Consider the following 83,168-nt stretch of genomic DNA (forward strand, 5'->3'; position numbering starts at 1 on the left):
GGGCGGCCTTGGTCTTCCTGAACGGCGGGCGGGCCGGGCGCGATCCCGGCGCAGCCCTGGCGCCCGTCGGACGCCTGGGACCGCCGGAGCCCGGCCGACGCGGCGGTCCAGATTTTTTCGGCGGTTCCACGGAAGAGTTCCTTTTCAAAACGGGGCGGCATTCCCATATCGGGAAGGCCGGGAAATTGACGAATGGTGTTGTCCTTGCGCCCATGCGCCGGGGCGATGGGAAACCCCTTCGGGGCCTTGCACGTTGGTCGGCTGAATGGCGCAAATGGGGCGGATCGGCAAATGTTTTTCGGGCTGGTAAAAGGGGAAGCCGAAGCGCGGGAGCGCCGCAAGGCGATACGCAGCGTCCTGGTGGTCGAGGATGAGCCGCTGGTCGCCTTCGACAATGAGCATGTGCTGGAAATGGCGGGCTATCGCGTGGCCGCCACCGTCGACGAATATGCCCATGCCGTCACCGTGATCGAGGAGGAGAGCGTCGACCTGGTGATCGCGGACGTCACCCTGCATGGCGACAAGAGCGGGGTCGACCTTGCGCGCTTCGCGGCGGGCAAGGGCGTCGCGGTGCTGTTCGTGACGGGCGCCTGCCCGGTCGACGCCAGGGAAATGGCCCTGGGATGCCTGGCCAAGCCCTATGCGCCGCGCGATCTGCTGGCGGCGATCGACGTGCTGGATGCCCTGCTCCGCGGCAAGGCGCTGCCCCGCTTTCCCGACGGGCTCCACCTGTTCGAGGATGCGCCCTGATCCACCCCCGGAATAAGATGGGCGGACGGCTTGCCTCCACCGCATTTGCCCATATGGTGGCCCGGATAATCATCCCCGGGGGGCGCACCGATTTATGACCGACATGGCGAAGGGCTCGGCTGGCTGGCTGGACGCGGTGAAGCCCTATGTGCAGAAGGCGCCTCTGGGGGCCTTTTTTCTCGGCATATCATCGGGCTTTCCCTATGCGATGATCGGCGCGACGCTGACCACTCGGTTGGCGCAGGACGGCATCGACAAGAAGGCGGTGACGGCCTTCACTCTCGCCTTCCTGGTCTATAACCTCAAATGGCTGTGGGCCTGGGTCGTCGACGGCGTTCGGCTGCCGGTCATCGGCCGGCTGGGGCAGCGGGTGAGTTGGCTGCTGGTCGCGGGATCGTTCGTGATGGCGGCGGTCGCCAACCTGGCGCTGGTCGATCCCGCCACCGGCCTGTTGCAGACGGCCTATGCCGCGATCCTGGTCGGCGTCGCAGGCGCCACCTTCGACATCGTGATCGACGCCTATCGGATCGAGACTTTGAAGCCGGAGCAATTGGGCGTCGGGTCCGGCATGTCGCAATATGGCTGGCGGATCGGGTCGGTCGCGGCGGGCGCGCTGGCGCTGGTGCTGGCGGCGCGGATCGGCTGGCATGGGGCCTATCTGGCCTGCGCGGTCTTCGCCTTGCCCGCCATGCTGACCGGGCTGGTGCTGGGCGAGCCGGAGCGGCACCGCGAGCCGGCGGCGCGGCGCGGAATGGGCGAAGTGTGGCAGTCGATCGCCGGGCCGCTGGTGGAATTCTTCCGGCGGCGCGGCGCCTGGCTGGTGCTGCTGTTCATCCTGTTGCACAAGATCGGCGACACGCTGGCCAACCTCACCTTCCGCCTGCTGTTCGACGACATGGGCTACACCAATGACGAGATCGCCATCTACGACGTCGGGATCGGTTTCTGGGCCTATCTGATCGGAATCTTCGTCGGCGGCGTGCTCTATGCGCGCATGGGGATGAAGCGGTCCGTGCTGGTCAGCCTGCTGCTGATGGGCGTGTCCAATTTCAGCTTCGCGCTGCTGGCCGCGCTGGGCAAGAGCAATTGGGGCATGGCCGGCGCCATCGGTTTCGAGAATTTCGCGAGCGGCATCGGCGGGGTGACGGTGGTCGCCTATTTCTCCGCGCTCTGCGACCTGCGCTTCACCGCCGCGCAATATGCGCTGATTTCGGCGGCGGCGAGCATCGTCGGACGGTTCCTGACCGGGACGACGGCGGGCGCGATGATAGAGCGGTTCGGCTATGTCGACTTCTACCTGCTGACCACGGCGCTGGCGGTGCCGGGCATCGTCCTTTTCTGGCTGATGATGCGCGCCGGGCTGATCGACGCCAGCGTCGGCACGGCGGCTACGCAGCATGGCTGAACCGATGCGCTAACCCGCCGCGTAGAGATCGAGGGGACGTCCCAGATCGCGATGCGCCTGGGCGACCGCCTGCAGGCAGGTGAGCGCGCCCAGCGCATGGTCGTTGCCCAGCAGGGCGGCGACATCCTCATAGGCCGAACGCGGGCTGCGCAGCGCGCCGCCGATGGCCTGCATCATCAGCGCCTCGTCGCTCGTCATGCGGGAACAGCAGCAGGGCGCGATCAATATCTTGCGGCTGGATGTCCGCGCCATTTCCAGCATCATCGCCCGCATCAGCACCAGCGGCCGGCGATAGCTGCGGCCAAAGGCGCCCAGCATCGCATTGGCGGCATGGGCGTCATTGACCCCGGCCGTCGCCATGCGGCGCATCACATAGAGGAACAGCCGGTTGCCGTAGCCGCCGGGAAGCGGACGGGGCTGATCGAGGGAGGGGGACTCTCCGTTGGCCATGCGTTCTTACCTTCTGCCTTGTCGTTGGAAGGCAAAAATACGCTATTGCGAGTCAATCGCAAGTAAATTCAGTCGGGATATTGGCCGTTCAGCCGCAAAATTTCGCCCGCGAGGTAGAGGGAGCCGCAGATCAGCAGCTTCGGCGCATGGCCCGGCTGGGCGGAGATGGCGGCAAGGGCGCCTTCGGGCGTCGCATGCGCGGTGCAGGCGATGCCCCAGCGATCGGCGATGGCGGCGAATCGTTCCGGCGGATGATGGTCATGGCCGGGCACCGGCAGGGCATGGATATGCGCGATCCGCCCCGCAAAAGGGTGGAGATAGGCGTCCAGGTCCTTGTTCGACAGCATGCCGATCATCAGTTGGAGCTTCTGTTCCTCCAGCCGCTCGCTGCTGAAAAAGGCGCTGATCGCCTCGCCCGCGCCGGCATTGTGGCCGCCGTCCAGCCATGCCTCGGTCCCTTCCGGCAGGCGGGCGAGCAAGGGACCATGGTCCAGCCTTTGCAGGCGGGCGGGCCAATGCGCCCAGAGCGGGGCGGCCTTCAGCGCGGCTTCGCTGACGGGCACGACATTCTGGTGCCGCAGCATGGCGAAGGCGAGCGCGGCGTTATGGATCTGGTGCGCGCCGGGCAGGCGCGGCAAGGGCGTGTCGAGCCGCCCCTGGTCGTCGCGATAATGGAGGCGATCCCGATAGGCCGCCGCGTCCCAGCTTTCCCCCATGGCGAACCAGTGGGTCCGGTTGCGGGCGGCGGCCTCCAGCATCACCGGGAAGAGTGCGTCGGCATAGCGCTGCGTCACCAGCGGCGCGCCGGGCTTGGCGATGCCGGCCTTTTCCGCCGCGATCTCCCGGATCGTGGCGCCAAGGAAGCCCTGATGGTCGAGGCCGAGCTGCGCGATGCCGCAGATCACGGGCCTTTCGATGACATTGGTGGCGTCCAGGCGGCCGCCAAGCCCCACTTCCACGATGCAGGCGTCGGCGGGATGTTCGGAAAAGGCGAGAAAGGCGGCGGCGGTCGTGACTTCGAAGAAGCTGGCGCCGATCCCTTCCGCCACGTCCAGCACGCGGGAGAGATAATGGGCCAGCGCCTCGTCGGAGATCAGCTTGCCGCTGATGCGGATGCGTTCGTTGAAGCGGACCAGATGGGGAGAGGTGAAGACATGCACCGTCTTCCCGTCCGCCTCCAGCGCGGCGCGCAGGAAGGCGCAGGTCGAACCCTTGCCGTTGGTGCCCGCGACATGGAAGACGGGCGGCAGGGCGCGGTGGGGGTTGCCGATGCGGTCCAGCAGGCGGACGATGCGTTCCAGGCCCAATATGTCGGCGCCCGGCGACAGCGTCGCGAGGCGGTCGAGCTGGGCCTGGACGGCCGGATCGTCGGAGACGGCGTGGTCGGCCATCGGCTCTGGTCCCGGTTGGCGTCAGGCGGCGGCGCGTGGGGCGAGGTAGCCGATCACCCTGGCAAGCGTGTCGCGCAGGTCGCTGCGATGGACGACCATGTCCAGCATGCCGTGCTCCAGCAGATATTCGGCGCGCTGGAAGCCGTCGGGCAGCTTTTCGCGGATCGTGCTTTCGATGACGCGCTGGCCCGCGAAGCCGATGAGCGCATTGGGTTCCGCGATCTGGATGTCGCCCAGCATGGCATAGCTCGCCGTGACGCCGCCGGTCGTCGGATCGGTCAGCACCACGATATAGGGCAGGCCTGCCGCGTGGAGTTTCCGGATGGCCACGGTGGATCGCGGCATCTGCATGAGGGAGAGGATGCCCTCCTGCATGCGCGCGCCGCCCGCTGCGGTGAAGATCACATAGGGGCATTTGCGGGCGATGGCTTCGTTGACGCCCTGGATGAAGGCGGCGCCGACGCCCATGCCCATGGAACCGCCCAGATAGGCGAAGTTCTGGACCCCCATGACCAGCGGCACGTCGTCTATGGCGCCGCGCGCGTTGATCAGCGCGTCCTGGTCGCCGGTCGCGGCGCGGGCGGCCTTTATGCGGTCGGGATAGCGTTTGGAGTCGCGGAACTTGAGCGGGTCTTCCTGCACCTGCGGCGTCGGCAGCAGGATGAATCCGGCGTCGAGTATCTGTTCGAACCGCTCCGCGGGACCGATGCGGCCATGATGGTCGCAGCGCGGGCAGACGGAAAGATTGTCCTCCCATTCCTTGATGAAGATCATCTCGGCGCAGGAGGGGCATTTGTGCCACAGCGTTTCGGCGGTGGTTTCCTTCTTCGCCATGAAGGGCAGCGCGTTGCGGACGCGGTTGATCCAGCTCATGCGGCGGTCTCCCGGAAATGTGGGCTGTTGGCGTTCAGCGCGCCCCGAAGGGCGGCGACGAAATCCTTGACGAAGGGCGCGGCGGCATCGCCATGCGATCCGATGATGTCGACAATGGCGGAACCCACCACCACGCCGTCGGCGACGCGTCCGATCGCGGCCGCCTGTTCGGCGGAGCGCACGCCGAAGCCCACGGCGATCGGCAGGTCGGTGGCGGCCTTGAGCTTCTCGACGGCCTGCTCGACGGCGGCCTGCGCGGCCTGCTGCTTGCCGGTGATGCCGGCGACGGCGACATGGTAGAGGAAACCGCTGGCGCCGTTCAGCACGGCGGGCAGCCTGGCGGCGTCGGTCGTCGGCGTCGCCAGCCGGATCAGGTGGACGCCGGCCGCGCGCAGGGCGGGGCCGATCTCGGCATCTTCCTCCGGCGGGACATCGACGCAGATGACGCCGTCGACGCCCGCGGCCTTGCACTGCTCCGCGAACCATGCCGAGCCGCGCACGAGCATCGGGTTCGCATAGCCCATCAGGACCAGCGGGGTTTCCGGGTGCCTGGCGCGAAAGGCGGCGGCGAGGGCGAAGATGTCCTTCGTCCTGGTGCCGGAGCCAAGGCTGCGCAGGTTCGCCAGTTCGATGGCCGGGCCGTCGGCCATCGGATCGGTGAAGGGCATGCCGAGTTCGATGATGTCCGCGCCCCCTTCCACCAGCGCGTCGAGGATCGCGGGGGTGTCGTCCACGGTCGGATCGCCTGCGGTCACGAAGGTGACGAGCGCGGCGCGGCCCGCCTTTTTGCAGGCGGCGAAGCGGGTGGCGAGACGGTCAGTCATTGAAAAAGTACCCGTTCGGGCTGAGCTTGTCGAAGCCCAGCTCTTTCTTTGAAGAGAAGAACAGCCCTTCGACAGGCTCAGGGCGAACGGAGGAGGGATTTGCGCGAATGGAAGCGGCGTTGGTGCGAACGGAGTGGCGGTTCATATCTCCACCCCCAAAGCGGTCGCCACGGTGAAGATGTCCTTGTCGCCGCGGCCGGAGAGGTTGACGATCAATATCTGGTCGGCGTCCAGCGTCGGCGCGACCTTTTCCGCGCTGGCGATGGCGTGCGCCGATTCCAGCGCCGGGATGATCCCCTCCAGCGCGGAGAGCTTCTGGAAGCTGGCCAGCGCCTCATCGTCGGTGATCGGCATATAGTCGACCCGGCCGATTTCATGCAGCCAGCTATGTTCAGGCCCGATGCCGGGATAATCCAGGCCGGCCGAGATGCTGTGCGCCTCGGTGATCTGCCCGTCCTCGTCCTGGAGCAGGTAGGTGCGGTTGCCGTGCAATATGCCGGACTTGCCGCCCGCGAGGGAGGCGGCATGCTTGCCCTGCAATCCTTCGCCCGCCGCTTCGACGCCGATCATCTTGACCTCCGCATCGTCCAGGAAGGGGTGGAACAGGCCGATGGCGTTGGAGCCGCCGCCGACCGGCGCGATCAGCATGTCGGGCAGGCGGCCTTCCAGTTCCAGTATCTGCTCGCGCGCCTCCCGGCCGATGATCGACTGGAAATCGCGCACCAGTTCGGGATAGGGGTGCGGCCCGGCCGCCGTGCCGATGATGTAGAAGGTGTCGTGGACGTTCGACACCCAATGGCGCAGCGCATCGTTCATCGCGTCCTTCAGCGTCTGCGATCCCGAAACGACCGGGATCACCTCCGCGCCCAGCAGCTTCATGCGGAAGACGTTGGGCTTCTGCCGCTCCACGTCCTTCGCGCCCATGAAGATCTTGCATTCCATGCCGAACAGCGCGGCGACAGTCGCGGTCGCGACGCCGTGCTGGCCCGCGCCGGTTTCGGCGATGACCTTCTTCTTGCCCATGCGGCGGGCCAGCAGCGCCTGGCCGATGCAATTGTTGATCTTGTGCGCGCCGGTGTGGTTCAGCTCCTCGCGCTTCAGATAGATTTTCGCGCCCTTGCCGGGCGGCGCTTCGGCGCGCAGCGCCTCGGTCAGGCGCGCGGCATGGTAAAGCGGGTTCGGGCGGCCGACATAGCTGCGCAGCAATTCGGTGAATTCCGCGTCGAAGGCGGGGTCCTGCTTCGCCTCCTTGTACACCTTCTCCAGCTCCAGGATGAGCGGCATCAGGGTTTCGGCCACGTAACGGCCGCCAAAGGCGCCGAAATGGCCGGAGGCGTCGGGCTGCGAACGCAGGCTGTTGGGCAGGGTCATGCTATCGGTCATCGCTTCTGTCTCTTCGGGCATGGGTTGGATCACTTGGGCCAAGTGATCAACGCCATCGAAGGCCGATGCGTTCTAAAGGGGCGCGCTGCGTCAACATGCCGATGCCGCATTGCAGAAGGCCATGATCTTGTCCACACTCTTGATGCCCGGCGCGCTTTCGACGCCGGAGGAAATGTCGACCAGCGGCGCGCCCGTGATGCGGACGGCTTCGGCCACATTGTCGACGTCCAGGCCGCCGGAAAGCCCCCAGGGCAGGGACGGGGCAGCGCCGCGCAGCAGCGTCCAGTCGAAGCGCAGGCCCATGCCGCCGGGGAGCGCCGAACCATGGGGCGTCCTGGCGTCGAACAGGATGAAGTCGGCGGCGCCCGCATAGGCGCGGGCGGCCTCTATGTCGGCGCGGGTCTTGACGGAAATGGCCTTCCAGACGGGAATGCCGAAGCGCCTGCGAATGGCCGCCGCGCGTTCGGGAGGCTCCCTGCCGTGAAGCTGGAGCGCGGTGAGGGAGCCGGTGGCGGCCAGGCCCGCCAGGATTTCGTCCGTGGGATCGACCAGCACGGCGACCCGTTCGACATGGGACGGGACAGGCGCGGCGAGGGCGCGCAATTGATCCGCTTCGACATGCCGGGGGCTTTTCGGAAAATGGACGAAGCCCAGATGCGTCGCGTCCGCGCGCATGGCGGCGCCCACGGTCTCTGGCGTCGAAAGGCCGCAGATCTTGATGGCGAGTCGGGGCATGGGGGCGCTTTAGCGGGTGCGGCCGGGCGTGAGAACCGCTTTCATCCCGCCCTCTCTTCCCCTGGCCCTTCCTCCTGCGCAGCCGCGACGGCGGCGACGGGAGCCGCCAGGTCCATGTCGTGCAGCGCAAGCCACTGATCGGCATGATCCACGCAGGCCTTGCCGAGGAAGGCGTCCACCTGATCCATGATCCGGTCGTCGGAAAGCAGGGCGGGATCGAGCGGAGGGTGCCAGTGAACGCGGAAATGCGGCCCTTCGCTGCGGATCAGGTAGAAGGGCAGGAACCTGGCGCCGACCTTGCGGGCCAGGCGAAGCGCGACGGAAAGGTTGCCCGACGGCGGCAGGTCGCGGCCGAAGCGGGGAAACCAGACCTGCCGGTCCCGGCGTTCGTCCAGCAGGATGTAGAGGGTGGCGCGGTCCCGGCCGGCGAGATGCTTCAGCACGCCGCGGGCGGCGCCGCCCCCGGTGATCGCCTCGCCCATATAGCTGGATCGGGCGCGCTTGAGCATGGCCGCCTGCCGGGGGTCTTCCGGCGGGTCGTAGATGCCCAGGCCCGGCCTGTCGGTCGACGCCTTGATATGCGCGGCGAGCAGGTCCCAATTCCCCAGATGCACGGAAAGGGCGATCAGCGGACCGGGGCCGTCGAGCACCCGCCGATAGCCATCCGCATCCTCCACCGTCACATGATCGTTGTCGATCAGCCGGTCGATATTGGTGAGTTCGGCCATGGTGCGGCCCAGGTTGAACCAGCGGCGGGTGAGCATCGCCTCGCGGGTCGCATCGTCCAGATCGGGGCGAAGGATGGCAAGGTTCCTGCGCGCGCGCTCATCCCGCAGCTTCATCGACTTGCGGGCGATGTTGGCCGACAGCCATCCGCCCAGCCAGGAGGCGAGGGACGCGGGAAGAATGCGGAGGAGGGTGAAGAGAAAGGGGTTGGAGAGCATCGCGCCTGCCGTCATACAGCAGCGGTCGGGGCGGTAAAGGGCTTGGATTTGCGATGAGTTGGGCCTTGGGGCTTTGGGCGATCGTGCAGGGGCTGAGCGTGATCGGCGTGCTCGACTATTGGCGGCACCTGCCGGCCGACCGGCAGGAGGAAGCGCCCGATGGCGTAGTGGTGCTGCTGTCGGTGCGCGACGACTGGGATGGCGGCCCGGAACTGGTCGCCCGGCTGAAGGCGCAGGCCGCCCCTTTCCGGCTGGTGATCGCCACGTCGGGCGCATGCGCGGCGGCGGAGGCGCTGGCGGGGCGCGAAGGGGACTGGGTGCAGATCGTTCGCGCCGGCATCGCCAGCGATGAGGGGCAGAAGGTCCACAAGCTGCGGGCGGCCCTGCGATCCTTGCGGCAGGGGGACCGTTATCTGATTTTCATCGACGCGGACATCGAACCGCCGTCAAGGCTCATGGGACGGCTGCTCTTTCCGCTGGTGCGGGGAAAGGCCGACATCGTGACCGGCTATCGCCTGTTGTTGCCGGAAGCCAGCATGGCGGCCACGCTGGTGGGCGCGGTCGAAATGCAGTTGGCGACGCTGCCCAGGGCGGCGAGCGCGACCATGCCCTGGGGCGGGGCCATGGCGCTGACGCGGGAAACGGCGGAGCGGCTGGACCTGGATGCCGCGCTGGCGGGGCGGTTGTCGGACGACATGACGATCGGGCTTGCCGGATGGCGGGCGAAGCTGCGGTTGCGGCCGGTGCGCGATCTGCTGGTGGCCAGCCCGCTGGAGGGGCGGGGGGCGCTGGGCTTCGGCGTGCGGCAATATCGGCATGTCCTGACGAACAGCGCGGGAATGTGGCTGATCGCCTGCGCCGTGGCGGGCGCGCAGGCGCTGGGCTGGATTTGGGCGCTGGGTTGGGGCGGCTGGAGCGCCGTGGGCGTTGGCTATGCGGCGGCCGCGGGACGGGCGCTGATCCGGCGGCGGATCATCGCGAGCGTGCTGGAACGGGGCCAGGCGCGGGCGGCGCGGCGCTCGCTCTGGTGGGATGTGCTGGCGCCTTTTGCCGTGTGCTGGACGCATTGGGGAATTCAGTTGGCGGCGGCGGCTTCCCGGCGGATCAGATGGGGCGGCTATGATTATTGGATGAGCGACAAGCGCGTCGTCCGGATGGAGAGAGTGGAATGACGGGACTCCGGTCATTTTCTCTATCGATTTCGCAGCACAAGCGCAGGCGTGCGCAGAAGCCGCAGGCGAATCGGGCATTCCAGGGAGCAGGGGAAAGAGGGTTCTAGAGACGCAGGATGAGGAGCGGACGTTCCGTTTTCCTTGAAGCAGGCGCACCTAAAGACGGCGATTGGCCACCTCCCGTCACCAGTTTTCCGTCACCCCGGATCAAGTCCGGGGTGACGAATAGGGGGAAATGTCCGCTCCCCACCCTTCAGTAACGTCACCAAGGCATGAAAACGAAGCATCTGACCCATCTCGCCATCTCAGGAGAGCGCCGGGACAGGCCCCCGCCAGCGGATGACGCTGCTGTGAACCGGAAATAGCGCGGGAGGCGGAGCAGCCTTCCGCGAGCCTGCCTGCATTGCCCCAGGGGGGTTAGAAACCCGCCGGAAAGAGATGCCTGCCCTGCTCGTCCAGGCGCAGGATCACCTTGCCCGCCACGGCGCTGAGCGGCAGTGCGCCATAGAGGTGCGGGAAGAGGGCGCCGCCACGCGATTCTTCCCATTTCAGCGCGTCGCCGAAAGGGGCCAGGTCGACCATCAGCATCACCAGATGGTCCTGCCCCGCAAAATGCCTGGCGGCCGTCTCGGCGGCCTGCTCGCGGGTGGACATGTGGATGTAGCCGTCGGCCAGATCGACCGGCGCGCCCTTGAACGCGCCATCCGCCTTCAACTGGTCATACTGATCCTTCGTCAGGATCTTGTAGGCGAAGAGGTCGGTCACTCCTCGGTCAGGTCCGGATCCGCTTCGGGGCTGGCCTCCGGGCTGACTTCCAGGCCGGCGGGGGTGCTCACCTCCGTCTCCTCGTCGCTTTCCTCGATCTTTGCCGCGCTGACGACATGCTCGTCGTCGGACACGTTGAACAGGCGCACGCCGGCTGAACTGCGGCCGATGACGCGGAGGGACTCAAGGCCCATGCGGATCAGCTTCGCCTGGTCGGTGACCAGCATCAGATGGTCGCCATGCCGCGCCGGGAAGCTGGCGACGACGGGGCCGTTGCGGCCGATATTGTCGATATTGGTGATGCCCTGCCCGCCGCGCCCGGTGCGGCGATAGTCATAGGCGGAGGACAGCTTGCCATAGCCATTGGCGCAGACGGTGAGGATGAACTGTTCCTTCGCGGCCAGTTCGGCGAAGCGTTCCGCGCTCATCTGCGGCGATCCTTCCTTCTCCGCCTTCCACGGGGCGAAGCGCAGATAATCGTCGCGCTCCTCCTGATTGGCGCCCGAGCGGTGAAGGATGGAGAGCGAGATGACCTCATCGTCCTTTTTGAGCGTCATGCCGCGCACGCCGGTCGAGGTGCGGCTCTGGAATTCGCGCACGTCCGTCGCCTGGAAGCGGATCGCCTTGCCCTGGCGGGTGGCGAGCAGCACGTCGTCCTCTTCGGTCAGCAGCGCCACGCCGATCAGGCGGTCGTCGCTTTCATCGTCGAAGCGCATCGCGATCTTGCCGTTCGACGGGATGTTGGCGAAGGCGTCCATGCTGTTGCGCCGGACCGTGCCGTTCGCGGTCGCGAACATGACGTGCAGGTCCTTCCAGCTATCCTCGTCCTCCGGCAGGGGCAGGACGGTCTGGATCGTCTCTCCGGGGCTCAAGGGCAGCAGGTTCACCATCGGCCGGCCGCGCGTGGCAGGGCCGCCTTCGGGCAGGCGCCAGACCTTGAGGCGATAGACCTTGCCCGCCGTCGAGAAGAAGAGGACCGGCGTGTGGGTGGAGGTTACGAACAATTCGGTGATCGCGTCCTCATCCTTGGTCGTCATGCCCGAACGGCCCTTGCCGCCGCGGGCCTGGGCGCGGAAGCTCTCCAGCGGGGTGCGCTTGATATAGCCCTGCACGGTGACGGTGACGACCATCTCCTCCCGCTCGATCAGGTCTTCATCGTCTATGCCGTCGGCGGCGGCGGTGATTTCCGACAGGCGCGGGGTGGCGAAGTCGCGTTCGATCGCCTCGAACTCCTCGCGCATCACGGCATAGAGCTTCACCCGGTCGCCCAATATGGCGAGATATTCGGCGATCGCGGCGGCGAGTTCCGCCAGCTCGTTGCCGATCTCGTCCCGGCCGAGCGCGGTCAGGCGGTGCAGGCGCAGGTCCAGAATGGCGCGGACCTGCGTGTCGGACAGGCGGTAGCTGTCGCCGCCGACTTCCGTCTCGATGGCCTCTACCAGCTTCAGATAGGGCGCGATCTCCGCCACCGGCCAATCGCGGGCGAGCAGGGTTTCGCGGGCCTCGGCCGGGCTGGCCGAACCCCGGATGATGCGCACCACCTCGTCGAGGTTGGTGACCGCGATGACGAGGCCCAGCAAGATATGCGCCCGGTCGCGGGCCTTGTTGAGTTCATATTTGGTGCGGCGAGTGATGACCTCTTCGCGGAAGCGGACGAACGCCTCGATGATGTCGCGGATGTTGAGCAGTTCCGGACGGCCCCCGCGAATGGCGAGCATGTTGGCCGGGAAGCTCGACTGGGCGGGCGTGTTGCGCCATAGCTGGTTCAGCACAACTTCCGGCGTGGCGTCGCGCTTCAGGTCCATGACGATGCGCACGCCCTCGCGGCTCGATTCGTCGCGAATGTCGCTGATGCCCTCGATCCGCTTGTCCTTGGCGGCTTCGGCGATCTTTTCGACCAGGCCGTTCTTGCCGACCTGGTAGGGGATGGCGGTGAGGACGATGGAGCGGCGGTCTCCGCGCCCTTCCTCAATCTCATGCCGGGCGCGCATCATGATGGAGCCGCGCCCCGTATGATAGGCGCTGCGGGCGCCGGACTGGCCCAGGATCAAGGGCGCGGTCGGAAAATCGGGGCCGGGGACGATCTGGATCAGCTCGTCGATGGTGATGCCGGTGTTGTCGATATAGGCGAGGCAGGCGCGGATCACTTCGCCCAGGTTATGCGGCGGGATATTGGTCGCCATGCCGACCGCGATGCCGCCCGCGCCGTTGACCAGCAGGTTGGGGAAGCGGGCGGGCAGAACCTGCGGCTCGCTTTCCGAAGCGTCGTAGTTCGGCTGGAAATCGACGGTGTCCTTGTCCAGATCGTCCAGCAGCGCGTTCGTCACCTTGGCAAGGCGCGCCTCGGTGTAGCGCATCGCCGCCGGCGGATCGGGGTCCATGGAACCGAAATTGCCCTGGCCGTCGATCAGCGGCACGCGCATCGACCAGTCCTGCGTCATGCGCGCCAATGCGTCATAGATCGCGCTGTCGCCATGCGGGTGATATTTACCGATCACGTCGCCGACGATGCGCGCCGACTTGCGATAGGGCTTGTTGTGGGTGAAGCCCGATTCATGGGCGGAAAAGAGAATGCGGCGGTGGACCGGCTTCAGCCCGTCGCGCACGTCCGGCAGGGCGCGGGCGACGATGACCGACATGGCATAGTCGAGATAGCTTGCCTTCATCTCCTCCACGATGGAGATGGGGCTGATGTCCGAAGGGTCGGCGAGGGTAGTCTCGTCGGTCAAGTCGATTCTCTTTTTTCGGTGAGTGCTTGTTGTGCATCATGCACTAGCGGAGCGAAACAAATCTGTCACCCCTCGCGCGCGCACGCGCAAAGGCATGAGATGCGTGCCGGACGCGCCGGATCGTTTCCGGGGGGCTGACAGGCGGTCAACTGGTGCATATAGGTCGTTCAAACGTTATTCACGCGCCGACCCCTAATCGGCGTCAAACAAAGGCCGCCTGTCCCGCGGGCGCAGAGGAGAAGATGAACATGCGTTTTGTTACCCCCGTGGCGCTCGCGCTGACCCTTGCGCTGGCCGGCGGCGCCGTCTCGGCCCCGGCATTCGCGGCCAAGAAGGACGAGAAGAAGGGCGGCGCCCCGAAGCTGAACGTCTCGCCCGACGTGATCAAGGCGTTGCAGGCCGCCCAGCAGGCGGCGGAGAAGCAGGATTTCGCCGCGGCCAAGGCGGCGCTGGCCGACGCGGACAGCAAGGCGAAGTCGAACGACGACAAATATCAGATCGGCGCCATCAAGCTGAACGCCTCCATCGCCAGCAAGGATGCCGCGATGCAGAGCGAGGCGCTGACGCAGATGCTGGACAGCGGCCTCACTCCGCCGGAGCAGGCGGGCCAGTTCAACGCCGTCGCCGCCGACCAGGCGTTGCAGGCGAAGAATTACGATCTCGCCATCACCCGCGCCCAGGCGGCGGCCGCCGCCGGTTACAAGCCCGACGCGGTGAACGTGACGCTGGCCCAGGCCTATTTCGGCAAGGCCGGCACCGCCAACAGTTCGGTCGAACCGCAGCGCGGCCTGAACCAGCAGGGTCTCGCCGCGCTCAAGGCCGCGGCGGACGCCACCAGGGCGGCCGGGGGCCAGGTGCCGGCGCAATGGTATCAGATCGGCGTCAGCCGCGCCGCGCAGGCGAAGCTGCCCGAAGTCACCGAATGGGCCAAGATGGCCTATCAGGCCGCGCCCAGCGGGGAAAATCTGCGCACGCTGATCCGCCTGTTCCAGCAGGCCAATCCCAATATCTCCAACCGCGAAAATCTGGACGTGCTGCGCCTCATGGCGACCTCCGGCGGTCTGGTCGTGGCGCAGGATTATCTGGAATATGCCGAAATGGCCTCGAAGACCGGCATCTACGGCGAAGTGAAGTCGGCGATCGACGCTGGCCGCAGCAAGGGCGTGCTGAGCGCCAGCCAGGGCGGCGACCTGTACCAGACGGCGGTGCCCAAGATCGCGGGCGACAAGGGTTCGCTGGGCACTGCGGAGGCTGACGCGAAGAAGGCGGCGAACGGCAAGATCGCGGCGGCGACCGCCGACGCCTATCTGGGCTATGGCGACTATGCCAAGGCGGCGGCGATGTTCGAACTCGCCAAGCAGAAGGGCGGCGTCGACGCGGACGAAATCAACACCCGCATGGGCATCGCCAAGGCGCTGGGCGGCGACAATGCGTCGGCCAAGGCGGCGTTCCAGTCGGTGCAGGCCGGTTCGCGCAAGCAGATCGCCGATCTGTGGCTGGCCTATCTGGCGACCAAGGCCTGATCCTTGCCTGATGTGGGGCGCGCCGCCCGGCGCGGGCGGCGCGCCTCCATCATCTTCCACCATGATGACGGCCTGGCCGATGCCGGGCGACAAGGGGGATGGCTGACATGGCCATGACGAGACATTCGATTCTGACCTGCGGGCTGCTGGCCGGCGCCGCCCTGCTGGTCGCCGCGCCCGCCGTCGCGAAGAAGCCGGCCGTCGGCCCGGCGATCCAGATGTCGGACGGGTTCCGCGCCGCGACGCAGGCGGCGGACGCCGCGATCAGGGCCGGCGATGTCTCGACCGCGCAGGCGCAGATTTCGGGCCTGATGCCGGTCAGCGATTTCGAGGCCTATGTGGCGGCGGGCCTGCGGTTCCAGCTTGCCGTGCTGAAGGTCGACCGGCAGGCGCAGCGGGTGGCGCTGAACGACATGTTCAAGACGTCTTCCGTGCCGAAGGGCGACATGCCCCGCCTGCGCTACATTGCGGGCTATCTGTCCTACATCGTCGGCAATTACGACGATGCGACGGCGCAGCTCGATTATGCCCGGACGCTCGGCTACGATCCGATCGACGCGACCATGCTGCGCGCCGACATCGCCATCCGCCGCAACCGGCCCAAGGACGCGCGCGGCTTCGTGCAGCAGGCCCTGGCGCGGCAGCGGGAGGCCGGGCAGCCTATCCCGGCGGCCTGGTACGACCGGGCGATCTCCATGGCCTATCAGGCGGGGGACTGGACCGAATTGGGCGCGCTGTATCGGGAACGGCTGTCCCGTTATGATTCGGCGGGCGAGTGGCGGTCGGCCCTCGCCAATTACCTGGCGGCCCCCGGCATGGACGCGCAGGTGCAGCTCGACCTCTATCGCCTTCAGGCCGCCAATGGCGCCATGGCGAGCGAGCGCGATTATCAGGCCTATGCGCAACTGGCCGAAAAGACAGGCTATAGCGCGGAGACCAAGGCGATCATCGAGGCAGGCCGATCGGCCGGCAAGTTGACGCCGACGCAGGCGGCCACGGCGCAACTGCTCAAGAGCGCGACGCCCAAGGCCGCGAAGGAGATAGCGGGCCTGCCCGCCGCGGCGAAGAAGGCGGCGGCGGCGAAGGACGGGTCGGCCGCCATGGCGGTGGGCGACACCTATTTCTCGCTCGGCCAGTTCCCCCAGGCGGTGGAGCAATATCGCCTTGCCCTCGGCAAGGGAGGCGTCGATGCCGGCAAGGCGAATGCCCGGCTTGGCGTGGCGCTGGCGCGGTCGGGCGACCTGGCGGGCGCGAAGGCCGCGCTGGGCCAGGTGACGACCGGCAATTGGGCGAATGTCGCCGGCTTCTGGTCGGTCTGGGTCGACCAGCAGAGCCGCAAGACGGCGTCCACGCCGGCCGTCCTGCCGCCGGCGGGTTGAAGGGGCAGGCTCCACGGCTGGACAGGTTTGGGTCATTGCCGGTTTTTTTTTTTGAGCGTCTTGCGCTTTTGCCCTCGCAGGAGGGCGAGACGCTCAGGAAGCTGACCGTCCGCCTTCCCGTCCGAAACGGCACTTCACCATCGCCCGATCATGCGCCCGATCATGCCATCAGCAGGTTGTGTCCGCTCAACCGGCGCCCTCCAGCTTGTCCTGCGTCCGCGTCGCGAAATCCCCGGCGTCATGCCGCTCCCGAAGCTGCCCTTCCAGCGGTCCGTTCGCCTTGTTGACCATCCGACCGCGCTGCACCGCGGGCCGGGCGTCGATCTGCTCGGCCCAGCGCAGCACATTGGCATAGCTCCCCACGTCCAGGAATTCCGCCGCGTCATAGGCCCGGCCCAGCGCCACCCCGCCATACCAGGGCCAGATGGCCATGTCCGCGATCGTATATTCGTCGCCCGCGACATATTCATGCTCAGCCAGTTGCCGGTCCAGCACGTCCAACTGCCGCTTCGCCTCCATCGCATAGCGGTTGATCGCATATTCGAATTTTTCCGGCGCATAGGCGTAGAAATGGCCGAACCCCCCGCCCAGCAGCGGCGCGCTGCCCATCTGCCAGAACAGCCAGTTCAGCGTCTCGGTCCGCCCGGCCGGGTCGGTCGGCAGGAAGGCGCCGAATTTCTCGGCCAGATAGACCAGGATGGACCCGGATTCGAACACCCGCCGGGGCGGCGAGACGCCATGGTCCATCAGCGCCGGAATCTTGCTGTTGGGATTGACCGACACGAAGCCGCTGCCGAACTGGTCGCCCTCGTTGATGCGGATCAGCCAGGCGTCATATTCGGCGTCCTTGCCCGCCGCCAGCAGTTCCTCCAGCATGATCGTCACCTTCTGCCCATTGGGCGTGGCGAGCGAGTAGAGCTGGAGCGGGTGCCTGCCGACCGGCAATTCCCTGTCATGGGTCGGCCCGGCGACTGGCCGGTTGATGTTGGCGAAGGCGCCCCCGCTTTCCTTGTCCCAGGTCCAGACGCGCGGCGGAATATAGGCTGTGTCGGTCATGAGGGCGTCTCCTTGGGGAAGCGGAAAGAGGGTGGGGCGGGTCACGCCCGCTGCTTCGGCTAGGTAAGGATCGACCCTGTCCGGCGCAAACCCCGCATGATCAAAAAAGGCAGCGCGGCGGCAGCGGCTGCATTGGTCGCGTTTTTTGCACGTGGAACGCATTTCGTCGCTGTCCGGCTGTCTCCGCCGGCAGGGAAGGCCTATAGGACCGGCGTCATGTTTCTTCGCGCCGTGTCGATGGACGGGGATGGAGGGGCATGAAAAAATTTGCACGCAGGCTCTTGATCGTCCCGCCTTCCCGTCCATATGAAACGGCGCTGGCACTCCCCGACGAGGAGTGCTAACAGATGCGAGTTCAACAGGGAGAAGGAGCCGGAGTCGCCCGCCATGGGCGGTTCCACCCGATCCCATTCAACGTCGTAAAGAGGGAAAGGCACTCAACATGGCATTTCGTCCGTTGCATGACCGCGTTCTCGTCCGCCGCGTAGAGGCGGAAGAGAAGACCGCCGGCGGCATCATCATCCCCGACACCGCCAAGGAAAAGCCGCAGGAAGGCGAAATCGTCTCCGTCGGCACCGGCTCCAAGGCCGAAGACGGCAAGGTGACCCCGCTGGACGTCAAGGCCGGCGACCGCATCCTGTTCGGCAAATGGTCGGGCACCGAGGTCAAGGTCGACGGTGAAGACCTGCTCATCATGAAGGAAAGCGACATCCTGGGCGTCATCGCGTAACTGCGAACCAGATCGTCATTTCCTATTTTGGCGGAAATTCGTGCCTCATAACGGTGTGAACTTCGCAAGATTTGCAATTCAAGAGAGGTAAAGATCATGGCAGCGAAGGACGTAAAGTTTTCGCGTGACGCTCGTGAGCGCATCCTGCGCGGCGTCGACATCCTGGCCGACGCGGTCAAGGTGACCCTGGGCCCCAAGGGCCGCAACGTCGTCATCGACAAGAGCTTCGGCGCCCCCCGAATCACCAAGGACGGCGTCAGCGTCGCCAAGGAAATCGAACTGAAGGACAAGTTCGAGAATATGGGCGCCCAGATGGTCCGCGAAGTCGCTTCGAAGACCAACGACATCGCCGGTGACGGCACCACCACCGCGACCGTCCTGGCCCAGGCCATCGTGCGCGAAGGCATGAAGTCGGTCGCCGCCGGCATGAACCCGATGGACCTGAAGCGCGGCATCGATCTCGCCGTCGCCAAGGTTGTCGAGGACATCAAGGCCCGCTCGAAGCCGGTTGCCGGTTCGAACGAAGTCGCCCAGGTCGGCATCATCTCGGCCAATGGCGACCGTGAAGTCGGCGAAAAGATCGCCGAAGCCATGGACCGCGTCGGCAAGGAAGGCGTGATCACCGTCGAGGAAGCCAAGGGCCTCGATTTCGAGCTGGACGTTGTCGAAGGCATGCAATTCGACCGCGGCTACCTGTCGCCCTACTTCATCACCAACCCGGAAAAGATGCAGGTCGAACTCGCCGACCCCTACATCCTGATCCACGAAAAGAAGCTGTCGAACCTGCAGTCGATCCTGCCGATCCTCGAAGCCGTGGTTCAGTCGGGCCGTCCGCTCCTCATCATCGCGGAAGACATCGAGGGCGAAGCGCTGGCGACCCTGGTCGTCAACAAGCTGCGCGGCGGCCTGAAGGTCGCTGCGGTCAAGGCGCCTGGCTTCGGCGACCGCCGCAAGGCCATGCTGGAGGACATCGCCGTCCTGACCAAGGGCGAAGTCATCTCCGAAGACCTCGGCATCAAGCTTGAGAACGTCACCCTCGGCATGCTCGGCACCGCCAAGCGCGTCACCATCGACAAGGACAACACCACCATTGTCGACGGCGCTGGCGATGGCGAAGCGATCAAGGGCCGCACCGAGCAGATCCGCGCTCAGATCGAATCGACCACGTCCGATTATGACCGCGAAAAGCTGCAGGAGCGTCTGGCCAAGCTGGCTGGCGGCGTTGCCGTCATCAAGGTCGGCGGCGCGACCGAAGTGGAAGTCAAGGAGCGCAAGGACCGCGTCGACGACGCGCTGCACGCAACCCGCGCGGCCGTTGAAGAAGGCATCGTCCCCGGCGGCGGCACGGCCCTGCTCTATGCGACCAAGGCCCTCAAGGACCTCAAGGGCGCGAACGACGACCAGACCCGCGGCATCGACATCATCCGCAAGGCCATCGAAGCGCCGCTGCGCCAGATCGCCCAGAATGCGGGCGTCGACGGCGCCGTCGTTGCGGGCAACCTGCTGCGCGAAAATGACGAGACCAAGGGCTTCAACGCCGCGACCGACACCTATGAGAACCTGGTCGCCGCTGGCGTGATCGACCCGACCAAGGTCGTCCGCGCCGCGCTGCAGGACGCCGCTTCGGTGGCCGGCCTGCTGATCACGACCGAGGCGACCATCGCCGAACTGCCCTCCGACGACAAGGCGCCGATGGGCATGCCCGGCGGCGGCATGGGCGGCATGGGCGGCATGGACTTCTAACACCGCGTTGCGGGCGGGCCTACGGCTCGCCCGCGACAAGGGAAGTCCAAAGCCCGGAAAAATCGGAAAAGGCCGGTGGAGAGCTTCTCCACCGGCCTTTTTCTGCCCGAGTCTGTGGTTCAGCCGAGCAGTATATAGGCGGCCCCAAGCGCGGCGCAGGCGCCCAGGACCGGCAACACGCCGATCCTGAACCGGAACACCGCGATCATCGCGCCCGCCGACAGCAGCACGGCGGGAAGATCGACGCTGGACGGCACGGGCAGGTCGATCCCGCCGACCCGCTGGACCTGCCGGAACAGGGTGTGGATGGCGAACCAGATGGCAAGATTCAGGATCACGCCGACCACCGCCGCGGTGATCGCCGTCAGCGCCGCCGAAAGCGCCGGGTTGCCGCGCAGCCGCTCGACGAAGGGCGCACCGGCGAAGATCCAGAGGAAGCAGGGGACAAAGGTTACCCAGGTGGTCAGGATTGCGCCGAGCGTAGCGGCGAGCAGAGGATGCATCGCGCCGGATTCGCGAAAAGCGGCGAGAAATCCCACGAACTGCGTCACCATGATCAGCGGCCCCGGCGTGGTTTCCGCCATGCCCAGGCCGTCGAGCATTTCGCCGGGCCGGAGCCAGCCGAAGGTGCCGACCGCCTCCTGCGCGACATAGGCAAGCACGGCATAGGCGCCGCCGAAGGTGACGACCGCCATCTGGCTGAAGAAGCTGGCGATATGGGTGAACACATTGTCCGGCCCCAGCGTCAGGAACAGGGCCAGCACCGGCCCCAGCCACAGCGCCAGGAACAGGGCCGAGATGCGCAGCGACCAGCCGAGGGCCGGGCGCGCGTGATCGGGCAATCGCTCCCCCAGCGCGGTGTCGCGGTCGTGCACGATCTGTCCATTCGCCGGGCCGTGACCGCCGCCGCCCTGGAAGGCCGCAAGGCCGCTGCGCCCGCCGACGAAGCCGATGAGGCCCGCCGCCAGCACGATCGATGGAAAGGGCGCGCCGAGAAAGAAAATAGCCACGAAGGCGGCAACCGCGATCCCGCGCATCGCGGCATTCTTCAACGCCCGCGACCCGACCCGGACCACCGCCTGCATCACGATGGCCAGCACCGCCGCCTTGAGGCCGAAGAACAGCCCTTCGATGACCGGAACATGGCCCAGCAGCACATAGATGTAGCTGAGGCCCAAAATGGCGAGGAAGCCGGGCAGCACGAACAATGTGCCCGCGATCAGGCCGCCCTTGGTCTTGTGCAGCAACCAGCCGATATAGACGGCGAGCTGCTGCGCCTCCGGCCCGGGCAGCAGCATGCAATAGTTAAGCGCGTGGAGGAATCGCTCCTCCCCGACCCAACGCTTTTCCTCGACCAGCAGCCGGTGCATCACGGCGATCTGTCCCGCCGGTCCGCCGAAGCTGAGTGCCGCGATCCGCGCCCACACGCGCGTCGCTTCGCCCAGCGATATGCCGTGATGATCGTCGGACAGAGAAGCTGTCGTGGTGGTGGAGGATGCGCCTGCGGTCATCGATCCGTCCTTCTGTTGCTGAAAAAGGCATGGAACTGGTTGAGCGCGTCGCTCGCCATGGCGATGCGCTGTAGGTCGTCGTCGGTCGAGGCGCAGACGCCGGACAATATGGCGCCCAGACCCGAAGTTTCCGGTCGCCCGAACCTGCCGTCGCCAATGTCGAGGTCATGGATGATCTCGCCGATTGCGACCAGGGCGGGGTCGTCAAGAAGGTCCGCGCGCAGCAGCAATGTCTCGAAACTGCATCGGTCGCCTTCATGGGTGAATTCGGCATCGGCCATGTCGAAGCGCAATTCCCCTTCGCCCGGCTGATAATGGCGGCTGTCGACGAATTTGAAGCGGGCCTGCGGGTCGATGAAGCGGCGGATCAGCCAGGCGCAGGCGATGCGATCGACATGGACGCCGCTGCGCGTTACCCAGGTCCGGTCGGCGAGATCGATCGGTTCGGCGTGAGCGGCAGATTCGGCGCGGCTGACGTCCGGATGCCGGTGGCGCTGCCGGTCCAGTTCGGCAAGCGCCGCTTCGGCACGCCTCCGCTCCGGGGCGCCGAAGAAATCCAGCCGGCCGACATCCTCCAGCCGCTTTTGCAACCGGGCGATGTCCGTTCCGCTCGCGGGGCCGGTTTCCAGCAGGCGTCGGGCGGCGCGGGCGATCTCCTCATAATCCTCGCGCCGGGCTGCATCGAACAGGGCGCGCACGTCCGCGTCGGATTGCCCCGCGAGCAGGCGGGCCTCGATCAGCGTCGCTTCGCCGCCATTGTCGACGATCTCCGCCATCAGGCTGCCGAAGGCGGCGGCGCTCTCCTGCGAATGCGGCAGGACATGGACTGCATTTTTGAGCGGCACCGCGCCGATGGATTGCAGGCGGCGCCAAATCTTCACCCGCAAATAGGGGGGCTTGGCGGGAAGTTGGTGCAGCAGCGCGAGCCATGGGGTGGCGTCAGTCATGATCATGATGCATATGTATCAATGAAGATGATTCGAAGAAACAGGAATATCAATGCTGCGGCCTTCTTCTCTTTCTGTTGCATGTGCGGCGGCTGTCCTAGTGGGTGCGCCGCACGTTTTTGCGCAGGATGACGGTCTTGCCTTGACCGGCAGCGTTCGCCTGCGCCTTGAGGAGATAGAAGGGCAGGCGCGCGCAGGGTTCGATCGCGACGACAGCCTGTTCAACATCCGCACGCAGCTTATGGCCGAATATCGGTCCGGCGCGTTCAGGGCAGGGGCGGAACTGTTCGACAGCCGGGCCTATGGCGCTGACCCCGGCACGCCGATCTCCACCAATGAGATCAACGCGATGGAGTTGGTCCAGGCCTATGTCGCGAGCGACATAGAGGAGCCGCTGGGCAAGGGCAGCAAGCTCAGCCTGATGGCGGGGCGGTTCACGCTGAACCTCGGCTCCCGCCGGCTCGTCGCCGCCGACGATTATCGCAATACCACCAATGGCTATACTGGCCTGCGCGCCGACCTGGCCGCGCCCGGCGGGGTCAAGGGGGTCTTCATCTACACCCTGCCGCAGCAGCGTCGTCCCGACGATGCCGACGGCGTCCGCAACAAGCGGGTGCGTTTCGATCATGAGGGTTTCGATCTGGTGCTGTGGGGCGGCATCGTCGGCAAGGCCGATGCGATCGGCCCGGCCATGGCGGAATTCAGCTATTTCCACCTGGGTGAGCGGGACGAACCGGGGCGACCGACGCGGGACCGATCGCTCGATACCTTTGGCGGACGCATCATGAGCGAGCCGGAAACGGGGCGGTTCGACTATGAGGTGGAGGCATTTTACCAGACTGGCAGCGTCAGCGCGTCGCTTGCGCCCGGTGCGGCGCGCCAATCGGTTGCCGCCAGCTTCCTGCACGTCGATGCCGGCTACAGCTTCGGCGGATCCTGGAAGCCGCGTCTGTCGCTGGAATTCGACCGGGCGAGCGGCGATCGGCGGGGCGGGCGCCAGGGCCGCTTCGACACGCTGTTCGGCATGCGCCGGGCGGACCTGGCGCCGGCCGGTCTCTACAATGCGCTGGCGCGGACCAACATCGTGACGCCCGGCATCAGGCTGGAGGCGACGCCCGACAAGCGGTGGGACTGGTTTGCGACCTATCGCGCCCTGTGGCTGGCTTCGCGGACGGACGCCTTTTCCTCCACGGGGGTGAGGGACGCCAGCGGACGATCGGGCAGCTTCGCCGGCCATCAGGTGGAGGGGCGGGTGCGATACTGGATCCTTCCCTCGCGGCTGCGGTTTGAATTCGACGGGCTTCTGCTCGCCAGGGGGCGGTTCCTGCGGGATGCGCCCAGCGCGCCGGCGGGAAGATGGACGCGCTATACCTCCTTCAACCTGACCGCGAGTTTCTAGGCGGCGACGGAGATGGCCGCCATCCGGAGAGAATTAATTACGGCATGAGAATTATTCGTTTGTTCGTGGCGGATTTCCAGGAACATTTCGTTTCACAAGAAAACCGAGAAATGGGCTGGGTGCGGAAAGCGTCCGGCCTGTCCGTTCTTTGGAGGGATGCCGCGTCGCGAGCCTTGTCGCGCGACGCATGCCTGAACGGCCCATAACTGCCCGAAAAGGGCCGAAAGGGAGCCATTATGCAGAAGTTCTTGTCCGTTCGTCGCGCTGCATTGCTGCTGTCGTGCTGCGCTGCCACGCTGTCGTCCCACGCCTGGGCGCAGGAGCCGGATGCGGAAGACGCAGGAACGATAACCGTCACCGGCCGCCGCATCTCCCAATCGGCGGAGGCCATCGGCGAGGACAAGGTGAGCAATGTCGTGGCGGTCACGCGCGAAGCTCTGCTTTCCGCTCCGTCGGGCATTTCAGGCCTGAAGATGCTGGAGCAACTGCCCGGCTTCAACGTGCAGACCGACGGCGCGCTCGGCCTCTATGAATTCGGCAACAGCGTCCAGACACGCGCCTTCAACCTCGACCAGATCGGCTTCGTGGTCGACGGCATTCCCACGGGCCGCAGCGACGCCTTCGGCGGCAGCCCGGTTTTCCGCTATGTCGACAACGAAAATCTCGGCGTGGTGGAAGCCGCCATCGGCGCGGGCGATGTGGGCCTGCCCAGCTATTCGACGCTCGGCCCGGTAGTGCAATATAACAGCATTGCGCCGCAGGACGAGATGGGCCTGTTCGTGTCGCAGAGCTTTGGCGATTTCGACATGAAGCGCACCTTCATTCGCGCGAGCACCGGGCGGGTGGGACCGTTCAAGGCCTATGTCAGCCGCACCAAGCTGGACAGCGACTTGTGGCGCGGCCCCGGATCGGTCGATCGCGAGCATTGGGAAGGGCAGATTCACGCCGATCTGGGCGGCGATAGCTGGGCGCGCTTCAAATTCGTGTCGAACGACTTTTTCGACTATGACTCGCCGACCATTACGCGGGGGCAATATAATTGCGTAACGCGCAATGCCTTGGGGCAGTGCGGCCGCGACTATGCCTATATCGAAAATGTGCCGAATACGACGACGGGTTTCGCGCCGACCGCGCCGGGCATCTATTATTCGAACAGCGCCTATACCGCCGTCTACAATCTTGCCATCAACGTGCGTAAGGACAAGCTGTACGGAGCGACCTTCCACGCTGGCATCGATGACGGGGTCTGGGCGGAATCGACCCTCTATTATGAGGACAAGGACGGTTACGGCGTGTCGCCCGACGCCTATGGCAGCACGACGCGGGGCGCGACCCCGGGCAGCTATCTGCGCTATCTTTATCAGTCGGAGGCTGGCCTTCCGGTCGTAGCGCCCAAGGGCGTGCAATATGGCTTGTCCGGCGTTGGCGGGGATCGTTACGGCATCACCGGCAAGCTGCATTGGGAAATCGGCAGCAACGCTCTGGAAGCGGGAGTCTGGGCCGAAACCGACAAATATCACCGCACCCAGGCGCGCTACAACACGGTCGATGGCGCGCCCGACAGCGCGCCCAACCTGAACGAACTGGTCTATCTGCGCCGCGACTACCGGTCAAAGCGCGACATATTGCAGGTGTTCGTGAAGGATACGCTGAAACTCATGGACGAGCGGCTGATCCTCGACCTGGGTTTCAAGGGGTTGACGATGGACTATGTCCAGCGCGGCTATCGCGACTTTGACGATTATTACCGCACCCGGACGATTGGCGGCGTCCTCAGGGGCATTCCTGGGTGGGGTCCGCAGGCCAACACCGCGCATTACACGGATATGTTCCTGCCCATGGCGGGCCTGCTCTACAAATTTGACGGGCGGACGCAGGTCTTCGCCTCCTATGCGGAGAATATGGCCCTGCCCAAGGGCATGGACGACATCTATTCGGTGACGCGCCCCGGCACGTCCGCGCTGGTGCCGCAGCCCGCGCCCGAACGGTCGAAGAACATGGAACTGGGCATCCGCACCAACCAGGGACAGGTCTACGCGTCGTTGGCGGCCTTCTACACGAAGTTCGAAAACCGCATCCAGTCGATCACCAGCTTCGTGCCCGGCGGCGGCGCGTCGACGGAAACCTTCTACCAGAATGTGGGACGGGTGCGTTCCTATGGCGTGGAATTTGCCGGCACCTACAAGCCGTCCTTCCTGGACGGCCTCGCTTACGGTAACCTGAACGTCACCTACAACAATGCCAAGTTCAAGGACAACATCATCGGCTCGACCGTCATCCCCCTCGCGGGCAAGTTCCTGCCGGACAGCGCCAAGTGGATCGTCAGCGGCGGCGTGACGGTGGAACCGGCAAGCTGGCTGGTCGCGAACTTCTCCGGCAAATATACCAGCAAGCGCTGGTCGACCTTCGTCAATACGCCGGGGTCGAGCGTGCCGGGCTACACTGTCTTCAGCGCCTATGTCGACATTGGGGACGGCCTCAGCTTCGGGCCGGTCAAGGGAATCAAGGCGCGGCTCAACGTCGACAATATCTTCGACAAGGACACGCTTTCCTACATATCTGCCCAGCCATCGGGTGACGGCTTCTTCCGGCCGCTTTCTCCTCGCACGTTCCAGTTCACCATTTCGGGCGAGATTTGATGCTGAAAAGGATGATGGCGGGGGCGGCGCTGGTGGCGCTGCTCCCGTTCGGGGTGCAGGCGCAGGAGGTGCCGAAGAAAGTCTATCAACTCCACCAGCGGCTGCTGACGCTCGACAGCCATCTCGACACGCCCGCCTCGCTCGACCTGCCCGGCTGGTCGATCAAGGACGAGCATGGGGTTCATAGCGACTATACCCAGGTCGACCTGCCGCGCATGAAGAAGGGCGGCCTGGACGGCGGTTTCTGGGCGATCTACACGCCGCAGGGGCCGTTGACGGAGGAGGGATTCCGCAAGGCGCGGGACTTCGCGATCCTGCGCGGCGTGTCGATCCGCCAGATGGTGGCGGCGGACCCGGCGAATTTCACACTGGCGCTGGAGGCGAAGGACGCCGCGCCCATCGCGGCGGCGGGCAAGCGGGTCGTCTTCATGTCGATCGAGAACGCCTATCCGCTGGGCGAGGACGTGTCGCTGCTCAAGACCTTCTACGACATGGGCGTGCGGGTCGTCGGTTTCGCGCATTTCGCGCATAACCAGTTTGCCGACAGCTCCACCGACCCGTCGAAGAAACCGCGCTTCGGCGGCCTTTCCCCGTTGGGGAAGGATCTGCTGAAGGAAATGAACCGGCTGGGCGTGGTGCCGGATGCGTCGCACAGCAGCGACCAGGTGCTGGACGACCTGCTGGCGCTGTCCACCACGCCGGTGCTGCTGACCCATTCGGGCTGCAAGGCCGTCTATGACCATCCGCGCAACATCGACGACGCGCATCTGAAGGCGCTGGCGGCCAAGGGCGGCGTGATCCAGATGAACGCCTTTGGCGCCTATCTGCGCGCTTCCAAGCCCAATCCGGCGCGGCAGGAGGCGCTGAAGGCGCTGTTCGGCCAGTTGCGCGAGGACGCGAAACTGACGCCGGAAAAGCGGGCCGAACTGCTGGCGAAGCGGCAGGAGATCGACCGGCTCTATCCCGAAACCGACCGGGCGACCTTCGACGATTTCATGGCGCACATGCTCCACGCGCTGAAGGTGGCGGGGCCGGACCATGTCGGCATCGGCCTGGACTGGGACGGCGGCGGCGGTGTCGTCGGCCTGGAGGATGTGCTCGACCTGCCCAAGATCACCGCCGCCCTGCTGAAGGCGGGCTATAGCGAGGCGGATGTCCAGAAAATCTGGTCGGGCAATGTCCTGAGGGTGCTCGCCGCGGCCGAGGCGGCGAAGGGATCATAGGATTCCCGCGACAGGGGCGCCCTGATGGCCGCCCCTGTCGCGCATCGATTGGGCGGGGTAGCGGGGTGGATCGCAATCGCGATCACCTGTTTCCGCTGAGATGATAACCATTTCGCGTCCCGGCGGTTCGCTGATGGAGGTCGTGCCGCTGGAGGACAAGCTGCTGATCGAAGCGCGCATCAGCCGGCGCGACATTGCCTTCATTCGTCCGCGGCTGCCCGCGACGGTCAAGATCACCGCCTATGATCCCTCCATCTACGGCACGGTCGGCCGCATCTCGCCCGACACCTTGCAGGATGAGGTGAACCGCGACAGGTCTTCTACCGCGTCTATGTCCGCACCCGGCATTCCAGCCCGCGGACCAGGGACGGCAGGGACCACGCCATCATGCCGGGCATGGCCCGCGACAGTCGAAATCCGCACCGGCCGCAAGACCGTGTTTGATTACCTGATGAAGCCGATCAACAAGGCCAAGGAAGCGATGCGCGAGAGAAAGGGGAAGGGCATTGCGAAAAGGCGAGGGGGCATGCCCATTCCCGCCATCAGCGGTCCGTCATCAAACTGAAATATTATTGTCATCCTATTGTCTCTGAAATGCCATAGCGGCCGCAACCAGCATATCAGGGGAGTCGCTCGATGGGGGCAAGGACGTTCGAAACCGGGTTATTGATCGCGGGCGTGCTGGCGCTGACGCCGCAGGCGGCGAGCGCCCAGAGCAATGCGGAACTTCAGCGCCAGATCGATGAGTTGAAGGCGCAGGTACAGGCGCTGACATCGGCGCTCGCCGCCAGCAAGTCTGCGCCGGCCGCTGCCGAGCCTGTCGCGGCCGCTCCTGCGCCAGCCGCCTCCCTGGCCGCCGCGCCCGACCAGCCGCCGGCCGCCACGCCGGCATCGGATCCGGCGCCCCGGTCGAAGGCGTGGTACGAACGGCTGTCGCTTCGGGGCTATACCCAGATGCGCTACAATGCCTTCCTGTCCGGTGATGATAGCGCGCCTGCGGGCGTTTCCCGCCTGCGTTCGGTGCATGACAGCTCTATCTCGGACCGAGGCGGCTTTTCGCTGCGCCGTGCCCGGCTGGTGCTTCAGGGCGACGTTTCCGATCGCGTCTCGCTCTATCTTCAGTCCGATTTTGCCACGGCGGTGAACAACCAGGCGGGAAGCGAGCGGCGGGAGGGATTCGCCCAGTTGCGGGACGCCTATGCGGACGTCTTCCTCGACAAGGGGAAGGATTTTCGCCTGCGCTTCGGCCAGTCCAAGGTGCCCTTCGGCTGGGAGAACATGCAATCCTCCTCCAACCGCCTGACGCTCGATCGCAGCGACGCGATAAACAGCGCGGTGCCCGGCGAACGCGACCTTGGCATCGTGGGCTATTATACGCCGCCTTCGGTGCAGGAGATATGGGACCGGCTGGCGCATGACGGGCAAAAGCTGTTCGGCAATTACGGCGCGTTCGGCATCGGCGCCTTCAACGGGCAGGGCACCAACAGGACGGAACAGAATCGCGGCCTGATGAAGGTCGCCTTCGCCACCTGGCCGTTCGAACTGGACGGCCTGGGCGACGCGTTGGCGGGGCAGGTGTTCGAAATCGGCGGCTCCGCGATGATGAACGACGTGCAGCCCGAACTGCGCAGCGGCTCGGTCAGTCCGGTGGCCTATGACGACGATCGCGTTGGCATCCATGCCATGCTCTACCCTCAGCCCTTCGGCATCCAGGCGGAATGGAACTGGGGCAGGGGGCCGGAATATGACCGCGCCAGCCAGTCCATCCTGACGAAGAAGCTGCATGGCGGCTATGTGCAGATGATGTATCGCGTGCCCATGGGTTCGATCGGCGCGCTGATGCCCTATGGCCGCTGGCAATATTATCGCGGCGGGTGGAAAGCAGGGACCAACGCGCCGCGCCTGGAAACCGACGAACTGGAACTGGGCATCGAATGGCAGCCATGGAAGGCGCTGGAATTCACCCTTGCATTCGCCCGGATGAAACGCGCCGAAGCCGACGAGCGCCGCACCGGCCGCGCCGAAGGCAATCTTATCCGCACGCAGGTGCAGTGGAATTATTGAGGCGCGATGGGCGCAGCATGCCGGTCGCTATGTTCGCCATTGCGGCGTCTCGAACTCAGGACTCGCCTGACTGAGTAATTTGGGTGGTTAGCTGTCATTCCCCTATTCGTCACCCCGGACTTGATCCGGGGTCCCGCTGCCTTGGACGAGGCGGGCACTCAGAAAGGAAAGCGGGACCCCGGATCAAGTCCGGGGTGACGGGAAACTGATGACGGGAATTGGCCATTTCCGGGCCTTTCCGAATTCGCCCAGGCGCGCTGGGTGCGCCAGGTTACGTGATCGCGGCGGATATGCAATGCGCCTCGCATCGTCCGCGCTCGCCTCATGCGGCGGCTTCGCGCAGGGCGGCCGCAGGCGCGAAGCCCAATATCGCGCCGAGCGCCGCGATCAGGTCGGCAGCGGCCGTGGCGCTCGCGCGACGGGCGCGCCAGCCGACGTAAATGTCCGGGCGAACGAGCAGCGCGCCGTCGTCGGCCACTTCGCTTGCGGCCGCGAAATCGCCATAAGGATCGTCATATCGCTGGCCGGGGCCGATCCGGTGAACCGCGATCTCGATCCCGAAGGCGGCGGCGGCCTCGGCGGCGGCCTGCTCCCACGCCGCGCCGCTGATGCCGGTCAACAACGTGAACCGGCCTTTCCCGCACAAGTCCATCGCCGCCACGCGGCGGCCGTTTTCGCTGAGCCAGACGTGCGGCAGGTGCGCGCCCGGGCGGCTGCTCGCCTGATGATAGAGTTCGGGGTCGCGCAACCAGGCGGGTTCGGGCGATCCGTCATCGACGACCGCGCCCGATGCATAGCGCTGGTTCATTTCGACGCCGTGGCAATTATAGACATAGTCGGAGGCCTGGATGGCGGCGCGCAGCGCTTCGCGGCGGGCCGCCGCTTCCTGCGTATCGTCCTGGAGCGCCGCCATGTTGCGGCGCATCTCTTCCGGATCCTGCGTATCGAGCAGTCCCAGCGCCTGAAGGATCGGCGGAAAGCATCCGAGGCTCTTGTTGGCCCGCTTGACGACCTGCTCGGCGACCGGAGCGCGTTCAAGGTCGTAGGATTCCAGCAGCGACGGCGCCGCCTGGCCCTTGACGACATGCGCGAGCTTCCAGGCGAGATTATAGGCATCGCCGATCGACGCGTTCGAACCCAGGCCGTTCGTGGGCGGATGGCGGTGGATCGCATCGCCCATGCAGAATACCCGGCCCTTCGCGATGGTGGTGGCGTAGGCATCGTTGACGGTCCAGGTCGACGTCGCCTCTATCTTGATCGGAATCCGGTCGTCGCCGATCAGCTTGTGGAGAATGCCGCGCGCAAACTCCTCGGTGATCTGCGGTGGGCCTTGTTCGATGTCGTAGCCCCAGATGGCGAGCCATTTGTTCCAGGTCCGGACCATGCGGATGACGCCGATGCCAAGGCCGCCGACGCTCGATCCCGGCTGGATGATCCAGTAGAGCACGCTCGGCCGATGCGCGACATATTTGGAAAGGTCGCAGTCGAAGACGATGTTCATCGATCCCGAAACGCCCATCCGCCCTTCGAGCGGCAACCCATAGTCCGCGACGACCCGCGAGTTCGCCCCGTCGGCGCCGATCAGATAACGCGAGCGGATGGTGTAGACGGCGCCGGTCAGATGGTCCTTCACCGTCGTCGTGACGCCTTCCGCGTCCTGCGTGCTGCTCAGATATTCGGTGTCGAACCGGATTTTCGCGCCGCGCTTGGCGGCTGCCGCGATCAGCAGTGGTTCCATCATGTTCTGCGGCAGGTCGCACATGGAGGTGGGGCTGGCGAGATCATAATCGGCGCGGCGGGCGGGATGCATGCCCCATGTCAGCAGCCGGCCGAGTTCGGTGCCGGTGAGGCTGGTGCAATAGGTGTTCTCGCCCATCTGGGTGTTGGGCACCGCCATGCCGACCGCCTCCTGCTCCAGCCCCAGGTCGCGCAGGATTTCCATGGTCCGCTGGTTGGTGATGTGCGCGCGCGGCGTGCGCGCGGTCCAGCCGAACTTGCCCACCGCCTGGCATCGGACGCCATAGGTGGCGAGCGCTGCGGCAGAGGCGGCGCCGGCAGGGCCCGTGCCGATGATCAGGATGTCGGTATCGAAGCCGGATTCAGTGGACATGCATTCCCTCCGTGCGTTGTTATGCCGACGGGCCGAAATCCGGTTCCGCAGGCTGATTGGGATCGAGAAGCCGCTCGGCGATGGCGAGCGCCTCCTCCGCGGCGGCGCGAAGCGGACCCTCGTCCGAGTCGAGGCCGGTGACGAACCCGTGCCCCACGCCGCGAAATATATGCAGGGAAACGGCCGGATTTCCCTCGACGCAGGCCGCCAGCGCCTCCACATTTTCGGCCCCGACCGACGCGTCCGTATCGCCCAGCAGGATCGTCACCGGCGTTTCGAGCTGCGGCAGATAGTCGATCGGCGGCGCGAGCGGAGCGACATTGGGAAGCCCCTGCGGAAACGGATAGACGGCAAGCAGCGCGCAATCGCTTCCGCGCCGCGCCAGTTCGAGAACGAAATTGCCGCCTAGGCAGAAGCCTATGACCCCTCGCGCCCCGATGTGCTGAACCAGCCGTTCGAGCGCATCGGCATAGTGCCTGTCGTCAAGCCGGTGGCGCCGCTCGAACGCAGCCTCGCGCGTCGATTGCGCGAGCGGACCGAAGGAGGCGAAGGGATCGAGCAGGATGACCGGCGCCTGCCGGGCAAGATGCGCTGCAAGGCCGCGATAGAAGGGCGTCATCCCGTAGATGTCGGGGATGAGGAGCGCGGGGGGAGCGCGATGCCCTGCCCCTAAGACGAGGCCTTCGAGCCCGAACCCTGCGGGGGCGGAGTAGGGCTCGCCTTGCGGATCGACCGGAAAGCGCGCGCTCGGCTGCGTATGGCACATCGGATTTCTCCGGGAAGTCGGTCAGGCCGCGCGGTCGAGAACGAAGTCGACCGTCAGCGTATCGACGCCGTCTTCCTGCGTCGTCCGGCGGACCAGATCGTCGCGCACGCCGCTGCAGCAATCGCTGTCGACCCATTGACCCCCTTCGAAATAGACTTGGGTCGTGACCGTCTTGAACCCGGGCTTGCGCACCTTGAAGTGGACGTGCGCTGGGCGCCAGCTATGGCGTCCCATCGCCTCCAGCAGCGCGCCGGTATAGCCCTGGTTGGGGATCTGGTAGGGAACCGGCGCCGTGGTCGCGATGCGATAGGCGCCTTCGCTGTCCGACGTCAGCTTGCCCCGATAATAATCGACGGGGATATTGTCGTGGAACCCGCTATATTTTCCGGTCGGGGTCGAGTGCCAGATGTCGACCTCCGCGCCGGGCAGGATGGACCCATCGATGTCGCGCACCTGGCCCCGAACGACGAGCGGACGCTCATTGTCATGATCGAGGGTCTTGAGCCGGTCGGTGACGGCGGGCGCATCCTCCCTGTAATAGGGTCCCTGGATCGCCTGCGGAGAACCCTTCGTCACCTCGTTTTCCGCGTCGACCGCGGCCACGTTCAGGAAGACGTCGAGGAGGAGCGGCAGTTCCCTGGCGTCCGCCAGCCGACCGAGATAGTCGACGGCGAAGCGGTACTGATCGACCGTCACATGATGCTTTATGATGGCGTCGCGTATTCCCGCGACGATATCCATCACTACGGCCTCAAGCTGTTCGGACTCCATCGGCATCTCCCACTTCGCTCTGTTGTGCAGTTCGGAAAAAGTAGAGCGAAGATGATATACGTGCCAATACTGATTATGCCGCTACTCGATACGAATATCGTATGCCATCGGTCAGCGCCGGATCGCGCCCAGGAAACGATGCAGGATCGGTTCGTCGCAATGCTGGGCATAGGCGCAAACGATCGGGGAACCGACCGCATCGTCGAGCAGGGGCGTGAAGCGGACGCCGGGCCAATGGATGGCCGCGAGCGATGCGGGCACCACGCAGACTCCCGCGCCCATCGCGGTCAGCGCCAGGGCCGCGGTCGCGTCTTCGGCGAAATGCTCGATGCGCGGCTGAATGCCCCGCGCCTTGAGCAGCGCGATGATTTCGTCGGCGAAGCTGGGCCGGTCGCCCTTGGGGAACAGCACGAAGGGCCGATCCTTGTAGCTCACCAGCGCGACTGGCCGATCGGGCGCTCCGGCGCGCTCGTCGGCGGTCGCGACATAGAGCGGCTCGTCCTGGATCTTTTCGAATATGATGTCCGGTTCGCCCGGAAAGTAGCGCCCGAACCCGACATGGATCACCCCGTCGCGCAGCGCCTGGACCATGTCGTGCTTGCTGAGCTGGGCGAGGGAAATGTCCGCTTCGGGAACCTCGCGGCGGAAATCCCGGAGCAGCGCGGGGAGAACCTGGTAGATGACAGAGCCGAGATAGCCGATGGCCAGGCGGCCCACATCGCCTCGCCCCGCGGCGCGGCAGCGGTCGCGCGAATCCCGGCTTCGCGTCAGGACGACCCTGGCGTCTTCCAGGAAGCTCCGTCCCGCCGCGGTCAGGCTGACCCCCTTGGTCGTCCGGACCAGCAGCTGCACGCCAAGCTCGTCTTCCAGTGCCTGGATCTGCCGGCTCACGGGCGGCTGGGACACGTTCAGCCGCTGCGCCGCCGTGCCGATATTGCCATATTCCGCCGCCGCGACGAAGTAGCGAAGCTGACGAAATTCCATGTCCCATCTCCCATGCTATGCGGTAAGCGTATCGAATAGGGGTCAATATAGTATTTTACAGTAAGGCGACAGCCCTCCTATCGCTGCCGAACATATGGGCCGTAGGGATGTGGTGGGAATGGATAAGGCAGCGGTTTCGCAAGGGCGTGCGTCGGAAGGAGCGGCCGGCGGGCGCGATGCGCTGGTCTTCGGCCGGACGCCTATCGAAACGGCGAGGATACGGAGCATCGAAACGCGGATCGTCGACCTGCCGCTGCGTCGGCTCCAGCAGTTCGCGCGGTTCGGCACGCACCTTCAGAGCATCGTCCTTGTCGAGATACTGACCGAAGATGGGGTAACGGGCATCGGCGAGGCCGTCACGCCCTGCGGCCCTTGGTGGAGCGGCGACAGCGTCGAGGCGATCAAGGCGACGATCGACCGCTATCTGGCGCCGCTGCTCGTGGGCGAGAACCTGCTCGCGCCGACCCGACTGATGGCGAAGCTGGACCAGAAGGTCCGCAACAACAGCTTTGCGAAGGCGGGGATCGAGATGGCGTTGCTCGACGGCGCGGGAAAGATCCTCGATGTGCCGCTGCATATCCTGTTCGGGGGCAAGATGCGCGATTCGCTCCCCGTCGCCTGGCCGCTGGCGACGGGCGATGTCGCGCAGGAAATCGACGAGGCCGAAGAGATGCTGGCGCTCGGACGCGCCGGCGCCTTCAAGCTGAAGATGGCCGCGCTGCCCATCGCGGAAGACCTCGCCCGCGCAAAGCGGCTGGCGCGCGCCCTTGAAGGGCGGGCGAAGCTGCGGGTCGACCCCAATGAAGGCTGGGAAGAGGCGACTGCCGTCCGGGCGATCGCCGAGCTGCGCGAGGCCGGCGTCGAGATGGTCGAACAGCCGGTGGCCCGCTGGAACCTCGACGCGATGGCGCGCCTGACTCGGTCCAGCGGCACCACGATCATGATCGACGAGGGCGTCCTGTCGGTCCACGACACGGTGGAGGTGGTCAAGCGCGCCGCCGCCAGCCTGTTGTCGCTCAAGATCATGAAGTCCGGCGGGCTGCGCAACGCCCGCGCCATGGCCGAAATCGCGAACGCGGGGGGCATTCCCGTCTATATGGGAACCTTCCTCGAATCCTCGATCGGGACTGCGGCGAACATGCATCTTGCCGCGAGCCTTCCGGCCCTGCCGCTCGGCGGAGAGACGATCGGACCGATGTTGATCGGCGAGGACATCTGCGTCGCGCCTGCCGACTATCACGATCATGCGCTCTGGCTGCCCGAAGGGCCGGGACTCGGAATCGAGATCGATCGCGAGAAGCTGGCGCGATTCCAGAGAAAATAGCGGCCGCAACGGATGCGGTCGACGATTGGGGGAGAGGGAAATGATGAAAGGACTATATTGCGGCGGCGCGCTCGCCGCGCTGGCGGCCGCATCCGCCGCTTCCGCCCAGACCGCGCCTTTGGCGGAACCGCAGGCGAAGGCCGGGCTGCCCGCCGACGTGATCGCCGACATCGTCGTGACGGCGCGAAAGCGGGAAGAGAATCTTCAGGAAACCCCCATCGCGATATCGGCCTTCGGCAACGAGACGCTCGAAGCGCGGGGGGCGACGCGCGTGGACGCGATTGCGGGATCGACGCCCAACCTGACCTTGTCGAACAGTCCGGGCTTCGGCGCGCAGAGTTCGCCGGCCATCTATGTCCGCGGCATCGGGCAAAAGGATTTTTCGCCCTTCACCGAACCGGGCGTCGGCCTTTATCTCGACGGCGTCTATATCGCGCGGTCGGTCGGCGGGCTGCTCGACCTGGTCGACATCGATCGCGTCGAAGTCCTGCGCGGTCCGCAGGGAACGCTTTTCGGCCGCAACACAATCGGCGGCGCGGTCAGCATCACTTCCCGACAGCCCGACTTCGATCATATTTCGGGAAGCGCGGCGCTCACGATCGGCAACTATCGGCGGCGGGACTTCAAGGCATCGTTGAACCTGCCGCTGACCGATAGCCTCGCCGTCACCCTGTCCGGCGCGACGATCAATCGCGACGGCAATGTCCGCCGTAGCGACGGGCGCGATCTTGGCAATGAACAGCGCCTCGTCGGGCGCTTCGCCCTGCGCTGGAAGGCGTCGAGCCGCATGACCCTGAACTGGTCGGTCGACGGCACCCGCGTGCGGGAACATGGCCCCGCATTCCGCCTGACCGGCATCGACTATCGGTCGCGGATCTTCAATCCCGACAATCTGCCGCTGGCGCTGACCGCGGGCGGCACGCCGCTTCCTCCCGGCGTGGCGTTCGGAACGCCGCAAAACGGCATGGTGCATGTCATCGCGCCGCCGGACGGCGCCTTCCCGCCGGCTGTCGTCGCGGCGACGGGCGGCTACCGCAGCACGCTCAATTTTCCGGTCATCGATCTCAACGGCAGTGCGCCGGGCGGGCAGATCTACCCCTCCCAAAGCGGCGACGCCCCGACCGACAATTTTGCGCTTCTCAACAATTATGTCGCGACCTTCCTCGGCGGACAGCCGTGCCTGTCGCCGCCGAACGGGTCAGCGCCCTATGATCCTTCGGGAGATCCGGCCAATGGCGCCTGCTACAACAACCAATATGTGACGCGGACGAACCAGGGGACAGGCGCCGATTTTTCGAGGATCGACATATGGGGCACCGCCCTCAATATCGACCTGGAGCTTTCCGACAGCATCGACCTGAAATCGATAAGCGCCTATCGCAAGCTGAAAAGCGCATCCGATCGCGACGGGGACCATTCGCCGCTGGAAATCGTCCGGTACGGCAATGATCCGGTCGATCAGGAACAGGTGAGCCAGGAGGTGCAACTGTTGGGGAGCGCGTTCGGCGATCGGCTCAAATGGATATTCGGCGCCTATTATTTCAGGGAAACGGGGGTCAACCTCAACCAGGTCTCCTTCACGCCGCTTTCGTTCGAGGTCGGCGGCTATTTCAGGAACACGAGCATAGCGGGCTTCGGCCAGCTCACCTTCGACATCACCGACCGTCTTTCGCTGACTCCTGGGCTGCGATGGACGCGCGACCGGAAATTTTACGATGCGACCGCGGGCGGCATCATCGCGAACCGCATCGGCATCGTCGATCCGCGCACCCAATATCCGGGCGGACTGCCCGCCTGCGGCGTTCTGAACCCTTCGGCGGTCTGCCCGCTTGGCCCGACCAAGGGAACGCCTTTCGCGCCCGGCCAACTGGTTCAGCAGGGCCAGGCGTCGACCCAATATAGCGACCTCACGCCGATGGTGAACCTTGCCTACAAGGCGGCCGACGGGCTGCTCCTATACTCCAGCTATTCGGAAGGGTTCAAAGGCGGGGGCTTCACGCACCGCACGCTGCCCCTCCCGATCCTGCCGGGCGGCATACCGAGCTTCGATCCGGAAACGGTCAAGGTGTACGAAGCCGGCTTCAAGCTCGATGCCTTCGGCCGCCGGCTGAGGCTCAACGCAGCCTTCTTCAACACCGACTACAGCAATCTTCAGATCCAGGTCTTCGTGGGCCCGGCGCCGCAGATCAAGAATGTCGGTTCGGCACGGATACGCGGCCTGGAACTTGAAGCGTCGCTCGCGCCGGGCGGCGGATGGCGGCTGGAGGGCGGCCTGGGCTACCTCGATGCACGTTACACCAGCCTAGACGCGGCGCTGGTGAATGGCGGACTGACGCGAAATGCCGTCACCCTGTCGAGCAAGTTCGAGCAGGTGCCGGACTGGTCGATCAACGCTTCGCTGTCGAAGTCGATGAGCATCGGCGACGTTGAACTGACGCCGCGCGTGGACTGGTCGTATCGCTCCAAGGTCTATTTCGACTCGATCAACACCCAGGCGATCGCCCAGCCGGCCTATTCGCTGGTCAATGCGAGCCTGACCGCGGCATCCTTGTCGGACGGCTGGACTTTCAGCGCCCAGATCACCAATCTGTTCGACAAGGCCTATTATAATTCGGGGGTTTTCAACGAGACCTTCGGTGTACAGGAAAATCTGATCGGGCGCAGCCGCGAGTGCTCTATCACGCTCAAGAAGCTGTTTTGACGAGCGGTCCGGGCATGCGGTGCGCTGCGGGCGCGTCGCGGCCGCGCCCCCTCCGGGCACGGCGGGCGGCCGGGCGTGGGTCCGGTATGCCTTTTGCGCAAACCCCAACGAAATGCCGCCCACGCCTGTGCCGCCTACCCACGACCGAATATTGCAGAAGCAATAGCGGCCGGAGATCAGGTTAGCGGCTCTATTTCCAATGGTGACCCCTACGGGAATCGAACCCGTGTTTCAGCCGTGAGAGGGCAGCGTCCTGACCGCTAGACGAAGGGGCCACAGGCCGCGTGGGGCGGCGAGTAGGGGGCCGCGTTTAGGAAAGCGCGTCGGCGCCGTCAAGGGAAACTCGCGCAATTTCCCTCCACCCAGAAAAAACCACCCCATGCGATTCGCATGGGGTGGCCAAGGTTCAGGGAGGAGACGCCTCCAAAAGGGGGAGGCGCCCATACGACACACCCGAAAGGGGGGCAGGTGCGCCGTATGTTCGGTAAATAGAGAAAACCGCGCGGAGTTTCAAGTGGCGCCGCGCAACCTTTTTCCTTAAATCCCTGTCATAAATGCTTAATTTGGTTAAGCATCCGCTGTCTGGGGCGCTGCCGGAACCGCGATCGGCCCCTTGCCCTGGGACACCTGCGCCTCGAACAGCTCACGCATGAGCTGCAACGAGAAGAGGTGCGCATGGATCAGCGGCAGCATGCCGTTCTGGCTGATCTTGCGAAGCTGGTCGCCGCGCATGTCGCGCAGCTTTTCCTCGTTCACCATGCGGAATCCGCGATAGACGAAGGGCTGTTCATTGCCGGGCACCTGAATGGCGACTTCGCCGTCCATCAGCAGGTCGAGATCCTTCAGATCCTTCATGAACTGGCCGGTGCGCGCCGCCGCCTGCTCGAAATCCTCGCAGAATTTGAGCACGCCCTGCGTCAGTTCGCTGGGCTTGCCATCCTCGAACAGCGCCTGGCCTTCCTCGAACGTGCCGAGCGCGTCGCTGGTCGGATCGAAGCAGAGCGAGAGTTCGTCGCTGTCGGAACGCAGCTTCGCCAGCATCCAGGGATAGCGGCGGACATAGGCGGGCACATAGGCGGGGCCGCGCAGCTTGCCCTCGTCGTCGAGGAAGGTGTTGACGCCTTCGTTGAGGCCCATCAGCGCCAGCGGAACCGGCTCGTCCCCGGCGGAGAAGATGATCGGCACGAAGCGCTGGGCGGCGACGAATTCGTCGACCGTCAGGGGAATGGCGTGCTGGGTCGTCAGGAACGGCGCCGAATCGACGGTGCGGCTGCGCCAGGCGGCATGATCGACGCTGCTCAGCGGGATGAGGTCGTTGTAGAAGACGGGAAGGCCGTTCGCGGGCGCGCTTGCCATGATGTGCTAGTCCATTTCCAACAAAAAGCGGCGCATTTTGCATTGCGCCGCGAGCATGATACTGGGCCGGGCAGGATAAGGCCCTTGCATGCGGGAGGCAATCGCTTTGTCGACGCCCGGCGCGGCGGGCGGGCCGGGTTTCAGCCTTCCTCCGGCCTGGGGATCAGCTTGTCGGGGTTCATGATGCCCTGCGGGTCGAAGGCGGCCTTGATCGCGCGCAGGGCGTGGAGGCGCGCGGGACTGGCGAGGCGGCCCAGTTCGGCGCGTTTCATCTGGCCGATGCCATGCTCGGCGGAGATGGAGCCGCCAGCCGCGACCACCGCGTCATGAACGAAGGCGTTGATCGCCTGCCCATGCGCCGCGATCCAGCCCGGCCCATCGGTCGTGCCCTTGGGGGCGCGGACATGGAAATGGACGTTGCCGTCGCCCAGATGGCCGAAGGAGGAGGCGGTGGTCCCAGGGAAGGCCCTTTCCGCCGCTGCCGCCGCATCCACCATGAAGGCGGGCATGCGGGCGACCGGCACGCTGACGTCATATTGCAGCGCCGGCCCCTGCGCCCGCTCGGATTCGGACAGCGATTCGCGGATGCGCCAGAAGGCCTCCGCCTGCGCTTCATTGGCGGCGATGGCGGCGTCGACGGCGATGCCCCGTTCCAGCGCCTCGGCCAGCGCGCCTTCCAGTTGCTCGGCCGGTCCGGGATCGCGCAGGTCGCCATGATCGACCTCGACCAGCACGTGCCAGGGAGTGCGGGTCGCGATGGGGCAGCGGGTGCCGGGGATGTGCGAAAGGACATGGCCGAGGCCATCGTCGGCGATCACCTCGAACCCCTCGACGCTGTCGCCCAGATGCGCTTCGCACAGCCGGAGCAGCGCGAGCGCGTCGGCGGGGGAAGGGACGCCGATCCAGCCGACCGCGCGCGCCGCGATGGCGGGGACGAGGCGCAGCGAAGCGGCGGTGACGATCCCCAAAGTCCCCTCAGCGCCGATCAGCAACTGCTTGATGTCATAGCCGCGATTGTCTTTCCTGAGGGCATCCAGGCCGTGGAAGATGCCGCCGTCGGGCAGGACAGCCTCCAAGCCTTCGACCAAAGCCCGCATCGTGCCGTGGCGCAGCACCTGCGTGCCGCCGGCATTGGTGGAGATGAGGCCGCCGATGGTGGCCGAACCCTTGGCCCCGAGGCTCAGGGGAAAGCGACGGCCGGCGGCGGCGGCGGCATCGTGGAGGTTGGAGAGAATCACGCCCGCTTCGCAGACGGCAAGATTGTCGTCCGGCGACAGGCTGCGGATATGGTTCATCCTGCGGAGCGACAGGATCAGCGCGGAGCCGTCCGCCGGGGGCGTGGCGCCGCCCACCATGGATGTGTTGCCGCCCTGCGGCACCAGCGGCACGGAAAGGTCGGCGGCAAGGCGGACGGCGGCGGCGACCTGCTCCGTCGTTTCGGGCTGAAGAATGGCGGACGCCGCGCCATGATAGCGTCCGCGCCAGTCGCTGAGCCACGGCGCGATGTCGTCCGCATCGGTCACGACGCGCTTTTCCCCCAGCAGGGCCGTGAATCGGGCGATAACATCTTGTCCTGTCATGGGACTGTCCTATGCCTTGGAATTCATCGACGGTTCAACCTTTGGCCCATAGCGTCTGCGTCCCAAAAGGGGTTCGACTTGTTTCATTCCGTCCTGCTGCTGTTCACCGCGTCAGCCGCCGAGCCCGTGCAGTGGGCGCAATTGACGATAGAGCAGCGCGTCATCATCCGCGTTCCGATGGCAAGGAAGGGACGCGCCCCCGCTCGTCGCGTCCCCCAGGCGCGGGACGACTGGAAGGAAAGGAAGGGGCCGCGCTGCATCGCGCTGCGCTCGATTCGCTCCGCAAGCATATTGATGGACAATGCCATAGACCTGCTGCTGGCGGACAATCATCGCTACCGCGCCAGGCTGGAGCGCGGGTGCAACAGCATGGGGTTCTATTCCGGCTTCTATGTCGAACCCGATGAGGATGGCTCGCTCTGTTCCGGGCGGGACGAGTTGCAGGCGCGCAGCGGCGCAAGTTGCGCGATCGACAGTTTTCGCCGGCTGGAGCACGCCGAACCCGACGATTAGCGCCATCCTCTTCGCGATTTTCTTGACAAGAGGCCGATATTTCCGCAAGGCGCGCCCGATTTCCCCTGCGTGTTCCAACGCGGGGGGAGAGCCTCCTGTCCCGGACATCTGAATGACCTTTGCCGATCTCGGCCTATCCGACGAATTATTGAAGGCCGTTAGCGAGGCCGGATATGACACGCCCACGCCGATCCAGGCGCAGGCGATTCCCCCCGTGCTGATGATGAAGGACATCATCGGCATAGCGCAGACCGGGACGGGCAAGACAGCCAGCTTCGTGCTGCCGATGATCGACATCCTTGCCCATGGCCGCGCCCGCGCGCTGATGCCGCGTTCGCTGATCCTGGAGCCGACGCGGGAACTGGCCGCCCAGGTGGCGGAGAATTTCGAGAAATACGGGAAGTATCACAAGCTCAACATGGCGCTGCTGATCGGCGGCGTGCAGATGGGCGACCAGCTCAAGGCCCTGGAAAAGGGCGTGGACGTGCTGATCGCAACGCCAGGTCGCCTGATGGACCTGTTCCAGCGGGGCAAGATATTGCTCAACGGTTGCAGCATGCTGGTGATCGACGAAGCGGACCGCATGCTCGACATGGGTTTCATCCCTGACATCGAGGAAATCTGCACCAAGCTGCCTGCCCAGCGGCAGACTTTGCTGTTTTCCGCGACCATGCCCGCGCCGGTCAAGAAGCTGGCCGATCGCTTCCTCAGCAATCCCAAGTCGATCGAGGTGGCGCGGCCCGCGACCGCCTCCACCAACATCACCCAGCGGCTGGTGAAGGTGGATTCGCGCAAGAAGCGGGAAGCGCTGCGCGCGATGCTGGAAGCGGAGGATGTGCTGAGCGCGGTGATCTTCTGCAACCGCAAGACGACGGTGCGGGAACTCAACAAGAGCCTTCAGCGCCACGGCTTCAGGTCGGGCGAGATCCACGGCGACATCGACCAGTCGGCGCGCATCGCGGAACTGGAGCGGTTCCGTGCGGGGACGGTGAACATCCTGGTGGCGTCGGACGTGGCGGCCCGCGGGTTGGACATCAAGGGCGTCAGCCATGTGTTCAACTTCGACGCGCCCTGGCATCCGGACGATTATGTCCACCGCATCGGCCGCACCGGCCGCGCCGGGGCGAAGGGCGTCGCCTATACCTTCGTGACGGCGGACGATGCCGAGGCGATCGACAATATCCAGAAGCTGATCAAGCAGAAGATCGAGACGATCGATGCGCCGGCGGCCGCTGCCCCCGCCGAAAGGGAGAAGCAGGAGCCGCGCCGTCCGGACAAGGAGCGCAAGAGCGACAAGCGGCGCGACGACCGCCGCCGCGAAGAACCCCGCGCTGCGCGGCCCGAAGGCAATGGCGCCCGGCCGCGGCGGCCGGAACAGGTGGACGATGGCCCGGATGACGGCTGGAACGGGCCGGTTCCGGAATTCCTCTCCGTGGGATTCGGGGCCTAGAAGATCGTGCGGAAAAGCCTGCCTGTCCAAGGGTGGGAATCGGTTCTCCGCTTGGCCATGCTCTCGTTCCCTTCGCGCGCCGTGCTCCTGCGAAGGCAGGAGCCCAGACCCGCCGTGAATGGGCATCACTGCGTCCGGACCAGATTCCTGCGAGCGGTGCGTCTCGCTCCAGTGCCTGCGCGGGAGCAGGACGCTACCCAAAAGAAAGAGTCGCGCTCCGGCCCGTTCACTCCCTAACTGAAATCTCCTTCAACCCACCTGCCGTTTCGCCAGCTTCCTTGCCAGCGTTCGCCGGTGCATGCCCAATCGCCGCGCCGCTTCGGAGATATTGAAGTCGCTGTCCTTCAGCACTTCATGGATATGTTCCCATTCCAGCGTCTTGATCGATGTCGGACGCGGCGCCAGCGGCGTGGACGGATCGCCGGCCGATCGGGCGAACGCCGCCTCTATGTCGTCGGTGTTGGACGGCTTGGCCAGATAGTTGGACGCGCCGAGCTTGATGGCCTCCACCGCCGTCGCGATGCTGGCGAAGCCGGTCAGCACGACGATCACCATCGCGGGATCATGGGCATGCAGGGTTCGCACGCACACCAGCCCCGACTCCGCGCCCAGCTTCAGGTCGACCACGGCGAAGCCCGGCCTGTTGCCCGCCAGCACCCTTTCCAGCGCCGCGTGGCTGTCCGCCGTCAGCACCATATAGCCGCGCCGTTCAAAGGAGCGCTTCAGCGTCTTCGCGAACGCCTCGTCATCTTCGACAATCACCAGCAGGCGATCCGTCATGCAGTCGTCTCCTCCAGCGCCACCGTGCCCAGCGGCAGCCGCAGCAGGATCAGCGCCCCGCCGTCGGCCCCGTTGCTCGCGCTGACGCTGCCGCCCAGCTTGCGCACGACATTGACCACAAGGAACAGGCCCAGGCCATGGCCTTCCTTGCCCTTGCTCGATCGATAGGGCTTGCCGAAATCCTCCAGCATCGCTTGCGAAAAGCCGCTGCCATTGTCGCGGACCGCGATGTTGAGCGAGCTGCAGTCGCGCCCGACGAGCAGGTCGATATAGGTCGCGCCCGCCTCCCGCGCATTGTCGAGCAGGTTGCCGATCGCCTGGCGGATCACCGGATCGGCGACGATACGGGGATAGTCGTGCGGCCCGAAATCGCAGCGCAGCGGCATGCCGGGATTGGCCCTGCGCCACTCCATGGCGATGCCCTCGATGAAATCGCGCACATTGGTGACTTCCGGCGCCTCGCCCCGCGCCTCTCCGGAGGAAAGGAGGATGCCGGTGACGATCTGCTTGCAGCGCTGCACGGCGGCCTGCATCTCCTCCACTTCCTCGACCAGGGCGGGGTGTTCCGTCACCTCCGGCATATGTTTCCAGTCGCCCAGCACCACCGCAAGCTGGGAGAGGGGCGTGCCCAGTTCATGCGCCGCGCCCGACGCCAGCAGGCCCATGCGGACGATATGCTCCTCTTCCGCCGCCTGTTGCCGCAGCCGGGCGAGATAGGCCTCCCGCGCCTGGAGGTTGCGCGTCACCGGCAGCATGAACAACACCAGCAGCACCGCGACCATGGTGAGGCAGATCCAGGTGCCGACGATATGCAGGTCGAACAGATGGCCTTCCAGCGCGCCGTTGAGATCCAGCGGCCGGTAATGCAGCGCCAGCAGCCCCGCGCACAGCGCCGAGACGAAGACGATGCCCCAGATGCTCCAGCGATCAAGCAGCACCGCGCCCAGCGCCACCTGCACCAGATAGAGGGAGATGAAGGGATTGGTTGCCCCGCCGGAAAGATAAAGCTGCGCCGTCAGCAGCAGCACGTCGAACAGCAGCGACAGGAACAGTTCGGCATGGGACACGTCGGTTCGCCTGCGCAGCACGCCCAGGCTGAGGCCGTTCATCGCCATTGCCATGCCCGCGAGCAGCAGCATCGGCGCCAGCGGCAGGCGGATGCCCATGACGAAATGCACCGCCACTATGGTGATGAGCTGGCCCGCGATCGCCAGCCAGCGCAATTGCACCAGCAGCGCCAGATTCTTGCGGCCGGCGGCGTCGGCGGGCCACTGGCTGGGTTGCCAGAGGGTGCTGATCGGCAGGGTCCGGTTCATCCCCGGCGGTCTTTCCGCTCCTGGCGCATGACGAATATGTACGCGCCCGCGACCATCGCCGCCAGTGCGAACCATGTGATCGCATATTGCAGGTGGCTGTTGGGGAATTTGACGACGGTAAGGCCGCCGACGGGCAAGCTGTCGGGGTCGCGGGCGGCGTCCGCGTCGATGAAATAATCGGCGAGCGGGCCGCTGATCCCCCGCGCCGCGGCGATGGCGGCGACGTCGCGGGAATACCAGCGGTCGGCCGCCGGGTCGTTGGAGCGCAGGAAGCCGCCGCCCGGCTCGCTGAGGCGGAGCAGGCCCGTCACATGCACCTCGCCCGGCGGTCTTGCATAATCCCGCCGCCTGTCGGGCGGCACGAAGCCGCGATTGACGATCAGGGTGAAGCCCTGGTCGGTGACGAGGGGGGTCAGCACCCAGAAACCGGGTCCGCGCACCGTCACGGCCTGCACCAGCGCGGCCTTGTCATGGAGGAAATGGCCCGAAATCCGCGCGCGGCGATATTCGTCGGCCCTGCCGGCGGCGCGGGGGGCGGGAATGGGGAGCGCGTGGATGCGCGCGTCGACGCGGGCGATCAGGTCGCGTTTCCAGGCGAGGCGCTGGACCTGCCAGGCGCCCAGCGCGCAAAATCCGGCGAAAAGGAGGAGGGCGATCAGCGTCGGGCCGATGGGAAAGGCCGGGGAGCGCCGGGAGCGCTCCCCGTCGCGGGCCGTTGTCACGGCATCTCGCTCATATTGTGCATGGCGCGCATTTCCTGGGTCGGACCCATGTCCATCTCCATCTGCGCGTGCGGCATCATGTTGGCGTTCAGATGATACATGACCCACAGGGATCCCGACAGGACGATGACGACCAGCACCACGGTCAGCATCATCGCCATGAACGACCAGCCGCCTTCCACGCGGGTGTTCATGTGCAGGAAGTAGATCATGTGGACCACCACCTGCACCGCGGCGAAGCCCATGATGACGACGCCGGTCAGTTGCGGATCGTTCAGCGCGCCGCTCATCACCAGCCAGAATGGAATGGCCGTCAGGATCGCCGACAGGCCGAAGCCGATCATGTAGCTGCCGAAGCTGCCATGCGCGCCTTCTTCGTGATGGCCGTGATCGTGGGAATGGACAGCGTCGCTCACCGCAGGACTCCCATCAGATAGACGAAGGTGAAGACGCCGATCCAGATGACGTCCAGGAAGTGCCAGAACATGGAAAGGCACATCAGGCGGCGCTTGTTGGCGGGGATCAGGCCCTTTTTCGCGACCTGCGCCATCAGCGTCACCAGCCAGATCGAACCGAAGGTGACGTGCAGCCCGTGGGTGCCGACCAGCGTGAAGAAGGAGGAGAGGAAGGCGGAACGCCACGGCCCCGCGCCCTCATGGATGAGGTGCGAGAATTCGTAGAGTTCGATGAACAGGAACGCCCCGCCGAACAGCAGGGTGACGAACAGCCAGCCCTGGGTGGCGCGGACCCGGTTCTTCTCCATCGCCAGCATGGCGAAGCCGTAGGTGATGGAGGAGAAGAGCAGCATCGCGGTGTTGAGCGCGATCAGCGGCAGGTCGAACAGGTCTTTCGGCCCCGGCCCGCCTGCATAGCTGCCGCCCAGCACCGCATAGGTGGCGAAGAGGATGGCGAAGATGAGGCAATCGCTCATCAGATACATCCAGAAGCCCAGCATGGTGCTGTGGCCTTCGTGGAGGTGCGGTTCCTCGGCCAGGTGATAGGCCCTGGGTTCCATAGGTGCAGTTGCGCTGCTCATGCGTGTCAGGCTCCCAACGCCGCGAGGGTGCGCGTGCGATCTTCCTCGGTGCGCGTGACGACATCCGCCGGGATATGGAAGTCGCGCTTGTAGTTGAAGCTATGGCTGATGGCGACGGCGACGATGCCGATGAAGCTCAGCCCCGCAAGCCACCAGATGTACCAGATGAGCGCGAAGCCGCACAGCGTCGCCAGCCCGGCCAGGATCACGCCCGCGCCCGTGCTGCTCGGCATGTGGATCGGCTGATAGCCGCTCAGCGGGCGCTGATAGCCGTTCTTCTTCATGTCCGCCCAGGTGTCGCCGTCGTACACGACGGGGGTGAAGGCGAAATTATAGTCCGGCGGGGGCGAGCTGGTCGCCCATTCCAGGGTGCGGCCGTCCCAGGGATCGCCGGTCGGATCGCGAAGCTCGTCGCGCTTCCAGATGGACAGGGCGAACTGGATCAGCATGGCGCCGATGCCCAGGGCGATGACGGCGGCGCCGATCGCGGCGACGACGAACCAAGGTTGCAGCGACGGATCGTCCAGCACGCGCAGGCGGCGCGTGACGCCCATCAGGCCGAGCACGTAGAGCGGACCGAAGGCCAGCCAGAAACCGATGTTCCAGCACCAGAAGCTGACCTTGCCCCAAAAGACGTTCAGCCTGAAGCCGAAGGCCTTGGGCCACCAGTAGTTGATCGCCGCGAACAGGCCGAACAGCACGCCGCCGATGATCACATTATGGAAATGCGCGATCAGGAACAGCGAGTTGTGCAGCACGAAGTCCGCAGGCGGAACCGCAAGCAGCACGCCGGTCATGCCCCCGACCGTGAAGGTCAGCATGAAGGCGACGGCCCACATCATCGGCAGCTCGAAACGGATCTTGCCGCGATACATGGTGAACAGCCAGTTGAACAGCTTGGCGCCCGTGGGGATCGAGATGATCATCGTCGTGATGCCGAAGAAGCTGTTGACGCTGGCGCCCGAACCCATGGTGAAGAAATGGTGCAGCCACACCAGATAGGACAGCACCATGATGGTGCAGGTCGCATAGACCATGGAGGTGTAGCCGAAGAGGCGCTTGCCGCAGAAGGTCGACACCACTTCGGAGAAGACGCCGAACAGCGGCAGGATGAGGATATAGACCTCCGGATGGCCCCAGATCCAGATGAGGTTGACGTACATCATCGGATTGCCGCCGAAATCATTGGTGAAGAAGGTAGTGCCGGCATAGCGGTCGAGCGACAGCAGGACGAGCGTGGCGGTCAGGATCGGGAAGGATGCGACGATCAGGACGTTGGCGCAGAGCGAGGTCCAGGTGAACACCGGCATCTTCATGAGGGACATGCCCGGCGCGCGCATCTTCACGATGGTCGCGATCAGGTTGATGCCGGATAATGTCGTGCCGACGCCCGCCACCTGCAACGCCCAGATATAGTAATCGACGCCCGTGGCCGGGCTGTAGGCGATGCCCGACAGCGGCGGATAGGCCAGCCAGCCGGTCTGCGCGAACTCGCCCAGGAACAGCGACATCATGACCAGCACGGCGCCGCCCGTCGTCATCCAGAAGCTGAAATTGTTGAGGAAGGGGAAGCTGACGTCGCGCGCGCCGATCTGAAGCGGGACGATATAGTTCATCAGGCCGGTGATGAACGGCATCGCCACGAAGAAGATCATGATGACGCCGTGCGCGGTGAACACCTGGTCATAGTGATGGGCGTTCAGATAGCCTTCGGAACCGTTGAAGGCCCACGCCTGCTGGATGCGCATCATGATCGCGTCCGCAAAGCCGCGCAGGAACATGACGAGGCCCAGCACCATGTACATGATGCCGATCTTCTTGTGATCGACGCTGGTGAACCATTCCTTCCAGAGATAGCCCCAGAGCCGGAAATAACTGAGCGCCGCGACCAGGGCGACGCCGCCCAGCACCACCGCGACGAAGGTCGCGACGATGATGGGCTCATGCCATGGGAAGCTGTCCCATGTCAGGCGGCCGAAGATCATCTGTGCGGTTGTCATTGTGCCGGTCATGGGCCTTACCGATGCTGCGCGTGCGCTTCAGCGCCGCCGTGGGAAGAGTGATCGAGAGGGGCGTTCGAAGCCGCGGGAGCGTCGGGTGCGGTTTCCTGCCCCTTATTCTCGTCCGACTGTTCGATCACATGGCTGTTGGGGAAATCGTAGCGCAGACCCTTGGTGTCGCGCGCCGACTCCTTGCCCGCGCCGCCCATCATGTTGACGTGCATCAGCTCGCCCATGCAGCGCTGGCCGGGCCGCGGGCACAGATTGACGATGGCATCGAACAGCTTGGGGTCGAAAGCGGAGAAATAGGCGACGGGCGCCTTCTCGCTCGGCTTTGCCAAGGCCAGATAGGCGTCGCGGTCAAGGCGGGCGCGGCTCGCCTTCGCCCCGGCGGCCCAGGCATCGAACCCGGCCCTGTCCAGCGCACGGTAGGCGAAGCGCATGTGGGTGAAGCCGGCGCCCGAATAATTGGCGGAAATGCCGGTGCCCGCTACAGGCCGGTTGGCGACCGCGTGCAACTGCGTCTTCATGCCGGGCATCGCATAGATCTGGCCGGCCAGTTCAGGCACGTAAAAGCTGTTCATGACCGTCGAGGCGGTGATGTCGAACCGCACCGGCACATTGACCGGCAGCGCCAGTTCATTGACCGTGGCGATGCCCAGTTCGGGGTAGATGAACAGCCATTTCCAGTCGAGCGCCACGACCTCGACCGTCAGCGGCTTGATACGGGGGTCGACCGCCGTCTTCGCGTCGATGCGGTCGAGCGGCCTGTAGGGGTCCAGCTTGTGCGTGCTGACCCAGGTCAGCGCGCCCAGGCAGATGATGATCAGCAGCGGCGCGGACCAGATCAGCAGTTCCAGCTTGGTGGAATGGTCCCAGTCCGGATCGTAATCCTTGTCCGCCGCCTCGTTCGCCGCCCGGTAGCGCCAGGCGAAGAAGACGACCAGCGCCATGACCGGAACGACGATCAGCAGCATCAGCGCGGTCGAGATAAGAATCAGGTCGCGCTGCTGCATCGCAATATCGCCCGACGGGTTCATCACGACCCAGTCGCAGGCCGTCAGCGGCAGCGCCAGGAGCGGAGCGGACCTTCGGAAAATCGGAGTCCAGTCCAGGGAGTTGGGGTGTGGCATGGGCCGCGCCTACCGCTTCCGCGAGGAGTCGAACAGTGGACAGTTTGTCCTATTGTACGCAGGTGCAAAAAATGCATGAATTGCGGGATACCGCTTAGACTCTGCGGGTTTTCTGCTATGTTGCCTGTCCATGGCCGCCGGCGGAACAGAAGACGTTTGAGGAGGCTTGCCCAAGGAGCGGATGCCTATGAGTTCACCGGCCATGACCTTCACCTCCCGCTCGCTGGAGGATGATGCGCGCCTGATCAATGCGCGGGACCACAAGATCGCGCCGGGTGATATTTCCATTGGCGTGATCATTGGTCGCACCTCCGAATTCTTCGATTTCTTCGTTTACGCCATCGCCTCTGTCATCGTGTTTCCGAGCTTGGTGTTCCCCTATGTGGATGCGCTGACGGGCACGCTCTATTCCTTCGCGATCTTCGCTGTCGCCTTCATTACGCGGCCGATCGGTTCGTTGATCTTCATGGCGATCGACCGCCACTTCGGGCGCGGAACGAAGCTGACGGTCGCCTTGTTCCTGCTCGGCGGTTCGACCGCGTCCATCGCTTTCATGCCCGGTTATGCCACGATTGGCCATTATGCTGCGTTAGTCCTGATCATCTTGCGCGCCGCGCAGGGCGTCGCGCTGGGCGGCACCTGGGACGGGCTGGCGTCGCTGCTGTCGCTCAACGCGCCGCGGCATCAGCGCGGCTGGTACGCCATGGTGCCGCAACTCGGCGCGCCGTTGGCCCTGCTGGTGGCGAGCGGGCTGTTCGCCTTCTTCCTGATGACGCTGTCGCGGGCGGATTTCCTCGACTGGGGCTGGCGCTACCCCTTCTTCGTGGCCTTCGCGATCAACGTGGTGGCGCTGTTCGCCCGGCTGCGCATCGTGGTGACGCATGAGTTCGAGCGGCTGTTCGAGCAGAAAGACCTGCAACCCTCCGAAGTGCTGCCCACCGTCAGGGCGGAGGGGCGCAACATTATCATCGGCGCCTTCGCCCCGCTGGCCAGCTTCGCGCTGTTCCACATGGTGACGGTGTTCCCGCTGAGCTGGGTGGCGCTCTTCACCAACCAGCCGCTGGAGCGCTTCCTGATCATCGAGATGATCGGCGCGTCGGTCGGCCTGCTGGCGATCGTCGTTTCGGGCTTCATCGCGGACCAGATCGGTCGTCGTTCGCTGCTGGCATGGTCGGCGCTAGGCATAGCGATATTCAGCGTCATGGCGCCGCTGCTGCTGAACGGCGGCGACCTGGGCGAGGTGGCCTTCATGATCCTGGGCTTCATGCTGCTGGGGCTGGCTTTCGGCCAGTCGTCCGGCGTGGTCGCGTCCAATTTCGCGACGGAAACGCGCTATACCGGATCGGCGCTGACGTCCGACCTGGCCTGGTTGGTCGGCGCGGGTTTCGCACCGCTGGTGGCCTTGCTGCTGTCCGTGAAATTCGGGTTGGCCGCCTCTGGCATCTACCTGTTGTCGGGCGCGGTGGCGACGATGGTGGCGCTCTACATCAACAAGGAACTGGCGGCGCGGGATAGATAAGGCGTCATCCGCCGTCATCTTCGAAAGAGGACCGGAGAGAGATTTCTTCTTGGGCCTTTTTCCCCACGCTACATCAAGCTCTAATCCCCCTGCGCGGAAGCCCGCATCCGCGCCAGCGCTTTCCGGTCGAACCATCCCGCGGGCAGCGCTCGCGGCGCGAAGCGCGGCAGCCAATCTCCATAAAGCGCATCCATCCGCGCCGGCAGCCCGCCCACGCCCTCCCGGCCCATGATCTCCGAAATGATCCGGTTCTGATAAAAGCGAACCGAATAGTTGATCATCCGCCGATATTGCATGCGCAGGGTCGAGGGCCGCAACAGGCTGACCGCCTCGCAGCGAAAGCCGGCTTCCTCGCAGGCCAGGATGCGCTCCCCCCGCCAGTCGACGTCGCGTCCCAGATCGGTATGCGCCCATGCCGCGACCAGCCCGTCGTCTCCGATCAGGTCTTCGGGCAGCCGCAGGCCCTTCATCCGGATCGCCGCGACGAAGCGCCCCGACAGCGCGTAGAGATCGCCGAACAATCCCCGTTCCTCGCGCAGGCTGCGGCGATAGGCTGCCGCGGATCGCCCATTTGCCGGCATCCCCGCCGCTGCATTGGCGCCTGGCTGCGCGGCGAGATCCGATACCAGGGCGTCGATCGATCCGGGCAGGATTTCCGCATCGCCGTCCATGAAGATGACGGCATCTTCTCCGCCGGTCAGCAGGTGGTGGACAAAATGGTTCCAGGTCCGCGCCTTGCCCCCGGCGGCGAGATCGTGAACCATGACATTCGCCCGCCCGCCGGCCGCATTCCGCGCGCGATCTGCCGTGGCGTCGGTCGATCCGTTGACCAGCACATGGAAGACGCTGTCCGCGCGGTCGAGCGGCAGCGACGCCAGGCAAGGGCCGATCCGCCGTTCCTCCTGATGCGCGAATATGCCGACCGCGACGCCCATGCCTAGCGGAAATCCCAGCCCTGCTGTCCATGGCGGGCGAGGTCCAGCCCCTCGGCTTCTTCCCGCGCGCCGATCCGCGCGGGCGTCACGACCGACAGCATCAGCGCGATGATGGCCGTTCCCGCCATCGCCCAGATCGCCACCGCCGCGATGCCGATGCACTGCGCGATGAAGGCGCCGGCAAGGCTGATTCCCGCCGCGAAGCCGACTCCGCCCAGCGCCGGCAGCACGAAGGGGAGCAGCATCAGCGCGCCCGTCAGCCCGCCCAGTCCGTGGATCACGAAAATATCCGCCGCGTCGTCGATACGGTCGCCCAATAATCCCTTCGCCAGTCGGCAGGCCATGGCCGCGACCAGCCCGATGGCCATCGCCCCGCCCGGTCCCACCAGCGCGCCGGAGGCGGAGATCGCCACCAGCCCGGCGAGCGCGCCCGAAACCAGGCCATTGGCGGTGACATGCCCCTTGTCGATCCTCTCCACCAGCATCCATCCGAACAGGCCCGCGCAGGCGGCGAAATGGCCGTTCAGAATGGCGGTCGCGGCGTTGTCCGTCGCGCCGAAGGACCATCCGCCCAATATGCCGGCCCAGCCGATCCACAGCAGAAGTCCGCCCGCAATGCCCAGCACAGGCGCATGTCCGGCAGAGGCGGCGCGCCGCCTGCCAACCACCAGCACCAGCGCGAGCGCGGAAAAGCCGGCGCTCAGATGAACGACCAGCGCCCCCGCGAAATCCATGACGCCCATGGTGGCGAGCCACCCGCCGCCCCAGACCCAATGCACCACCGGCGCATAGACCAGCAGCAGCCACAGCAGGGCAAAGGCCGCCATCCACCCCAGGCGCACCCGTTCCGCGACCGCGCCCGGCAACAGGCCGGCGGCAAGCATCGCCAGCGCCATCTGGAACAGCACGAAGGCCGATTCCGGCACGGTCAGCCCATCGCGCAGCGCGCCCAGATCGGCCAGCAACAGATGCGCCCGGCCGCCCAGCCACCCGCTTCCCGGCGCATAGGCGAGGCTATAGCCGACAAGCCCCCAGAGCAGCGAAACCCCTGCAGCCACCGCCACCCCCTGCACGCCGATCGACAGCGCGCTGCGCACATGGACGAGGCCCGCATGGCGCAAGGCGAGTCCCGGCAGCGCCGCCAGCAGCACCAGCAGGCCGCACAGCATCATCCATGCCGTGTCGCCGCTGTCCGCTACCGCCACCTGCGCCATGGCGGGCTGCGGCGTTACCGACAGCAGGAGAAGGAGAATGGCAAGGAGGCGATGCATCAGGTGATCCGGCAATCCATATCCGGGCCGTCGTAACGCAGGCGAGGTAAAGACTTGCCTAACCCTGATCGTTTGCCGCCAGACGGCGAGGTCCACGGCAGCGTGGTGATTTGAGCGGTTTCCCATCATTCCCCCTCCCGCAGGCGTTCAAACGAGGCACGTGACTCGTTTGAAGGGGGCAGGGGGTGGTCTGGCGCGACATCAGGGTTGTGTTGCAGCGGCCAAGTTGGAAGCTCGCTACGCTCGCGCCCATCCCCAGCCCCTCCCGTTTACGGGAGGGGAGCAGAACGTCCGCAACTGGCCTTTCCCGCATTCCGAATTTTCCGCGCCGCCTAATAGGCTTCCCCGCCGCAACTGATCCGCCCCGTCCCGCGATTATCGACGCTGCAGGCGGCTTTCCCCGCCACCGTCACATCGCCCGATCCGGATGCCGAAACCCTGGCCGAGACCTCCGCCGTCACCGCCACATTTCCCGGGCCATCATTCGCCACCGTGGCTTGCCGCACCCGCAGGCCTTCCGCCATCACCGCTCCGGGGCCGGTGACGCGGATCGCCGCCACGCCTGCCCGGCCGGACAGGTTCGCCCGGCCGGCTCCGGCCACCCCCAGGCTGAGCTGGTCCAGATCCACCGCCGCCACGCTGACATCGCCATTGCCGCCCAGCACGACCTCGCCGCGCAGGCCCTTCATCCGGCTGACCGACACCGATCCGCCGCCGGTCAGCACCACGCGGTTGAGGTCGCCGGTCGACAGCCGCAGCACCGCGCGCCCGCCCGACTTCTCGCCCGATCGCGCCCGCTCCAACGTCACCGCGAGCAGGCGGCCGGATACGTCCACCTTCAGCCGGTCCAGCATCGCCTGATCGCCTTCCGCCCGCGCTGAAGCGCCCGCGCCTGTGGTGATGACGACCTCCACCGGCGCATCCACGCGGATGGCGTCGAAGCCGGTGATGGTGAATCCGCGCGTGGCCGCCGCCGCTGGGACGGCAGACAGCATCATGACGCTCAGCAGGGCGAACGAGCGGGGCAGCGGCATGAAAATCTCCCAGGCCATGTCGATCTGATAGGGATGGGCCGTAGCGGTTCCAAGCCCCTTGTTCGTCGCACCGGATCAGGCAAGATCGTCAGGTTTTCAAAAGGGACATGCGGCGGATGCGCAAATGGATTTCCGGACTTCTCCTGGGCTTGATCAGCACCACGGCCCCCGCCGCGCCCGAAGATCGGGGCGAAGCCTGGTGGAAACATGTCCGCACCCTTGCCGACGATGGCTATGAAGGGCGCGGGACGGGCAAGCCCGGCCATGAGAGGGCGGCCGATTATGTGATCGGGCAGCTTCGGGCGCTCGGGCTGAAACCGGCCGGGATCGACGGCTATAAACAGCCCGTCGCCTTTACCGAGCAGGTGATCCTTTCGCAGGAGAGCAGCGCTTCGCTGACGGGGCCGGGCGGCGATACCGCGCTGGCGGCGCCCGCCGACATCATCTTTTCCGGGGGAGGCGGCCCGGCCCCTGAAAATGTAAGCGCGCCTTTGGTCTTCGCCGGTTACGGCCTGCACCTGCCGGAGGTGGGGCATGACGATTTCGCCGGCCTCGACCTCAAGGGCAAGATCGTGGTGGTGGTTTCGGGCGGTCCCGCGACCATCTCCGGCGCCCTCAAGTCCCATGCCCGTTCGGAACGGGCGGCGTGGCTGGCAAGGCAGGGGGCTTTGGGGCTGATCCAGCTCGTGACGCCCAAGCAGGTGGAAATTCCCTGGGACCGGCGCATGGCGCTGGCCAGCCAGCCGGCGCTGTACTTTCGCGACGCAACCCTGCGGGAGACGCTGACGCCTTTCCTCTCCGCCCAGTTCGACCCGGCCAAATCCGCTCTGCTCTTTGCCGGGTCAGGCCATGATTTCGCGCAGGTCGCCGCCGCCGCCGACAGTTCCGGCCCGGTGCCGTCCTTCCCGTTGGCCCAGCGACTGAACGCGAAGGTGGCGGCGAGGCGCGCCGATCTGAATTCGCCCAACATCATCGCGGTGATGCCGGGCACGGACCCGCTGCTCGGCAAGGAATATGTCGTCCTCTCCGCGCATCTGGACGGATATGGGATGGGCACGCCGATCAACGGGGATGCGATCTACAACGGCGCTCTCGACAATGCGTCGGGCGTGGCCAGCCTGCTGGAAATCGCCCGGACCCTGCGCGAGTGCAAGGTGAAGCCCAGGCGATCGATCCTCTTCGCCATCGTCACGGCGGAGGAGAAGGGTCTGCTCGGCTCCAGCTATTTCGCGCGGAGGCCGACCGTGCCGCAGAAGGCGATGGTGGCCGACCTCAATTTCGACATGGCGCTGCCGATATTCCCGCTGACCAGCGTGACGCCCGTGGGTTACGACCAGAGCAGCCTGGGCAAGGATGCCGAAGCGGTCAGCGCGGCCATGAACCTGCCCATCACGCCCGATCCCTTTCCGGACCGCAATGTCTTCATCCGGTCCGACCAGTACAGCTTCATCCGGGCGGGCATTCCCGCGCTGTTCTTCAAATATGGCTTCAAGGCGGGCACGCCGGAGGCGACGGTGGAAAGGGCGTGGCGCGCCAACATCTACCATTCGCCCAAGGACGACGCGAACCAGCCGGTGATGCCGGCCGAATCGGTGAAGCTGAACGACTATGTCGCCGCCGTGACCCTGCGCGTAGCAAACGCCCCCGGCCGCCCGCAATGGAATGAGGACAGCTTCTTCCGCCGCTTCGCCAAATAGCCTTCGTGCTGCTTGATCCGGCCGGGGCAGGGGCCTAAACCCCCGGCCATGACCCAAGCCTCCTATCCGGCGCTTCGCCTGCGCCGCACCCGCGCCTCGGCCTGGAGCCGGGCGATGCACGCCGAAAACCGCCTGACCCCCAGCGACTTCATCTGGCCGCTGTTCGTCACCGAAGGGGGACAGGTGGAGGAACCCATCAAGTCGCTCCCCGGCGTCTCCCGCTGGTCGGTCGACCTGATCGTCGAGCGCGCCAGGGAGGCGCAGGCGGCGGGCATTCCCTGCCTCGCCCTCTTCCCCAACACCCAGCCCGACCGCCGCAGCGACGATGGGGCGGAGGCGCTCAATCCCGACAATCTCATGTGCCGCGCCATCCGCGCCATCAAGGACGCGGTGCCCGACATCGGCGTCCTGACCGACGTGGCGCTCGACCCCTATACCGCCCACGGCCAGGACGGTCTGCTGGACGAGACCGGCTATGTCGTCAACGACGCCACCATAGACGTCCTCATCGGCCAGTCGCTCAACCAGGCGGCGGCGGGCGCGGACATCATCGCCCCCAGCGACATGATGGACGGCCGCGTCGGCGCCATCCGCGAGGCGCTGGAGGAGGAAGGCCACGCCAATGTCCAGATCATGGCCTATGCCGCCAAATATGCCAGCGCCTTCTACGGCCCGTTCCGCGACGCGGTCGGCTCCGGCGGCCTGCTGAAGGGCAACAAGAAAAGCTATCAGATGGACCCCGCCAACAGCCAGGAAGCACTACGCGAGGTCGCCCTCGACATCGCCGAGGGCGCGGACAGCGTGATGGTGAAGCCGGGCCTGCCCTATCTGGACATCATCGCGCGGGTGAAGGACCGGTTCGAAGTGCCGGTCTTCGCCTATCAGGTGTCGGGCGAATATGCGATGCTGGAGGCCGCCGCAGCCGTGGGCGCGGGGGACCGCGACGCGCTGGTGCTGGAAACGCTGCTGGCGTTCAAGCGGGCGGGCTGCTCAGGCGTCCTCACTTACCACGCCCTCCACGCTGCCCGATTGCTCGGAGCCTGAAATGACCGACTATCCCGACGTCTCCATCATTCCCTTCAACGGCAAGACCCCGAAGATCCACCCCAGCGCCTTCATCGCCCCCGGCTGCCGGATCATCGGCGACGTGGAGATCGGCCCCGACGTCAGCATCTGGTATAATTGCGTGATCCGCGCCGACGTGAACTTCATCCATATCGGCGCGCGCACCAATATCCAGGACGGCACGGTGGTCCATTGCGACAGCCCCGGCGACCATATAGACGGCCGCCCATCCGAAGGCTGGCCCACGATCATCGGCGAGGATGTGCTGATCGGCCATATGGCGATGGTCCATGGCTGCGTGCTGAAGGACCGCGCCTTCGTCGGCCTGGGCGCCATCGTCATGAGCGGCTGCACGGTGGAAAGCGACGCCATGCTGGCTGCGGGCGCGCTGCTCTCGCCGGGCAAGACGGTGCTGCACCGCCAGCTATGGGCGGGCCGCCCCGCCAAATATATGCGCGACCTGTCCGACGAAGCGCTGATCGACATGCGCGAAGGCGTCGACCATTATGTGCACAATGGAAAGGCCCATAAGGGCGCGGTGAAGGCGGCGTCGTCGGATTGAGAACTTTTCCGAATTAAACCGGCGTGCTCCTGCGAAGGCAGGAGCCCAGTTCGGAGGGTGGGACTGGGCTCCTGCCTTCGCAGGAGCACGTCGCGTAAGTTCTATAGCCTAAGGCTGCGCCAACCGCCCCTTGAGCGCATCCAGCCGGTCATTCTGCCCATCGACAATCGCCAGCGCAGCCCCCCGCGCCGCGTCGATGGCGTCGATCCCGCCGCTGACCTTCCCTTCGGCCACCGCATTGCTGCGCTCCACATAGAGCACGTCCAGACTGGCCAAGGCCGACACGCTGCCGTTCCGCGCCGTTTCCAGCGCGCTCAAAGCCGTCTGCGCCGCCACCCAGGCCTCACTGGAAACCGCCGACCCCGTCGCCGCCCGCGTGGCCGTATCCGCCGCAGGCCAGGCCTGGTCGAAGGCCGCTCCGCCCGCCTCGGCCTGCGCCTTCAGCCGGTCCACATCGCGAACCAGCTCCGGCTCAGGCGCGACTGGGGAGGGGGCGGGCGCCGCCTCGGCGATGGGCGCATCCTCTATCGCCCGCTTGGCGAGCGACGGATAGCCCTGAAAGGTGCTGGCGCAACCGGACAGGAACAGGATCAGGGAGGGAAGCAGCCGACGCGGGATCATCGCCCGCATCTAGGATGGAGCGCGCCCGGACGCAAGATCAGCGCGGCAACGCCGCCGCCTCCCGCGCCAGCGCCTCGATCTTCGCCGCGTCGACCGGCCCCTTGGGCACCACCCAACTGCCGCCCACGCATTTGACGAAGGGTTCCGCCAGCCATTTGGACGCGCTTTCCGCCGTGATCCCCCCGGTCGGACAGAATCGCGCCTCCTGCAACGGCGCGGCCAGAGCCTTCAACGCACGCAGCCCGCCCGAAGTCTCCGCCGGGAAGAATTTGAAATGCGACAGCCCCATGTCCAGCCCGCGCATGATGTCGCCCGCCGTCGCCGTGCCGGGCAGGAAGGGAATGCCCGCCGCAATCGCCGCCTTGCCCAGCGGTTCGGTCAGGCCGGGGCTGACGATAAAGCGCGCCCCGGCCGCCACCGCCGCATCCAGTTGCGCGGGATTCAGCACCGTCCCCGCGCCGACCACCGCACCCTCGACCTGCGCCATCTCCCGGATCGCGTCCAGCGCAGCGGGCGTCCGCAACGTCACCTCCAGCGCGGGCAGGCCGCCCTTCACCAGCGCCCGCGCAATCGGCAGCGCATCCTCGACCCGGTCGACCACCAGCACCGGGATCACCGGCGCCAGTTGCATCACCCCTTCTACGCTCAGCGACATCATCTCTTCTCCCGAAAGGCGGCGGCCGCGCCGTACAGCCCGATTTCGTCATGCAAAGCGAGCCGGATCGGCACCGCCTTCATCAGGCTCTCGAACCGCCCCTTGGCGGTGAAGCGCTGGTGGAACCCGCTCTGCGGCAGCAAGGCCCGCATCCGCTGCGTCAGCCCGCCCGCCAGCACCACCGTGTGCGGTCCCTGCGCCAGCGCCAGATCGCCCGCGACCGACCCATAGGACAGGCAGAATCGCTCGAACGCCGCCCGCGCGAATTCGTCCGTGCCGTCGATGGCCGCCTGCCACAATTCGGCATCCTCCATCAGCACGACCCGATCATGGCCGATGGTCGCCATCGCCTTGTAGATATTGTTGAGGCCCGGCCCCGACACGATCCGCTCCGTCGACACGCGCAGGAACTTGTCGCGCAGATAGGCGAGTATCTTCTCCTCCAGCGGATCGAGCGGCGCGAAGTCCAGATGCCCGCCCTCGGTCGCGATGACATGCGGCTCGCCATCGTCGAACGCGATCATCGCCACGCCCAGCCCGGTGCCCGGCCCCAATATCGTCACCCCGCCGTCCCGCGGAAAGGGCCTGTCCTCCCCGAACAGCAGCGGCAGATTTTCCTTGGGCAGGCGCGCCACGGCATGGGCCACCGCCTCGAAATCATTGACCAGCCGCAGATGCTTCAGCCCCAGTTCCTCGTCCAGCGCATCGGGCCGGATCACCCAGGCGCTGTTGGTCAGCTTGATCACCTCCCGCCCGATGGCGGTGGCGAAGGCGATGGAGGCTGCATTGGGCAGCTTGCCTCCCTCATCCTCCACGAATGCGGCCCAGCAGGCCTGAAGGCTGGGATAATCCGCGACCTTGTATTTGCGCACCTTGCCCAAAGTCGGAACATTGCGCGCGTCCAGTTTGGCGCGGGCGAAACGGGCATTGGTGCCGCCGATGTCGGCGGCGATGATCTCGGTCATATTTCGTGCCTTGAATATATCAGTCGTCATTCCCGCGAAGGCGGGAATCCATCTCCTGCCATCGCACCAACCGCCAGGTTTGGAGATGGATTCCCGCCTTCGCGGGAATGACAGGTTCGTTCAGGCGCAACCCCTCACAGTTCGCTTTCCATCGCCGCCAGAATGGGCGAGGCGCCGCTCTCCGCCAGATCGCTATGATGCCGGAACAGCGCGAACAGTTCGCGCCCCGTATCATAGGGGGCAGGGGGAGCCGCCGGAACATCCCGCGCCTCCCACTCCGCCGCGTCCACCAGCGCCGCGATCTCGCCCGTCTCCGCGCAGACCCGCACCACATCGCCGTCGCGCAGCCTGCCGATCGGACCGCCGCCCAAAGCCTCAGGCGACAAATGGATCGCCGCCGGCACCTTGCCCGAAGCCCCCGACATGCGCCCGTCCGTCACCAGCGCCACGCGGAACCCGCGATCCTGCAACACGCCCAGCGCCGGGGTCAGCTTGTGCAGTTCGGGCATCCCGTTCGCCCTCGGCCCCTGGAAGCGCACCACCACCACGACATCGCGCTCCAGTTCGCCCGCCTTGAACGCCCGCAGCACATCGTCCTGATCGTGGAACACCGCCGCCGGAGCCTCGATGGTCCAGCGCTCCCTGTCGACCGCGCTCACCTTCATGACGCAGCGGCCCAGATTGCCGGACAGCAGCTTCATGCCGCCATCCGGGCTGAACGGACGGGCCACGGGCCGCAGGATGCTCTCATCCCGCGATTCCGGTACCTCCTTCCACGTCAGCGCCTCATTCTCCAGCACCGGTTCCTGCCCATAATCGGCCAGCCCCCGGCGGGCGACGGTCGGAATGTCGCCATGCAACAACCCGTTGCCCAGCAACTCCCGGATCACATAGGAAATCCCGCCCGCCGCATGGAAATTGTTCACGTCGCCCGATCCGTTCGGGTAAACCCGCGCCAGCAACGGCACGACATCGGAAATCTCCGCGAAATCGGTCCAGTCGATGACGATCCCCGCCGCCCGCGCAATGGCGGGCAGGTGGATCGCATGGTTGGTCGACCCGCCGGTCGCCATCAGGCCGATGATCGCGTTGACGATGGCCTTCTCGTCGACGCAATGGCCCAGCGGCCGATAGTCGTCGCCGTTCCACCCGATGCGCGACAATTGATGCACCGCCGCCCGCGTCAATTCCTGCCGCAGCTTCGTGCCCGGATGCACGAAGGAGGCGGCGGGCATGTGCAGCCCCATCATCTCCATCATCATCTGGTTGCTGTTCGCCGTGCCGTAGAAGGTGCAGGTGCCCGCGCCATGATAGCTGGCGCTTTCGGACTCCAGCAATTCCTCCCGGCCCACCTTGCCCTCGGCATAAAGCTGCCGGATGCGGACCTTTTCCTTGTTCGCCAGCCCCGAAGGCATCGGCCCGGCGGGGATCAATATGGTCGGCAGATGCCCGAACCGCAGCGCCCCGATCAGCAATCCCGGCACGATCTTGTCGCAAATGCCCAGCAGCAGCGCGCCCTCGAACATCGCATGGGACAGGGCGATGGCCGTCCCCAGCGCAATCGTGTCGCGGGAAAAGAGCGACAGGTCCATCCCCGCCTGCCCCTGGGTCACGCCGTCGCACATGGCCGGAACGCCGCCCGCCACCTGCGCGGTGCAGCCGACCTCCCGCGCCGCCAGCTTGATCTGCTCCGGATAGCGGCCATAGGGCTGATGCGCCGACAGCATGTCGTTATAGGCGGTGACGATGCCGAAATTCATCGCCGCCCCGGCGCGGATGACAGCCTTGTCTTCGCCGCTCGCGGCAAAGCCGTGCGCCAGGTTCCCGCAGGAAAGCTGGTCGCGGTTGGTGCCCGCATCCCGCCCGCGCTCGATCAGGCTCAGATATTTCAGGCGCGAAGCGGCGCTGCGCTTCGCGATGCGTTCGGTGACCCTGGCGATCACCGGATGAAGATCAGTCATTCCAGCTTGCTCCGTCTCTTTCGATCAGGGCAATGGCTGAGGACGGCCCCCAGTTCCCCGAAGAATAGGGCGAAGGCTTCACGCCCGCCTCCTTCCACCCGTCGATGATCGAATCGATCCAGGTCCATTGCGCCTCCACCTCGTCCCGCCGCACGAACAGGGTGGCGTCGCCCGCCAGCAGGTCCAGGATCAGCCGTTCATAGGCGATGCGGCGGCGCTGCCCGGCGAAGGCGGCGGTCAGCGACACGTCCAGCGTCACTTCCTCCAGATGCACCTCGCGCTCCAGCCCCGGCCTTTTGCTCATGATCAGCAGGCGGATATATTCCTCCGGCTGCAAGCGGATGATCAGGGTGTTCGGCTCCAGCCCCGACCCGCCGTTCCGGCCGAAAATGGAATGGCGCACCGGCTTGAACTGGATCAATATCTCCGACTGGCGGGCGGGCAGCCGCTTGCCGGTCCGCAGGTAGAAGGGCACGCCCTGCCACCGCCAATTGTCGATATGGGCCTTCAACGCCACGAAGGTCTCGGTTTCTGACGGCTTGCCCAGTTCGTCGGCATAGCCGGTGACGATCTGCCCGCCGACCGCGCCGGGCGTATATTGCCCGCGCACGCTATGCGTCTTGACCGTTTCGGCGGTCATCGGCCGCAGCGAACGCAACGCCTTCACCTTCTCGTCGCGCACGGACGTCGGGTCCATGCGGGCGGGCGGTTCCATGGCGATGATCGACAATATTTGCAGCACATGGTTCTGCACCATGTCGCGCAGCGCGCCGACCCCGTCATAATAGGAAACCCGGCCCTCCAGCCCCACCGTCTCGCCCACGGTGATCTGCACATGGTCGATGGCGGTGGCGTTCCACAGCGGCTCGAACATCACATTGCCGAAACGCAGCGCCAGCAGGTTCTGGACCGTTTCCTTCCCCAGATAATGGTCGACGCGGAAAATCTGCTCCTCCGCGAACAAGGCGCCGATGCCGTCATTCACTTCTTTGGAGGAGGCCAGATCCTTGCCGATGGGCTTTTCCATCGCGATTCGCGTCTTCGGCGTGATCAGCCCCGCCTCGGCCAGCCCCTGCGCGGTCGGCGCGAAGAGGGAAGGGGGCGTCGACAGATAGACGGACACGCCCTTGTCCAGCCGCCCGTCCAGCCGCTCGCCCAGCGCCTTGAACTGCGCGGCATTGCCCGCCTCCACCGGCTGATAGACGATGATGGCGCGCAGCCGCTCCGCAATCTCCGCGTCATAGCGGTCGGCGGCTAGGAATTTCCGCAGCGCCTTGTCGATGTCGCTGCGAAACTCTTGGTCGGTGAATTCCGACCGCCCCGACGCGATGATCAGGAAATCGTCCGGCAACAGCCCGTCGGCCAGCAGATTGTAGAGCGAAGGAAAGATCATCCTGTGCGCCAGGTCGCCGGTGGCGCCGAACAACAGGAACGTGGCAGACGGTTCGGTCAAAGGATACCCCTTTTCCGTTTGGTGTTTTCAGGTCTGCACGAAGCCGCCCTTATAGCCTGCGGCCCTCGTTACGCAAGCAGGCTATCGCCGCGACATTCATCTCGCAACCGCGAGAGGGCGGAAGCGTTGATTTTTGGCTGGACGCTGGCCGCCGATTTTGCCATTTGGCGCACGGCCATGACATGCGGGCGTGGTGAAACTGGTAGACGCGCCGGACTCAAAATCCGGTTCCGAAAGGAGTGTCGGTTCGATTCCGACCGCCCGCACCATCCTTTTCGATCATCCGCATCGAAAGGCCTGCCTGATGCGGCTTTCCATCCTTCCGCTTGACCGATTTCTGCCTTGATCGTGCCGGTCAATCGCTTGCCGCGCCCTGCTGTCCGAACCAAGGGATCATCCGGGCGATGGCATCCTCCACCCGATCGGTGGAGACCGCGAAGCTGAAACGGATGTGCCGGTGCCCGTCGACCGGATCGAAATCGATCCCCGGCGCCGTGGCCACGCCGGTTTCGCGCAGCAGTTTGCGGCAAAAGGCCAGGCTGTCATCGGTCAGATGGCCGACATCCGCATAGATGTAGAAGGCGCCGTCGGGCGGCGCGATCTCCTTCAGTCTCAAGGCGGGCAGGGCGGCCAGCAGCAGTTCCCGGTTGCGCCGGTAGGTGGCGACATGCCCCTCCAGCTCATCGATGCAGTCGAACGCCTTCAACCCCGCATGCTGCGCCAGGGAAGGCGGCGTCAGGAACAGGTTGCCCATGCGCGCCCGCGCCGTTTCGATCAGGTCGGGCGGAAAGACCACCCAGCCCAGCCGCCAGCCGGCCATGGAAAAATATTTGGAAAAGCTGTTCACGACGACGGCGTCCGGCGCGAATTCCAGCATCGACCGCGCCGGCTCGCCATAGCTCAGCCCGTGATAGATCTCGTCCGACACGATCCGAATATTTCGCGTCCGGCAAAGCTGCGCGATATGCGCCATTTCCTCTGCGGGAATGATGGTTCCCGTGGGATTGGCGGGGCTGGCGATGATCGCGCCATCGGGCGCCGGGTCCAGCGCCTCCAGCGCCGCCGCGCCGATCTGGTAGCGCTCGGCAGGCCCGCAATCGACCTCCACCGGCTCCAGATAGAGCGCCTTCAACGTGTTCCGATAGGCGACATAGCCCGGCCGCGCCGTCGCCACCCTCGCTCCCGGCGCGAACAGGCTGCTCAGCGCCAGCACCAGCCCCGGCGAAGCCCCGCAGGTCAGCAATATCTGCTCCGCCTCCACGGCCACGCCATAGCGTTCCCGATAATGCAGCGCGATCCGCTCCTTGAGCGCCGGGCTTTCCCAATAGCCCATCGGATCGCGGTCCAGCACCGCATGCGCCTCCGCAATCGCGGCGGACGGCGCCCCGGTCGAAGGCTGGCCGAACTCCATATGCAGGATGGACCGCCCCCCCGCCTCCAGCCTGTGGGCTTCCCGGCTGATGGCGATGGCGTAAAAAGGATCGATATTGGCAACCATGCGCCGCCTCTTACCCGCCCCGCAACCTTGTCACAATTCCCGCGTTGGACGTGGGTGAACGAAACCATCCTCGACGCCCTGCAATATTATGGCGCCGCCGCCGCGACCGTCGCCGCCCTCATCGTCTCGCTGAACCTGGGCCGCCGCATCACCGGCTGGGCGTTCGTGCTGTTCGTGACATCCTCGATAGCCCTGATCGCCTGGGGTTTCCTGTCCGAAGACAGCGAAGGCATCGGCTTTCAGAATATAGCCCTGCTCGGCATCAACCTGGTCGGCGTCTGGCGCTATCTCTTCTCAAAGCACAAGCCGCGCGACTGAACCTATTCCGAAATCCACACCTCCACCGACACCCCATGCTGGCAAAGCGCCACCCGGACCGGCAATTCCTCCACCGGTCCTCCCGCCAAAGCCCGGTCATAAACCGCCTTCTTCGCCGCCCCCCCGATCTGCAAAAATATATGACGGCTCGCCAATATCGCCGCGGCGCTCATCGACATGCGCTGGTGCGGCGCGGCGGGCGGCGTCACCGCCAGCGTCAAGGCCCCGGTCGAAAGCCCCTCGGCCAGTTCCGCAGCCCCCGGAAACAGCGAAGCGGTATGCCCATCCTCCCCCATGCCCAGCAGCACGATGTCCAGCGGCCAGGGCAGGGCGGCAAAGGCCGCCTCGCATTCGGCCTGCCCGGCATAGGCGTCCGCCGCCCCATTCTTCATCGGCACGAACCGCGCCGCCGCCGCCTTCCCCTGCAACAAGGTCTCGCGCACCAGCCGCTCATTGCTGTCGGCATGGTCCGGCGCGACCCAACGCTCATCGACCAGCGTCACGATCACCTTGTCCCAATCCAGCGCCGCGCCCGACAAGGCCTCCAGCACCGGCCTCGGCGACCGCCCGCCCGACAGGGCGATGGCCGCCACCCCCCGCTGCGCGATGGCGTCGCCCAATATCATGGCGATCCGCCGCGCCATGTCAGCCGCCGCCAGCGCCCCATCAACGAAAAGATGTTCGGTCGGCATGGCGTCACTCCCCCCGGATCTCCGTCAGCCTGCGCTCCCAGGCCAGGGCATGGGTCACGATCTGGTCCAGATCGGCATATTGCGGCTTCCAAGGAAATTCGGCCATGATCGCCCGATTGTCGGAGATCAGCGCATCGGGATCGCCCGCGCGCCGCCCCTCCATCCGCCGGTCGATCTTCAGGTTCGTCACCCGGTCAACGGCGTCCAGCACCTCCAGCACCGAAAAACCGCGCCCATAGCCGCAATTGAGCAGGTAATTCTGCTCCGGCCGGGCCATCAGGGCCTCCAGCGCCAGCACATGCGCCGCCGCCAGATCGGTGACATGGATATAGTCGCGCACCCCGGTCCCGTCCGGCGTGTCGAAATCCGTCCCGAACACCGAAACATGGCTCCGCTTGCCCAGCGCCGCTTCCACCGCCACCTTGATGAGGTGCGTGGCCCCCGCCGTCGACTGCCCCGTCCGCCCCGCCGGGTCGGCCCCGGCGACGTTGAAATAACGCAGCGCGCAGAAGTTCATCGCATGCGCCGCGCTGACGTCGCGCAGCATATATTCGGTCATCAGCTTCGACATGCCATAGGGATTGATCGGCCGCTGCGGCGTCGTTTCCCTGACCGGGCTTTCCTCCGGAATGCCATAGGTCGCCGCTGTCGAGGAAAAGATGAAATGCGGCACGCCCACCGTCACCACGCTCTCGATCAGGTCGCGGGTCTTGGCGCTGTTGTTATGATAATATTTCAGCGGGTTCTCGACCGATTCCGGCACCACGACCGACCCGGCGAAATGCATCACCGCTTTCACGCCATGGTCGCGCAAAGTCCGCTGCACCAGCGGCTGGTCGGAAATATCCCCCTGAACGAAGGCCACATCATCAGGCACCGCCCAGCGGAAACCCGTCACCAGATTGTCGATCACCACGACGCCATAACCCGCGTCGCGCAGCGCCAACACGGCGTGGCTGCCAATATAGCCGGCCCCGCCCGTGACCAGAACCGTCGGCTTGTCGTTCATATATTCCGCCCTGTGATAGCTGCAACGTGCTCCTGCGAAGGCAGGAGCCCAGTTGCAACGTCCGAACTGGGCTCCTGCCTTCGCAGGAGCACGTTACTCATTTTCGACAGGAAACCTTCAAAAAAAAGGCCTCCCCGGAGATGTCCGGGAAGGCCTAAACCACTCATTCAGGGATTCCCACCCCATTCATGCGGCGGCGCGGGATGAAACGGGCCGATAGAAGGTCGCGCCGCTGGCCGCCATCTCCCGCAACTGCGCGGTGGGGGCGAACCGCGCCCCATGCGCCGCCGCCAGCCGATCCAGCACCGCCACGACAGCGCCGATGCCGACCGTGTCCATATGGCTGAACGGCCCGCCGGTATAGGGCGCGAAGCCCCAGCCGAAGATCGCGCCGATATCGCCATCCTCCGGCGTCTCCAGCACGCCTTCCTCGAAACAGCGGGCGCATTCGATCAACTGGCGATAGAGCAGCCGCTCCTTCACCGCCTCCACGCCGGGCTGCACGGCGGCGGGCGGGAACATCTCCGCCAGGCCCGGCCACAGATGCTTCTTCCCGTCCTGGGGATAGTCATACCAGCCCTTGGCGCTCTTGCGGCCCAGCCGTCCCAGCCCGACCATCCGTTCCATCACCGCGTCGGACGGCTGCGCGACATAGGCGTCGCCCAGTTCCTTGCGCGCCGCGACGATGATCTTGTGGGCCAGCTCCAGCGAAACCTCGTCCCCCACGGCCAGCGGCCCCACGGGCATGCCCAGTTGCCGCCCGGCATTTTCGATCAGCGCCGGGTTGATCCCCTCCGCCACCATCTCCACGCCTTCCTGCACATAGGTGGCGAAGCAGCGCGAGGTGTAGAAGCCGCGCGCGTCATTGACGACGATGGGCGTCTTGCGGATCTGGCTGACGAAATCCAGCGCCTTGGCGATGGCGGCAGGCCCGGTTTCCTTGCCCAATATGATCTCCACCAGCGGCATCTTCTCTACCGGAGAGAAGAAATGAACGCCGATGAAATTCTCCGGCTTCGACCATGCCCTGGCCAGCTTGGTGATCGGCAAAGTGGAGGTGTTGGACCCGAAGATGATGTCCGCGCCCAGCACTTCCTCCACCTTCTTCGTCACTTCCGCCTTGATGGCGACATCCTCGAACACCGCCTCGATCACGAAGTCCGCCCCGGCCAGCACCGCATAGTCGGTGGTCGGCGTCACGCGGGCCAGCGTCTCCGCCATCTTCTCCGGCGTCAGCCCCTTGCCCAGCCGCTTCTTCAGCACCTCCTCGACATGCGCCTTGCCCTTCTCGGCATAGGCCTGGTCGCGGTCGAACAGCACGACCTCCATGCCCGCCTGCGCGGCCACGGTGGCGATGCCCGCGCCCATCATGCCCGCGCCCAGCATGGCCAGCTTCTTCGTCGGGGCCTTGGGCTGGTCCTTGGGCCGCCGCGCCCCGCGCTCGGCCGCCTGCTTGTTGACGAACAGGCTGCGGACCATGTTCGCCGCCTGCGGGTCGGCCGCGACCTTGGCGAAATATTTGCTCTCGATCCGGACGGCGCGATCCATGGGCAGGGTGATGCCTTCATAGACGGCGGACAGCAGCGCGATCGGCGCGTTCATGTTGCGCTGGGTCTGCTTCAGCGTCATCGGCAGCGCGCCCGCCATGGTCTGCGCGAAGCCGGGGTTGAACCCGCCCGCGCCGCCCGGCACCTTGAACCCCTTGACGTCCCACGGCTGCACGGAGGCGTTGGGATTCGCCTTCACCCATTCCCTGGCCTTTTCGACCGCCATGCCCTGCGGCACGACCTCATCGACGACCTTCATCATCGCCGCTTCGGCGGGACGGAACAGCTTGCCCTGCAACATATACATCAGCGACGCCTGCACGCCCATGATGCGCGGCAGGCGCTGCGACCCGCCGCCGCCGGGGAACAGGCCGATCAATATTTCCGGCAGGCCAAGCTGCGTCTTCGGGCTGTCGCCCACCACGCGGCGATGACAGGCCAGCGCCAGTTCGAACCCGCCGCCGACGCAGGTGCCCTCTATGGCGCAGGCCACCGGCTTGCCGCATGTCTCCAGCCGCCGGAGCAACTGGTTCAGCACGAAGACCTTGTCGAAGATCGCGGCGGGGGAGGGACGCTTCCCGCTCTCGCCGCCCAGCATCGACCCGAAATATTTAAGGTCCATGCCCGCCATGAACCCGCTGTCCTTGCCCGACGCGATCACCGCGCCCTTGATCGCTTCCTCGGACGCGATGCGCGTGATCGCCGCGTCCAGATCGGCCATGAAATCCGGGCCGATGACGTTCATGGACTGGCCGGGAACGTCGATGGTCAGCGTGGCGATGCCGTCGCCGTCGATGTCGAAATTGATGCTCTGCATTGGAATGGCTGCCTTTCCCAATCCCCGTTCGTCCTGAGTAGCCATTGAGCGAAGTCGAAATGGCGTATCGAAGGATCAGTGCTTCGATACGGCCCTTCGACAAGCTCAGGCCCTACTCAGCACGAACGGGCATTATATTCTCTCAAACCCGCTCGATGATGATCCCGGTGCCCATGCCCGCGCCGACGCACAGGTTGATGAGCGCGGTGCCCTTGCCGGACCGTTCCAGCTCGTCCAGCGCGGTGCCCAGCACCATCGCCCCGGTCGCGCCCAGCGGATGGCCCATGGCGATGGCGCCGCCATTGACGTTGATCCTTTCATGGTCGAGGTCCATCGCCTGCATGTAGCGCAGCACGACGCTGGCGAAGGCCTCGTTCAGTTCCCAGATGTCGATGTCGGATTTGCTCATGCCCGCCCGCTTCAACAGCTTGTCGGCGACATATTCCGGCCCGGTCAGCATGATCAGCGGCTCCGACCCGATGGAGGCCATGGCCTTGATCCGCGCGCGGGGCGTGAGGCCGTATTTCTCGCCCATCGCCTTGTTGCCGACCAGCACGGCGGCCGCGCCGTCGACGATGCCGCTGCTGTTTCCGGCATGGTGGACGTGATTGACCTTCTCCAGTTCCGGATAGCGGAGCAGGGCGATGGCGTCGAAGCCCGGCATTTCCTCGCCCATCGCGGCGAAGCTGGGTTTCAGGGAGGCCAGCGACTGCATCGTCGCGTCGGGCCGCATATGTTCGTCATGGTCCAGGACGACCTGGCCGATGACGTCCTTCACCGGAACGAGCGACCTGGCGAAGCGCCCTTCGTCCCACGCCCGCTTGGCCCGCTTCTGGCTTTCGACGGCATAGGCGTCGACATCGTCGCGGCTGATCCCGAACTTGGTCGCGATCACGTCGGCGCCGATGCCCTGCGGCGCGAAATAGGTTTTGTAGGCCACCGCCGGGTCCATCGCCCAGGCGCCGCCGTCGGAAGCCATCGGCACCCGGCTCATCGATTCGACGCCGCCGCCGATGGCAAGGCCCGCTTCGCCCGAATAGACCTTCGCGGCCGCCATGTTCACGGCCTCCAGGCCCGAAGCGCAGAAGCGGTTGATCTGCACCCCCGGCACGGTCTGGTCATAATCGGCGTTCAACACCGCGACGCGCGCGATGTCCGCGCCCTGTTCCCCGACCGGGCTGACGCAGCCCAGGATCACGTCGTCGACATCGGCGGTGTCGATCTCCGTCCGGTCCCGCACCGCTTCCAGCACCTGCGTCGCCAGTTGGATGGGGGTGATTTCGTGCAGGGAGCCGTCGGCCTTGCCCCGGCCCCGGGGTGTCCTGACGGCATCGTAGATATAGGCTTCCATGGCTGTCCATTCCTCTCCGTTGGGGCGCCGGATGATCGCTGCGAATGTATTTACGTTTACGTAAAGTGCAAGTCTCAATCGTCAAACCGCCGAACCGTAACGTCATCCCGACGCATGCCTCCATTCCCTCTGGCATTCCGTCTGGCTTCCCGGATGCTTCCCGTCCTTCCATGATTCGCGGATTTGACCCGACCGCCTTATTCCGCTTGATGGGGAGCGTGTCTGAGTCGGACCCCACCGAAGCGCCGTCGCCCCTGTCGATCCCGATCTTCCGCGCGATCTGGTGGGCCAGCCTCGCCTCCAATTTCGGCGGGCTGATCCAGTCCGTGGGCGCGCAGTGGATGATGACCTCGCTTTCCGCCTCGCCTCAGATGATCGCGCTGGTTCCGGCGGCGACGACCCTGCCGATCATGCTGCTGTCGCTCTGGGCAGGCGCGGTGGCGGACAATAGCGACCGGCGATTGGTGATGCTGGCCTGCCAATTGTTCATGCTCGTCGTTTCCGCCCTGCTGGCGCTGTTCGCCTGGATGGGGTGGGTGACGCCCTGGGCCTTGCTGGGCTTCACCTTCCTGGTGGGATGCGCGACCGCGATCAACGGACCGGCCTGGCAGGCGGCGGTGGGGGATATGGTGCCCAGGGCGGCCTTGCCCCATGCCGTCTCGCTCAATTCCATGGGCTTCAACATGGCGCGCAGCATCGGCCCGGCGCTGGGCGGCGTCATCGTCGCGGCGGCCGGCGCGGCGGCGGCCTTCCTGGTCAACGCCGTCAGCTATGTGGGCCTGGTCGCGGTGCTCGCCCGCTGGCGTCCGGAACTGCCGCCCCAGTTGCTCCCGCGCGAACGCATCGGCCACGCGATGCGCGCGGGTGTCCGCTATGTCGCGATGTCGCCGCACATCCAGGTCGTGCTGTTGCGAAGCGCGGCGTTCGGCATCGGGGCGAGCGCCGTTTCGGCGATGATGCCGCTGGTGGCGCGCGACCTGCTGGGCGGGGGCGCGTTGACCTTCGGCGCGCTCAGCGGCGCCTTCGGCATCGGCGCGGTGCTGGGCGCGCTGTCGACGGGGCAGTTGCGCCGTCGTTTCGCGGTGGAGGCCATCGTGCGCTCGGCCGCCCTGGCGCTTGCGGCCGGGACGGTGCTGATGGCGGTCAGCGACTGGCTGATCGTGGCGTTGGCCGGGCTGCTGCTGGCCGGCGCGGGCTGGGTGATCGCGCTTTCCACCTTCAACGTGTCGGTCCAGATGTCCGCGCCCCGCTGGGTCGTGGCCCGGGCCGTCGCCTTGTACCAGATGGTCGCCTTCGGCGGCATGGCGGGGGGCGCATGGCTGTTCGGCACCCTGGCGGAGGATCATGGCGTCCTGGTCGCCCTCTATGGCGCGGCGGCCGTCCAGTTCGCTTCGGCGCTGATCGGCTATGTGCGTCCGCTGGTGCAGACGGGGGAACAGAATCTCGATCTTCAAAATCTGTGGCGGGAACCGCAGACGACCGTGCCGATCGAGCCTCGCAGCGGCCCCGTGGTCGTCACCATCGAATATCGCATAGCCCCCGGATCGGTCGTCCCCTTCCTCGCGGCGATGAGCGAACGCCGCCGCATCCGCCGCCGCGACGGCGCCCAGGGCTGGTCGCTGCTGCGCGACCTCAGCGATCCGGAGCTGTGGGTGGAGCGCTATCATGTGTCGACCTGGCTCGATTATGTCCGCCACAACAGCCGGCGGACCGTTGCCGACATGGCGAACAGCAAGGCGATCCACGCTTTGCACGGCGGCCCCGATCCGCCCGTCGTCCATCGCATGCTGGAGCGTCAGACGGGTTCGCTGCCGCTGGGCCGTTCGGCCGATCCGCGGGAAATGGGCGATCCCATGACCGATCCCACCCGGTCGAGCTGATCGGCTATTCCGGCCGCCGCTCCGCCAGATCGTCGGGCGTGTCGATGTCGCGCAGGCTGGCGCCCATGGTTTCGATCTGCACGCCATGGCTGAGCAGCGCCCGCGCCCCCTGGTCCCCGCGCAGCGCCAGAAGCTCGGGAAAATGCTTCCGTCCGATGAAGGCGGGGGGCGATGCGGAAAAGCCGTCGGTGCTGGCCACGACGGAACGTATGTCCTCCGCCGCCAGGCATATGCGGTTGTAATGCGTCTGCGGCACGTCCGGCATGTCGGCCAGGCAGATCAATATGCCGCGGCATTTCCGCATCGGCATGACATGTTCGACGGCGCGGATGATGCTGCCCGATATGCCGTCCTCCGGGCGGTCGTTGACCAGGATCGAATAGCCGCGCCGCTCCAGCCGGCGATGCAGCACCGGCGCCTGGCCAATGGGACGCACCACCGCCACCAGCTCCGCGAAGATCATGGAGGCGATGGTTTCCAGCGCATGGACCGCGACGGGCTTGCCCCGCCATTCGGCCATCAGCTTGTCCTCCTCGCCGAAACGAGAGGAAGTGCCCGCTGCAAGGAGTACGGCGGCGATCTGTTCGTTCCGCATGGTTCCGCTATGATGATTTGAGGCGACCCGGTTGATCCGGTTTCCTCCGCATGTGCCACCGCCGGCATGTTCTGTCCAGCGGGGCGAAGGGGCTGGCGTTCCGGCCGATCTGACGCCATATGCCCGGAAGCAACAAAGGAGTGGTGACGTCCATGGAATATGATCCCGATGCCGAAACAGCGGGCGAGTCGATCAAGATTCCTGTTCCGGCGGACGTGGCCGAAGCGATCCGGACGCTGATCCGCTGGTCGGGCGACGATCCGGAACGGGAAGGGCTGGTCGAAACGCCCGAACGCGTGGCGCGGGCGTGGAAGGAATATTGCCGCGGCTATGACGACGATCCGGCCTATCATCTTTCGCGCATCTTCCACGAAGTCGGCGGCTATGACGACATCGTGCTGCTGAAGGACATTCCGTTCCAGTCGCATTGCGAACATCATATGGCGCCCATCGTGGGCGTGGCGCATATCGCCTATCTGCCCGGCCAATATGTCGTCGGCATATCGAAGCTGGCCCGCGTGCTGCATGCCTTCGCCCATCGGCTCCAGGTGCAGGAACGGCTGACTTCGGAGGTCGCCAATTGCATCTGGGAACATCTGAGGCCCCAGGGCGTCGCCGTCGTGGTGGAGGCGACCCATGGCTGCATGACCGGGCGCGGCGTGCGCACGCCCAATGTCGTCATGAAGACCAGCCGCATGCTCGGCGTCTTCCGCGACGATGAAAAGAGCCGCGAAGAAGTGCTGAAGCTGATAGCATCGTGAACGAAGAGGAAGTCCCCGCCTATCGGCCGCTTGGAGGCCCCCGGAAGCGCGAGGAGCAGGCGGGCGCGCGTCCGCTGGCGCAAAAGCGGCTGGCGCTGGTGACGGGCGGCCATCGGCGGCTGGGCGGCATCATCGCCGCCGCCTTTGCACGGGCCGGCTATTCGCTGGCGATCCATGGCAGCCACGATACCCGGCTCGATTCCCATCTGGCGCTGGCGCTGGAGGAGAATGCGACCGAATGGGAGGGCTTCACCGTCGATTTCAGCGATCCCGAAGGGGCGGAGGAACTGGTGGCGCTGGTGGCGGAACGTTTCGGCCGGCCGCCCGATGTCCTCGTCAACAGCGCGGCGATCTTCGGTCAGGATCGGCTTGACAGCGTCGGCGCCGACGACCTGATGCGCCATTATGCGGTCAATTGCGCCGCGCCAACGCTGCTGACCAAGGCGTTCGCCACCATTCCGGCCGGCACGGGGGATCGGTGCATCGTCAACATATTGGACCAGCGGATCGACCATCCCCATGGCGACCAACTGGCCTATACGCTCTCCAAAATGGCGCTGGCGGGGCTGACGCGGCTGTCCGCCTCCACCCTGGCGCCTCAGATCAGGGTCAATGCGGTCGCGCCCGGCCTCACCATCGCAACGCCCGACTATGACGACGGCCAGATGGAACGGCTGGCCGCGATGATGCCGCTGGCGCGTCTGCCGCAGGCGGAGCAGATCGTCGAAGCCGTGCTTTATCTGGCAGGCGCCGGTGCCGTGACCGGGCAGATCCTCTATATCGACGGCGGCGCGCATCTGCGCAGCTATGACCGGGACTTCATGCATCTGTGCCGATAGCGGCTGCGAAGATGCGGCTCCCAAGGGCTGGTCAAGGGTCGCCGCGCTGCATAGAGCGGATCGCCACGGGTCAATGAAGGGAGACGGCAATGGCATATGAAACCATCCTGGTGGAACAGCGCGATGCGGTGACGCTGGTCACGCTCAACCGTCCGCAGGCGCTGAATGCGCTGAACAGCCAGGTGCTGAAGGATCTGGGCGCGGCCTTCGCGGCCTATGACGCCGATCCGTCGCAGCGCTGCCTGGTCCTGACCGGCAGTGAAAAGGCGTTCGCGGCAGGCGCGGACATCAAGGAGATGGTGGAAAAGGAGGCGGCGGACTTCTTCCTGGAGGATTTCTTCTCCGGCTGGCAGAGCAAGGTCGTCGCCACCCGCAAGCCGTGGATCGCGGCGGTCGCTGGGTTCGCGCTGGGCGGCGGGTGCGAACTGGCGATGATGGCGGACTTCATCCTGGCGGCCGACACCGCGAAATTCGGCCAGCCCGAAGTCAAGCTGGGCGTGGCGCCGGGCATGGGCGGATCGCAACGCCTGACCCGCGCCGTCGGCAAGGCGAAGGCGATGGAAATGTGCCTGACCGGCCGCATGATGGGCGCGCAGGAAGCGGAAAGCGCCGGCTTGGTGGCGCGGATCGTCCCGGCGGCGGACCTGCTGGAAGACGCGCTCAAGACCGCCGCGACCATTGCCGGAATGCCGCCCATGGCCGCGATGGTGAACAAGGAAATGGTCAACCTGGCGTTCGAGACAGGCCTTGCTCAGGGCATATTGACCGAACGCCGCCTGTTCCAGATCCTGACCGCGACCGAGGACAAGAAGGAAGGAATGGAAGCCTTCGTCGAAAAGCGCGCCGGAGTGTGGAAGGGCCGCTGAAAAGCATTCGACCGGATAATAGCGGGCACTCAATCCTCCCTACGCGAAGCGTGGGGAGGGGGACCGTTCGCGAAGCGAATGGTGGAGGGGAATTTCGGAGGTCGTGCCATTTCCCCTCCACCAGCCTTCGGCCGGTCCCCCTCCCCATCTCCCGATGGGGAGGAAAACCCCTCACTTCCCCTCCAACATCTCGATCATCAGCGAAAAATCCCGCCCAGCCTCGCCCCGATTGGCGAGCATTTGATACAGCGACTCCGCCGCATTCCCCATCGGAACGCTCGCCCCGACCGAAGCCGCCGCTTCGCTCGCCAGCTTCAGATCCTTCAGCATCAGCCCTACGGCGAAACCGCCCTGATAGCCATTATCGGACGGGCTTTGCGGCCCCACGCCCGGCACCGGGCAATAGCTGGTCATCGACCAGCTCTGCCCCGACGACACGCTGGAAATGTCGTAGAAAGTCTGCGGGTCCAGCCCCAGCTTCTTCGCCATGGCGAAGGTCTCGCAGGTCGCCACCATCGTCGCGCCGAGCAGCATGTTGTTGCAGATCTTGGCCGCCTGCCCATTGCCCGCGCCGCCCGCATGGATCACCGCCTTGCCCATGGCCGACAGGATCGGCCTGGCCCGGCCGAACGCCTGCTCCGTGCCGCCGACCATGAAGGTCAGCGTGCCGCCATTGGCCGCCGCGATGCCGCCGGAGACGGGCGCATCGACCATCTCGAATCCCCTGGCCGCGGCGGCCTCCTCCACCCGCCGCGCCGTCGCGACGTCGATGGTCGAACAATCCAGCAACAGCGCATCCGCCTTCGCCGCGCCGAACACCTCGCCCTGATAGACGCCCTCAACATGCTTGCCCGCGGGCAGCATGGTCACGACTGCATCGGCGCCCGCCACCGCCTCCGCCGCGCTGGCGCAGCGCACCGCGCCCGCTTCGGTCGCCTTGGCCAGCGCCTCTTCCGACAGGTCGAACGCCCGCACGGCAAAGCCGTTCTTCAGCAGATTGGCGGCCATGCCGCCACCCATATTGCCCAGCCCGATAAAGGCGATGGTCTGGCTCATCTCAAGGCACTCCTCTTGTCCTTCAGCCGCGCAATTCCGGCAGCGGCGTCCATTCCTTTTCCGGGGGCAGGGGCGCGAACAGGCTGTCGACCAGTTCGTCCGTCACATCCTCCGCCCGCGCCGGATTCCAGCGCGGCGCATTATCCTTGTCGAAGATCACCGCCCGCACGCCCTCGATGAAATCGGGACGGCGAATGACATGATGGCCGATGCGATATTCGTTGCGCATATTGTCGGCGAAATCGGTGAAGGCCGCACCCTCCACCATCTGCCGCAGGGCGACCTTGATCGTCTGCGGCGACTTGGTGGCCAGGGTGGCAAGCTGCTCCCGCGCCCAGTCCGACCCCTCAGCCTCCAGCGCCGCCAGAATATCCTCGAACCGGTCCGAAGCGAACAGCCGGTCGATCTCGCCCCGATGCGCTTCCCAGGTCGAAGGCGGCGGCACGTCGGCCATCTTGTCCAATATCTCCGCCAGTCCGTCCGGATCGGCGATGATCCGCGCCTTCACCGCCTCCAGCCTGTCCGAAGCCATATAATGGGTCGCGATGCCGATGGCCGCGCAATCCGCGCCCTTGATCCGCGCCCCCGTCGTCGCCAGCCACGCCCCGGTCCGCCCCGGCAAGCGCGGCAGGAACCAGCCGCCGCCCACATCGGGAAACAGCCCGATGCCCGTCTCCGGCATGGCATAGGTCGTCCGCTCCGTCGCCACGCGATAGCGCGCCGGATCGGAAATCCCCACGCCCCCGCCCATGACGATGCCGTCGATGAACGCTACGATCGGCTTTTCATAGACGAACAGCAGGTGGTTCATCCGATATTCGATGAAGAAGAACTGCTCCGCCTCCGAACAATCCCCCCTGGCGCTGTTCGCGATCATGGCGATGTCGCCGCCCGCGCAAAAACCGCGACCCTCGGCATGGTCCAGCATCACCGCGACGACGCTCTCATCCTCCCGCCAGGCCAGCAGCGCCTCGATGATCGCGCCGCACATTTCGGTGGTCAGCGCATGGATCGCCTTGGGCCGGTTCAGCCTTATCCGCCCCACGCCATTGTCGAGTGAAATCAGCACCTGATCAGTCATAAATTCTCCCGCGCTTATTGCCGCAGCATGTCGCGGGCGATGATCATCCGCATGACCTGATTGGTGCCCTCCAGGATCGAATGCACGCGCAGGTCGCGCCAGAAACGCTCGACCGGATAGTCCATCAGATAGCCGTAGCCGCCATGCAGTTGCAGCGCCCGGTCGACCACCGAAGATCCCGTATCCGTCGCCAGCCGCTTCGCCATGGCGGCAAAGCGCGTCTTGTCCGGCGCATTTTCCGTCACCTTGACCGCCGCCGCATAGAGCAGCGTCCGCGCTGCCTGCAATTCCGTCTCCATGTCCGCCAGCGTGAACTGCGTGTTCTGGAAATCGGCGATGCTCTGCCCGAACTGCTTGCGATCCTTGGTATAGCTCAGCGCCTCGTCGATGCAGCGCTGCGCCCCGCCCAGCGAGCAGGCCCCGATATTCAGCCGCCCGCCGTCCAGCCCCATCATCGCGATGCGGAATCCCTCGCCCTCGCCCCCGACCAGATTCTCGACCGGCACCCGCACGCCATCGAAATTCACCTGCGCGGTCGGCTGCGAATGCCATCCCAGCTTGCGCTCCTGCGCGCCGAAGCTGACGCCCGCCATATCCTTCTCGATGACCAGGCAGCTTATGCCCTTCGGACCCTCGTCGCCGGTCCGGACCATGACGACATAAATCTCATTCTCCCCGCCGCCGGAGATGAACTGCTTGGACCCGGTGACGACATAATGATCGCCTTGCCTAACCGCCCGCGTCTTCAGCGCCGCCGCGTCGGACCCCGAACCCGCCTCGGTCAGGCAATAGCTGCCGATCCGCTCCATCGGCACCATGGAGGGCAGATATTTGTCCTTCACCGCCTGGCTACCGAAACGGTCGATCATCCATGCGGCCATATTGTGGATGGAGATGAACGCGCTGGTCGACGGACAGCCATAGGCCATCGCCTCCATGATCAGCGCAGCCTCCAGCCGCCCCAGCCCGATGCCGCCCGCTTCCTCCGACACATAGATGCTGCCGAAGCCCAGCTCCGCCGCGGCGCGGATGGTCTCGCGGGGAAAGATATGCTTTTCGTCCCACTCCGCCGCGAAGGGCGTGATCGCATCGGCGGTGAACCGGCGCGCCATCTCCTGAATGGCCAACTGGTCCTCGGTGAGATCGAACTGGCCCACAAACTCTCCTGACATGCGCTTTGAACTTTCCCTTAGATAGAATGCGGAATTGCCTGCAACAACGCAGTTCTGCATAGCGATGCAGCGATTTTGCAGACGGGGCGCGGCGAGCGATGTTCGATTGGGACGATATCAGGGTCTTTCTGGCGGTGGCGCGCACGCGCAAGATCGCCCCGGCGGCCCGCGCCCTGGGCATCGACGCGACCACCATCGCCCGCCGTCTCGCCCGGCTGGAACGCGCGCTCGGCCCGGAACTGTTCGAACTGGGGGCAGGGGAGCGTACCCTGACCGCCCATGGCCAGGCGCTGCTCCACCATGCCGAAAGCATCGAGAGCGCCGCGCTGGCCGCCATGGAGGAGGCGACCGGCCGCGAACATCATCTGAGCGGCCAGGTGCGCCTGTCGGTGGCCGAAGGCTTCGGCACCTGGGTGCTGGCGCCGGGCCTCGCCGATTTCAGCCGCCGCCATCCCGGCATCCGGCTGGACCTCATCACCGCGTCGGGCTTCCTCAACCCGTCCAAGCGGGAAGCGGACATGGCGGTCATGCTGGCCCGGCCGCAGCGGGGGCGGCTGTCGGTCCGGCGCATGGGCGACTATCGGCTGCACCTCTACGCATCCCCCGCCTATCTGGCGCAGGCGGGCACGCCCGGCAGCGCCGCCGACCTGCGCGGCCATGTGCTGGTCGGCTATGTGCCCGAATTCATCTTCTCGCCCGAACTGGATTATCTGGACGAGGTGGAGGCGGGGCTGGAGGCCAGCCTGCGCGCCACCAGCATCAACATGCAGCATCGCATGATCGCGGAAGGGGCGGGCATCGGCGTGCTGCCCGATTTCATCGCCGGGCGCGATCCCGCCCTGACGCCGGTGATGGCCGACCGGGTGGAGATCATGCGCAGCTTCTGGCTCGTCACCCATGGCGACCTCAAGAAACTGCCCCGCATCGCAGCGGTGGCGACATGGTTGCAGGAACGTATCGAAACCTTGAAAGCGTGATCGCCCTTCGCCAAATGGCGGGAAAGCGTTCCTAAAACCCATCGACGCCGCCCATCCGGCCCGCTAAGGGAGTCTCCATGACAGCAAAATGGTCGCATCTCGCTCATGCAGCATAAGTCGAAGTGCAGCCGGGCGATGGCCCTGCCCAACAGCGAGTTTCGCACGCGGGCGACCGAATATCTGGACTTTCTGGCTGCCTGGGTGAAAAAGCCGCGCCAGACCGCCTCGGTCGTGCCCAGCAGCCGCTATCTCGCCCGCCTGATGGTCGAACATATCGTGCCGGACGATGGCCGGGTGATCGAACTGGGCGGCGGCACGGGCGTCTTCACCCGCGCCATATTGGGCACCGGCCTGCCCCCCGAAAAGCTGGAGGTGGTGGAGATCAACCCGGCCTTCGCGCGCGGGCTGCGGCGGCATTTCCCCCATGTCTCCGTCCTCGAAACCCCCGCGCAGATCGTCTCCACCGCGACGGCGGGCGAAGCGGGCGAATATCAGTCGGTGATCAGCGGCCTGCCGCTGCTGGCCATGGACCGCCAGATGCACGCCGACATCTTGTCCGAAAGCTTCCGCATGCTGCGGCCGGGCGGGGCGTTCATCCAGTTCACCTATTCCCTGCGCCCGCCGGTCAACCGCGAGATATTGGATGCGCTGGACCTGGACGTCGTCCGCGTCGGTCAGACCGTCCGAAACTTCCCGCCAGCGACCGTCTTCCGCTTTTTCCGCAAAGGCGACTAGGCCGCGGGGACAAATCAGGAAATGCCTGGAAATGGCCATTTCCGGACATCAATTCCTCCCTACGCGCAGCGTGGGGAGGGGGACCGCCGCCGAAGGCGGTGGTGGAGGGGAAATTTCGGAGGTCGTGCCTTTTCCCCTCCAGCATGCTTGCATGGGGAGGAATAGGATAGGTCCGCTCCCCCACCCAAATCCCAGTCCGGCGGGTCTTGAATTTGTCCACGCGGCCTGAAGGGCGGTTGCGCGCCGCCGCCGGCGCCCTATCTTTGCGCTTCAGCAAAAGGGGGCAAATGCCGCGCATGGCATCCATCATCACCGTTTCCGGCCTGACCAAAAGCTATGCTTCGGGTTTTCAGGCGCTCAAGGGCGTCGACCTGGAGATTGAGGAGGGCGAGATTTTCGCGCTGCTCGGCCCAAACGGCGCGGGCAAGACCACCATGATCTCCATCATCTGCGGCAATGTCAGGGCGACCGGCGGCAGCGTCACCGTGGCGGGACATGACATCGTCCGCGACTATCGCGGGTCGCGCTCCGCCATCGGCCTGGTGCCGCAGGAACTGCACACCGATGCGTTCGAACGGGTGATCGACACCGTCACCTTCTCCCGCGGCCTGTTCGGCAAGCCGCGCAACGACGCCTATATCGAGAAGATACTGCACGACCTGTCGCTGTGGGATAAGCGCCACAGCAAGATATTGGAACTGTCCGGCGGCATGAAGCGCCGCGTGATGATCGCCAAGGCGCTGAGCCACGAACCGCGCGTCCTGTTCCTGGACGAACCGACCGCCGGGGTCGACGTCGAACTGCGCCGCGACATGTGGAAATTGATCGGCGAACTGCGCCAGACCGGCGTCACCATCATCCTCACCACCCATTATATAGAGGAGGCGGAGGAGATGGCCGACCGCGTCGGCGTCATCGACAAGGGCGAACTGATCCTGGTCGAGGAAAAGACCGCGCTCATGAAGAAGCTGGGCAAGAAGTCGCTGACCGTCGTGCTGGCCGAACCGCTTGCCGCCGTGCCGCCGGAACTGGCCGAATGGCAGGTCGCGCTAAAGGCGGACGGGCATGAGATCGAATATCTGTTCGACACCCAGGCGGAGCGGACCGGCGTATCGTCGCTGCTGCGCAGGCTGGGCGACCTCGGCATCGGTTACAAGGATCTCAATACGCAGCAGAGCAGCCTGGAGGACATCTTCGTCAGCCTGGTCCATCAGGAGAAGGCGGCATGAGCGGCTTCAACTATCGCGCCATCTGGTCGATCTACAGGTTCGAACTGCACCGCTTCCGCCGCACGCTGCTGACCGGCCTGCTGGTGCCGGTGATCACGACATCGCTCTATTTCGTGGTGTTCGGCGGCGCCATCGGTTCGCGCATGACGCAGATCGACGGCATAGCATATGCCGCCTTCATCGTGCCCGGCCTCATCATGATGTCGATGTTCACCGAAAGCATCTTCAACGCCAGCTTCGGCATCTACATGCCCAAATTCACCGGCACCATCTATGAACTGCTGTCGGCGCCGGTATCGGCGGCGGAAACGATCATCGCCTATGTCGGGGCGGCGGCCACCAAGTCGCTGATCGTCGGCACGATCATCTTCCTGACCGCGCATCTGTTCGTGGACCTGCCCGTCGCCCATCCGCTGGCGATGATGGGCTTCATGCTGCTGATCGCGATCAGCTTCTGCCTGTTCGGCTTCATCCTGGGCATCTGGGCGCAGAGTTTCGAACAGTTGCAGGTGATCCCGCTGCTGATCGTCATGCCGATGACCTTCCTGGGCGGGGCCTTCTATTCGATCCACATGCTGGCCGAACCCTGGCGGACGATCACTCTGTTCAACCCCATCGTCTACCTGATCTCCGGCTTCCGCTGGACCTTCTTCGGACGCGGCGACGTGGGGATAGAATTCAGCCTGATCTTCGTCGCGGGCATGCTCGCCCTGTGCCTGGCCATCATAGGCTGGATGTTCCGGACGGGCTATCGTCTCAAGAAATAGAACTGGCCAACCGACCGATTGGGTGGTTAGCCGTCATTCCCCCTCCCGCAGGCGGGAGGGGGT

General features: G+C 65.6%; 72 protein-coding genes and 2 tRNA genes. 30 read left to right on the plus strand and 44 right to left on the minus strand.

Features of this window, described 5'->3' with window-relative positions; all coding sequences use genetic code 11:
• Positions 1-291 precede the first annotated feature (291 nt).
• Both L286_RS32420 and L286_RS32425 read left to right on the plus strand, forming a co-directional pair.
• Complete coding sequence (locus L286_RS32420; protein ID WP_013040418.1) at positions 292-750, plus strand: response regulator; 459 nt, start codon at positions 292-294, stop codon at positions 748-750.
• Positions 751-844: 94 nt separating this feature from the next.
• On the plus strand, positions 845-2,155 hold the full coding sequence (locus L286_RS32425) for an AmpG family muropeptide MFS transporter (protein WP_020819292.1): 1,311 nt from the start codon (positions 845-847) through the stop codon (positions 2,153-2,155).
• 9 nt (positions 2,156-2,164) lie between these two features.
• Here L286_RS32425 and L286_RS32430 read toward each other — a convergent pair whose 3' ends face one another.
• The 8 genes from L286_RS32430 to L286_RS32460 all read right to left on the minus strand — a co-directional run bounded on the left by L286_RS32430 (position 2,165) and on the right by L286_RS32460 (position 8,755).
• The gene (locus L286_RS32430; RefSeq protein ID WP_020819291.1) at positions 2,165-2,605 is read right to left on the minus strand and encodes a DUF6628 family protein; all 441 of its coding nucleotides are present in this window, start codon (positions 2,603-2,605) and stop codon (positions 2,165-2,167) included.
• Between the two features lie 68 nt (positions 2,606-2,673).
• A complete protein-coding gene (locus L286_RS32435; RefSeq protein WP_007688843.1) occupies positions 2,674-3,996 on the minus strand; it encodes a bifunctional folylpolyglutamate synthase/dihydrofolate synthase in 1,323 nt (440 codons plus the stop codon).
• 21 nt (positions 3,997-4,017) lie between these two features.
• Positions 4,018-4,869 carry an acetyl-CoA carboxylase, carboxyltransferase subunit beta gene (gene accD / locus L286_RS32440; protein WP_007688844.1) on the minus strand — a complete coding sequence of 284 codons (852 nt, stop codon included), beginning with the start codon at positions 4,867-4,869 and terminating at the stop codon, positions 4,018-4,020.
• Positions 4,866-5,693 carry a tryptophan synthase subunit alpha gene (trpA, locus tag L286_RS32445; RefSeq protein ID WP_020819290.1) on the minus strand — a complete coding sequence of 276 codons (828 nt, stop codon included), beginning with the start codon at positions 5,691-5,693 and terminating at the stop codon, positions 4,866-4,868. The genes accD and trpA overlap by 4 nt, the downstream gene beginning before the upstream one ends.
• The gene (locus L286_RS48935) at positions 5,686-5,838 is read right to left on the minus strand and encodes a hypothetical protein (RefSeq protein ID WP_157838175.1); all 153 of its coding nucleotides are present in this window, start codon (positions 5,836-5,838) and stop codon (positions 5,686-5,688) included. The genes trpA and L286_RS48935 overlap by 8 nt, the downstream gene beginning before the upstream one ends.
• Positions 5,835-7,076, minus strand: coding sequence for a tryptophan synthase subunit beta (gene trpB / locus L286_RS32450; RefSeq protein WP_020819289.1), 1,242 nt, complete (start codon positions 7,074-7,076; stop codon positions 5,835-5,837). The genes L286_RS48935 and trpB overlap by 4 nt, the downstream gene beginning before the upstream one ends.
• 90 nt (positions 7,077-7,166) lie before the next feature.
• A complete protein-coding gene (locus L286_RS32455; protein ID WP_013040413.1) occupies positions 7,167-7,811 on the minus strand; it encodes a phosphoribosylanthranilate isomerase in 645 nt (214 codons plus the stop codon).
• Between the two features lie 41 nt (positions 7,812-7,852).
• A complete protein-coding gene (locus L286_RS32460; RefSeq protein WP_025160896.1) occupies positions 7,853-8,755 on the minus strand; it encodes a lysophospholipid acyltransferase family protein in 903 nt (300 codons plus the stop codon).
• 53 nt (positions 8,756-8,808) lie between these two features.
• Here L286_RS32460 and L286_RS32465 point away from each other — a divergent pair, with 53 nt between their 5' ends.
• Complete coding sequence (locus tag L286_RS32465) at positions 8,809-9,927, plus strand: glycosyltransferase (RefSeq protein ID WP_020819287.1); 1,119 nt, start codon at positions 8,809-8,811, stop codon at positions 9,925-9,927.
• Positions 9,928-10,344: 417 nt separating this feature from the next.
• On the opposite strand, the gene L286_RS32470 is transcribed toward L286_RS32465, so the two are convergent.
• Together L286_RS32470 and gyrA are read right to left on the minus strand one after the other, a co-directional pair.
• Positions 10,345-10,692: a DUF952 domain-containing protein gene (locus tag L286_RS32470; RefSeq protein ID WP_020819286.1), complete on the minus strand. Its 348-nt coding sequence runs from the start codon at positions 10,690-10,692 to the stop codon at positions 10,345-10,347.
• Complete coding sequence (gene gyrA / locus L286_RS32475) at positions 10,689-13,421, minus strand: DNA gyrase subunit A (RefSeq protein WP_020819285.1); 2,733 nt, start codon at positions 13,419-13,421, stop codon at positions 10,689-10,691. Before gyrA ends, L286_RS32470 begins: the two co-directional genes overlap by 4 nt.
• A gap of 242 nt (positions 13,422-13,663) precedes the next feature.
• On the opposite strand from gyrA, the gene L286_RS32480 reads away from it, so the two are divergent.
• Entirely contained in the window at positions 13,664-14,944 is a 1,281-nt protein-coding gene (locus L286_RS32480; protein ID WP_007688864.1) for a hypothetical protein, read from the plus strand.
• A 107-nt stretch (positions 14,945-15,051) separates the two neighbouring features.
• Positions 15,052-16,323: a hypothetical protein gene (locus L286_RS32485; protein ID WP_025160791.1), complete on the plus strand. Its 1,272-nt coding sequence runs from the start codon at positions 15,052-15,054 to the stop codon at positions 16,321-16,323.
• Between the two features lie 186 nt (positions 16,324-16,509).
• On the opposite strand, the gene yghU is transcribed toward L286_RS32485, so the two are convergent.
• Positions 16,510-17,379 (minus strand): glutathione-dependent disulfide-bond oxidoreductase, encoded by an 870-nt coding sequence (yghU, locus tag L286_RS32490; protein WP_020819282.1) that lies wholly within the window; start codon positions 17,377-17,379, stop codon positions 16,510-16,512.
• A gap of 442 nt (positions 17,380-17,821) precedes the next feature.
• Between yghU and groES the strand changes: the two genes are divergently transcribed.
• Together groES and groL are read left to right on the plus strand one after the other, a co-directional pair.
• The gene (gene groES / locus L286_RS32495) at positions 17,822-18,109 is read left to right on the plus strand and encodes a co-chaperone GroES (RefSeq protein ID WP_007688871.1); all 288 of its coding nucleotides are present in this window, start codon (positions 17,822-17,824) and stop codon (positions 18,107-18,109) included.
• A 96-nt stretch (positions 18,110-18,205) separates the two neighbouring features.
• A complete protein-coding gene (groL, locus tag L286_RS32500; RefSeq protein ID WP_020819281.1) occupies positions 18,206-19,852 on the plus strand; it encodes a chaperonin GroEL in 1,647 nt (548 codons plus the stop codon).
• Positions 19,853-19,971: 119 nt separating this feature from the next.
• Here the strand turns inward: groL and chrA are convergent, their stop codons facing one another.
• Both chrA and L286_RS32510 read right to left on the minus strand, forming a co-directional pair.
• Positions 19,972-21,363, minus strand: coding sequence for a chromate efflux transporter (gene chrA, locus L286_RS32505; RefSeq protein ID WP_020819280.1), 1,392 nt, complete (start codon positions 21,361-21,363; stop codon positions 19,972-19,974).
• Positions 21,360-22,310 (minus strand): chromate resistance protein ChrB domain-containing protein, encoded by a 951-nt coding sequence (locus L286_RS32510; protein ID WP_235181808.1) that lies wholly within the window; start codon positions 22,308-22,310, stop codon positions 21,360-21,362. The genes chrA and L286_RS32510 overlap by 4 nt, the downstream gene beginning before the upstream one ends.
• 142 nt (positions 22,311-22,452) lie before the next feature.
• Here L286_RS32510 and L286_RS32515 point away from each other — a divergent pair, with 142 nt between their 5' ends.
• From L286_RS32515 to L286_RS32535, 5 genes are all read left to right on the plus strand, one after another.
• The gene (locus tag L286_RS32515; protein ID WP_020819278.1) at positions 22,453-23,709 is read left to right on the plus strand and encodes an alginate export family protein; all 1,257 of its coding nucleotides are present in this window, start codon (positions 22,453-22,455) and stop codon (positions 23,707-23,709) included.
• Between the two features lie 236 nt (positions 23,710-23,945).
• On the plus strand, positions 23,946-26,348 hold the full coding sequence (locus tag L286_RS32520) for a TonB-dependent receptor (protein WP_020819277.1): 2,403 nt from the start codon (positions 23,946-23,948) through the stop codon (positions 26,346-26,348).
• Complete coding sequence (locus L286_RS32525) at positions 26,348-27,571, plus strand: dipeptidase (RefSeq protein ID WP_021223291.1); 1,224 nt, start codon at positions 26,348-26,350, stop codon at positions 27,569-27,571. Before L286_RS32520 ends, L286_RS32525 begins: the two co-directional genes overlap by 1 nt.
• Positions 27,572-27,671: 100 nt before the next feature.
• Positions 27,672-28,136, plus strand: coding sequence for an HlyD family efflux transporter periplasmic adaptor subunit (locus L286_RS32530; protein WP_025161027.1), 465 nt, complete (start codon positions 27,672-27,674; stop codon positions 28,134-28,136).
• Between the two features lie 71 nt (positions 28,137-28,207).
• Complete coding sequence (locus L286_RS32535) at positions 28,208-29,635, plus strand: porin (protein ID WP_031286246.1); 1,428 nt, start codon at positions 28,208-28,210, stop codon at positions 29,633-29,635.
• A gap of 322 nt (positions 29,636-29,957) precedes the next feature.
• On the opposite strand, the gene L286_RS32540 is transcribed toward L286_RS32535, so the two are convergent.
• The 4 genes from L286_RS32540 to L286_RS32550 all read right to left on the minus strand — a co-directional run bounded on the left by L286_RS32540 (position 29,958) and on the right by L286_RS32550 (position 34,266).
• A complete protein-coding gene (locus L286_RS32540; protein WP_020819274.1) occupies positions 29,958-31,745 on the minus strand; it encodes an FAD-dependent oxidoreductase in 1,788 nt (595 codons plus the stop codon).
• 19 nt (positions 31,746-31,764) lie between these two features.
• A complete protein-coding gene (locus L286_RS0124475; RefSeq protein ID WP_020819273.1) occupies positions 31,765-32,511 on the minus strand; it encodes a dienelactone hydrolase family protein in 747 nt (248 codons plus the stop codon).
• Between the two features lie 21 nt (positions 32,512-32,532).
• Positions 32,533-33,282, minus strand: a complete 750-nt coding sequence (locus tag L286_RS32545; protein WP_025160782.1) for a dioxygenase family protein — start codon at positions 33,280-33,282, stop codon at positions 32,533-32,535.
• Between the two features lie 111 nt (positions 33,283-33,393).
• Complete coding sequence (locus L286_RS32550) at positions 33,394-34,266, minus strand: LysR family transcriptional regulator (protein WP_020819271.1); 873 nt, start codon at positions 34,264-34,266, stop codon at positions 33,394-33,396.
• Positions 34,267-34,384: 118 nt separating this feature from the next.
• On the opposite strand from L286_RS32550, the gene L286_RS32555 reads away from it, so the two are divergent.
• Entirely contained in the window at positions 34,385-35,590 is a 1,206-nt protein-coding gene (locus tag L286_RS32555; RefSeq protein ID WP_020819270.1) for a muconate cycloisomerase family protein, read from the plus strand.
• 40 nt (positions 35,591-35,630) lie between these two features.
• Positions 35,631-38,291, plus strand: coding sequence for a TonB-dependent receptor (locus L286_RS32560; protein WP_020819269.1), 2,661 nt, complete (start codon positions 35,631-35,633; stop codon positions 38,289-38,291).
• A 200-nt stretch (positions 38,292-38,491) separates the two neighbouring features.
• On the opposite strand, the gene L286_RS32565 is transcribed toward L286_RS32560, so the two are convergent.
• The 3 genes from L286_RS32565 to L286_RS32575 form a co-directional block, all read right to left on the minus strand.
• Positions 38,492-38,566: transfer RNA gene (locus L286_RS32565), tRNA-Glu, on the minus strand.
• A 292-nt stretch (positions 38,567-38,858) separates the two neighbouring features.
• Entirely contained in the window at positions 38,859-39,647 is a 789-nt protein-coding gene (locus L286_RS32570) for a SapC family protein (RefSeq protein ID WP_007687800.1), read from the minus strand.
• A 140-nt stretch (positions 39,648-39,787) separates the two neighbouring features.
• Positions 39,788-41,227: an FAD-binding oxidoreductase gene (locus tag L286_RS32575; RefSeq protein WP_020819268.1), complete on the minus strand. Its 1,440-nt coding sequence runs from the start codon at positions 41,225-41,227 to the stop codon at positions 39,788-39,790.
• Between the two features lie 78 nt (positions 41,228-41,305).
• Here L286_RS32575 and L286_RS32580 point away from each other — a divergent pair, with 78 nt between their 5' ends.
• Together L286_RS32580 and L286_RS32585 are read left to right on the plus strand one after the other, a co-directional pair.
• Positions 41,306-41,740 (plus strand): hypothetical protein, encoded by a 435-nt coding sequence (locus tag L286_RS32580; protein ID WP_020819267.1) that lies wholly within the window; start codon positions 41,306-41,308, stop codon positions 41,738-41,740.
• Positions 41,741-41,852: 112 nt separating this feature from the next.
• Complete coding sequence (locus L286_RS32585; protein ID WP_020819266.1) at positions 41,853-43,190, plus strand: DEAD/DEAH box helicase; 1,338 nt, start codon at positions 41,853-41,855, stop codon at positions 43,188-43,190.
• Between the two features lie 249 nt (positions 43,191-43,439).
• Here L286_RS32585 and L286_RS32590 read toward each other — a convergent pair whose 3' ends face one another.
• From L286_RS32590 to cyoA, 7 genes are read right to left on the minus strand one after another with little or no spacing between them, the layout of a single operon-like run.
• Positions 43,440-43,970, minus strand: coding sequence for a response regulator transcription factor (locus L286_RS32590; protein ID WP_007687793.1), 531 nt, complete (start codon positions 43,968-43,970; stop codon positions 43,440-43,442).
• Positions 43,967-45,286 carry an ATP-binding protein gene (locus tag L286_RS32595; protein ID WP_020819265.1) on the minus strand — a complete coding sequence of 440 codons (1,320 nt, stop codon included), beginning with the start codon at positions 45,284-45,286 and terminating at the stop codon, positions 43,967-43,969. The genes L286_RS32590 and L286_RS32595 overlap by 4 nt, the downstream gene beginning before the upstream one ends.
• The gene (locus L286_RS32600; RefSeq protein ID WP_020819264.1) at positions 45,283-46,008 is read right to left on the minus strand and encodes an SURF1 family protein; all 726 of its coding nucleotides are present in this window, start codon (positions 46,006-46,008) and stop codon (positions 45,283-45,285) included. Before L286_RS32600 ends, L286_RS32595 begins: the two co-directional genes overlap by 4 nt.
• A complete protein-coding gene (cyoD, locus tag L286_RS32605) occupies positions 46,005-46,424 on the minus strand; it encodes a cytochrome o ubiquinol oxidase subunit IV (RefSeq protein WP_013040385.1) in 420 nt (139 codons plus the stop codon). Before cyoD ends, L286_RS32600 begins: the two co-directional genes overlap by 4 nt.
• Positions 46,421-47,044 (minus strand): cytochrome o ubiquinol oxidase subunit III, encoded by a 624-nt coding sequence (gene cyoC, locus L286_RS32610; RefSeq protein WP_025160505.1) that lies wholly within the window; start codon positions 47,042-47,044, stop codon positions 46,421-46,423. Before cyoC ends, cyoD begins: the two co-directional genes overlap by 4 nt.
• 5 nt (positions 47,045-47,049) lie before the next feature.
• Positions 47,050-49,056, minus strand: a complete 2,007-nt coding sequence (cyoB, locus tag L286_RS32615; protein WP_025160504.1) for a cytochrome o ubiquinol oxidase subunit I — start codon at positions 49,054-49,056, stop codon at positions 47,050-47,052.
• Between the two features lie 5 nt (positions 49,057-49,061).
• Positions 49,062-50,177, minus strand: a complete 1,116-nt coding sequence (gene cyoA, locus L286_RS32620; protein WP_020819261.1) for a ubiquinol oxidase subunit II — start codon at positions 50,175-50,177, stop codon at positions 49,062-49,064.
• Between the two features lie 187 nt (positions 50,178-50,364).
• On the opposite strand from cyoA, the gene L286_RS32625 reads away from it, so the two are divergent.
• A complete protein-coding gene (locus L286_RS32625; RefSeq protein WP_025160503.1) occupies positions 50,365-51,696 on the plus strand; it encodes an MFS transporter in 1,332 nt (443 codons plus the stop codon).
• Between the two features lie 80 nt (positions 51,697-51,776).
• On the opposite strand, the gene L286_RS32630 is transcribed toward L286_RS32625, so the two are convergent.
• The 3 genes from L286_RS32630 to L286_RS32640 all read right to left on the minus strand — a co-directional run bounded on the left by L286_RS32630 (position 51,777) and on the right by L286_RS32640 (position 54,954).
• The gene (locus L286_RS32630) at positions 51,777-52,631 is read right to left on the minus strand and encodes a glycosyltransferase (RefSeq protein ID WP_020819259.1); all 855 of its coding nucleotides are present in this window, start codon (positions 52,629-52,631) and stop codon (positions 51,777-51,779) included.
• A gap of 2 nt (positions 52,632-52,633) precedes the next feature.
• Positions 52,634-53,902, minus strand: a complete 1,269-nt coding sequence (locus L286_RS32635) for an ammonium transporter (protein ID WP_020819258.1) — start codon at positions 53,900-53,902, stop codon at positions 52,634-52,636.
• Between the two features lie 332 nt (positions 53,903-54,234).
• The gene (locus tag L286_RS32640) at positions 54,235-54,954 is read right to left on the minus strand and encodes a GIN domain-containing protein (RefSeq protein ID WP_020819257.1); all 720 of its coding nucleotides are present in this window, start codon (positions 54,952-54,954) and stop codon (positions 54,235-54,237) included.
• 98 nt (positions 54,955-55,052) lie between these two features.
• Here L286_RS32640 and L286_RS32645 point away from each other — a divergent pair, with 98 nt between their 5' ends.
• The 3 genes from L286_RS32645 to L286_RS32655 are packed head-to-tail and all read left to right on the plus strand — an operon-like array spanning position 55,053 to position 58,260.
• On the plus strand, positions 55,053-56,633 hold the full coding sequence (locus L286_RS32645; protein WP_020819256.1) for a M28 family metallopeptidase: 1,581 nt from the start codon (positions 55,053-55,055) through the stop codon (positions 56,631-56,633).
• 48 nt (positions 56,634-56,681) lie between these two features.
• Positions 56,682-57,677, plus strand: a complete 996-nt coding sequence (gene hemB / locus L286_RS32650; RefSeq protein ID WP_020819255.1) for a porphobilinogen synthase — start codon at positions 56,682-56,684, stop codon at positions 57,675-57,677.
• Between the two features lies 1 nt (position 57,678).
• The gene (locus tag L286_RS32655; RefSeq protein ID WP_007684954.1) at positions 57,679-58,260 is read left to right on the plus strand and encodes a gamma carbonic anhydrase family protein; all 582 of its coding nucleotides are present in this window, start codon (positions 57,679-57,681) and stop codon (positions 58,258-58,260) included.
• Positions 58,261-58,368: 108 nt separating this feature from the next.
• Here L286_RS32655 and L286_RS32660 read toward each other — a convergent pair whose 3' ends face one another.
• From L286_RS32660 to zwf, 5 genes are all read right to left on the minus strand, one after another.
• The gene (locus L286_RS32660; RefSeq protein WP_020819254.1) at positions 58,369-58,881 is read right to left on the minus strand and encodes a hypothetical protein; all 513 of its coding nucleotides are present in this window, start codon (positions 58,879-58,881) and stop codon (positions 58,369-58,371) included.
• A gap of 37 nt (positions 58,882-58,918) precedes the next feature.
• On the minus strand, positions 58,919-59,536 hold the full coding sequence (gene eda, locus L286_RS32665; protein WP_021223296.1) for a bifunctional 4-hydroxy-2-oxoglutarate aldolase/2-dehydro-3-deoxy-phosphogluconate aldolase: 618 nt from the start codon (positions 59,534-59,536) through the stop codon (positions 58,919-58,921).
• Positions 59,536-60,501, minus strand: a complete 966-nt coding sequence (gene glk, locus L286_RS32670; protein ID WP_020819252.1) for a glucokinase — start codon at positions 60,499-60,501, stop codon at positions 59,536-59,538. Before glk ends, eda begins: the two co-directional genes overlap by 1 nt.
• A gap of 134 nt (positions 60,502-60,635) precedes the next feature.
• On the minus strand, positions 60,636-62,462 hold the full coding sequence (gene edd, locus L286_RS32675) for a phosphogluconate dehydratase (RefSeq protein WP_020819250.1): 1,827 nt from the start codon (positions 62,460-62,462) through the stop codon (positions 60,636-60,638).
• Positions 62,455-63,915 (minus strand): glucose-6-phosphate dehydrogenase, encoded by a 1,461-nt coding sequence (gene zwf, locus L286_RS32680; RefSeq protein ID WP_020819249.1) that lies wholly within the window; start codon positions 63,913-63,915, stop codon positions 62,455-62,457. The genes edd and zwf overlap by 8 nt, the downstream gene beginning before the upstream one ends.
• A gap of 184 nt (positions 63,916-64,099) precedes the next feature.
• Between zwf and L286_RS32685 the strand changes: the two genes are divergently transcribed.
• A tRNA-Leu gene (locus tag L286_RS32685) sits at positions 64,100-64,184 on the plus strand.
• 86 nt (positions 64,185-64,270) lie between these two features.
• On the opposite strand, the gene L286_RS32690 is transcribed toward L286_RS32685, so the two are convergent.
• Positions 64,271-65,413, minus strand: a complete 1,143-nt coding sequence (locus tag L286_RS32690) for an aminotransferase class I/II-fold pyridoxal phosphate-dependent enzyme (protein ID WP_020819248.1) — start codon at positions 65,411-65,413, stop codon at positions 64,271-64,273.
• 54 nt (positions 65,414-65,467) lie between these two features.
• Between L286_RS32690 and L286_RS32695 the strand changes: the two genes are divergently transcribed.
• Positions 65,468-65,731, plus strand: a complete 264-nt coding sequence (locus L286_RS32695; protein ID WP_020819247.1) for a hypothetical protein — start codon at positions 65,468-65,470, stop codon at positions 65,729-65,731.
• Between the two features lie 2 nt (positions 65,732-65,733).
• Here the strand turns inward: L286_RS32695 and pgl are convergent, their stop codons facing one another.
• The 4 genes from pgl to L286_RS32715 form a co-directional block, all read right to left on the minus strand.
• Positions 65,734-66,423 (minus strand): 6-phosphogluconolactonase, encoded by a 690-nt coding sequence (gene pgl / locus L286_RS32700; RefSeq protein ID WP_020819246.1) that lies wholly within the window; start codon positions 66,421-66,423, stop codon positions 65,734-65,736.
• Positions 66,424-66,427: 4 nt separating this feature from the next.
• Positions 66,428-67,432: a UDP-glucose 4-epimerase GalE gene (galE, locus tag L286_RS32705; RefSeq protein ID WP_013040368.1), complete on the minus strand. Its 1,005-nt coding sequence runs from the start codon at positions 67,430-67,432 to the stop codon at positions 66,428-66,430.
• A gap of 186 nt (positions 67,433-67,618) precedes the next feature.
• Entirely contained in the window at positions 67,619-69,796 is a 2,178-nt protein-coding gene (locus tag L286_RS32710) for a 3-hydroxyacyl-CoA dehydrogenase NAD-binding domain-containing protein (RefSeq protein ID WP_020819245.1), read from the minus strand.
• Positions 69,797-69,938: 142 nt separating this feature from the next.
• The gene (locus L286_RS32715; RefSeq protein ID WP_020819244.1) at positions 69,939-71,147 is read right to left on the minus strand and encodes an acetyl-CoA C-acetyltransferase; all 1,209 of its coding nucleotides are present in this window, start codon (positions 71,145-71,147) and stop codon (positions 69,939-69,941) included.
• Positions 71,148-71,356: 209 nt separating this feature from the next.
• Here L286_RS32715 and L286_RS32720 point away from each other — a divergent pair, with 209 nt between their 5' ends.
• Complete coding sequence (locus L286_RS32720; protein WP_020819243.1) at positions 71,357-73,027, plus strand: MFS transporter; 1,671 nt, start codon at positions 71,357-71,359, stop codon at positions 73,025-73,027.
• A 4-nt stretch (positions 73,028-73,031) separates the two neighbouring features.
• Here the strand turns inward: L286_RS32720 and L286_RS32725 are convergent, their stop codons facing one another.
• Positions 73,032-73,622, minus strand: coding sequence for a nucleotidyltransferase family protein (locus L286_RS32725; RefSeq protein WP_020819242.1), 591 nt, complete (start codon positions 73,620-73,622; stop codon positions 73,032-73,034).
• A 152-nt stretch (positions 73,623-73,774) separates the two neighbouring features.
• On the opposite strand from L286_RS32725, the gene folE reads away from it, so the two are divergent.
• The 3 genes from folE to L286_RS32740 all read left to right on the plus strand — a co-directional run bounded on the left by folE (position 73,775) and on the right by L286_RS32740 (position 76,088).
• On the plus strand, positions 73,775-74,383 hold the full coding sequence (folE, locus tag L286_RS32730; protein ID WP_013040362.1) for a GTP cyclohydrolase I FolE: 609 nt from the start codon (positions 73,775-73,777) through the stop codon (positions 74,381-74,383).
• A complete protein-coding gene (locus L286_RS32735) occupies positions 74,380-75,222 on the plus strand; it encodes an SDR family oxidoreductase (RefSeq protein WP_007684984.1) in 843 nt (280 codons plus the stop codon). Before folE ends, L286_RS32735 begins: the two co-directional genes overlap by 4 nt.
• An 89-nt stretch (positions 75,223-75,311) precedes the next feature.
• Entirely contained in the window at positions 75,312-76,088 is a 777-nt protein-coding gene (locus tag L286_RS32740) for an enoyl-CoA hydratase-related protein (RefSeq protein ID WP_020819241.1), read from the plus strand.
• Between the two features lie 171 nt (positions 76,089-76,259).
• Here the strand turns inward: L286_RS32740 and mmsB are convergent, their stop codons facing one another.
• From mmsB to L286_RS32755, 3 genes are read right to left on the minus strand one after another with little or no spacing between them, the layout of a single operon-like run.
• Positions 76,260-77,144: a 3-hydroxyisobutyrate dehydrogenase gene (gene mmsB, locus L286_RS32745; protein ID WP_020819240.1), complete on the minus strand. Its 885-nt coding sequence runs from the start codon at positions 77,142-77,144 to the stop codon at positions 76,260-76,262.
• A 22-nt stretch (positions 77,145-77,166) separates the two neighbouring features.
• Positions 77,167-78,225, minus strand: a complete 1,059-nt coding sequence (locus L286_RS32750) for an enoyl-CoA hydratase/isomerase family protein (protein ID WP_020819239.1) — start codon at positions 78,223-78,225, stop codon at positions 77,167-77,169.
• A 14-nt stretch (positions 78,226-78,239) separates the two neighbouring features.
• Complete coding sequence (locus L286_RS32755; protein WP_029986858.1) at positions 78,240-79,397, minus strand: acyl-CoA dehydrogenase family protein; 1,158 nt, start codon at positions 79,395-79,397, stop codon at positions 78,240-78,242.
• Between the two features lie 98 nt (positions 79,398-79,495).
• Between L286_RS32755 and L286_RS32760 the strand changes: the two genes are divergently transcribed.
• From L286_RS32760 to L286_RS32775, 4 genes are all read left to right on the plus strand, one after another.
• Positions 79,496-80,374 carry a LysR family transcriptional regulator gene (locus tag L286_RS32760; protein WP_007684995.1) on the plus strand — a complete coding sequence of 293 codons (879 nt, stop codon included), beginning with the start codon at positions 79,496-79,498 and terminating at the stop codon, positions 80,372-80,374.
• 105 nt (positions 80,375-80,479) lie between these two features.
• Positions 80,480-81,109, plus strand: a complete 630-nt coding sequence (locus L286_RS32765) for a class I SAM-dependent methyltransferase (protein ID WP_007684998.1) — start codon at positions 80,480-80,482, stop codon at positions 81,107-81,109.
• Between the two features lie 296 nt (positions 81,110-81,405).
• Positions 81,406-82,338 carry an ABC transporter ATP-binding protein gene (locus L286_RS32770; RefSeq protein ID WP_025161036.1) on the plus strand — a complete coding sequence of 311 codons (933 nt, stop codon included), beginning with the start codon at positions 81,406-81,408 and terminating at the stop codon, positions 82,336-82,338.
• Positions 82,335-83,105: an ABC transporter permease gene (locus tag L286_RS32775; protein ID WP_020819236.1), complete on the plus strand. Its 771-nt coding sequence runs from the start codon at positions 82,335-82,337 to the stop codon at positions 83,103-83,105. Before L286_RS32770 ends, L286_RS32775 begins: the two co-directional genes overlap by 4 nt.
• Positions 83,106-83,168: the final 63 nt, after the last annotated feature.

It is taken from the genome of Sphingobium sp. HDIP04, from assembly GCF_000445085.1.
Classification (GTDB): domain Bacteria; phylum Pseudomonadota; class Alphaproteobacteria; order Sphingomonadales; family Sphingomonadaceae; genus Sphingobium; species Sphingobium indicum.

Bases quoted from the DNA above. Each gene is read 5' to 3' on its own strand.
- L286_RS32485 (WP_025160791.1), top strand. From the start codon at position 15,052: ATGGCCATGACGAGACATTCGATTCTGACCTGCGGGCTGCTGGCCGGC.
- L286_RS32755 (WP_029986858.1), bottom strand. From the start codon at position 79,397: ATGTCAGGAGAGTTTGTGGGCCAGTTCGATCTCACCGAGGACCAGTTG.
- L286_RS32740 (WP_020819241.1), top strand. From the start codon at position 75,312: ATGGCATATGAAACCATCCTGGTGGAACAGCGCGATGCGGTGACGCTG.
- L286_RS32575 (WP_020819268.1), bottom strand. From the start codon at position 41,227: ATGACAGGACAAGATGTTATCGCCCGATTCACGGCCCTGCTGGGGGAA.
- L286_RS32560 (WP_020819269.1), top strand. From the start codon at position 35,631: ATGATGAAAGGACTATATTGCGGCGGCGCGCTCGCCGCGCTGGCGGCC.
- L286_RS0124475 (WP_020819273.1), bottom strand. From the start codon at position 32,511: ATGTGCCATACGCAGCCGAGCGCGCGCTTTCCGGTCGATCCGCAAGGC.
- L286_RS32425 (WP_020819292.1), top strand. From the start codon at position 845: ATGACCGACATGGCGAAGGGCTCGGCTGGCTGGCTGGACGCGGTGAAG.
- hemB (WP_020819255.1), top strand. From the start codon at position 56,682: ATGACCCAAGCCTCCTATCCGGCGCTTCGCCTGCGCCGCACCCGCGCC.
- L286_RS32720 (WP_020819243.1), top strand. From the start codon at position 71,357: ATGGGGAGCGTGTCTGAGTCGGACCCCACCGAAGCGCCGTCGCCCCTG.
- L286_RS32430 (WP_020819291.1), bottom strand. From the start codon at position 2,605: ATGGCCAACGGAGAGTCCCCCTCCCTCGATCAGCCCCGTCCGCTTCCC.
- pgl (WP_020819246.1), bottom strand. From the start codon at position 66,423: ATGCCGACCGAACATCTTTTCGTTGATGGGGCGCTGGCGGCGGCTGAC.
- folE (WP_013040362.1), top strand. From the start codon at position 73,775: ATGGAATATGATCCCGATGCCGAAACAGCGGGCGAGTCGATCAAGATT.
- L286_RS32765 (WP_007684998.1), top strand. From the start codon at position 80,480: ATGCAGCATAAGTCGAAGTGCAGCCGGGCGATGGCCCTGCCCAACAGC.
- edd (WP_020819250.1), bottom strand. From the start codon at position 62,462: ATGACTGATCTTCATCCGGTGATCGCCAGGGTCACCGAACGCATCGCG.
- L286_RS32710 (WP_020819245.1), bottom strand. From the start codon at position 69,796: ATGCAGAGCATCAATTTCGACATCGACGGCGACGGCATCGCCACGCTG.
- accD (WP_007688844.1), bottom strand. From the start codon at position 4,869: ATGAGCTGGATCAACCGCGTCCGCAACGCGCTGCCCTTCATGGCGAAG.
- L286_RS32645 (WP_020819256.1), top strand. From the start codon at position 55,053: ATGCGCAAATGGATTTCCGGACTTCTCCTGGGCTTGATCAGCACCACG.
- glk (WP_020819252.1), bottom strand. From the start codon at position 60,501: ATGACCGAGATCATCGCCGCCGACATCGGCGGCACCAATGCCCGTTTC.
- L286_RS32545 (WP_025160782.1), bottom strand. From the start codon at position 33,282: ATGGAGTCCGAACAGCTTGAGGCCGTAGTGATGGATATCGTCGCGGGA.
- L286_RS32625 (WP_025160503.1), top strand. From the start codon at position 50,365: ATGAGTTCACCGGCCATGACCTTCACCTCCCGCTCGCTGGAGGATGAT.
- L286_RS32420 (WP_013040418.1), top strand. From the start codon at position 292: ATGTTTTTCGGGCTGGTAAAAGGGGAAGCCGAAGCGCGGGAGCGCCGC.
- L286_RS32635 (WP_020819258.1), bottom strand. From the start codon at position 53,902: ATGCATCGCCTCCTTGCCATTCTCCTTCTCCTGCTGTCGGTAACGCCG.
- eda (WP_021223296.1), bottom strand. From the start codon at position 59,536: ATGTCGCTGAGCGTAGAAGGGGTGATGCAACTGGCGCCGGTGATCCCG.
- cyoC (WP_025160505.1), bottom strand. From the start codon at position 47,044: ATGAGCAGCGCAACTGCACCTATGGAACCCAGGGCCTATCACCTGGCC.
- L286_RS32535 (WP_031286246.1), top strand. From the start codon at position 28,208: ATGGGGGCAAGGACGTTCGAAACCGGGTTATTGATCGCGGGCGTGCTG.
- chrA (WP_020819280.1), bottom strand. From the start codon at position 21,363: ATGACCGCAGGCGCATCCTCCACCACCACGACAGCTTCTCTGTCCGAC.
- L286_RS32555 (WP_020819270.1), top strand. From the start codon at position 34,385: ATGGATAAGGCAGCGGTTTCGCAAGGGCGTGCGTCGGAAGGAGCGGCC.
- L286_RS48935 (WP_157838175.1), bottom strand. From the start codon at position 5,838: ATGAACCGCCACTCCGTTCGCACCAACGCCGCTTCCATTCGCGCAAAT.
- cyoB (WP_025160504.1), bottom strand. From the start codon at position 49,056: ATGACCGGCACAATGACAACCGCACAGATGATCTTCGGCCGCCTGACA.
- mmsB (WP_020819240.1), bottom strand. From the start codon at position 77,144: ATGAGCCAGACCATCGCCTTTATCGGGCTGGGCAATATGGGTGGCGGC.
- groES (WP_007688871.1), top strand. From the start codon at position 17,822: ATGGCATTTCGTCCGTTGCATGACCGCGTTCTCGTCCGCCGCGTAGAG.
- L286_RS32435 (WP_007688843.1), bottom strand. From the start codon at position 3,996: ATGGCCGACCACGCCGTCTCCGACGATCCGGCCGTCCAGGCCCAGCTC.
- L286_RS32570 (WP_007687800.1), bottom strand. From the start codon at position 39,647: ATGGCAAGCGCGCCCGCGAACGGCCTTCCCGTCTTCTACAACGACCTC.
- L286_RS32585 (WP_020819266.1), top strand. From the start codon at position 41,853: ATGACCTTTGCCGATCTCGGCCTATCCGACGAATTATTGAAGGCCGTT.
- L286_RS32455 (WP_013040413.1), bottom strand. From the start codon at position 7,811: ATGCCCCGACTCGCCATCAAGATCTGCGGCCTTTCGACGCCAGAGACC.
- galE (WP_013040368.1), bottom strand. From the start codon at position 67,432: ATGAACGACAAGCCGACGGTTCTGGTCACGGGCGGGGCCGGCTATATT.
- groL (WP_020819281.1), top strand. From the start codon at position 18,206: ATGGCAGCGAAGGACGTAAAGTTTTCGCGTGACGCTCGTGAGCGCATC.
- L286_RS32520 (WP_020819277.1), top strand. From the start codon at position 23,946: ATGCAGAAGTTCTTGTCCGTTCGTCGCGCTGCATTGCTGCTGTCGTGC.
- L286_RS32775 (WP_020819236.1), top strand. From the start codon at position 82,335: ATGAGCGGCTTCAACTATCGCGCCATCTGGTCGATCTACAGGTTCGAA.
- L286_RS32760 (WP_007684995.1), top strand. From the start codon at position 79,496: ATGTTCGATTGGGACGATATCAGGGTCTTTCTGGCGGTGGCGCGCACG.
- L286_RS32715 (WP_020819244.1), bottom strand. From the start codon at position 71,147: ATGGAAGCCTATATCTACGATGCCGTCAGGACACCCCGGGGCCGGGGC.
- L286_RS32530 (WP_025161027.1), top strand. From the start codon at position 27,672: ATGATAACCATTTCGCGTCCCGGCGGTTCGCTGATGGAGGTCGTGCCG.
- L286_RS32630 (WP_020819259.1), bottom strand. From the start codon at position 52,631: ATGGGCGTCGCGGTCGGCATATTCGCGCATCAGGAGGAACGGCGGATC.
- L286_RS32465 (WP_020819287.1), top strand. From the start codon at position 8,809: ATGAGTTGGGCCTTGGGGCTTTGGGCGATCGTGCAGGGGCTGAGCGTG.
- L286_RS32660 (WP_020819254.1), bottom strand. From the start codon at position 58,881: ATGATCCCGCGTCGGCTGCTTCCCTCCCTGATCCTGTTCCTGTCCGGT.
- L286_RS32525 (WP_021223291.1), top strand. From the start codon at position 26,348: ATGCTGAAAAGGATGATGGCGGGGGCGGCGCTGGTGGCGCTGCTCCCG.
- L286_RS32750 (WP_020819239.1), bottom strand. From the start codon at position 78,225: ATGACTGATCAGGTGCTGATTTCACTCGACAATGGCGTGGGGCGGATA.
- L286_RS32725 (WP_020819242.1), bottom strand. From the start codon at position 73,622: ATGCGGAACGAACAGATCGCCGCCGTACTCCTTGCAGCGGGCACTTCC.
- trpB (WP_020819289.1), bottom strand. From the start codon at position 7,076: ATGACCGATAGCATGACCCTGCCCAACAGCCTGCGTTCGCAGCCCGAC.
- trpA (WP_020819290.1), bottom strand. From the start codon at position 5,693: ATGACTGACCGTCTCGCCACCCGCTTCGCCGCCTGCAAAAAGGCGGGC.
- yghU (WP_020819282.1), bottom strand. From the start codon at position 17,379: ATGACCGACACAGCCTATATTCCGCCGCGCGTCTGGACCTGGGACAAG.
- L286_RS32655 (WP_007684954.1), top strand. From the start codon at position 57,679: ATGACCGACTATCCCGACGTCTCCATCATTCCCTTCAACGGCAAGACC.
- L286_RS32510 (WP_235181808.1), bottom strand. From the start codon at position 22,310: ATGACTGACGCCACCCCATGGCTCGCGCTGCTGCACCAACTTCCCGCC.
- L286_RS32690 (WP_020819248.1), bottom strand. From the start codon at position 65,413: ATGGTTGCCAATATCGATCCTTTTTACGCCATCGCCATCAGCCGGGAA.
- L286_RS32595 (WP_020819265.1), bottom strand. From the start codon at position 45,286: ATGAACCGGACCCTGCCGATCAGCACCCTCTGGCAACCCAGCCAGTGG.
- L286_RS32480 (WP_007688864.1), top strand. From the start codon at position 13,664: ATGAACATGCGTTTTGTTACCCCCGTGGCGCTCGCGCTGACCCTTGCG.
- L286_RS32590 (WP_007687793.1), bottom strand. From the start codon at position 43,970: ATGACGGATCGCCTGCTGGTGATTGTCGAAGATGACGAGGCGTTCGCG.
- cyoA (WP_020819261.1), bottom strand. From the start codon at position 50,177: ATGCCACACCCCAACTCCCTGGACTGGACTCCGATTTTCCGAAGGTCC.
- L286_RS32550 (WP_020819271.1), bottom strand. From the start codon at position 34,266: ATGGAATTTCGTCAGCTTCGCTACTTCGTCGCGGCGGCGGAATATGGC.
- L286_RS32640 (WP_020819257.1), bottom strand. From the start codon at position 54,954: ATGGCCTGGGAGATTTTCATGCCGCTGCCCCGCTCGTTCGCCCTGCTG.
- L286_RS32460 (WP_025160896.1), bottom strand. From the start codon at position 8,755: ATGCTCTCCAACCCCTTTCTCTTCACCCTCCTCCGCATTCTTCCCGCG.
- L286_RS32770 (WP_025161036.1), top strand. From the start codon at position 81,406: ATGGCATCCATCATCACCGTTTCCGGCCTGACCAAAAGCTATGCTTCG.
- L286_RS32540 (WP_020819274.1), bottom strand. From the start codon at position 31,745: ATGTCCACTGAATCCGGCTTCGATACCGACATCCTGATCATCGGCACG.